The organism is Sporomusa acidovorans, assembly GCF_900101845.1.
Lineage (GTDB): Bacteria > Bacillota > Negativicutes > Sporomusales > Sporomusaceae > Sporomusa > Sporomusa acidovorans.
In genome coordinates this window covers 1-102,471 of the sequence record NZ_FNAM01000019.1, presented here as the reverse complement: position 1 = coordinate 102,471, position 102,471 = coordinate 1, and the positions used below count along the sequence as shown (strand labels likewise).

Below are 102,471 nucleotides of genomic sequence, written 5' to 3'. Positions count from 1 at the left end.
GAGTAGCGATGAGCGACAAATTCCGTGATTTTGGATAAATCGCTGCACCAGACACTGGCTAGGGCTTTTTGCTGGAGCAAAACCGGCTCTAAAAAACCGCGTTTTAAGTAGTGGATTTGCAACTGCTCTTTTAGAAAGTCCTGAAATTGTCGATGAGAACGGGTCGTTTTCAACAAAAAAATCACCACCATCAGCGAAGGTAGACAAAAAGATGTCTTCATCGCGATTATGGGGGCGTTTCAAAAAAGTCAAGTCCCAAATTTTCGACACGTCTATTTTGGAGGAAAACTGCAAAAAGACCAAGGCTAAATGCCTTGATCCATATAATATCTCGGGTTTCCGAGAGAGTACATTATTTAAAAGGAGGCTGAAAAAATGAGATCCGTTTTCATCAACGAAGTAATTGATCAAAGTCGTTTCAATAAGTTTTATCGCAACATTATTGTTATTTGCATGCTAACATCAATTTTTGATGGATTTGATCTGAATTGTTTTTCGCTGGTTATTCCGTCACTGATGGCCGATTGGCATTTAAGTCCGGTTCAGGTTGGCTGGCTGGGCAGTTACGGTTTTGCGGGCATGATTCTTGGTTCATTTGCTTTTGGGCCAATCGCGGAGTGGATTGGCAGGAAACGGGCTATTATCGCGGCTACAACTATATATTGTATTTTTACCGTTGCGGTCGGCTTTGCCCGCGGGGTTACAGAGTTTGCGGTATACCGCTTCATTGCCGGTATGGGATTGGCAGGCGCTTTTCCGCTTGTGGTTGCGTTTACTTCCGAATATTCTCCCAAGCCTATTCGCAGCCGGCTGGTTGTGTGGGTTACATCCGGCCAGGCAATTGGTACGGTTGTGGCAACTTTAGTAGGTCTCGCCCTATTGGCTGAGTATGGTTGGCGGGTTATGTTTTATGTTGCGGCTGTTCCTTTATTAGTAGTAATTTGGCAATGTTTTTTACCTGAATCATTGGCGTATTATTTGAAAACAGGGAAAAAGGAAAAGATTGCTCAGGTATTGGTTAAAGCAAATCCTGAGTTTGCCCTTACGGCGGAGGATGATTACAAATTAACTTGTCAGCACGCCGGTAAAGACCATCCAATTGCTTTATTCAAGGCAGGCGAAGCAAAAAATACAATCTTGTTATGGATTATGATGATTGCTAATTATGTGTTCACCTTCGGCATTGTCGTCTGGTTGCCCAAACTAATGACACTCCAGGGCTGGTCACTAAATTTCAGTCTGTGGTTTACCCTGGTCTGGAATGCAGGATTTGTTGTTGGTATTCCGCTGTCCGGCTGGGCTCAGGACAAATTTGGCGGCAGAAGGACATTACTGGCTATTATGGTTATGATTGCTGCCTTTACCAGTATACTGGGGACAATTACGACACCCATGCTGCTTTCGGTAATGGTTTTTTTTACAGGTGCCTGCCAACATGCCATGATGGGGGTATCAGGCTCTTATATTGCCCAGAATTATTCACTGACTATCCGGGCGACAGGTACGACCTGGGGTTACGGCGTTGGCCGCATTGGCGGCATTATAGGCCCGATGGTTGGCGGTGTCTTGCTTGCTAACCAGATTTCTGTGCCGATGAATTTTATTGTTTTCGCCTGTGTCCCGCTTGTGAGCGCACTGGCGGTTATGCTTACAACTGATCGCTCCAGAGTTACCGAAAGTAAATTAGCGATCGTATGAGTTCTGACAAAGGGAATCCCATAAACCGGAAGAAGTCGCAATGATGGGAAAACATAGGTAGCCATGATGTGAGTTTTTGAGAAAAAAGGCAATGGTAAAATTATCTTTTTCACCTTAATTTTGTTGAAATAGCAAGGTGTTTTGGTACCGCAAAATTTGGCTCAAACGTGCTTGATCATTATATTCTGACCATATAGCGGCAAGTGTTTATTGTATTTAGAAAGGATATATCATCATTTTTAGGTAAAGTAAGCTTTTGCCTTTGGCACGATTTTTGCTTTGTATGTGGTTGTAGATAGTTCTCCACTTAGCGTTTTCAGCTACTATATATTCCGCAGTAAAGAATTTGCAGACTCAGGTAGGTGGTGCATGAAGAGCGCTCCACCGCTGGCGCTTGACTTCCGTTTTTGCCAACACACCACCTACCTGCAAAACTTTAATGCGTTGTATATAGGACAGGCTTTAATTAAAAGACTTTTTGCGCAACTAAAGTGCTGATGCCATAGCTGAAAAAGAATTCGTACAGATAAGGAGGTATTACATTCACTTTTAGCTGAGAGCAGCTAAATTCTAATTAAGTAAGGGAGGAAAATAATGTCTAAGAAAAATGACGAAATCAAAACCTTTTATAAAGGACTTGGCTTTTGTGGTTTTGGCATTGGCTCGAACACGGCAGAAGTAGATGTAAAAGACGGTAAAGTATTGCGGATTCGGCCTATGAAATTTGATAAGAAATACAAACAAGAAGAGCTTAATCCTTGGAAGATTGAAGTTAGAGGCAAAACATTTGAACCAAAAATGAAAACGTTGCTGCCGCCATTCAGTTATATATATAAAAAGAGAATGTTTTCGAAAAATCGTGTGCTTTATCCGTTAAAACGGGTCGACTGGGATCCTAATGGCGAGAGAAATACACAAAACCGCGGCGAAAGCAAATATGTAAGAATCAGCTGGGATGAAGCTACCGACATCATTGCCAATGAAATTAAGCGTATCCATAAGCAATATGGTCCGTATGCTATCCTTTCTCAAGGCGACGGCCATGGTGAAACCAAAGCAATCCACGGTCCGCACGGCTGCCAAAAAAATCTTCTGGAGTTACTTGGCGGATCGACTACACAAGCCAGAAATGCCGACAGCTGGGAAGGCTGGTACTGGGGTATTAAGCACTTTTGGGGTTGTGAGCCTATCGGCCAGGGTCTCCAGAAAAATATGTGGTGGGATGTTTCTAACAATACAAAAATGCTGCTCTATTGGGGCTGTGACCCTGAGACCACGCCCTGGGGCTGGGGTGGGCAAAATCCAAGCCGCCTTTGCCGCTGGTTCAAAGAAATTGGCATAAAGTCGGTATTCATTTCGCCGGATCTTAATTATACCGGTGCTGTTTGGGCTGATAAATGGATTCCTGTTATTCCTAATACAGATGCGGCCCTGCAGTTAGCCATCGCTTATATCTGGATTAAAGAAGATTCTTATGATAAAGAATACGTAGCAACTCACACCGTCGGCTTTGAACCGTTTAGACAGTACGTTATGGGTGAAGAAGACGGCGAAGCAAAAACACCGGAATGGGCCTCGAAGATTTGTGGCGTTCCTACATATACAATCAAAGCGCTGGCCAGAAAATGGGCGAAAGACGCTACGACGATTGGCCACTGCAACGGTGGCTCCTACATTCGTTCGGGCTACTCCAGTGAACCTGCCCGCTTGGAAGGCTGTTTGCTTGCTATGCAGGGCCTTGGCAAACCGGGACGCGGCCAATTGAAATTTATTGAATTTGGCCAATATGGCTTGCATGAATACTATCCTTGCCCTAAATCGAAGGTAATTCCGAATGTTGGCGGTGCTTATAACGGGGCTACTTATGATATTTCCGGTCAGTTCTTGCCGAAAACCTTAATTCCCAAAGCTATTTTGGGTGATTGGACAGTGGAGAACCCCATGACCTGGTATGGGGTTACTTCTTCCGGATTCCCGGCAGACGACCAGTTTGTCGAGTATCAGTACCCAATTGAAGAGGGTGGTTCCGAACTGCACATGATTTGGACCGATACCCCCTGCTGGACAACCTGCTGGAACGGCGGCAATAGTATGATCAAAGCCTTGCGGAGTCCGAAAATTGAGTTTGTCTTGGCCCAACATCCGTGGCTGGAAAATGACTGTCTGTTTGCCGATATTATTTTACCGGTAAGCAGTAAATTTGAACAAGAAGATATTGCTTGCGATAATCAAAGTGGTGCCTTTAATAGTTTGTACTATGAAGGAAAATGCGTTGAAACCCGTGGCGAAGCAAAAAGTGACTATGAATGTGTTTGTGAAGTTGCTAAAAAATTAGGGGTATATGAAGAATACACGAAAGGCATGACGTATGAAGATTTGATCAAACGGGGCTTTGAAATGTCCGGCTGTCAAACATTAATGAGCTATGAAGAGTTCCGTGAAAAAGAAATCTGCGTTGTTCCTACTGATGAAAACTGGAAGGACGTAGTCCCGGGATTCGGTGATTTTGCGAATGATCCGGAAGAAAATCCGATGACAACTCCATCAGGCAAACTTGAATTTACCTCGGAAAATCTTTCCGAATACTTCCCTGATGACGAAGAACGTCCACCCCATCCCAAATTCATTCCTTTTGGGAAAACACACCAGGAAAGCTACTTGCATCCAAGAAGTGAAAAATACCCGTACTTATTAGTCTCCAATCATCCGCGCTGGCGGGTTCATGCCAACATGGACGATGTAACCTGGCTGCGGGAGATTCCTACCTGCAAAATGCGCGGCAAGGACGGTTACATGTATGAACCGGTATGGATTAATCCGGTTGACGCTAAAAAGCAAGGCATTGCTCATGGTGATGTCGTTAAACTTTACAATGAACGCGGCTGGGTACTGGGCGCCGCCTATATTACGGAAAGAATTATGCCCCATGTCATCTATCAAGATCATGGTTCACGTCTTGACCCGATTGTGACCGGAGAATCCGACCGTGCCGGTGCCAACAATCTGATTTGCCCCACCAACACTGTATCGCAGCACTGTTCCGGTGAAGTGACCAGCGGCTTCCTAGTTGGCATCGAAAAAGCCGATGAACTGGAATTAGCTAAGCAATATCCGGAGCAATTTAACAGACCTTATTGTCCGCACTCCGGACAAATCCTGACTTCCAGAGTTATTGAAAATAAGTAAAGGTGGTGCAACTACATGAAAGTTTTTGTCATTGACGTTGAAAATTGCAATGGCTGCTATACTTGCCAACTAGTTTGTAAAGATGAACATGTCGAAAATGATTGGTCACCGATTGCCAAACCACAACCGGACACCGGTCACTTCTGGCTGAAGATGACAGAAAAGACCCATGGACAGGTTCCCAAAGTAAAACTGGAGTATGTCCCCCAAGGCTGCGTGCACTGCGATAACGCACCCTGCATGAAAGCAGCCAAGAATGAAGCCGTTTACAAACGTCCGGACGGACTTGTACTTATTGATCCGGAAAAATCACAGGGACAAAAGGAAATTGTCGAGGCTTGCCCCTATCATGCCGTTTACTGGAATGAAGCATTGCAGATTCCGCAAAAATGCACAGGCTGTGCCCATTTGGTTGACGAAGGCAAGGAACCGCGCTGTGTGGAAGCCTGTCCGCATGAGTGCATTAAGTTTGGGGAAGAAAGTGAGCTTGCCGATTTAATTGCCAAAGCGGAAATTATGCTCCCGGAAGTTGGGGCAAAACCCAGAGTGTATTACGTGAATTTACCCAAATTATTTGTTGCCGGTCTCGTTTATGACGCCCAAAAAGATGAGATCATTGAAAATGCAAAAGTTTCTTTGACCTGTAAAACAACCGGCGCTGTATTACAGGCAACGACCGATGATTTCGGCGATTTTTGGTTTAAAAAACTGGCAGCCGGAAATTATGGGTTGACAATTTCAGCTCAGGGGTATGAAACCTACGAGGAAGCTATTATTGTTGACCAAAGCCTGAATGTTGGAGACATCGCTTTACAAGCCGTGCCTTTAAATAATTGAGTTTATGTTTGTCTGGGTTTCTTCAATGCCTTCAGACAATATATAATTAATTCTTTGGTTTAAAGGAGGATGTACCATGGAAGACCAAAATAAGAAGGTTCCCGCTGATGCGGGAACTGCAAAAATGGAAAGTCATTTTGCCGGGAATAAGAATAGAAAACCGATTAAATGCCCGGCATGCGGGACACTGAATCCGGGGGCAAGAACGACTTGTAAAAAGTGCAAGGTCGATTTGCCTTTGCCTTAAAAGGTAAAAATGAATAGCAGGGAGTTGTCGATATGTGTTTTAGACCACCAACAGCAACAAAACCGATAAAGTGCCCCGCCTGTGGCGCGCTTAATCAACCGACGAAAAAAAATTGTACGAAATGTCAAGCCGATCTTACGGCTGCCAAAAAAAGCAGTTGACAGTACAAGTAATTATTTTACTTGTAATTTACCAAGCTGCAGCCAATGCTTTTGGCGTTGAAAAGTACCTAGCTCCAACTAAGAGCTAGGCTTTTCGACGTTTTTGTCATATGCTGTAAATTCACGAAAAGGAGGAGGTTATTGTGAAGATCCAAGCAAAGCTTACGTTGATTATCGGTATTTTATTTACGCTTTCACTGGGCGGCTTAGCCGGCTTAAACTATTGGCAGGCTAAGAATTTGTTGGTGCAAGACGTGAAAAGCGAATTTGCGCTAACAGCCGAACGGCATAGTGAAGAAATTGCGTCCTGGCTTGATCTGTATAAAACTGAAATAGTGGCAATTTCCAGGACTCCTGTCCTGCGTAGTGGCAATGCGGAAGCAATTAGACAGTATCTTGCCGGGGAAGTCAAAAATAACAGCGTTTATGAGACAATGCTATGGTTCGATGTGACCGGGATGTCGGTCAATACGGAAGGGGTGGTCCGCAATGACGCCGACCGTGAACATTTTAAGCAGGCCATGCAGGGCAAGACAGTAGTGTCTGATCCGCTGATTTCCAAGGGAACGGGCAAGCAGATCGTAGTTATTGCTACACCTGTCAAGGTCAACGGCGCTATTGTAGGGGCGGTAGCGGGAGTCGTTGATATTGAGGCATTGGCAAACTTGGTTGAGCAAATAAAGGTTGCCGATACCGGTTATGCTTTTGTTGCTCGCAGCGACGGTATGATCATGATCCACCCCAACAAGGAATTGGCAGGCAAAGTTAATGCCTTACAGGATCCGAACACAAATGCTGTCATGAAAGCTGCACTGGCAAAAATGGTAAAGGGCGAAAAGGGGTTTGCCGAATACCAAAACTTAGGGGTCGACAGGTATGTGGCCTATGCCCCAATTCGGGGGACGTCCTGGGCAATTGCAGTAGTTGTGCCGGTGCACGAGATTACCGGTAAATTGACATCTTTTACCTGGACATCCCTGCTTTCTATTTTTATTGTCCTTATTTTGGCTGTATTGATTATTTTGCGGGTGGCCGTTCACATTGCCAGGCCGCTAAAAATATTGCAGGGTGCCGCAAACCGCATTGCCGGCGGCGACCTTACTCTGTCGCAGATTGCAGTAGTTACGCAGGATGAATTGGGAAGCTTGGCACGGTCTTTTGAAAATATGGTCGCCAACCTTCGCCAATTAGTGCAACAAATCAGTGATTCTTCAGGTCAACTTACTATTTATGCGCAAGAGCTGACAACTAATACCGAACAGTCGGCGCAAGCGGCCAATCAGGTTGCGGGGTCGATTACCGAAACGGCACATGGCGCCGAGCAGCAGGTAAATGCTATAGGAAAAGCTATGGTCCAGGTGAAAGAGATTGCGGATAGTACCCGGCGGGAGTCAGAGCAGAGCGAGAGTGCCATGACAATGGCTAACAATGCAGTTGCTGCCGCTAATGAAGGCAACAAGGCGGTTAGTATGGCAATCGATCAAATGGGCAGTATTCAGCATACGGTCGATGCTTCAGCCCGGGTAGTTACTGAACTGGGGGAATATTCCAAGAAGATTGGCAAAATTGTGGAAACGATTTCCGGCATTGCCGGCCAAACCAACCTGCTGGCCCTGAACGCTGCTATCGAAGCGGCACGCGCCGGTGAACAGGGGCGGGGGTTTGCCGTAGTAGCGGAAGAGGTCCGTAAACTGGCAGAGCAATCGCAAGAAGCGGCCAAACAGATTGCCCAATTGATTGGCGAAATCCAAGGTAAGACGACCGATGCAGTCAATGCCATGGAAAACGGTACGCAAGAGGTAAGACGGGGTTCCGAGGTCGTGAATCGTGCCGGTGGATATTTTCAAGATATTGATGTACATATCAGAAAGGTTGCCGGTATTACTCAAAAGACTGCCGAAGGTATGAACAAATTGGCGGAAAACAGTAATACTATTCTTAAAGCAATGGAGGATACGGAAACATTCAGTCGTGATATTTCCAGTCAGTCGCAGACCATATCGGCAGCTACCGAAGAACAGTCGGCCTCGATGGAGGAGATCGCTTCTTCCAGCCAACATTTGGCTCAGCTGTCAAAGCAGTTGCAAAATGCGGTGGCCCGCTTCCATACATAATAAAAAATGAGGAGGAGCTGAATGCTCTTCCTCACTTTTTGTTAGTTATATTTCAATTTTATATTCTTTTATTTTGCGGTACAGGGTAGATTTGCTTACTTTAAGAAGATGAGCGGCTTGCACCACATTGTTATTAACACGGGATAAAGCCGACTTAATAAACAGGATTTCCGCATCTTGCAAAGACACCATTTCTTCCATGTGGACATCAGGCGGAGGAAAATTAACCTGTGACTGCGTGGCAGAGGCCAATTTATTGCGTAATATTTCCTCCGGTAAGTGCTCAGGGTAGATATAGTTTCCCTGTGCCATGTTAGCGGCATAGATCATCGCATTTTCCAGTTGCCGGACATTGCCCGGCCAAGAATATTTGCTGATAAGTTCACACACTAGTTCGGAGATTTGCGGAAGGGGCAGCTTGGTGCGGCGGCAATAAGTTTGGATAAAATATCTGGCTAAGAGGAGAATATCGTCACCGCGCTCACGCAAGGGGGGGATTTGCAACTTGAGAACGGATAAACGAAAATACAAATCTTCCCGGAAGGTTTTTTCCTCTACCATCTTATAGAGATCTTTATTGGTAGCGGCCACCAGACGGAAATCAACCGGCTGATAGCGCTTGCCGCCTACCCGCATAACCTTTTTATCCTCTAGAACCCGCAGGAGTACGGCCTGAATTTCAAAGGGCATGTCACCTATTTCATCCAGAAAGAGCGTTCCCCCACTGGCTAATTCTATTTTGCCGGGACGTCCGCCGCGTTCGGAACCGGTAAAACTTCCTCCCTCGTAGCCAAAAAGTTCGCTTTCAATTAAATTACGGGGCATAGCGGCACAGTTGATGGCAATAAAAGGACCGTTAGGACGGGAAAAATTATGGATAGCCTGTGCGAAAAGTTCCTTGCCGGTACCGCTTTCGCCGATTAGTAAGATATTTTCCGGCGAACTGGCAAACCGCTGACACATTAATTTTGTTTTGCGGGTGACTTCATTATTGCCGATAATATCCTCAAAACAATAGGTTGCACTGTTACCGGTGCGGCGGGCTACCAGCGCATTAATTTTATCAACATGATTCAAACGCAGGACGGCACCGGCTACTTCGATGTTGGTTTGAAAAAATACCGGTCTTGTACTGATGATGCATGTCTGTTCATTTTCATGGATGCTCAGAGTTTCTTCTATATAATTAAGGGTAGTTCCGTTTCTTACAGATCGGATAATCAGAGAGTCAGGGTTTAGAAAATCAAATATGTTGTAGTTATTAGCCTGCTTTGCGCTGATTTGCAGCATAGTTAAACCTTCTTGGTTACTGTGGATGATATTACCCAAAGGGTCAACCATAATAACGCCCTCATCAATAAAACTAATGGCGGCTTCCAGCGTGTTTTTGGCAACACTCAGATGCTGATTGGCCTGTTTCAAACGCATTTGCTGCTGAATGGCCAAGGCCATAGAGGTTACCCAGCCCAGAGAATGGGTTTGCAGTTTATTAAAGGTGTGTTTGGCGGAACATTGCCCTAAGTCATGGGCAAGCACCAATATGCCGATAAGTTGATTAGCGGCATCAAAAATAGGCGCAGATGAACTAAGATTGTCCTGAAGTACAAAAGCATAGTTTTCCGGGCCTAACAGTTGAACCGGCCGCTTGAGGCGCATACACAAGGTATGGGCACAAGTTCCCGCAGTTTCTTCGGGCCAGACAGCTCCTATTACCGAATTGACAATATTGAAGGTGGTTATTTCTTCTGAATTTCCTTCTTGCAATAGCAATACGCCCTGATGATCCCGCAGGGTCAGCATATAACCGGAATGTATAGCCAGACCGATAAAAGCTTTAATCAGCGGGGTAGCCGTTTCGATCAATAATTGATTTTTTTTGAGAATACTTTGCAATTGAGAGGCCGTTACATTAGTTCCCAGCTTTGGCGAATAGGGATTAACACCTGCGGTATGGGAACGAATCCAGGATTCTGCTACTTCCCGGCGCATGAAAGGAGCCGTAAGCGGGTTTTCGCCATTTTCCAGGAAACGTTTCTTGCAGGCAATGATTTGTTCCCAGTTATCCATGGAAATAATCGCGTTATCACTGCAAAGGGTTTGCGTATTGGGGTCTAAATGCTCTAAGGGATTAGAATTCATATCCAAGGCCTCCAAGTATGTCGATCTATTAGCAAGTAGGTACCAAAAATGAATTCTGGATTATAAAAAATGCTGATAAATTATGACATTAGAGTACAATTGTTTATTCTTTTCTACATCATTTAGAAAATTCCTGTATCATATAGGTTATTTCTTACCATGAATTTATTAAATCACAGTATTGTAAGAGCGTCAGTTTATTGTCAAGTATTATAATCGGGAAGTTTCCTAATTTGAAACTCGCTAAAATTCCGCCAATGGGAAAATTCCGAGAATAAGGAAGTGGCCTGCTGAGGGTAATTTTACAATATATTGTGTATTACCTTTAATAGACCACTTTATCTTGTATAATGACAGTTTGGCATGCTTTATGCGAAAGAAAAGTACTAGTACGAGTCGTTTGTAGAGAACTTATTGCAAAGGAGGACTTGGCTTGTTAACTGCGGTAAACCAAGCAGACGACTTGACTCGAATAGAAAGGACGTGACAGTGTGAATAAAAGAGTAGTTAGTCTATTGGCAGGGTTAGCGATACTGTTGCTGTTTTGCTTGATGCCAACGCCGGAAGGATTGAGCAGGGCGGCAACAATTTCACTCGGACTTTTACTCACAGGTATTTTATTATGGATTACGGAAGCTATGCCGTTGGCAATCTCTGCGTTGTTGTTAATGGTGCTGATGCCTTACTTGGGAGTAACGAATTTTGCTACCGTTTGGGCAAAGTTTATCAGTTCGGTTATTTTCTTTGTTATTGCTGCTTTTGGTTTAACAGTGGCTTTATTAAAAACCAATATACCATTGCGTATAACGGCGGCTTTAATGAAATGGTCGGGAACCAACGCTTCTAAACTGGTATTTGGTTTTATGTGCTGTACTGCGCTTGTTTCCACAATCGTAACCAACACGGCGGACTGTGCGTTATTCATGGGCTTGGCTTTATCTTTGCTGCGGGCTAATGACGCCATACCCGGAAAATCCAATCTGGGAAAATGTATGATGATGGGAGTGCCTATGGCTGCTATGTTGGGAGGCGGCGTTACTCCCGCCGGTGTATCTATCAATATTATGGCCATGAACATGTTTTCCAGTCATACGGGAATTACAATTAAATTTCTGGATTGGGTGATCATGGGCTTGCCGATGTGTATCATCCTTTTGCCGATATGCTGGTGGTGTTTAACGAAAGTGTTTAAGCCGGAAGACATATCGGAAGAATCACTGCAAACGGTCTTAAAACAGGCTGATGCACTTGGTCCCTTGAGCATAGTAGAAAAGAAGGTTTTGGTAATTGTATCGCTAATGCTTGCGTTCTGGGTGGCCGGCAATTGGGTTCCGGCTTTAGATGCAACGGCTGTCGCGGTTTTTGGCCTAGTTGTCATGTTTTTGCCGGGAGTGGACTTGTTAACATTTGATGAGCTAACAAAGGGAGTGTCTTGGAATGTTGTCCTGTTGATCGGCGGTGTACAATCATTGGCAGCAGGTATACTCAGCACAGGCGCAGCAGCCTGGCTGGTGAAATCAGCGATGGCTATTGTTGCCGGTGCCAGCAATACAACGATTATGGCCGGCGCAACCACATTACTTTCTTTCTTGCATCTTATTATTCCGGTTGGACCGGCGATTGCGGGTATGACGACGATTCCCTTGGCAGATGTAGCGGCATTAACCGGTATCAGTCCGGTTGCGATGACTGTGATGGTAGCTTTTTGGGCAGCCATTTCTTTTGTTTTGCCAATAGACTGCGTACCGCTTATTACTTATGGATTAGGGTATTACAAAATGATTGACATGGTCAAAGCAGGCTGGATTCCCACAATCGTTATGATCGCTTATTGTACCTATGTGCTACCGGTTCTTGCCCGGATGCTTGGCTATTAGTCCAAAAAAATTTCAAGAAAGAAAAATATTCAAATACGTTAAGACTACTTAAGAGAATAAACAAATATAAAGGGCTGGGCCTGATGCATGATACCCAGCTCTTTTATTATTCTTTATAGACATAGCCGTTTTTTATACGATATCGGCATAGTCACATGTTGTATATGTGCCTGAGAATAATGGCTTATTCTAAAATGAGACAAAAAAAATGCAATGTTTCTCAAAATGAAAAAAAGTTTAAAAATAATGCAAAATACAAAATGTCAGCAAATGCTTAATCTATAAGGGATTCTAGAATTTAATCACAAAAAAAATCGTTGGCATGAAATTTGCATTATTAAGAATTAAACGAATCATAAGGATGAAAAACTAGGCAACAAGTGCGGACAACTGCAGTGAAGTTGTCTTAGTAGCTGGATTGTTAAATAATAGGGGGAGTAGTAATGCGTAATGCAATAGTTGTTTTTACCAAAGTTCCAAAGGCAGGAGAAACGAAAACCCGGCTTACTTCTGACCGGGGCGGAATCCTGACGCCGGAAGAAGCTATGGCTTTTTACGAAGGCTGTCTGCTGGATGTCATTAACGTTTGTACCGACGCAAATTGCGGCGATGTGCGGATTTGTTACAATCATGACGGCGATCGCGAATATTTGGAAAAGCTGCTGTCCAGGGTTTCCAACCGTGCTCAGATCAAAGAAATCTACGCTGACCAAGGTGGGAATTTCGACCAATGTATGCAATATGCCGCTGATTATATTTTGAAAAACGGGGCTCAGGATCGGTTGGCTGACAATGTTGTTATCGTTGGCGGCGACCTGCCAAGTCTCCAGCCCGCCATTATTACAGATGCCGTTGGCAAATTAGAACAGCTGGCGGCAAGTGAAAATGGCCGAAAAGTTGCTAAACAGATTGAAACCGTACCCCGGGAACTGGGAGCGGCATTGGTAGAAGGCTCCTGCCAGGAAGGGGGCTTTTCAGTAGTTGGTTTTACTTGTACGACACCTTTTGATTTTAACCGGGTATTTTACAATACTGACGGGATTACCGCGCTGGATATGCTGGTAACCAAAGCCGTGCAGCAGGATATTCCCTTTGGGATCGTTGAAGCCGCATCGGATGTGGATATTCCCGTAGATTTAGCAAGCATGATTCCGGTTATCAAGGCCTTGGATCTGGCGGCGCGCTGTGACAAGAATATAAAAATACCGGTCAATACACTGGCGATTTTGGATAAAATCGGACTGGAAAGCACAGCCGTTCCTCATCGTTAAGATGAATTCGGCAAGTAGAGTGCTTGAAGGGAGAGAGTGCAATGGAAACGCTAGCGGAAAAGTGTAGCGAATGCGGTAAGTGTATCGCAATTTGTCCATTTCTTGCGAAAACAGGAAAAACTCCGGCGGTTATAGCCAAACAGGGGGCTGAAGTTATGGAGGCTTTTAGCTGTTCCCTCTGTGGGGCCTGTGAGGCTGTTTGTCCGCTGGGACTCAGCCCGAAAAATATGTTTGCCGGCCGCAGAAACGCTGCGGTAGAAAATGGCGAAATTGATATTGACGAATACCGGTATCTCTTCCCTGACCGGCCCAATAACGTGATGAACATGTATCGCCGGTTTTATGGAGTACATTACGACGGTATTGAGAATGTCGGCAGTGCCGGAACCTGGTTTTTTCCAGGTTGTACGCTATTGACTTACTCGCCAAACCTAACGCGTGAGGTCTATCGCCGTTTGCAAACTGACTGCAATTGTCAGGGCATGTGGACAGAGTGTTGCGGCAAACCTCTGGTTCAACTGGGCATACAGCACAGGGCTGACGCTATAGAAAAGCGGTTGAAAGAATTTGTAGAGGCCCATCAGATAAGCCGGATCATTACTGCCTGTCCCGGCTGCTATTATGAATTGAAAAACGTTTTTGCGTCTTTGGCTGTCAGGATTCAAACTGTATATGAAGTATTGAATTTTGCTGTGCATAAGAAATCTCAAAACATTAAGTGCACAATTCATGATGCCTGTCCGGACCGGTTTGAACTTAAGTTTGCCGGTCAGGTACGCCGGGCGCTGGAACAAAACGGCTTTTCCATAATTGAAATGCAGCATAGTAAAGGGGAGGCCATTTGCTGTGGCAGCGGCGGGCAAATTTCTCATTTTAATCCTGACCTGACAGAAGAACTTGTGCAAACAAGATTAAAGGAAGCCCGGCAGGCTGATGCGGACATTTTGGTAGGGTATTGTCTAAGTTGTGTATTGAAATTTGACAACGCTGATTCGCCTGTTACGGTAACGCATGCATTACAGTTGTTATTGGATCAGCCTAAAGACTTTAATGGGGCGAAAACACGGGTGGCTGCTATGCTCAACGGTGCTGACGGGGAAAAAATATGGGACAAAATTATGGCAGAGGAAAGTTGCCCAAAGGAGACCAAATAACATGAATAATAGTGAAATCGCTGCCGCGCTTACGAAAATGCTGACACTTAGGTGGTCGCCGGTTGCTGTAAAACTGTTAAAGCCAGGTGAAAAAATCCCGGAAAAGGTGACTCAGCCTTCGGTTCCGCTAAGACACTGCCAGGCGATTACGCTTGCCCGGCGCGGTAATAGTTTATATATGCCGCCGAGCCGGCATGCCTGTCCGGATGGTGCCGCAATTATGGGGCTGATTCCGATGTCCCCCAAACTGCGTTCCGGTGAATTATATTTGTTGTTTAAAAAATTACCAACAATTGAGTGCGCGCAAAAAATGATCGCCTCGCGGCAGGAGTTTGAAGCAGGAACCTATGCGGCGACTGTGCTTGCCCCACTTGAGGATGCAGCTTTTGAACCGGATGTGGTTATTTTTACGATTTATCCTGAGCAAATGATGTGGTTAATGTGTGCAGCCAGCTATAGCACCGGCGAACGGCATAATTTCCATACATCAGGTTACAATTCGACTTGTGCCGATCTTACGGTGCAGGTTATGAAAACTAAGCAGATGAATATATCTTTCGGTTGTTATGGTGCCAGAGCCATTAGTGATATTAGTGATTTTGAAGCCTATGTATCTGTACCGTTTCAACAACTGCCCACACTGGCATGTGCACTGGAAAAATTATCGGCAAAAAGTATACCGGAGGCCCGGCGGAAAATCTATATGCCGCCGGTTATTGATAAAGTTGCCTGTGCGGAACCGCTAGCAGGTAATGCAGTGGATGTCCGTATTGACAGTGAACGGTGTACTGGGTGTGGTTTATGTGAAGCGTTTTGTCCGGAAGCCGTAATTACGATGATGACCGTCGACGGGCAGCCAAAGGCCAGTGCGACAGTTCCCGAGAAATGCTGTGCCTGTTATACCTGTGCCGGGCAGTGTCCGCAAAAAGCCATACAGTTGACACTCCGGTAAACAAACTAAAATTGCATAAAATTGGGGGATAAAGGATGAGCGAAGTAAAAAAGACGGCATGCCATTTTTGCCATATGAACTGCGGCATGCTGGCAACAGTTGAAAATGGAGTGGTAACAAAGGTGATGGGGGATCCCGAACATCCATTTAATGTCGGGGCGCAATGTCCCCGGGGAGTATCCGCATTAGATCACCTCAATCACCCCAACCGGATTAACTATCCGCTTAAACGGGTAGGTGAACGGGGGTCAGGTGAGTTTAAACGCGTAACCTGGGAAGAGGCGCTGGATGATATTGCGGCGCGCCTGACCGCTTTAAAAGAGAAATATGGTGCCGAAACCATTACTACCACCGGAGGAACTAACCGGACGGACGATTTTGCCAGAAGGCGTTTTTTCAATCTTTTAGGCAGCCCTAATGTTGTTCATACAGCACCTGTGTGTTGGATTCCCAACTTTTTAACGGAAGCAGCTTCCTATGGCTGGGCCGCTTTTGACCCTGAAGTTGCAGGGGCTAAATGTGCTGTTATTTGGGGACATAACGGCGGGGCTTCTTATTTGCCCGAAATGCGTGGCTTGTTAGCGGCGAAAGAGAATGGAACAAAAGTTATCGCTATTGATCCAAATTACAGCGAAACAGCTGCAAAGGCTGACATCTGGATGCCGTTAAAACCGGGATCCGATAATGCGTTGGCCCTTGCCTGGCTGAATGTTATTATTAACGAAGGCTTATGCGATTATGAGTTTATTGAGAATTGGACCGTAGGTTTTGAAGAACTGAGTGAAAGGGTGCAGGAATACACTCCTGAATGGGCCGCTGAAAAAACCGGTATTTCTCCGGAATTGATTGCTGAGACTGCCAGGATATACGCGATGAGCAAACCGGCTTGTATCGTCTGGGGGGTTGCTACCGACCAATTGGGAAGAGGCAGTGCGGCTTCCGCGCAAGCACGGGTAGCGCTGCGGGTTATTTGCGGCAACTTGGATGTTCCGGGCGGCGACGTTATGCCGGGTCCTCACCCAACATTTATTACTGACTGGGAAATGGAATTAAACGATATGCTGCCGGAAGAACAGCGGGCAAAACAACTGGGATCAGACCGGTTTAAGTTAAATACCTGGCCGGGTTATAAACTATTAACAGAGAATATGCTGCGCGTATGGGGCAAAAGTATCCCGGCAGAATGGTTCTGCGAAGCTAATCCTTCGACTGTGTTCCGGGCTATGGCAACAGGAGATCCCTATCCGGTAAAAGCCTGTATCACACTGGCTAATAACCCCTTAGTGTCTTACGCTAATTCGAAAATGGTTTATAAGGGACTAAAAAACCTTGAGTTGTATGTAGCGATGGAATATTGGATGACACCGTCAGCCATGCTGGCCGACTATGTTTTGCCGGCGGCTTCCTGGTTGGAAAGACCGGTTATGACTACGACTTATGGTGTTTCCGATTGGCTGATTGCCTCTGAAAAAGCAATTGAACCGTTGTATGAACGCAAGACTGACATAGAGTTTTGGTCAGAACTAGGACATCGTATGGGGCAGGCTGAGTATTGGCCGTGGAAAACCGATGAAGAGATATTCAAATACCGGCTTGATCCTATTGGATTGGAACTTGAGAGTTATGAGGAATTTGTTGAGTTTTACCGGATGCATTTCGCTGACCGTGAATATAGAAAATATGAAACACGGGGAGTGGCAACGCCATCAGGAAAAGTTGAATTAAAAATTTCAATCTTTGAACAGCTTGGCTACGATCCATTACCGCACTATGTTGCACCGCCGTTTAGTGCCGAAGCCAGACCGGAATTGGCCGAACAGTATCCGATAACGCTGGTAGCCGGTGGTGGATTTATGCCATTCTTCCATTCCGAGCATAAGGAAATAACAAGACTCAGACTGTTAAGGCCCTATCCACGGGTTGCCATTAATCCTGCTCTTGCTCAAAAACTTAACATTAAAGAAGGCGAATGGGTGTGGATTGAGACTCCGACCGGCAAGGTTAAGCAGACAGCCTTTATTACCTCGGCAGTTGCTCCTGATGTTGTTCAGGCCGAACGTGGCTGGTGGTTCCCTGAGAAGGAAGTTAAAGATCCCTGTTTAATGGGAGTATTTGAATCTAACATCAATGTGTGCATAGATGATGATCTGGATACGTTAGACGAGCTTTGCGGCAGTTTCTGTTCCAGGGGAGTTATGTGCCGGATTTCGAAAGTGGAGGGGAACGACTAATGCACTGGGGAATGCTGATCGATTTAAGAAAATGTGTGGGTTGTTACGCGTGTACGGTTGCCTGCCAAAATGAGAATAAATTACCGTTTGATATGAAATATTGCAAGGTTTCCAAGGTCGGACCAATCGGCGAATATCCTAACCTGACTGCTTATAATATCCCAATCGGCTGCATGCATTGCCAGGATGCGCCTTGTGTCGACGGCTGTCCTACCGGTGCCAGCTATCACCGGGAAGACGGTATTGTGGCAATTAATCCGGAAAAATGTGTAGGCTGTCAATTCTGTATGGTAGTTTGCCCGTATGGTGTACGCCAGATGAATAAGGAAACCGGAATTGTAGAAAAGTGTAAGATGTGCTTTGAACGGTTGGAAGAAGGCATGGTTACGCGGTGTGTGGAAACTTGCCAGTTACAGGCAAGATATGTCGGTGATCTTGATGATCCTGACAGCGAGATCGTGAAACTGATCCGGAAAAACAATGCACAACCGTTGTATTCACACTTAGGAACGAAACCATCAGTTTACTATATCATGCCTTAGGAGGGATTAGCGTGGAAAAACAGCAGGAATATTGGGGAAGTCAACCAGCGTGGTACTTCTTTTTAGCGGCAATGGGAGCGATGATGTTTGTCATTGCTGCGGTATCAGACTTGGTAGGAAATCCGGTAACCGGACAAATTAACGGCTGGGTTGGCATTGTGTCATTAGCAGCCGCCGGCGTGGGAGCTTTGCTGCTTTTGGAAGAGTTAACTCATAAAACCAGGGGTCACTTGGTCAATGCGCGGCCTTTTGCTTCTGTTATGAGTTTTGGATCCTTGATACAAAGTTTATATATGCCACTGGTTTTTGTTTATGCGACATTTTTCTTTAGTTTTATTCCTTGGTACGGACTTGGCTGGCTTAAGACGATCGTTACGGTTTTGGCCATTATAGCAGCGCTGCTATATGTTACTTACCCGGGAATAGAATTGGGCGAAGCAAAAGGCAGGGGCTTCTGGAATGGTGGCGGCTTGGTCGGACTGTTTCTAATTAACGGCACGGCAACAGGGGCTGCAGCCTTAATGTTGCTCTTAATTATTCTTGGGTACGGGGACAACGCCTATACGATTATGATTAAGAATATAGCGGCCGCTTTGCTGGTTGCCCAGTTATTCGCGATACCCGGTTATGTGCTGGGGATGAAACTGTCGTCGGCCGAGGAAGCACGGCGGGGTGCGAATAAATTATGGAAGGGTGAGTTTAGTGCGGCTTTTTGGGCTGGAATCGTTACCTTCGGAACCTTGGTACCGATGATCATTACTGTATTGTTTACTTCTGCCTATTGGTTGGTGATAGCCGCCGTACTGGTTCTTGCCGGTGGAATCTGTTTTCGAATTGATTTTTTAAGAGCGGCGGTAAGAGTGACTTTGCCTGGTGAGGAAAAGGATGAAATAAAGAGAACGGAAATTGCCGACCTGGCAGTTGCCCTGGAAGCGCGCTGGCAGCAAAAGGCTAATTGGTTGAATCCGCAAAAATAAGTAGAGGTAGCATGATGAACGAGATAACATTTGCCACTAGGGAAGAAGAAGAAACATTACAGGATTTATTTACCGGTTATGGTATGGCCCTTGCCGGCGATATTGAGGAACACGTACTGGTCAAAGCAGGACACAAAGTTTTAGCTGGGGCGATGTTATCGCAAATTGATACTAACTTGTTTCATCTACTAGTATTCGCCGTAAGCAAGGATGGACATCATCAGGGAATTGGCAGTCAGTTGTTGCAAGAACTGCTCAAAAAACCTGAAAATTATTGTCGAACTTCCTTTGATGGTGTGGATGAGACGTATACGGTTACAACAGTAGCCAAAGGCGATGCCGCACCTTTTTATCAAAAAAACGGGTTTGCCGCTTGTGATTTTTCCGTACTCGCTTATCCCTTCGACGAACAGTGTGAAGAATGTCCTGACAAACAAGACTGTAAGCCGGTGGCAATGATGATTGAATGCCATCAATATAAGGAGAGAAAATGACGTGGACGCAACTTTTATACTATTGGGAACCGGCGCGGGACCCGGATTACCCTCCTTCTTTTGTGATTGTGCAGGATGCCGGGAAGCCAGAGACAATCCGGCATTAGCCAGAACACGCAGCGGCGCGTTCATTGACACCGGTAACAGCAAACTGCTGATTGATGCTTCGCCTGATTTACGTCACCAGCTTATCAGAGAAAGCATTACCCGGGTTGACGGTATCTTTATGACCCATTGGCACTATGATCATTTTGGCGGATTGGGAGAACTGGAATACTATATAAAACTGGCCAGAAACGAAGCAATACCGATCTACCTGCCACCTAGCGCAGTAGAACAGTTTACAGCCGCTTTCCCCAATTTGACAGAGGCTTTTGCGGTTAAATCCTGGCAGTTTGCCAGGCAGTACCGTGTTGACAGCCTAGGTATCACGCCTTTGCCCGCAAATCATGGGATAGAAACCGCCGGCTTTTTGCTGGAAACAGCGGGTACAAAACTGGCCTATTACCCGGACACTGCCGGGCTGCCGGCAGTGAGTGCCGGGAAGGTAAACGGGGTAGACTGGCTCATTTGTGACGCGACATTCCATGGTGATAACTGGTTTCCCCAGGCGCACATGTCGCTGGAGCAGGCCGTTGACCTTGGCCGGCAAATCGGGGCTAAAAATACGGTGTTAACGCATTTGGCCGTTCATTACAGCCGGCCGGCAACCAGCCGTCAACTCGCTGAAGAAGCCGCCGCCTATGAAAATGTATGTGTCGCTTATGATGGGATGCGTATAAAACTTTAACGGACTTACTAAGGAGGGGTGAGCATAATGAAAAAGTCTCTGGGAACTAAAGTAGTTGCTATGCCCTCGCCGGTCTGGGTTGTTGGCAGCTATGATGATAGCGGTAAGCCTAATATGATGACTGTGGCCTGGGGCGGGATAGTTTGCTCGACTCCCCCGTGTATAGCCATATCCTTGCGAAAATCACGGTTGACATATACAAACATTCTTATGCAAAAAGCATTTACCATTAATATTCCGTCCGTACGCCATGTGGCTGAAGCCGATTATATCGGTCTTGCCTCCGGTAAAGACACCGACAAATTTGCAGCAACCGGGCTTACGCCGCTAAAAAGTGACAAGGTAAATGCGCCCTATATAAAAGAGTTTCCTTTAACATTTGAGTGCAAATTGCTTCATACCATTGAGCTGGGGGCTCACACGCAATTTATTGGTCAGATTATCGGCGTGAAAGCGGATGAAGAAATTCTTGACCATAACGGCATGCCAATTGTTAGTTTGGTTAAGCCATTAATTAGCTGTGCTTCGGATCGTGCTTACTACGCCTTTGGCGAATATTTGGGGCAAGTGTATTCTATGGGGGTAACACTTCGAGATTCTTTAATGCGTATATAGATTCAAGAATTTAAAAATAAAACTTCTGTGCAAATGCAGCAGAAGTTTTATTTTTTAAAATGGTAACACCCTGCCTGTAAATCTTTATTGGATACTATCTACAAAGAAGAGCATTGATTTCAAAATGATACAAAAAAACGTGAGGTTTCTCAAAATAAAAAAATCAAATGAAACACGCGAAAGTTACGATAGCGACAAAGGCTTTATTCACAAGGGGTTTTACGATTGAATAATAAAAAAAATACTTGGCATGAATTTTGCAATAATAATTAAATAGTATTTAAATAGTATTAAGAGTTTATATAAACTTAAATGCGGATTTGTAACAAAATGAGGGTAGCCAAAACTAAATAATAGTTGGCACTCCGAGCTGCATGACCTAAAGTCATCCATGGTCTGGCAGTCTGAACGATTTGTTCACGGGGTAGCGAAAGAAATTTTGCTACCTCCCAATCTCGGGAAGGAGGCGCTTCATTAGTTTTTTGAAAAACTTCTGTGTGCGTCTATACAGAAGTTTTACTTTTTAGATTTGAATAAAAATTTGCTATAGCTAAGCAGGAAGGAAGTGAATGAATTATGTTTGACAGTTATGCTCGCAATATTGATTATTTACGTGTTTCTGTAACCAACAGATGCAATCTGCGATGTAAGTACTGTATGCCGGAAGAAGGAATTGAGGATCTCGGTCATGCTAATATCCTTACCTTGGAGGAAATCGCTCATCTCGTTAGGGTAGCGGCGCGGATCGGCATTCAAAAGATTCGCCTGACCGGCGGCGAGCCGCTTGTGCGTAAGAATATTACCAAACTGATTGGCGATATTGCCCAAATTCCTCAAATCAATGATATCGCGATCACGACGAACGGGATGTTATTTGCCGATATGGCGGAAGACCTGAAAGCCGCCGGTTTGACCAGAGTCAACTTTAGTCTCGACAGCCTGGACGAGGAGCGGTTTAAGTATATCACCCGCCGGGGCAGCCTGAAAACTGTAGTCCGTTCCATATCCAAAGCAATGGAAATCGGCATGGCGCCGATAAAAATTAATACGGTGGTAATGAAAGGCATTAATGATGATGAGATATTGGATTTTGTCGAATTAGCAAAAAAAATGCCGCTGCATGTACGCTTTATTGAGTTTATGCCTGTAGGGGACTTACCTTTTTATAAAACCGACAGGGTTGTGACAGTCAGTGAAATCAGAGAAATTATTGAGCAAAAGTACGACTTGCATAAAGGCGCCAATGTGCAGGGAAATGGACCGGCTAAGTGCTACCAAATACGTGGCGGCATGGGCTCGGTTGGATTTATCAGTGCAATGAGTGATCATTTCTGTGGTGAGTGCAACCGGATTCGTATGACGGCTGATGGCAAGCTTCGCGGCTGTTTGTTTGGCAAACAAGAATTCAATCTTAAACTGGCTCTGCAAAACCAGGCCAGTGATGAGAAAATGGCGGAAATATTCTGCCGGGCCATCAGGGAAAAACCCAACCGTCACCATATGAATGAAGGCTGGGGAGCGGATAACAAGCGCAAGATGTACCAAATAGGGGGATAACAAGTGGACTTTACTCATTTTAACAATGACGGATATGCCCGCATGGTGGATGTAAGTGAAAAAAATGATACGGTGCGCGTAGCGACGGCTCAGGCTGTTGTCCACATGCAGCCAGCGACTTTACAAGCCATTAAAAGCGGCGGTGTCAAAAAAGGAGACGTCCTGGGAGTGGCGCAGGTCGCCGGTATCATGGGGGCTAAACAAACGTCCGGCCTGATACCCATGTGTCACCCGCTCATGTTAACATCGGTAAATATTGAATTTGCAATGAATGAATTAAATTCCACAATCACGATTCGCTGTCAAGTGAAAACGACCGGAAAAACAGGGGTGGAAATGGAAGCGATCAGTGGTGTCAGTATTGCCGCTATGACCATCTATGATATGAGCAAGGCCATTGACCGCTGGATGAAAATTACCGATATCATGCTGCTGGAAAAAATGGGCGGTAAAAGCGGTCATGTTAAACGGGAAGAATGAAGAGGATTTTTTATTGATAAAGGAGGGACAAATAATGGCCAAGGTACTGGCAGTTAATATAAGTGAAAACAAAGGAGAAATAAAGCGGCCGCTGGAAAAAGGCTATTTTGAGGTAGACCACGGCCTTAACGGGGACGCTCATGCCGGCAACTGGCACAGACAGGTAAGCCTGCTCGGCAATGAAAGCATTGATAAAATGCGAACCCGGGGTTTTCATAATCTTGAAGCAGGAAATTTCGCCGAAAATATTACGACCGAAGGCATTGTTTTGTATGAGTTGCCTGTGGGCACCAAACTGAAAATAGGCGAAACAGTAATGGAAGTAACGCAAATCGGTAAGGAGTGCCACAAGGGCTGTGCCATCAGGGAAAAGACCGGTGACTGTGTGATGCCCAGAGAAGGGATTTTTACCAAAGTGCTTACTCCGGGCTGGATAAAAGCTGGCGATACCATTGAACGGATTGGTTACAGCGGCTGAATAGGTTAACATGGAAGGAGAAGTAACAAATGCAGATCGTCAGAGTGGAAGATGCAGTCGGCAATGTATTATGCCATGACATTACCAAAATAGTACCCGGCGAATTCAAAGGACGGGCATTTAAAAAGGGGCACATCATTACCGAGGAGGATATACCCAATCTCTTAAAGTTAGGCAAAGAGCATCTGTATGTATGGGAGCTAAAAGAAGGTTTTTTGCATGAAAATGACGCCGGAGTCCGGCTTGCCCGTGCGGTAAAAGGGCAGGGACTCAGCCTGACCGAACCTGCCGAGGGCAAGGTTAACCTTATTGCCGAACATAGCGGGATGCTGGCCATTAATGAAGAAATATTGCTGCGGGTTAATACCATAGAAGAGATTGTAGTTGCCACCCGCAACAACAACCGGCCTGTAAAAAAGGGCGATAAGGTCGCCAGTGCCCGGGTTGTCCCCTTGCTCATTGCTGAAACCAAAATAAAAGAAATTGAAGAAATTACCCGGCAAACCGAAGTTGTTGCCGTTAAACCGTTTCACCCTTACCAAGTAGGCGTTATCACCACCGGCAGCGAGGTTTATCACGGCCGGATTGAGGATAAGTTCGGGCCGGTTGTAAAAGCCAAGGTCGAAGGCTTTGGCTGTAAAGTCATTGAGCATATTATTGTTCCTGATGATGCGGAACAAATAGCGCAGGCTGTTGCCACGCTCATCGGCAGCGGTGCCGAGATGATCCTGACAACCGGCGGCATGTCGGTTGATGCTGACGACGTTACCCCGAGCGGGATAAAAAAAGCCGGCGCTAAAATCGTCACCTACGGCGCGCCTGTGCTGCCGGGCGCTATGCTGATGGTAGCTTACTTAGGTAAAGTTCCGATTTTGGGACTGCCCGGCTGTGTTATGTATCATAAAACAACCGTATTTGACCTTGTCCTGCCGATGGTTTTGTCAGGACAGACCGTTACCAGACCAATGATTGTCAAATTAGGGATGGGTGGATTATGTCTTGAGTGTGATGTATGTCAATATCCTGCCTGTTCATTTGGAACCGGTGCGTGAAAATTAGGCAAGAGGTGGAAAAAATGAAGACAGGTATCCCACTGGAGGAAGCCCAGACAACATTACTGGAATTAGTACGGCCGGTTAAGGAATGCCATGTATCACTGGCAGAGGCTGTCGGCAGACTTTTAAGCCAGGATATACGGACAGCTATAAATCTGCCGCCTTTTGATAAATCTCCCTTGGACGGCTATGCGCTGCAAGCCGGCGATACGGAAACAGCAAGTTCGGAGAACCCGGCAATTCTCCAGGTAATCGAAGAAGTACGGGCAGGCTTTGTACCGGAAAAACAAGTAACCCCCGGAACAGCAATCAAGGTTATGACCGGCGCCCCGCTGCCGGCAGGGGCCGATGTCATTATCAAATTTGAGGATGTAGCAAGAACAGGAAATCAGCTTAAAGTTATGTATCCTTTACAGGCGGGGAGTAATATCATCCGCGCCGGTGAGGACGTCCGCCAGGGAGAATTAATTGCCGCAAAAGGTACGGTGTTGACACCGCCGCTTGTTGGGTTGCTGGCAGGCATCGGCGTTGCCGCAGTACCGGTATTTAGCAAAGCCAAAGTCGCTATTTTAAGCACCGGGGATGAAGTAATTGACCCGTCCGAAAAACTAAGACCAGGCAAGATCTATAACTCCAATCTGCACAGTCTGGGGGCTTGCTGTTCACAGCTTGGGGCCGCCCCTGTTATGATGGGGGTTGTTCCTGATGAACAAGCCGCTATTGTGGAGCATATTAGCCGGGCATTGGCACTGTCGGATTTAGTCATTACCACCGGTGGTGTTTCTGTGGGTGATTATGACATTGTTCCGGCTGCTCTTAAACAAATCGGTGCCGAAATTATCTTCTGGAAAGTGGATATGAAGCCCGGTTCGCCGATCATCGCCGCCCAGTATAACAATAAACTCATTATTGGTCTTTCCGGCAATCCGGCGGCTGCATTTATTACCTTTGACCTGATTGTTGCCCCGCTCATTAAACGGATGCTGGGGTTTGAAAGCGGCTTGCCGCCTAAAATTTCCGCAATTTTAAAGGACAATTTTAATAAATCGAGTCAACAACGCAGGTTTTTGCGCGCTAAAGTAGAAATAATTAATAATATCCGTTATGCAAAACTTACCGGCGAGCAAAGCAATGGTGTTTTAAAATCAATGATTGACTGCAATATATTAATTGACGTGCCTGCCGGCAATGGGCCGCTTGTCGCCGGTCAAGAGGTTTCAGCCGTCGTCATTGGCAGACAATAAAGAGACATTCTTAGCACTGGTTAACTAGTTTTTTTAGTAAATCAGAAAGCACTGTACTTTCTGATTTGCTAAGCTAACTAAGCTCCCTTAAAGCACACCAGAAGTTGCTATGAGCTAGTTACCTTAAATCTTATAAGGGAGGTAGAATCTTGAAAGGATTTCAAGAGCAAGAAGTAACCAGTGTAATTGAAATTGATCGAAAGGTTTGTAAAGGCTGCGATTCTTGCAAGTCCTTTTGCCCGGCAGATGCAATACAGGGCAAATATGGGGCTGTGCATTCAATCGACAGTGAAAAATGTATCTCTTGCGGGCAGTGCCTGGTCAACTGTCCTTTTGGGGCGCCCAAGGATAAAGTTGATGTTGTCGACAAAGTGATCGAGCAACTGAAAAACAAAAAAATTACCGTCGTAGGGACGATGGCCCCGTCTGTCCGGGTGGCCATCGGCGAGGAGTTTGGTATGGAGCCAGGCAGTCTGGTGACAGAGAAGCTTTATGGTGCCCTCAAACAAGCCGGCTTTAAAATTTTGGACACCAATTTCACGGCCGACCAGACCATCATGGAAGAGGGCATGGAACTGATTGCCAAAATCCGTCATTTTGCCTTAGGCGAGCCGTCGGAACATCATTTGGGGCCTTTGCCGCAATTTACTTCCTGCTGTCCGGCCTGGGTACGGTATGCAGAACTTAATTATCCTGAACTGCTGCCCAATATGTCCTCCGCGAAATCGCCGATGATGATGGCCGGTGCCCTGGGAAAAACTTACGGCGCCAAAGAAGTCTGGAAGGTTAACCCGGAAGACATGTTCATGGTGGGGATCATGCCCTGCACGGCGAAAAAATTCGAGGCTTCGCGTCCGGAATTTACGAGTGCCGCCCGCTACTGGCAGACGCAGGGCCGGTCAGGCAGCTATCCGGATATTGATGTTGTACTCACAACCAGGGATCTAGCCCGGTTATTTAAAAAGCTGAATATTGATTTTAAAAGTGTTCCTGAATTTACCGACCAGGATAATCCGCTGGCGCAGTACAGCGGTGCAGGCACGATTTTCGGCAATACCGGCGGCGTTATGGAAGCCGCACTCAGAACCGCTTACTTCGTGATTACCGGCAAAGAGCTTGATGTGCTGGAATTCCAGCCGGTTCGCGGTCTTAAAGGGGTGAAAGAAGCCAGCGTTACCATGAAAGACGTTAAGACTGGTAAGGAAGTAACCCTCAAAGTAGCCGTAGCCCACGGAATTAAGACAAATGTTAAACCGCTGTTAGACGAAGCCAAAGCCGGTAAATCCCCGTATCATTTCATCGAAGTCATGAACTGTCCGGGCGGCTGTGTCAACGGTGGCGGTCAGCCAATCAATCCAATGGGAACATCCTGGCTGGATAAAGCCAAGGCTGTACTGCCGTGGTCATAAGGAGGGAAAAGAGTGGCGCATTATGATTATATTGAAAAAGCCGTAAAAGTAACGCGGCGTGAATTTATTGGCCTTGCCGGTGTGGCAGCCGCCGTATTGTGGACCGGTGCCTATGTGGCCACAGATTTGGTCCAGGATCGGACCAAATATATAAAGCTGCGGGCGCAGGGCATCTATAAAGATGATGCAAAATCAAAAATCCGCCAAAGCCACAACAACCAGGCTGTGACTGACGTGTACAAAAAGTTTGCCAAAAACCCACTCAGTCCGTTAGCCGAAGAACTGTTTCATACCAAGTATGTGGACAGAACCAAGTTAGTGTAGGAGGGATAATTGATGAGCCATCATGATATAGAGGGTCAAAGAGTACTTAAACATCCGCTAGTTTCCAGAGTTTTTCACTGGGGATTGATTTTAGGTTTTTTACCAGCAGCCATAACCGGATTTTTCATTTGGTTAAAGCCATTTAGTGATGATCTGCAAAACTTGGTCATGCAAATCCATATTGTGGGTGCCAGCATACTTACACTATCCTGCATTTTTTATACCATCTTTGCTTTAGACAGAATTGTCGCGTTTACCCGCAGAATCTTTAGCTACGATGAACGCGACGTCGCCTGGATGAAAGTTTGTGGCGGGTATCCGCAAAAAATGCTGTTAGGTAAGACCATCCCGGTACCGCCAATGGGCAAAATGAACTCAGGCCAAAAACAAATGGGAATCATGATGTTAATCGGCGGTATCCTATTGATTGTTACCGGCTGGGGATTATATGCTTTTCTGCCGGTTGCACCCAAAATAGCCATGTACTGGTTTGACATGGTGCATTTAGTTGTCGGCATTATTCTGGGACTCAGCGTATTTGCGCATATTTTTCTCGGAATCTACAACTGGGGCGAGTTTTTGTGCATGTTTGGCGATGGTACGCAAACGCTCAGCGAGGCTAAGCATCATAACCCGGTATGGGTGGAAAATGAAATTGAATTAGTAAAAAAAGACGGCTCCGTAGCTGTTAATGGTCAGCAGCATGCAGGTTAATGCGGCTAGTGGCCAGTGAATTTGCCGCGTTAAGCAAATTAAGGAACCAGGATTGGGGGACAGTGCCGTGGATGTGAGCGGTATAATTTTGGCAGGAGGACGCAGTTCGCGCATGGGGCGTGATAAAACGCTCTTGGTCTATAATGACGAGACGATGATCGAACGTACTGTTCGTAAACTGCGGAATTTTGTCGATGAGATAATTGTTGCCAGCAACAGCACGGCAAAATATAACCTGCCGGGTATTGTCGAGGTTCCGGACACTTACCCGGGCATGGGCCCCCTTGGGGGGATGCACGCAGGCCTCATGGCCGCCCGGCATCAGTATGCTTTTATCGTCTCCTGCGATATGCCGTTTTTTACCGAAGAACTGGCCGGCTATTTAATTAAGCGCAGTGCGGAATATGATGTGATAGTGCCTGAAATAGAAGGCCGCTTGGAACCGCTTTGTGCCGTCTATTCCCGTAATTGTGTCAAACCTATAGAAAAGTGTCTGCAGGCTAATGTACGTCAAGTATACCAATTCTATTCGGAGGTGCGGGTTCTTAAAATTAGGGAAAGTGAGTTGTGCCCGGTAGGCGATCTAAGGGAAATGTTCTATAATTTGAATACCCCGGAAGATGTGCGTTACCTTAGAACAACCCATCAGACAGATCGCTTGCGTTAGTCAAGAAATCGGTATGGCAGATAAGCGCTGGGAGATAGAATGATATTTTGCGCATCTTTTTCCGCCCTGCCGCGTTGTCGTCGCCTTACATATGTCCGATATGCGCGGCTCCTCCGCCTTGCATGGCGAAAAAATCTACGCAAACTATTCCATAGGTTTTAAGGAAGATGAAGTACCCGGACGCAGATAGCCACCTAAAAATTTATGCGAATTATGAAAAAATATGTGGAAATATGTAATTTTAAGTAGCAGAACAATCCATGTTTATGCTAAAATAATAAGTATAATCTGAATATTTTTACTATCATACTTAGTAAAAATTAATCTACTTATATCAGTTTATTTGCATAACTGATTATGAAAATATGGTGTTGAGGTGTCGTTATATGGAAATCTATGAAGTTAAATATCAAGTTTGCCCGGCTGCCGGGAATGCTGTTTTAATGACTAACACGGTAGAAACGAGCAGCCCTGAACATGCTAAAAAGATGGTTTATAGCATGCTGTTTAGAAGCAAGCCAAGCAAGGCAAAAGTAAAATTCATGTATGTGCGCAGATTAACTCATATTTAGTTTTTCAGGGTTTGTATAGGGAGAAGAGTCTATGCGCTATGAGGGAGATATTTATAGTCCCCATATGGCTGGGGATGACTACATACTGCAGTGTACGATCGGCTGCAGTCATAATCAATGTACTTTTTGCTATATGTATAAGAATAAAAAATATCGTGTTCGCGAACTGAAGGAAATACTGAAAGATATTGATCTTGCCAAAGAATATTACGGTGAAGTGGAAAAAGTATTTCTGGCAGATGGAGATGCTCTCAGCATGCCGGCAGAAGATTTGATCAAAATACTAAATCATCTGTATGATACATTTCCCCACCTTTCATATGTTGGAACTTATGCCAGTGCCGGCAGTATCCTGAAAAAAACTCTCCCTGAACTGAGCGAACTGCAAGAACATGGATTGGTAGAAGTGCACCTGGGTGTAGAGAGCGGCGACGAAGACATTCTGCGCACTATACAAAAGGGTGTTACTCGTGCCGAGATGGTTCAAGCCGGGAGAAAGGTCAGACAAGCAGGGATCAATTTGGTAGTTACCGTGATTTTAGGATTGGCCGGAAGAAGCTCAAAAGCATGGCAGCATGCCAAGAATACGGCCCGGATTTGTAATGAGATACAGCCCGATTATCTGGGGTTTCTCACAATTATCGTACACCCCGGAACGGAAATTTATGACAAGGTGCAAAGAGGCGAGTTTGAAATTCCGGAAGAAATGGAAATTTTACAAGAAATGCGGTTAATGATTCAAGGTTTACAGTTGGAGCATTGTGGAATTACCTCCATTCATCCGTCAAACTGTCTTCATGTGGAAAGCTATTTACCGGCAGGAAAGAGCGAACTTCTGCAAACATTGACGCAGATTATCGATAATAAGGATTTTTCCCGGCTTTGTTCACGCAAGACAGAAAGCATATAATTACGGGACAGGCTGATATGTGGAAACTTTGTTGCTTTAGCAAAGTTTCCATTAATTTTATATGGGCTGAGGATATTCACGTCTGTCACTTTGTATGATAAAATTTGATTGACATTGGAATGAACAATAACATGGAGGTCATATGAAAACTACGATCAGTCAATATGTGTGGGTATCAATTGGGTGTTTGCTCAGCAGTATTTCGATCAACGCCTTTTTGGTTCCCCACCATCTTTTAAGTGGCGGAGTATCCGGACTGGCTATCATTTTCTACTTTATATTCGGTTGGCCGATTGGCGTGCAAGTCTTTTTAATGAATATTCCGCTTTTATATGCTGCTTACCGTCTGTTAGGCAAAAACTACACGGTTGGAACTATTTACGGAACCATTCTTTTTTCTTTGGCGGTAGACGCCACGCGTTTTGTTTCTGATTACAATCTGATTGATGATCCGATCATTTCCGCGGTTACGGGCGGTGTGATTGCCGGTATAGGCAGTGGCTGTATTTTCCGTGTTAATGGCAGTGCCGGTGGGTTGGATATTGTAGCTGCGATTGTCAAAAAATACTATTCTTTTAATTTTGGGGCAGTGGGATTTGCCATTAATTGTGTCATTATGCTGGCGGGGGCTATGTTGTTCGGTCTTAAACTGGCGATGTTGACCTTAATATCCATGTTTATTAGCGCTAATCTCACTGATAAGGTAGTCGAAGGATTTAACCGCAGAAAAACAGTGTTTATTGTTTCGTACAGTACCAATGCTATTGTGGAAGCCATATTAAAAGAAGTAGGACGGGGTGTCACGATTCTTCACGGACAAGGTGCATTCACCCGTCAGGACAAACAAGTATTATTTGTTGTAGTCAGCCTAACGCAGATTGCCAAAATCAAACAACTGGTTCACGAGGCTGATCCGCATGCCTTTATGATTGTTCAGGATGCTGCCGAGGTTATGGGGCGGGGCTTTACCCTGCCCGGAGCTAGGCAAATATAATTCAGAAAGACAAAAATCATCAGTTTAGCCTAAGGCTGAACTGATGATTTTTTTTGTTGTTATTGGATGGTTATAAAATATTCCAATTGGTGGTTTTCTTTAGAAATTAATTTGGTAGAATGATAATTGGATGGTACCAAATCCAATTGTATATAAGAAGAGTGATTAGATGCGCATCGTAATCAATCGTAATGCCGATACTCCCATTTACTTGCAAATAAAAAATCGCTTGCGGGAAATGATTTTTTCGGATGTATTGCCTGCAGGCACTATATTACCGCCTGAACGCAGCCTGGCTAAATCGCTGGAGGTTAACCGCAGCACGGTGATAAAAGCCTATCAGGAGCTTAAAGCTGACGGCTTGGTGGATTCGCATGTCGGTAAAGGGACAATCGTCCTTTCCCAAGCCAAGCAGGCAGCGCTGCCTGACGGATATATCAATCCGCTGCCTTGGTATCAACTTTTTACGGAAACCATTGCCGGCAGCAATGACAATATTATCGGGGATATTATGGCCATTACGGGTGGCGATGATCTCATCTCCTTTGCCGGCGGTATTCCGGCTCCTAGCTTATATCCGGTAGAAATCATGCGTGAAATTCAAGCTGATTTATACCGGAAGACCAGCCGGGAAATGTTTTTGCACAGTCCGGTAGAAGGACACTATCCGCTCAGAGAGAGTATAAGCTATTTGCTGCGGCAGCGTCAGATTGCGGCGTCGGCAAAAGACACTGTGATCCTTTCCGGTTCGCAGCAAGGACTGGATTTTGCCGCACGGATATTTATTAGACCAGGTGACACCGTCCTTGTTGAGGAGCCTACTTTTTTCGGGGCTATTCAGATTTTCCGGTCAGCCGGCGCGCGTGTTATTGGTGTGCCAATCGACCAAGATGGTCTGCGTACAGATGTGCTGGAAGCCTTATTGGTGCGCCATAGGCCTAAGTTTATTTATACACTGCCTACCTTTCAGAATCCATCAGGGGTTACGCTGAGCTTGGAGCGGCGATATCAACTTTTGAATTTGGCTTATCAGTATCAGCTGCCAGTTTTAGAAGACGATCCTTATGGCGAGCTTTACTATGACAGTGCACCGGTTCCACCCCTGAAAGCACTTGATCGTCACGGCTATGTTATTTATTTAAGTACCTTTTCCAAGTCATTGTTTTTGGGATTGCGAGTCGGGTGGATAACGGCACCGCCGCAGGTATTGGCCAAGTTTGCCCATCTTAAACAAATGACAGATTTACATGTCAATACACCGGCTCAGTTCTTGCTTGATGCCTTTATTCGCAGGGGAGACTATGACAATCATATCGCTTTGCTCAGACAGGAGTATGCCGGACGGAGAGATAGGATGCTGGAAGCACTGGGAAAATATAAGGTGCCGGGAACGAGTTGGAATAAGCCACTAGGCGGTTATTATGTTTGGTGCCGGTTGCCGGACAATATTGTCAGGCATAAGCTGGTGGCCAATGCCGGTAAACGGAGAGTTGTTTTTTTACCAGGGGAAGCCTTTTATCCGGATGGCACCCAAGGAGATACGCATGTCAGGCTAAATTATACGTTTGTTAATCCTGATCAAATTGAGCCCGGAATAAAGCATTTTATGCAAGCTGTAAGAGAAACGGCAACTGACAGAGACCTGGAGAATGAGCATAATATAAAACCCTTGGTTTAAAATCAAGGTGAAATAGAGGAGGTAATTTTCATGGGTACTGTTAAAATTAAACAGGTGGATGCCTTTACCACAAAATTGTTTGGTGGTAACCCCGCAGGGGTAGTGACTGATGCCAATGGTTTGCCTGATGCGATAAAACAGAAGATTGCGCGCGAAATGAATCTTTCGGAAACAGCTTTTGTTTCACATTCTAATGTAGCTGATTTTAAAGTTCAGTTTTTTACGCCAAATGTGGAGGTACCTTTATGCGGTCATGCTACGATTGCCACTTTTGCCACATTATACGAAGAGGGTAAGCTGGATCAAACAAAGAGTGTTTTTTATCAAGAGACTAAGGCCGGAGTTTTACCGGTAGAGGTAATAAAGGAAAATAGCCAGACGGTATTTATGATGACGCAGGCTGCGCCGCAGTTGGCCGGAGTCGATCTCAGCCGGGCTGAGATTGCGGCAGGTTTAGGACTTACACCGGATGATTTACTGGAAACTCAGCCGATGAAGGTATCAACAGGTCTATGGTGGTTAGTTGTCGGCATTAAAAGTCTTTCTAAACTGAGTAATGCCCACCTGGATTTTGCCGCAATTGCTGCTATGAGTAAAAAATGCGGGATGGAAGGCTTTGTACCATTTTGTCTAGAGACTGTTCAGCCAAGCTGCAGCTTTCATTCCCGCGCTTTCTGTCCATTAGATGGAATCAATGAAGACCCTGTATGCGGCACTGGCAATGGTTCTGCGGCCGCTTATATTGCTGCCCATAATCTAATTGCTATTGACGGCGAGGCTGCATTGATCGGGGAAGCCGGTTTGGAAGTGGGGCGTCCGGGTCAGGTAAATATTATTGTCAGCAAGCAGGCTGGGCAGGTTAAGACCGTTAAAGTCGGCGGTACCGCTGTTCGCGTCATGGAAGGGGAAATGGTATTTTGAAGACAATTGGACTTATCGGTGGGTTAAGCTGGGAATCCTCTTTAGAATATTACCGGTTGATTAACCAAGGTGTAAAGCAGAAGCTAGGCGGGCTGCATTCGGCTCAGTGCTTACTGTATTCGGTTGATTTTGGACCAATTGAGGAACTGATGCGGCAGGGTGACTGGCAACAGATCAATCAGTTGCTGGTCCAGGCGGCGCTGCACTTAAAACAAGGCGGAGCTGAGTTTATCCTTATCTGTTCAAACACGATCCATAAGTGTGCTGATAGTATTATTGAGCAGACAGGTATGCCTGTTCTGCATATTGCCGATGCCGCTGCGCAAGCAATTAAACTCCGGGACTTAAAGAAAGTCGGTTTATTGGGGACTAAATTTGCCATGGAAGAAGCGTTTTACCGGAACCGTCTAAAAGAGCAGCATGGTATTGACGTTATCATCCCGGAAGAAAACGAGCGGGAATTTATTAATACAGTAATTTTTCAAGAACTGTGTCTTGGTGTTCTTAATCCGGATTCCAAAGAGCAGTTTAAGAAAATTATTAACAAACTAATGGGGCTGGGAGCAGAGGGAATTGTGCTGGGATGTACGGAAATCCCCCTGCTGATTAAACAAGCTGACGTTAATGCCCCGGTATTTGATACCATGACGCTTCATGCGGCGGCTGCTGTCGATTATGCATTTGGAGTGTAAAAGTAAGATTTTAAGTTAAGTGCCAATAAAAAGATGCCGGAAGGCATCTTTTTATTGGCACTTTCTGTTTAGGGCAATGTTCACAATAAAGCTGCTGAACCCGGGAAATGATATTACTGAAGTTAAGTTCTTGTAGGGGTATAAGGAGGAATTATTCTGAAAACGGAAGTGCAACGCAAGGTTTTACTGGTAGGTCTTTTTTTAGGACTGTTTTTTTCTTCACTGGACCAGACCATTGTCGGCACAGCTATGCCGCGAATTATCGGTGAACTTGGCGGGTTAAGCATCATGACCTGGGTGACTACGGTTTATATGCTGACTTCAACAACCGTTGTGCCGATTGCCGGCAAGCTGGCTGATGTGTATGGCCGCCGGCTTGTGTATGTATCGGGGATTATCCTGTTTATGATTGGTTCCGCCCTATGCGGCACTAGCCGAAATATGACGGAGTTAATTTTATTCCGGGGTTTACAGGGAATTGGTGGCGGCATTATGATGCCGCTGGCCATGACAATTGTTGGCGATATCTTTCCACCCCAGGAGCGTGGTAAATGGCAAGGGGCCATGGGAGCTATGTTTGGATTGGCGTCGATTGTTGGACCAAGCATCGGCGGCTGGCTGGTGGACTATGCCTCCTGGCAATGGGTGTTTTATATTAACCTGCCGATAGGGATACTGGCGGCGGTGACAATTTATCTTGGACTGCAGGGAGAAAAACGGTTTACGGATAAAGTAGTCATTGATTATGCCGGTGCCGTTAGTCTGATTATTGCCACAGTAACTATGTTGCTGGGGTTTAATTTAGGGGAGACAGACTATGCATGGCTATCCTGGCAGATTATTGGGCTGCTGGGAACAGCGCTTATTACCTGGATTATCTTTGCCTTAATAGAAAGTAGAGCTGAGGATCCGATTTTAAGTCTGGAGTTGTTCAAAAACAGGGTATTTTCGATTACCAATATAGTTGGATTTCTGATGGGGTTAGGAATGTTTGGTGCGTTTATGTTTTTACCGCTGTTTCTTCAGGGGGTTATCGGTGTCAGTGCAACCGCTTCCGGCAATGCTATGATCCCGATGATGTTTGCGATGATTGTTACCAGCATAATTGCCGGGCGAATTGTGACGAAAGTCAGTTTTCGCAGTATGTTTGCCGCAGGGATGGGGATTATGGCCCTGAGTTTTTATCTGCTGAGTACAATGACCATGGCTACTACCTTGTTTGTTGCCACTTTTTATATTGTTATCCTTGGTTTGGGTATGGGGATCATCATGCCAACGGTTACGCTGGCCGTGCAGAGTGCTTTTCCGCCTGAACAACGGGGTGTGGCAACGTCGGCTACCCAGTTCTTCCGCAGCATTGGCGGAACACTCGGAATGACAATATTGGGAGTTGTCTTTAATAATCATTCCCGCGCCATTATGGAGCAAGAGTTTTTTCCTGTTGTGCAGGGTGTTGCCGGTGTAACCGGCGGCGGTCCGTTGGCCGGAATCATAAATAAGGCCCATACTGATCCGCAAAGTCTGTTTAATATGCTTTTAAGCCCGGAAATGCTGAAAATGATTCCCGCCAATCTACAGCAGGTTTTATTGCCGCCGCTCAAAACAGCTCTGGCGGATTCACTGCACTTAGTTTTTTTGGTATCCATGTTTATTATTTTGGCCGGGGTGCTTATCAGTCTGTTTATGGGCAATGCCAAAGTTGAAAGTAAAGCAGACAGACCGGTAGTGGAAGAGGCCGGAGTCACACTGTTTGCCGAAGGGCTGGCCGCCGAAACGGAAATTGCGGCTGAATTGGTGCCCGACTTAATCGGCCGGGACAAGAGGGGAGACAAACCGGGAATCGAAGAATAACCGGGGTATTCGACCGCTGCTGCCTGGTGTAGCCGGCGGCCAGGGAACTAGGTGTTGCCACTGTCATTCATGGTAATCATCTCTTCACAATAATCCGCATGCGGTCTTAGCTTCTCATAATTTCTCGAGAAGCTAAGACGCGGGTCGATTTGTTTTATCAACATTTCGGTAGCATTTTCGTTAAACTTTTTACAAATTGTCCGGGTGTCGATTCCTAAAATTTTGCATGCCTCCAACGTCGGGCAAAAATTCCGGGAATGAAAAACAATTTGCTTGTCCGATCGTTTTACAATCGGGGCTTCTTCCGGGGTAATTTTGAATCATAATAACAGCGCCAAATCCATGGTTTCCTTCGCGTAAACTAATTTTAGCCTCTTCTAAAGCGATTTTCATATACTCATCCCAATTCATAGCTATTCCTCCCCCTAAAAATGATAAATATCATTATAGGATAGCAGAATATTGGGAAAAAGTCACTAATTATTGGAAGAGTGTGTTGGAAGAGTGGATAAATTACCCTAACTGATCGGCTAAGATATCTGCATACAATTCCTGAAGCCATTTTTTTTCCGCCTTGGCCGTTTCAATCATTCCTTTATAGATATACTGAACAGCGCGAGCGGTTTGGGGGGGGATTTCAGCAAAAGCCTGTTCTAAAACTTGAACTTTTTTTTCCGCATAGCTCAGTTTCTGGTGAATAACTGTGGCAATTTTCTTGCTGTCACCATAGCGGGCGAATACGAGAGCGGTATAGAGTGGGTCATAGTACTGTTCTTCTTTGCTCATTTGCTGCAAGAGTAGGTCCTGAAATTCATTCTTTCCTGCTTCGGTTATTCTGTAAAGCGTTTTATCAGGGCGTTTTTCTTCTTTGATTACTTGGGATACTTCGATAAAACCTTCATCCTTTAATTGTTCAACTGCATAATATAACGAGCCTTTATAAAAACTTACAAACTTATCCAGCTTCCGGATTTTCATGATATGCTGCATTTCATAAGGGTGTTTTTCGCCGCCCATCAATAAACCAAGGACAATCAATTTGACTGACATCTATAGCTCAGCTCCTATCCGATTTCAAAGTAAGCATACTCTATTATAGTACATTTCCCATAAATAGCTAAAGCGTTTTACTGGAAGCCGGTTGTATGAGCCGTGCATGCTGCTTGCTGTTTTCGTTTTCCACCGCTTTTTTATTTAAAAAAAAGCCTAATGGAACAGTCAGGGAAACGATAATGGCGGGAACGAGCATGGCATCATTAACGCTGGCAAGATAGGCTTGCTGCTGCAAGCTCATACCCAGCAATTCTTCCGCACAATAACGGGCCATAACGGCAGAGGAGGAAATACCGTGATGAATGACGGTGCTTTGCAGGTTCTTGACAGCAATGACTGTAGCACTGGACGACCAGTTCAAGGTTTCTGACAACCAGGCATTATGATAAATTTGCCGGTGCATCATAACATAGGTAATGAGCGCAATGCCGAATGAGCCGGCAATTTGGCGTACCACATTATTGATAGCCGAAGCCCGGGCTGCCAGCTGTTTCGGAATGGTATTGATGCCGGCTGTGGATACCGGCATCATTGCCAGACCCAGCCCAATCGCCCGTTTAACCAATATCCACTGCATATCGGTAAAGCTGGTATCGGCAGTCAGTGTGTGCAATTGATAACTATAATAGCCGGCAATGCTAAAGCCTGCAACGCAAAGCGGAGCTGCGCCAAATCGATCAAAAAGCCGTCCGCTGACCGGCATCATTAAGGCAATCGCCAGTGCACTGGGCATTGTGACCTGGCCTGACTGCAGTGCGGTTAAGCCGCGAATGTTTTGCGAATAGATGGGAATGAGAAACGTAATGGAATACATAGCGATATTAGATAATGAAACAGCCAGTATGCTGATGCAATATGTCCTGTTTTTTAAAAGCTGCAGGTCAATCAGCGGCTGTTCGGTGGTGTTTTCCCATAGTACAAAAAGAACCGATGCACCAACAGTATAAATAAGCAAACTAACAATATAAAGAGAGGTCCAGCCTTCGTCCTGTCCTTTACTTAAAGCCAACAACAAGGCAAAACAGGCCGAAGCACTAAGAATAAAACCAAGCACATCCAATTTTAACCCGGTTTTTTGCGGTGTTTCTCTTAAGATGATCAACCCCAGTACGATTGCGATTATACCAATGGGCAGATTGATCGTAAATATCCACTGCCAGCCCAGATGAACGACAATATAGCCTCCTAAAGTGGGACCAATACTTGGTGCGCCCATAGCCGAGACACCCCAGATTCCCATGGCCATACCCATTTTTTCACGCGGTACAATAATGCGAATCATGCTCATACTTACCGGCATGATAATTCCCCCGCCAATTGCCTGAATGACTCTGGCGAAGATCAAAAAATTATTGCTTGTTGCCGCGGCACAGAGCACTGATCCTCCGATAAAAATTGAAAGGGAAATTAAATAGATTCGTTTATTTCCAAAACGGTCGCATAAAAATCCGGTTACCGGTATGACCATGCCTGAAGTAAGCATATAGGCCGTTACCACCCATTGCACAGAATCGGCATCACCGCCAAAGGTCGCCCGCATTGTGGGTAAAGCCGTATTGACGATACTTGTGTCTAAAATGGCCATAAAACAACCCCAAATTAAGGTCATGACTTCCGGCCACGGAATTTTCTCCAGATTTTCCGGCTTTTTCATTATCTCACCCTGCAACATGGATTTTAACCGTAACATTCATTCCGGGAACAAGTTGGCAGCCCTGGTAGTCGTTAATATTGATTTTTACCGGAATCCGCTGCACAACCTTGGTAAAATTATCACCGGTATTTTTCGCAGGCAGCAAAGAAAACGTCGAGACTGTAGCCTTTGATAGGGAAATAACCTGTCCGGTAAAATGGACACCCGGAAAAGCATCTACAGTAAATTCGACCGTCTGGCTTGGTTTTATTTTTGTTAAATCTGTTTCTTCCACTTCGGCGGTAACATATAAGTTTTTCAAATCGGCCAACATCATAATGGGATACCCCGGTGTCCCGATTTCACCGACATGACCGCTTTTATTGATGACTGTACCGCTGATGGGGGATTTAATTACCGACAAATCAATATTAGTGCCGGATGACAGACTCAAATCGGTTTGGCGGATAATGTTCTGACCTTCTCTTACCATATCTCCTTCCTGGACATAGATATCGGTAATTTTTCCGGTTATTTGCGTACTGATGCTGACAATTGTGCCGTCAATCCGGGCATCATCGGTAACTACGTAATTAATCTGCATATACCAAAAATAGCCGGCTACTCCTGCCATAGTTAGCAGTATGACCGCTGTAACCGCCAGCAATAACTTTTTTTTCTTGTAGTCCATAGATTATTTACTCTCCTTATCCAATGCAGAAGTATCTAGTTTAGTATGGGATTTTACTTGAAAACCATAACCGGCATTCCTTCTGTAAGCATTTCCTGCCCGGAACTGACAATGTCTTCTCCGGCCTCAATTCCACTTTTAATAATGACATTAATTACATCGACGCTTTCGATGGATACTTCCTTACAGGAAACAATACCGTCTTTTACTGTCCAAACGCAGGTTTTGCCGTTTTTACTGATAACAGTTGTTTTGGGAACAACGATTTTCGTCTCCGGGTTTTCTTTCCACTGAATTTCAGCAAACATACCCGGTTTCAAACGATGATCCTGATTATCAATGAGCACTTTAACCAGGTAGGTTTTGGAAGCAGCGCCGCTTGCTTGTGCGATGTTTGTTACTAGGCCATTAAAAGGAATCGTTGAAACGGCGGCAATTGTTACCGGTAATTGATCGCCGATTTGAATTTGATTAATTTCTTCTGCTGCTACAGAAGCCATCATAAAAACTTTATCAAAATTTATTACCGAGAATAGCAGTACATCCGGACTGGCTAATTCGCCGATATTTACACTCTTTTCCGCAATGATACCGCTAATTGGAGAAACGATTAGACTATTTTGATAGTTTGCCAGAGCCAGCTGCAAATTGGCTTCTGCCTGCCTTACTTGTGCTGAGGCTCCGTTTAGGGCCAGCTCTTTTGCTTTGGCAAATGGAAGAGCATATTTGTTATCAAAATCAGCTCTGGCCAATGCCCCCTGTTCGACTAAAGCCTTATTACGTTCAAGGTTTTGTCGTTGTACAGCATAGTCGATTTGCGCTGTTTCCAACGAAGAGTAAGCAATTTCCACATTGGCCCGCGCCTGCTCCACGCTGGCGGCTAGTTCATGGGCTTCCAGCGTCAGTAAGGTATCTCCGGCTTTTACAGCACTTCCTAGATCCACATTGATTGAATCTATTTTACCGGATAGTTTAGATACAATATTTGCTGTTTCTAAAGCTTCCAGCTTGCCGCTAAAGTTGCTTCCCTTGTTGTTTTCCAGTTTTTCCGCTTTAATTGTATGCACTAAAACTTTATCATGATGGAAAAGCCAAGATGAAAATAGTCCAATGATTGATAGCAGGATAACAATCAATAGGATGATTACGATACGGTATCTTGGGATATTCATTTAGTTCACCCTTTTTATCTGTGTAAATTTAACTATTTAAATTTTACTATTAAAATTTAAATATGTACAGGACTTTTTTGCGCACTCTGCTGTATAGGCAAACGCAAAGGGAAAAGGGTTTTGTTAACAGAGGGAGAAAAACTAATACTAGGAATTTTCAAGGGAGATGAGGTTGTGAAATTACGCTTTGCCAAAATCGCGGTATTATTTAGTGTTGCAGGTGTGTTTTTTTCTTACCAGGCTCCAAGTGGCTTAAGCGTAACGGCGTGGCATTTGTTCGGTGTGTTTGTTGCCTTAATCCTGGGGCTTATCTTGCAACCATACCCTGAACCGACATTGCTGATGGTTATTACGACACTGGCAAGCATATTTGTATTACCTGTGCGGGAGATATTGTCCGGGTATACCGATGCCATGCTGTGGTTGACCCTGATTGCCATGATGATTGGTGTTGGTCTGAAAAAATCAGGGCTTACCCGGCGAATTGGACTTATATTAATCAGCCGGTTTGGCAAGACAACACTGCGGATTGGCTATATTTTAAGTTTCATTGATCTGGTGCTGGCTACCAGCACGCCGGCTTCACCGGCTCGGACCGGTGGTTTGGTTTATCCACTGGCCGAGGGGGTTATTGATGCCAGTAGTATCAGTAATCCCAATGGCAAGCAGCGGACAGGCGCTTATTTTACTTTGCTGGGTTATACCGCCAGTATGCTTACCGGCGGTTTGTTTATGACCGGTATGGGACCTAATCTAATTAATGCTAAGCTGGCACAGGATGTACTGGGTATCAGTATTAGTTGGCCATTATGGACCCTGGCGGCATTGCCGGGGTTTATCGGTTTTTTACTGACGCCTTATATTGTGTATAAGCTATGCCCGCCGGATATTACTTCGATGCTGGAAGTGCGGGCAAGAGCCGGTCGTGAATTGCTGGAGATGGGCCGCATTAGCGGCAACGAGTTGACAGCAGCCGGGATATTTTTAACAATCCTTATTTTATGGTCTACCAGTACGGTAACCCAAGTAGATAGTACCTTAGTAGCCTTTGTCGGCATATCGCTCATGCTGGTAACCGGCGTTCTCGAATGGGACGATTTGGCCGAAACGAAAGAAATGTGGTCATTTCTCATCTGGTTTGGGGCTATTTTGGGCTTTTCGGCAGCCTTGACCAAACTGGGATTTTTCAGTTGGTTTGCCGGGGTTATCAAGCTGCTGTTGCCAACTGCCGGACTGGGGCCCTATAGCATTTTGCTGCTAGCAGCGATGCTGGCTGTTGTGCCGCACTATTTTTTTGTATCATTAACCGGCTATGTTGTAGCCTTTTCACCGCTTGTTTTTTCGTTTGTTGCGGCTACCGATGTGCCAAGATACCCGGCCTTTTTTGTGTTGGCCTTTTTAATGGTTATCTCTTGTGCCTTGACCCACTATGGCAATGCCTTAGGGCCGCTTTTAATGGAAAAGGGCTATAATGATAAAAAGACCTGGTGGAGTGTTGGTACAATCATTACCCTATTGCATGTGGTGCTGTATCTCACAGTAGGAGTCTTTTATTGGCGGTTGCTTGGGTTATGGTATTAGCTCAGTTGACATTGGAAAATTTTTATTTATAATAGGGTATACTAACAAGATAGCCAGGGGGAAGGGGACGCAGCAATGATGATGGAATTTGAAGGAATTAAACCGGCACTTGATAAAAAAACATTTATTGCCGAAGGTGCTAAAGTTATTGGTGCAGTTACGATGAAAGAGTTTAGCAGTTTATGGTTTAATACTGTTGCCAGAGGGGATGTCAGCCGGATTGAAATCGGCCGGTATACCAATGTGCAGGATAACAGTGTTGTGCATGTTGCTGATGATTACCCGACGATAATTGGTGACTACGTTACGATTGGGCATAATGCCATTATTCATGGCTGTACTATTGAAGATCATTGTTTAATTGGCATGGGGGCAGTTGTCCTGAATGGTGCTGTGGTAGGTGAAGGCAGCATTATTGCTGCCGGGGCGGTAGTTAAAGAAAAGCAGGTTATTCCTCCCAATTCTTTGGTGGTTGGTATTCCCGCTAAAGTAGTAAGGTCTACGGAGGCGGAGCGGGAAAGTATTCATGCCCAGGCCATAAAGTACAAGACCCTGTGGACTGAACGCTATAAAGTAATGCCGGATGCTGGCGGCGAACGGTATCACGGTGAAACAATAGTATAATGGCTGAGGAGGCGGTTAGGATGAATCTGGATTTTATTTACAAACGGCATAGTGTAAGGAAATTTACTGAAGAACAAGTTCCGGAACAAACAATCAAAGAATTAATCAAGGCGGCGATTCATGCCCCTTCGGGCAAGAATCAGCAGAACTGGCATTTTGTTGTTGTTACCAACAAAGAAAAAATCGCCGAGATTGCCCGGATTGTCGAGATGAAAAACGCCGAATTGAGTACATATTTGCGTGATGAAGCAAAGATTAAGGGCTTTAAGGGAACTGTGGGCTATCATACGGTGTTTAAAGGGGCACCTGTATTGGTTCTTGTGTATGCCGGTCCTTATGACACCATCGCGGATATGCTTTTGGCTGACGGAGTTATGCCGCGCGAAGAAGCGATAAAATACACGAAACCCAATCCAGGTATTCAAAATATCGCGGCTGCGCTGGAAAATCTGCAGCTGGCTGCCGCTAATCTAGGGTACGGAACTTGCTGGATGACCGGTCCGACCTACGCGGCCGAAGAGATTTCGGCATATATTGGTTTTAAAAAAGACGGCTACCATCTGGCCGCCATGTCGCCGCTGGGCGTACCGGCAACTGATAAATTATCCTCACCACCGCGTAAACCGCTGGAAGATGTTTTAACGATCATTAGCTAAAAGAAAAATCCGGATAGCCGGATTTTTTTGTTTTTACCCAGTCAGAATCGACTGGATAAGTGCAACCGGCGGCTAGCGCTTTCGCCAAAGACTCGGCGTTAGCCGGGTTTTCTAAGAGTGAAGTTGCAGCAGCACTTCTTTTACAGATGTTACTTTAATTTCACTTTACGGAAATACTATTAACAACTAGCAACATGTAAACGGAGGCTCAGTTATCGCTAATGGAACAAGCAATCCAGGAGATCGTTAGTGATATAGGTTCATATGGCTATTTCACTATTTTTACGGCCATGTTGCTGACCGGCATTGGCCTGCCTTTGCCAGGGGAAATAACCCTGGCTTTTACCGGCTATTTGGTGTATAGTGGCCAATTTGAAATGATCCCTGCCATAGCCGCTGCAGCGTCCGGAGATTTGCTGGGGGCCGTCATTGGTTATGGAATGGGGTTTTTTGGCAGAACAAAAGTTATCAGGCAGCATTTTTCTTTCCTGATGCCAGCCGATTCTAAGTTGGTAAATGTTGAAAAGTGGCTGAATAAATATGGCGTTTTTGCCGTTTTCTTCGGACGGATTCTGCCTGTTATCCGTGGTGCTATTCCGATTCCCGCCGGTTTTGTCCAAATGAATGGGCGGGCCTATGTTTCGGGCCTTTTTATTAGTTCGTTGATTTGGTGCGGTGCTCTTATTGTTTTGGGGCTGGGGTTGGGGTATAACTGGCAGAAGCTAGCCGGGTTTAGTCATTCGGTGGGATTGTCGGCGATGGCCGTGCTGGCCGTCGCGCTTCTAACCTGGTACTTTTCTTTTTTGCGCAAAAAATTAAAATAACTTGTCAGTTATTTATGGTTATGGTAACAGGGATTTTCCTAAGGCTTAGGGAAATCAAATACCATAGTTTTAGTGAATTGAATGTTGGTGCGAGGGGGACTAATGCGTGGAGGCCTATGAAAAGATTCATAGATTGCATGAGTTGATTGAGACCAGAACCGTAGCTGACCTGCCAGGCCCCTATAAGGTAGGTGTCGACCTGGGAACGGCTGATGTTGTACTGGTTGTTACCGACGAAACGGGTAATCCGGTAGCAGGCAGTATGCGTTGGGCCTCAGTGGTTAAGGATGGTTTGGTTGTTGATTTTCGGGGAGCTATGGTGATTGTCGAAGAGTTGAAGGCCGAAGTTGAAGAACTGATGGGGGTTACCTTAGAAAAAGGGGCTACTGCCATTCCGCCGGGAACCGTCGGGCGGAATGCGATGGCCTGTGGGCATGTGATTGCCGGAGCCGGTTTGGAGCCAGTCTGTCAGGTAGACGAACCGGTGGCCGCAGCCGAAGCTCTGGGCATTACCCATGGTATTGTCGTCGACATTGGCGGCGGCACGACCGGTATTGCTGTTTTACGCAATGGGGAATTGGTTTTTACGGCCGATGAACCGACAGGCGGCACACATGTGTCTTTGGTTTTGGCCGGTGCCTATAAGATCTCATTCGAAGAAGCGGAACTACTGAAACGTGATCCCGCACAGCATCGCAAAATTATGCCGGTTATTCTGCCTGTTGTGGAAAAAATGGCTACTGTGGTCAAAAACATGCTAATCGGTTATGAAGAGTTTAGTGATTATCCTGTTTACGTTGTGGGCGGCACTGCTTATTTGCAGGGATTTGAAACCGAGTTTGGCAAAGCGTTTGGGAGAAAGGTACATGTACCCCCCCATCCTTTGCTGGTAACACCGCTGGGAATTGCTATGTTTGGCTAAGGATATAGAATTTTATTGACTAAATGCTTTAACATTTTGCGCAAATACATCAATTGGCAGGAAAATATTTTTATCTGTTGAATGTGATAGGATGTAAGAGCTAAAATTTAATAACGCCACCATACAGGTGCCTCTTAGCAATAAGGGGAGAATAGGGAAGTTCGGAAGGATTGATAAAGGAGACTTAGCTTCAGGTGGGGTTTTACCCCATCTGAAGGTTAGTCGCTCTTATCCAGGGACTTAGCCGCTCTTATTCCCACTTTTAGAAGATGGGAATCTTAGAGCGGGTTAGTCTCAGGGCAAATCCTTAAACGACGCGGTCGCGCCACTGTAATCGGGGAAGAATGCCTTTAACATGCCACCGGCAATCCGGGAAGGCAAGGTATTCTTAAGATCCGTAAGCCAGGAGACCTGCCTGTTTTGGCTGTTATTTACCTCCGCGCCAGAGGTAGTACCAGAAGGACAGGATTAGATACTAAGCTCCTAGCCCTTTTGGGCTAGGAGTATTTATATTGGCGCAGAAATAGGAGGCGGGCAAATAGTATGAGTATGCAGGATTTTATTGTTGCTATTGGGGTAGTGGTCAACGCCATACCAGGGGGATTATATGCTTTGACCTTTGGATTTGCGTCTGTGCCTACGGCGGCGGGCTTTATCATTGGCGCCATAGGTTGCGGAGCACTGGGAATTGTGGCCCCTATTTCCTTTCAGGCCGAAACGTTAACGTTGGTAGGAACTATGGGACGTACGGTCCAGGAGCGAATTTCGATGGTTTTTCTGGAAGGCGCCATTTTGCTTATTGTCGGGCTGGCAGGCATGTTTAAAGCGCTTGTTGCTTTTATTGGCCCGGTAATTACCAATGCCATGATGGCCGGCGTTGGCATTATACTGGCGAAAGTCGCGGTGGAAATGACGGTGAGAAATCCCCGCGTCGGCAGTGTTTCGATTATTACGGCGGTTATGAGTTATTATCTTACCCCTAACCCGGCGGATAAGCTGATTTATGCAATTATTAGCTGTGTCGCCGTTTCGTCGCTTGTCAGCGTGTGGCTAAAAAGGCACCGGCAGGTGGCGGTTGCTCCGGTGCGTGAACGGTTTGTTTTACAAAAACTATCCTTTACCAAGAATGTGATTCGGGGGGCGCTGGGGTTAAGTGCGCTTAATGTTGGTGCCAATATTGCCTTCGGCAATATTACTGCCCAGACACTGGCCAAGACGGAAGTAAACCTGGATCATCTGACAATTATCAGCAGTATTGCTGATATTGTATCCTCGCTTTTTGGCGGTGCGCCGGTACAGGCTATTATTTCAGCTACAGGAGCGGCGCCGCATCCGGTTGCCGCCGGCGTACTCATGATGGTCATTATGGCGGTTATTCTGGCGGCTGGGCTGCTGGTCAAGATCGGCAGGTATGTGCCCAATGAATCCATTGCCGGTTTTCTTTTGGTATTGGGGGCTGTTGTAACCGTACCGGTCAATGCCAGTCTGGCATTTGCCGGCGGTGTGGGAAGTGTTGATACCATTATTGGTGGTGTAGCCATGACGGTGACGGCAATTGCCGATCCGTTTATGGGAATGGTTGCCGGTTTGTTGGTAAAGGCGCTGATTAGTATGTTTGGCCTGTGACCAGAAAAAGGAAGTGGTGCTTCAAAGTTTATTGTAAAAATACCTCACATGAGGTATAGACAGTAGCGCGGTTTCGTAGTACGCTATAGCCAATGGAAGAATTTAGTCGATGCAACCTTAGTATCACCATAGTCTAAATACATATATAACTAGATGCTGCAAATAGCTTGTTCATGTATACAAGGTATCTCCGGAAAAAGAGCTGCTTGTTCCGCGGTGACAAGAGAAGGATTTGCAGGCATTCGTGCGTCCTCTCCCGGAACCCGGGAGAGGATTTTTCGCATACCGGAACCAACAACCGCATAAAGCCAGAGACAGGTGCCCTTCGGGGCTTAAAAGGGAAGTTTGGTGCGAAGCCAACACGGTCCCGCCACTGTAACGGGGAGCAATCCTGCGAAGATACCACTGGGGCTTAGGCTCTGGGAAGGTGCAGGAACGCCATGAACCGCAAGTCAGGAGAACTGCCTGTCTGACAATCACCGTTGTATGGTGTCAACGCTAACCCGCTCTATAGGGTTAGGGCTGATACGGTACGCAACCTACGAGCGATGGGAGAGGGGATTACGGCATGTGACCGGATGTAATCCGGCCGCTGGCGTAACAAGCATAACTCCCGCAAGGGAGTTTTTTAATTGCGCCGGCCGGGACATGATGTGAAGTTGGACAGGCTTGCCAAACCAATACAACATACTATATACAACGTGCCTGCAAACTTCTTTAATGCGGAATATATAGCAAGGAGTTGATTGCGTGAAAAAACTACAGCCGCTAACCGGTACACTGATAGCGCTGCTCACAGTTGCGCTTTTCACTGCCGCCGGATTGTCAGCGCCCGCCCCGGTCCAGGCCGCCAAAGCCCCGGACAAGCCGGCGGCAGCCGTCGGCTACGTCAACCGTCAGCAAATCCTTAATGCCTACCCCGGCATCCAGGACCTGCTGCAGCAGATTCAGACCATGCGCCAGGCGGCCCAGAAAGACTATGACGCCAACGCCAAAGACCTGCCGGCGGTGGACAGGAAAGCCTACAATGATAAAATTGCTCTGGAAGAAGCCCGGCGGGAGGATAAACTGATGAAGCCCGTGGCCGACAAGATCGGCGCGGCCATTAAGGCCGTCGCCGGGGAAAAAGGCTTGCCCGTCATTATCGACGCCACTGTCGTGGTCTACGGCGGTATCGACATTACCGCCGACGTGATCGCCAAGGTGAAACAATAGGTGTGATACAGCCTAATCCGCCGGCTTGTGCATGATGACGATGCACAGGCCGGCTGTTATAGGAATCTTTGCTAAGGAGGTGAGGTGTTTCAAATGCATGGCATGGAAATGGCCTCAGCAGCCCAAAAGCTGTTGAAGGTCGTAAGTAACAAATACAAACAGGGAGAGTGAGTGTTTATGTCCAGTATTGTAGCGGTAACTGCCTATGATTACAGCAGCGGCACCGGTAAAGGCGATGCGAGCGTTGCCCGTTACGCCGGCGGTACCAGCGGCACGGTGATTGAAACAAAAACAGGTGTGGTCACCCAGTATACCGACTCCGGCAGTACGGTACTGCTGCCTGGCGATACCAAGGTATTCCATTTCAGAAACAGCTCTGGTGTGGATCAGGCCCTGATCGCAGCAACCCAGTGGAGCGGCGGGACGCCTGTATGTAAATACCTGATTTTCACCGGCACCGTTCCTGCCACCATCCCGTCCGGCTATAACTGGGGCACCCCGGTATACGGTCCGGTAAACTGGGCCATTGGCAGCACCGCCTTGGCAAACCTGTATAAAATCCAGACAACGACCATCAGCGGCACCTTCTACATCTACGGCATTGACTACGACGCCGCCATTGCGTTCCGTCTCGCAGCCAGCGGCTCTACTTATAATTTAGATACCACCAACTATTTCACCTTTGCCAAACCAACGACAGCCGGCGAAGGCCGCGGCGTGGATTTGCAGATTGACTGACGGCAGCAACGTGTACACGCTGTATATCAGCGGCACCAATCTGACGTCGGGACCGCCTAATGCTTCTTATCTCAACAGCACGGTGGTCAAAACGGATTTAACCTTCGGCAGCGCGACCTATAAGGGACCGCATGGCTCGACAACGTCACCGGGCACCGGCGAAGTTTGGCCGGCGGAAAATGCCTTCAGCATTCAGCCCTATGGCACGAATTTACTGCTGGTCGCTGTCGGCGGTCCGCAGCATTACGACAGCAGTTGGAACCCGAATTCCCGTATTCAGAAAGTCGTTCTCAGCGATTTGACAGTGACTAACTTGCTTCGGGCCGCTACAACCGCTGAAGGTTCGTCTAAACCCAACGATTGCTATGATTTCCGGGCGCTGACTTTCAGCAGTGACGGCAGTCAAGCATATCTTTTAACTGGTAAGTATAACAGCAGCTACGTGATGAACTGGCGGCTGTATTCTACCGATGTGGCTACCATTCTCGGTGCCAGTAATGCTTTGGTCAGCACGCTGGTGGCATCTGAGGGTATAACCTTTATAACTAATGCAGATAACCTAACCGGCTATCTGTGGGCGCTGCTCTATTCGGAAAATACGGAAACCACCTGGTTCTCCCAGGGCAATCAGTTGGCCATCTTCAATGCGGACGGCCAGGTCGGCAATGCGGCGGGCATCACCAGCCTGAGTACGCTGGGCAGCAGCGCCAGCCTCAATGCCGTTACGATTTACAACCCCGAAGAAGCACCAACGGGGCGTCCTTTGAAAGGGTATGAGGCGCCGGCCTTTGCCTCCAATACGGCGGCGGCCTTCATCGAACGCAAGCGTCTGCTCGACCAGGTGGCGGCAGCTAAGGAATGACCCCGGTTTCCTGCGGAGGGGAAGCAATTCCTCTCCGCTTTTTGAAGTTTACGCAGTAAGGAGAGAAAACGGTTGAGGAAGAAACAAGATGACAGGAAACAAGGCAACATCCTCCTGACGGCCTTGATAGCGGCCGCTCTGTTCTGTGTTACGCCGCCGGCGCAGGCGGCGCCGATATTAAACGACGGTACGCCGGACCGGACGAATATGATCAATCAGGATCTGACCATTAACTCGGGGGAAACAGTGACAACCTGGTCAGGCACCAAGGAACGCCCCAATTCTGTTAAATATAACGGCAACATTCTGATCAACAGCGGTGGTATCTGGCGGCCGATGGACGCCAAAGCCATTAACGTCTATGGGTCGTTTGAACTAGACAGCGGCGCGCTGCTGGACCTGTCGTATAAATACGGTGAAAACTATCCGGATAATCCGTGGGGAACATATGATAGTACAAACTTGGCGTCGTCTCGTAATTTTTTAACTTACGGGACGACGATTCTGCATGACGGCTCCATAATCCGTCTGAACGTGGGCGGGGGAAATGAAACTGCTAATTTAAGTGATAAATTAGTGTTTAACAACCTGCAGTTGGCGGCGGATGAAACGGCGGCGACCGTGCGATTGCAGATCCGCTACAATAAAAATACCGGCGGGCTGGGAGAGCAAAACAGCACGGCTAATTTCTGGGATTCGGCGACGGCAAGCGTTTATTCCGGAACAATTAACGAGCTCATTACCATCAACAACCTCACCGAGACAATCGACGACAATCTGAATTTTTCTGCGGAAACGTATTATATGGATAGTTCCTTGAACAAGTATTTATTTGCGCCGACATTAACTTCTGTTGAAAGTACTTATGAGGGTGTTACTACAAAGAACTATAATTTAGACTGGACGGCCACCCGTACTGATCTGGTCTCCCAGGGCGTGTTCAGCGCGGCCAATGCCCAGCTGTCTATGCGCAACCTGTGGCGGATGGAGGATGGCCTGTTTTGGAAACGGGGTGAAGAACTGCGCGCTGCCAACCGGCTAGGACAGAGCGGCAAAGCGAGTGGCACCGACGGTGCCTGGGCACAAATCTGGCGCGGCCAGTATGACTTTGCCGGTGCTTATGGTTCGGATTTCAGCCAGAGCTATAACGGCATCCAGGTGGGATATGACAAACAGCGCGAAGGGAACCTGTTCGGCGGCAAAGTGTATACCGGCTTATTCCTCAGTATGCTTAACTCCAATGCCGATTTCCATCAGCACACCCTTTCCAGCGGCAGCGATGAAGCGTTGTACAGTAGCTCGGCTGGCGATTTAAAAAGCGGCGGCATCGGCCTCTACACCACCTGGGTCGGCGACAAAGGCCATTATCTCGATTTCACCGTTCGCGGCTCCAAACTCAGCAATAATTATAAGTACTTTGATTCGGATGATTCCCTACATGAAAACGATTACGGCACCTGGGCTTATGGTGCCGGTCTCCGCTACGGCTACCAGAAAGAATTGCCGGGCGGCTGGTTTGTAGAACCCCAGGCCGGCCTGTCTTACGGTACGGTGAAAGGCTACAGCTATACCCAGGACAATAACATGCGCTACAACCAGGAAGAGATGAAGATGCTTCTTGGGCGCTTCGGCGTTACTGCCGGCCGCAACTTTACCACTGGCGACAGGCGCGGTACGGTCTATGCCAAAGTCGCCGTTAACCATGATTTTCAGGACGGCGGTAAGGCGAATGCCGAAGCCCTGACGTGGAATAAAAATTTGAACGGTGGAACTGGCGGGTGGGAAGTAGGAGCCACCTTGCCGATGAATACCCTGGCTGGCAAGGACACCTGGTATGAATTCGCCTTGGGCACTACGCTGCAGACAGGCAAAGGCCAGAACGCCTTTGTCGAGCTAACCAAAACCACCGGCGGCAAGGTCAATACCGACTGGCAGGTTAATGCCGGCATGTCTTGGCGCTTTAACGGCCCGTCGTCTGTTGACCGGGCCGACGACCGCAGCGCGGCCTTGGACCGCAATATGACGGCGCTGGAAAAATCGCTGGCAGCCAAGACTGTGTCTGGGTCGCAGGCAACAATCGCAGAGGCAACCGGAAAGGAACAAGCAGATGAGGCCCTGCCAAACGGTCAGACCGTCTTAACAGATACGCCAGCCATCCCGGCAACAACTATGGGAGGGGACAGCCTGACACCGGCTAACACAGGAGCCTCACAGGCAAAAAACACAATTTCAAGTGGTCAGGCGGGACAAGTTGGTCAGACAGAGCAGAGCAATAATACCAGCCGGTCAGAACCTGTAAGCAGACCGGTGGTCGGCGAAACAGCTATCGACAGCAGCGAACCCGGCAGCTTCACCCTGGCGCCGCTGGTTGTCGAAGCCCAGCGTCCCGACTGGGAGAAGAAGCTTTCTCCCGGTACGGTGTCGGTCATCCATGTGCCCGAATACAAGGGTGAAATGAAAAACCTGCCTGATTTGTTACAGACCGTGCCTGGCGTGTATGTCCAAAGATTGCAGGGCACCGGCCACTATACCGTGGCCCGCGTTCGCGGCTCAACCGGCGGCGAAGTCAACATCTATGTCGACGGTGTGCTGGTCAATTCCAATGCCGATGCCGCCGTGGACCTGTCCACCATCCCCATTGAAAACGTCGAACGCATCGAAGTCTACCGCGGTTATGTCCCGGCTCGCTTCGCCGGCTCGCCCTTAGGCGGCGCCATCAACATCATCACCAAGAAACCGACCGATACCAAGGGCAGCATTACCACCGGTATGCGTTCCTTTAACGGCTATACCGGCAACCTGGAACTGACGGCACCCGCCGGCAGCGGCAGCCTGTTGTTCGCTCTCAACCGCGATCAGGCTAAAGGCGATTTCAAATATGACCATTTTTCTTCTTCGGTTTTGGATGCAGCAACGGGGAAACCCTGGACTGTGACAAGAAACCGCCTCAATAACGACTATCAGAACACCGACGCCCTCCTGAAATGGCAGGACGACAACTGGTTCGCCAAGCTGACCTATAAGAAGAATAGCACCAGCTTGCCCGAATCGGCCATGGACCGGTATGCCGATGCTCCCATCGAAGAAATCGACACCACCAATCCTAACTGGAGTCAATACCGGCAGCGGCAGCTCGATACGACCAAGACCGAATTCCTGCTGGGCCGTCGGCAGACCGCCGGCAATCTGGAATGGGGCTGGAAATTAGGCACCTCCTATCAACTGAAGCAAGCGGCCAGTTCGCAGTATAAAGCGGCTAATGGCAACTATTTCCTGACTCTGGATAACGAGTTCCGCAACCGGCGCTATGAAGGCGCCATCGACGGCAGTTGGAAAGTATGGGACAATCACGTGGTGGAATTCCTGTTCGACTATGCCAAGGAGAGCATGGATGTCTCTATCAGCAATCCGAATGCCTGGCCACCTTCCGTTTCCAGCGTGACCAGTGACATGAAATATTATAAAAAATATTTCGTGCCTCACTACGACAACCACAACATGTACTTCCAGGTGCAGGACACCATGACGCTCAACCGGAGCGGCAACCTGTTCTTCACTCCCCAATTCAAAGCGCAGAAGTGGGATATGTCCACCCTGAACCAGATTGGCGACCCCGACATCGGCCGTTGGCTCTATTCCTACGGCTTGGCACTCAAAAAAGTGCAGAACGAGCACTGGACCTTCCGCGGCACCTACGGCACCTATCATAAATTCCCCAACTTCTACGAGCTGTTCGGCGATGGCGTCAATGTCAAGTCCCGCTGGGAAATCTATCGGAACGGCTATACCTCATTCCTGCAGGATTCCTTAATCGAGCGCGGCACCAGCTGGGACGTCAGCGCCAACTGGCAGGGCAAGGCCCTGGCAGCGGACAGCGACGTTACCCTGACCTATTTCAACCGCCGTTCCAAGAACCTGAGCACCTACGCCCTCGACCCCTACGGCTTCGGCTACTACTCCAACCTGGCGGCCGGCAAGATCCAGGGTGTGGAACTGGAAAGCAAAATGAAGTGGCGGCGCTGGGACCTGCTCTTAGCAGCCACCTGGAACGATTCGTTGGTGACGAAAAGCGGCAAAGACAGCCTGGTGACCAAGTCGGAAGCCAATGCCGGCAATCCCTTCCCCTGGATACCGGAGTGGGAGTACAATGTGCGCCTGGGCTACCGCTTCCCCGGCGACAAGCTCAGCGCCTTTGTGGAATACCACTATCTGGACGAGGTGGGGACCGCGAGAACCTACAGCGATGGCAATATGATCACTACCATGAATGAATCGCTGGGCCTGACCAATGTCGGCCTGAAATATGATTTTAATAAAACAATCAAACTGACGGCCGGTATCAACGATTTGTTCAATAAAGGACCGGATCAGCTCTGGCACTATTATAGCCCGACGGCTACGGGGTCGGCCTCCAACGGCTACGGCAATGTCCAGTATCCGCAGCAAGGCCGGACCTATTACGCCACCGTACAATATTTCTTCTAACCGGCTGTCCGGTGTGCTCAGCCCCGCAAAGGCCCGGACGGTTTTGTCCGGGTTCTTGCGCTTTTTGCGCTAGTGTGACTGGGATGAAAGAAAGGAGGGGGAACGATGCCGTCCATAACCAAAACCATCGAGCCTATCCAACTGGACCTCGTGCCGTTTCTTGCCAAAGCCATGGCCCGCCATGCGGCTGCCCGGCGTGAACTGGATGCCATTTATGCGGAAGGCTGTCTGATCGGCGAAGACGACGCTTCAGATAAAAAGAAAATATACAACCGCTATTACCGGCAATGCGATCCCCTGACGGAAATCTATTGCCACAAAGCCACCGAGTTGCTCCTGGCGACCGACGGGGACGGGGAAAACCGCCGCCGGGCGGCGGTAGCCATGGAACAGTTAGTAAAAAAGTGCTGGCGCTCCATCTATGCCTATATCAAGCACAGCGGCCCGGTCGTTCCCTTTGACCCCTTCTGGCTGCGCCAGGTGAAGAAGGAGGCCAAAGCAATGCCACGGGAATTGCGAATCTACCGCCTTTTCCCCTTCTCCTCCATCCACTGCCCCCGGTGCCGCCGCTTTCGTCGCCCGCCGGACAAGCCTGGCCGGTCAAAGCATCCCGGCTGCCGGCCGTCCGGAAAAAGAATATGCTGGACGGCGATTTCCCCGTATTTTTGTATCTGGCCAATCTGCTGGGGAAAACCGTCCTTGACCGCACCCAGTTGTTTCAACTGGCTTTTGAGGCCTATGCCAGAGAACGGGAGCGCATGCTCCGGCCCAGTACCCCGCCGGTCCTCACCGCCTCGCAGCAGGCCCTGGCCGCTGCGCTGTGGCAGTCGATTGACCAAACCCTGAACGGTATTCCGGTCAGCCTGGACGAGTACCTTCACACCCTCGACGGTCAGAGCCATGCATACCGGTTCGCGCCGGAACGCTGGCGCGGTTTGCCTTTTGACGATATCCGGCAGACCATCGTCAGCCGTAAGGAACTGCGCTCGGACGCTGCACCGGGAATGCCTTTTGCCCCGGGAAGAAGGGAGCAAGGGGAGAAGGAGGATTGTTTATGAATAACCAGGTCATTTTACCCGACAAGCGAGTGGTGGGCACCGGCTGGCGGCCGCCGCTGCCCGATTTGCGCGATTATACCGAATACCATCCCAATTTGCAGGCAACCATCAAACGGTTGGGGATCGACGAAACCGCCCCCCTGCCAGCCAAGGCGGATTTGCGTCAGTGGTGCAGCGCGCCCGTGCCGGAGCAGGGCAAGCTGGGGTCCTGTACTGCTCACGCGGCGGCCGCCATTATCGAATATTTTCAGAACCGGGCCTTTGGCAAACACTTTACTGCCTCGCGGCTGTTCATCTATAAAAACGCCCGCAACTTGCAAGGTGTGACCGGCGACCAGGGAGCCTACATCCGCGACACCATGGGGGTATTGGCATTGTGTGGCGTACCGCCGGAAAAATATTGGCCTTATACCGATAAGGTTCCTGATTTTGACAAAGAACCGACATCCTTTGTCTATGCGATTGCCGACAACTATGAAGCGTTGCAGTATTTCTGCCACGATCCCGCCGGCACCAATACCGCTCCGGCCGCTGTGCTGTGCAGCGTAAAAAAATACCTGGCCGCCGGCGTGCCCTCAATGTTCGGCTTTTACGGCTTTCCTTCCTTTACCGCTACCGATGTCCCCGGCGACATTTCCGGCCCCGGCCCGGAGGAAAAGGCCAGTTGGGGCCACGCGGTGGCGGCCTTTGGCTATGATGACGCCATGAAAATTAAAAACACCAAATACAACCGGGAAACCATCGGCGCGCTCCTCATCCGCAACTGCTGGGGCAGCGCCTGGGGCGACGCCGGCTACGGCTGGCTGCCGTACGAGTACGTCCTGAACAAACTGGCGTCGGATTTCTGGTCGCTCCTGCACATGGAATGGATTGCCACCGACCAGTTCGGCATGTAAAATGCAAGGCGGCTATGCCGCCGGAGAGAATAACAAGGCGCTTGACCGACCGGTTTGCAAGCTGTAACTGTCGCGGCCGGGGAAAAGCAAAAAGCCGCCCTCAGAGAAGGCGGCGCGGTATTGTAACAGAGCCAGAGGTAAAAATTTTCTTTTTTGCTCTGGAAAAATACGGTATAATAAACGTACAGGCTGCTCGGGGGACGGTTAGCCCCTTCCTTTTTAGGAAGGGGGTGGTAGGATGACTATTTACGAAGCATTGACATTTGCGGTCGCATTTGCCACGCTCATGGTATTGGTCACGACCAGAAAGAAATAACCGCCCCTGCTCAAAAGCGGCGGTTATTTCTCAATAACTAACGATTTGGGCTAACCGTTTTCCGGTTAGACAGCCTGTGGGGCTGGCGTGCTAGCAACACGTCAGTCCTTTTCTTATATTATACCCATTGGTATAAAAATATGCAACCAATCGAGAAAAAATCCTGCCTGTGAGGCTTTCGTTTACTTGCAATTCGTTTGAAATGAGCTATAATTAGAAATAGGTGGAAATTAAAAAGTCGCCGTGACCCGGAAGTGGTGGAACACTCCCGAGGCACGCGCAGGTGATAACAGCACCTACACGTAACAGCAAGCTGTCCACGACGACATTTCTATTATACAATGCCGCCCGCTTGAATACAAGCGAGGCGCTGAGTGTAACGGAGATGCCGGCAAGACGAGAGCAGGCTGTGCGACTTCACGCAGCAGATGACTAAGCCTATTCCTGATACACTGCCAACGGAAGGGCAAGCGTTCGCATACATATTTTTTTGACCGCTTTTCTGTTGAAGGCTAGGTATATCCTGGCTTGTTGGTATTGGGATTTAGCAGATGACGAAGCAAAGCGCATGTGTAGGGGTAAAAGCCTCGCATGCGCTTTTTAATTTCCCCCTATAAAGAAAACACGGCTTATGCCGAGCCTTTTGGGCGAAAGCGGAAGCCGATGTTGCACTTATCCAGTCAAAAGTTATACTTTCTGACTGGATAAAAAAAGCTGGCGGCAGCGCTAACGTGTATGCCGCAGCCTAAGTATAGGGGGCTTTGTTGTGTTTAACAGTATTTTAAACCAGGCGCTTGAGCAGTACGTCTCTGACAGAGTGGATAATATCCTCAGTATAGCCGGTGTTGCTGATGCAAAATACAAGAAACTAGTGAGAGAGGCTGATTCTGTACTATCACAGCTTATGGAAATTGCCCGCGAACTGGAAGCACAGCATTCGGAATTGCTGCGTCTGGTTATGGAGTATGAGGCCGCAACTAACATTGAATCCGGACTAGCGGCTGAAATTGTTTACCGGGAAGGTATTCGGGATAGCTGCAGAATACGTCAAGAAGTCGCCAATTTTATGCAGAAGCAAATTTAAGGATATGATTATTCCTCCAATTACAAATTTCGGAAGAGCCACGGGACGGTCCCTGTCGCCCGCTTTGTTCAAAGCAGCAAGGACAAAGTGATTGTCATTATTTCGGATGCCTTTCGCTATGAAACAGGCCGCTATCTGTATCAGAAACTGCAGGAGGATGCCCAATGTACGGCAACCCTGGATGCTATGATGGGCGTCCTGCCTTCTTATACACGTTTGGGAATGGCAGCTCTCTTACCGCATATGACACTGGAAATAACGGATGATTTCAAGGTTCTGAAGGATGGCGCGGTGCAGAAAATCACCAATCTCATTGCTTCTCTCGACTTCATTCAATCAGAACCGGTTAGCGATGTGGTGAAAGCAACCAGTTATAAGCTGTTCTTTATTTCCGAGGATAATGAAAAAATTTCCAGCGAGTGCATGTATGTGGCGGACAAGAAGGATGTTGATCCGCAAAAGAGAATATTCCGCTTGCGGTTTACGTTCAAAAACAGGCAGTACGACAAGTCCAAGAAGTATTACCTTGTGGCTTATGATATGAAAAACGACTTGGAAGTTCTGCGTTACGATGTGGTCATGGATATCGCTTTTGCCAATGACTTCGGATTTAACGTATAAGGTGGTGATACCGTGAGCGAATTGGAAATTTATTTCAAGACCGATTTAAGAGTGAACTGCTGCAGGGTACAAAGCCTGCCGGCCAGCATGACCAAGCCGCTGGGGCGGATTGCCGACCGGCAGCCATCACTGGGCGGCGAGCAGGAAAAGCAAGAGCAGTAACCAATGTGCTTGATCGACCTGGTTTGCCAATCTATAACTGTCTCGGTGGGGAAAAGCAAAAAGCCGCCCTCAGAGAAGGCAGCGCGGTATTGTAACAGAGCCAGAGGTAAAAATTGTTCTTTTTCGCTCTGGAAAAATACGGTATAATAAACGTACAGACTGCTCGGGGGACGGTTAGCCCCTTCCTGTAACAGGAAGGGGGTGGTAGGATGACTATTTACGAAGCATTGACATTTGCGGTTGCATTTGCCACGCTCATGGTATTGGTCACAACCAGAAAGAATAACCGCCCCTGTGCTCAAATAGTGGGCGGTTATTTCTTAAATAACTAAACGACGTTTGGGCTAACCGTTTTCCGGTTAGACAGCCTGTAGGGCTGGCGTGGTTGCAACACGTCAGTCCTTTTCTTATATTATACCCATAGAAATAAAAATATGCAACCGGCCGGAAAAAAGTCCTGCGTCCTGGAAGTGGTACGCAAGGCGTGTATTTTTTGAGGGATGGTCTTATAAAATAGCCCGGTAAATGGTTTCCAGATCTTGTTGGGATCCCTGGCGGGGGTTGGTCAGGCAGCAGACATCCTTAAGCGCATTTTCCGCCAGCCCGGGGATATCCTCGGGCTTAAAGCCCCGCAGTTCCGATAGTCTGGCAGGTAATCCGAGATCTTTATTAAGCTGCTGCACTTGGGCGATGAATTGCCGGGCGCTTGCCTCTGCCGAAAGTCCGGCAGTGTCAATACCGGCCGAGCGGGCAAGGTCCGCGTATTTGGTGACGGCGGCCGGCAGGTTATATTCCATGACGGCCGGCAGTAAGACGGCATTGCACAGGCCGTGCGGCAGGTTGTAAAAGCCGCCGAGCTGGTGGGCCAGGGCGTGTACATAGCCAAGATTGGCATTATTAAAGGCGATGCCTGCCAGGTATTCCGCATAAACCATGGCTTCTCTGGCTTTTACGTCACTCCCGTTTTGATAGGCCGTACGCAAATTGCCGACAATTAATTCGACAGCTTTAACCGCTTTGCAGTCGGTTACCGGACTGGCATTTGTTGAAACATAGGCTTCAATCGCATGGGTTAAGGCATCCATGCCGGTTGCCGCCGTCAGGCCGGGGGGCATGCCGATCATAAGCTCGGCATCGCTTACCGCGATGATGGGGGTGACGTGCCAGTCATTAACCGCCATTTTCACATGCCGTTCCTCGTCGGTAATGACGCAGAACCGTGTAAGCTCACTGCCGGTTCCGGCTGTTGTATTTATGGCAATAAGCGGTGCTGCCTGTTTTTTCGATTTATTCAATCCTTCATAATGGGCAATCTCACCTTGGTTAGTGGCCAGGAGCGCAATGGCTTTGGCGCAATCGTGGGGAGAACCGCCGCCGAAGGAGATCAAAAAGTCACAGCCGTTATCGTTAAGCAGTTTTAATCCGTAATTTACCTGGGTAACTGTGGGATTGGGCGAAACGTCTTTATAGATGATGTAGAAAATTCCCTCGGCATCAAGTAAATTTAAAAGTTTGTCAATCAATCCGCTGTCGACCAGTATTTTGTCGCTGACAATCAGGGCTTTTCTAAACATCATCGGTTTGATATAGTCGACGATTCGTTCCAGACAGCCTGTACCCAAGATACTAATAGGTGTCATAAAGTATTCGTGAAATTTCTTCATGGCTCACCCCTCCTTTTGCATAATTTCTTAAAAGAGTATCACTGTTTTTGCTGTTGCGCAAGGTTTTGGCGCTCTAACCGGGATACATTGGCAAAAAAGTAACAAACAATAACAAGTGCTAACTATTTTCTGCGCGGATCTGCGACTTACTAACCTTTTGGCCTTAAGGGACACCTAACCTCTGTTTCCCGCATAAAAAAGCAAGTTTCTGCAGACAAATATTTTAAAATAGAATTTTATTGATTAAATGCTTTAACTTCTTGCGAATGCGCATAGAATAGCAGGAGAATGATTTTGTCTGTAGAATCTAATTTAGCAATATATAACTGAATAACGCCACCATACAGGTGCCTCTTAAGGATAAGAGGAGAATAGGGAAGCTCGGAAGGATTGACAAAATCCTTAAACGACGCGGTCGCGCCACTGTAATCGGGGAAGAATGCCTTAGTATGCCACCGGCAATCCGGGAAGGCGAGGTGCTCTAACGATCCGTAAGCCAGGAGACCTGCCTGTTTTGGCTGTTATTTACCTCCGCGCCAGAGGTAGTACCAGAAGGACAGGATATGATGGATACTACTCCTAGCCCTTTTGGGCTGGGAGTATTTATATTTGGCGCAAAAAAATACAGGAGGCGTACAAAATATGAATTATCAGACAGAAGTGGACAATTTGGTTGATGGAGCAGCCAAACCGGTAAATAGTTTAGGTTTGATGGAAAGAATTTTAAAAAAGATGCTATTGGCTTGGGGGACGATGCATCCGGAGATCAAACCCTATCACTTAGTTTTTGCCGCTGATAACGGGGTTTTTGAGGAAGGGGTGGCCAATTTTTCCCAGGAAATTACCTATCTGCAGGCGCAAAACATGGTCGACGGCCATGCGACAATTAGCTGTTTCTGCCAGGCGAACAATGTTCCTTATTCCGTCATTGATATTGGCATCAATAATCCCAAAACGGCCGGTATCAACCGTCGCGTCGCTTGCGGTACCAAAAACTTTATGAAAGAGGAAGCGATGACACCGGCTGAGTTTGAAAAAGCTTGGCAGATTGGGGAGGAAATGGTTGGTTACGCCATTGATACTAAGGGGGCAAATTTGCTGTCATTTGGCGAAATGGGTATTGGCAATACCACCACTTCATCGGCTGTGCTGCATGCGATGACCGGAATTTTGCCGGAGTTTGTCGTAGGGTACGGCGCCGGGATTCATAATAATGAGGTTACCAAAAGAAAATGTGTTGTGGTAGCCAAAGGTGTCGAACGCCACCGGGAAACCTTCCGCCGCATCGAGGATATTTTGCGGTGTGTCGGCGGTCTGGACATTGTCGCGATTTGCGCAGGCATGATGGAATGTGCCAAACGTAAGACCCCTTTTGTCATCGATGGCTTTATTACGGCTGTTGCTTTTGCCTGTGCTTCCAGAATTGACAGACAGGTGGAACACTTTGGCCTGCCTTCCCATATGTCCAAAGAGCCTGGCATGTCTTATGCCATGCTGCTGGGAAATATATTGGCCGAGGATATCCCCATCAGGGCCAATATGGCGTTAGGTGAAGGGACGGGCGCCATCCTCATGATTGGCATACTCAAAACCATGATTTATACCATGTATAACATGGCTAAACTTTCCGACTTTAAATTAAGTGTTCCGGAAGAACCGCAAGTCGCCGGTATGTAATTCAGTTGCGCTAAAGCTATTTCATAAGGCAGCAGGAATTAAAGACGGCAATAGCAAATATCCCTAAGAACCTACTCCAATTTTGCAGGGGGATATTTTGTGGGTAACTACAACCGGTTTACTTTAGATGAAATAGTAAATACGCAGATTTTACAGGAGATTCAGGATAAGTTTTCCGAAACTACCGGTATAGCAGCTGTCATTGTTGATGTTGACGGCAAACCTGTGACTAAACCGAGCAAGTTTACTGATTTTTGTACCTATGTGCGGTCTTCACCGGAAGGCTTGGCCCGCTGCATGGCATGCGATGACCGCGGGGGCCGCAAAGCAATAGAACAGCAGCGCCCTTTCATTTATCGCTGCCATGGCGGGTTGACAGATTTTGCCGCGCCTATTATCGTGCAAAATCAATATTTGGGCGCTTTTTTGGCCGGACAGGTTGTATCGGACCAAGCTTTTGACACAAAACAGGAAATGCTCAAGCTCTTAAAGCCGGTTTCCAGGGAAGAAAATGTTTTGGCAATCTTGTTCGACAAAGTGGCTGTCGTACCGGAAAAACAACTCAAAGCCGCCGCCGATCTTCTCTATGTTATGGCTAGTTATATTGTGGAAATGGGGATCACCAATGTTGTTCAAAAACAGTTAATGGCAGAAATGCAGGCTAAGGCAGATTTGGAAAAATTGCTGCGGGATACTGAATTTAAAGCGCTTCAATCGCAAATCAATCCGCATTTTCTATTTAATACACTCAATACGATTGCCCGTTTATCTTTGCTGGAAGGGGCGGAACGTACCCAGGAAGTTGTGCATGCGCTTTCTGATTTGTTGCGTACCAATTTGCGCGATATAGCCGAAATGCGTACTCTGGCGGAAGAAATCAAATCAATGGAGGATTATTTGACGATTCAAAAGGTGCGGTTTGGTGACCGGATTCAGGCTGTCATTGACATTCATCCTGATTTAATGAAAACTTCTATTCCCACGCTGAGCGTGCAGCCTTTAGTGGAAAATGCTATTATCCACGGGCTGGAACCCAAAAAAGACGGCGGGCATATTTTTATCAAAGGGTACCGAGAACCTGACCGGAATGTGATTGTCATTGCCGACTCAGGGGTCGGCATGCCCGCAGAGACAATGGACAGCATTTTTCGTTCGGAGGCGCGTTCACGCAAAAGCCATACCACAGGTTTGGGGATCATTAATGTCCACAAACGGATTCAACACTACTTTGGTGAGGAATATGGTTTGCATATAGAAAGTAAAGTCGGCGAGGGTACAACAATTTATATAAATTTGCCCTCTTGTTACTGATGATATATTGCGCATTAAACAAGTTTGCAGGAGCAGGCGGGTGGTATGTGCAAAATATTTAGTACATTGTATATAAATAAGAGGAGACAGCTATGAATACATTGTTGATTGCCGATGATGAACAACTGGAACGGCAGGCTCTACGTTTTATTATTGAGAATAATTGCCCGGATGTACGCATAATCGCCGAAACCGGCGACGGCAAAAATGCTGTGGCTATTAGCACAGAAGAGAAACCCGATATTGTGCTCATGGATATTCGTATGCCTGAACTGAACGGCCTTGAGGCGGCGCGGGCAATTCGGGCAGTGCTGCCGGACACAACGATTGTCATGCTTACGGCTTTTGATGAATTTAACTATGCGAAAGAGGCTTTGTCCCTAGGAGCGGCCGAGTATTTGCTCAAACCGTTGCGGCCTAAGGATTTATTGCAGACTTTAAAGACGGTTACGGAAAAAATTGAGCAGCGCAAGCGCAAGGAGCGGGAAGAGGCTGAACTTAAAAAAAATCTTGATCAAGCCATGCCTTTTATTAAAAATTCATTTATTTATGATGTAATTTCCGGTAAAGTGACTGATTTGGATAATTTTCGCGATCGGGCAGGTTTTTTGGGGATTAAAGCCGATTCCGGCGTAATATTGGTCGCCAATATTGATAATTTTAAACAATTGACCAGCAGGACATCAGAACTGGAAAAACAAATGGTAAAGCAAAAAGTATATCAGCATGTCTGTGAAATCGCCGGCAAAGAAATGCTGGTTGTGCCTTTCGGCGGCGATGAAATTATCATTTATATTGGCTATGCGGGCGAAGCCAGTCCGGAGCAGGTTGCCCAGGAGGTACGGGATATTGCCGGGAGAATACGGGACGATATAACACAGCTGGGGATCAGTGTAACCATCGGCATTGGCCGCTATTATACGGATCCGCTGCAGATTCACAAATCTTACCTGGAGGCAGTCAGCGCCGAGCAGCAGAAATTTTATATAGGCGATAATCAAATTATTCATATTGATGATGTGCCGCATTTAAGTATGATCTCCTTCCGCTATCCTTTTAACTATGAGCGTAATCTTTTGGATAAAGTCCGCTGTGGCGAACGGCAGCAAGCCAAAGAGATTCTGCGGCAGCTTTTGCATGAAATCTTTACGGCTAAAGCCAGCATCGAGACGGTAAAGGCGTGTGTTCTGGAACTGCTGATTGTACTTTCCAGAGCGGCGGTAGAAGGGGGAGCCAATCTTGAGCAGCTCACCCTGCTTAATTTTAAGTGTATTAACCATTTAACGAGTTGCGCCGACAGGGAAGAAGTACGTCAGTGGATTCTCGATTCCCTGGACCAGTTCATGGATAATATGCTGGAGAACCGCAGTAGTATGAATGTAAGGCTTATTAACAAAGCCTGCACGTATATAACGAAAAATTTCCATAAGAGCATTTCTTTAGAGGAAGTTGCCCAGACGGTTCATTTGAGTCCCTATTATTTCAGCCGGATTTTTAAGGCGGAAAAGGGCTGTAACTTTGTAGAATTTTTAACTAAAGTCCGAATTGATAAAGCTAAACAGATGCTGAAAAATCCGGATCAAACAGTTGTGCGTGTGGCTGCTGAGGCCGGGTACCAGGATGCCAGCTATTTTTGCCGGGTTTTTCGCCAGGAAGTCGGGATTACACCCAATCAATACCGTACAAGATTAAAAAACAGCAAGGCAGCCGACACTACTGTATAGTAGCCAATAAAAAAAGAAATAACAATAACCTTAAAAAAAACAACAATAAATTACTATTGTGATTTTTTGTATCATACGGTATTTCAACAATTGCGAAAAAGACTGTGTTAAAACAGTCTTTTTTTGTTTTGATTCGCAAAAACAATAAAATCGAACAAATAAGTCCTATATGGTTTGAAACCGCCAATATGCCTAAAAACTATTCGATTATGGAACCTCGCAAATATGTCCTGTGGTAACGCAAGTTCATCTCAAGGTAAAGATACGAAAAAATCTAATTATTATGAGGAATTGAAATGACAACAGAATTGCGAGGTAGGGTCATGCTCCAAGAAAAACCGAGAGTGGTCCAGGAATATGTACCAGGCAAACAGGTGACATTAGCTCATCTTATTGCTAATCCCAAAAAAGAGTTGTGTGAAAGACTGGGTATTTTGAATTCAGGAGCGATTGGTATCCTAACCATCACTCCCTGCGAAGCAGCGATTATTGCAGCGGATACGGCAACAAAAACGGCAGCCGTACAAATCGGTTTTATGGATCGCTTTACCGGTTCTGTGGTAATTACCGGCACGGTTTCGGCTGTTGAGGCAGCCCTCAAACAAGTGGTTAACCTGTTGGCCGAGGGACTTGGGTTTTCGGCAACAAAACTGACAAGGTCATAGCGGATGATTATGCTGGTCGGGCCCGTAGGCGCGGGCAAAACATCACTCATTAATGCGATTCATAACGATTGCCGCAAGGCGGAAAAAACATCCAGCATCTGCTTTACCGACGGAGCCATTGATACACCGGGCGAATACGCGCAAATGCCGCGCTTTTATTCGGCATTAGCCGTAACGGCCACAAGCGCGAAGCTGGTTCTCATGATTCAGGATGCCACCGATCGCCGGATCACACTTCCACCCGGATTTGCCGCTATGTTTCCGCGGCCGGTAGTGGGAGTAGTTACCAAAATAGATGCCCCTGGCGCTGACCAGGAAAACGCCAGGCTGCGTCTCCTGCAAGCGGGCATACAAGAACCTTTCTTCTATGTTTCCGCTCACACGGGGGCGGGTTTGGAGAAATTAACAGAATATCTCGCACGAAAGGAGGTGTAAATTGTGAGCGAAGCGTTAGGTATGATTGAAACAAAAGGACTGGTAGGTGCTATTGAAGCTGCCGATGCTATGGTAAAAGCCGCGAATGTTATTCTGATAGGCTATGAAAAAATCGGGTCTGGCTTGGTTACCGTGATGGTAAGGGGTGACGTTGGTGCTACCAAAGCAGCTGTTGATGCAGGTGCCGCCGCCGCCAGAAATGTAGGAGAAGTGGTATCTGTCCACGTAATTCCTCGTCCCCACACCGATGTTGAAAAAATTCTTCCTACTGTTAAATAGCCATAATTTTGGAGGTGTAATTATATGCAAGACCAGTTGATTGAAAAGGTCATGGACGAAATTAAGAAGCGGATGGAGACAGAAACTGCGGCCGCTCCCGCCCAGGAGGCCGAAAAGGCGGCCTGCAACCCGGGAATTACCGAATTTGTTGGTACCGCCATTGGCGACACTGTGGGTTTGGTTATTGCCAATGTCGATCCGATGCTGCATGAAAAAATGAAACTTGATCCGAAATTTCGTTCGATTGGTATTCTTGGCGGCCGTACCGGTGCCGGCCCGCACATCATGGCTGCCGACGAAGCCGTAAAAGCCACGAACACGGAAATCGTCACCATCGAACTGGCGCGCGATACCAAAGGCGGCGCCGGTCATGGCTGCTTGATTATTTTCGGTGCGGAAGAAGTTTCCGACGCCCGGCGGGCTATTGAAGTTGCCTTAAAAGAATTGAACCGCACCTTCGGCGACGTCTATGGCAACGATGCCGGCCATATCGAACTTCAATACACGGCGCGCGCTAGTTTCGCCATTAACAAAGCGTTTGGCGCGCCCATTGGCAAAGCGTTTGGCCTGATCGTAGGCGCTCCGGCCGCTATCGGTGTATTAATGGCCGATACTGCCGTAAAGACCGCCAGTGTCGAGGCAGTTGGTTATGCCAGCCCGGCAGGCGGCACGTCCTATTCCAACGAGGTTATTCTCCAAATCACCGGTGATTCCGGCGCTGTGCGTCAGGCTGTACTTGCAGCCAAGAACGTAGGTAAAAAGGTATTAGAAGCTATGGCGGGCCCGGCTTCGTCCACGACAACGCCATATATCTAAAAAAAACAGGGGTGAATTTGCGATGAAAAGATCAAAACGTTTTGAGGTGTTGGAAGCCCGCCCTGTAAACCAGGATGGTTTCGTCGTTGAATGGCCGGAAGTTGGTTTAATCGCTATGGGCAGTCCCAACGATCCTAAACCCAGCATAAAGATTGAAAACGGAAAAATCGTGGAAATGGATGGCATTCCCCGCAGTAAATTTGACTTTATTGATCAATTTATTGCTGACTACGCCATTGATACCAGTGTTGCCGACAAAGCAATGGCTATGTCCGATGCTGAGATTGCCAAAATGCTTGTTGACGTTAATGTATCGCGTGACGAGCTTGTTAAAATTTTCCGTGGCCTGACGGCGGCGAAAATTGTCGCCGTACTTAACACCATGAATGTAGTAGAAATGATGATGGCACTCCAGAAAATGCGGGCCCGGAAGAGTCCTTCCAACCAAGCTCATGTTACCAATCCTCAGGATAATCCGGCACTGATTGCCGCCGATGCCGCGGAAGCAGCATTGCGTGGCTTCGATGAAATGGAAACAACAGTAGCTGTTGTCCGCTATGCCCCGTTTAACGCCTTGTCCATTTTGGTAGGCTCCCAGGTAGGCCGCGGCGGCGTACTTACCCAATGCTCGCTTGAAGAAGCCACAGAATTGCAGCTAGGCATGCGCGGCATCACCGCCTATGCGGAAACTATCTCGGTATACGGTACGGAAAACGTATTCGTAGATGGTGACGATACTCCCTGGTCCAAGGCATTTCTGGCTTCGGCCTATGCTTCCCGCGGTCTAAAAATGCGTTTCACTTCCGGTACCGGTTCCGAAGTCCAAATGGGTTATGCCGAAGGTAAATCCATGCTGTATCTGGAAGTACGCTGCATTATGCTGACCCGCGGCGCCGGCGTACAGGGCCTGCAAAACGGTTCCGTAAGCTGCGTCGGCGTACCGGCTGCCGTGCCTTCCGGCATTCGCGCCATTCTTGGTGAAAATCTGACCGCTGCGATGCTTGACCTCGAAGTAGCCTCCAGTAACGACCAGACCTTTACCCACTCCGATATTCGTCGTACCGCCCGTACCCTGATGCAAATGCTGCCGGGAACTGATTTTATTTGCTCAGGTTACAGCGCGACGCCAAATTATGATAACATGTTTGCCGGTTCCAACTGGGACATTGACGATTATGATGACTGGAATATTATCCAGCGTGATCTTATGGTTGACGGCGGCCTCAAACCGGCATCTGAAGAAGAGGTAATTGCCATACGCAATAAGGCGGCCAAGGCCATTCAGGCAGTATTCAAAGAGTTCGGTTTCCCGGCAATTACCGATGAGGAAGTGGAAGCAGTCACGTATTGCCATGGCACCAAAGAAATTATTAAGCGGAATGTTGTGGAAGACCTGAAGGCTGCCGGCGATATGATGAAACGCGGCGTTACCGGTGTGGATATCGTAAGAGCGCTGGCTAAAAACGGCTTCGGCGATGTCGCTGAAAATGTACTGGGTATTCTCAAACAACGTATTTCCGGTGATTATCTCCATACCTCGGCTATTCTTGACAAACATCTTAACGTTATCAGCGCCGTAAACAATAAGAACGACTACGCTGGACCGGGAACAGGCTATCGCCTCAGCAAAGAACGTTGGGATGAAATTAAAGACATACGCCAGGCCATTAAACCGTCTGATTTTGACGTGTGATCTAAAGAGAGGTGGATGGAAATGGAAATTAACGAACAATTGATTCGGGAAATAGTTGGGCAAGTTCTCGCCGGCATGGCGCAGCCTGAAGCGCCGAAACCAGCTGTGGCCACCGGACGTTCCATGACCCTGGTGGAAAAAGGGGAGGCCCGCCCAGGAACCAGAAATGATGAAGTGATTATTGCGCTGGCGCCGGCTTTTGGCAAATACCAGAATAAAACGATTGTCAATATCCCGCATAGTGATGTATTGCGTGAAATAATCGCCGGTATCGAAGAGGAAGGCGTAAAGGCCAGAATTATTCGCGTTCTTAGAACTTCGGACGTGGCCTTTGTCGCTCATGACGCGACAAAGCTTAGCGGTTCAGGTATTGCTATCGGCATTCAATCCAAAGGGACAACCGTTATTCATCAAAAAGATTTGCCGCCGCTTAGCAATCTTGAACTTTTCCCACAAGCGCCGCTACTGGATCTTGAGGCTTTCCGCCAAATCGGGAAAAATGCCGGTCAATACGCCAAGGGGCAATCGCCTGTGCCGGTTCCGACCAAAAACGACCAGATGGCGCGGCCGAAATATCAGGCCAAGGCAGCCGTCCTTCATATTAAAGAAACCGAGCACGTTGTTCCCGGTGCCAAACCGGTTGAACTCGACGTACAGTTTAACTAGGCGGAGGTGAAGATAAATGTCAGATAATAAAATGTTAGAAGATATCGTGCGTGAAGTATTAAAATCCATGGCCGGTGCTCCGCAGGCCGCCGCGCCGGCAACTACCTGTCAATCTTCCAAAAGTGCAGGCCTTTGTCCGGAACGCGACTATCCCTTGGCCAGCAAGCGTCCGGAACTCTTAAAAACTCCTAGCGGTAAAACACTTGCCGATATTACCCTGGATAAAATCATGAATGGCGAGGTAAAATCCGAGGATGTCCGCATCACCCCGGATACCCTCAAAATGCAGGCGGAAATTGCTGACGGTGTGGGCAGATATCAGTTTGCCAACAATCTTCGCCGGGCTGCCGAACTTGTGGCCATTCCCGACGATCGCGTCCTGGAAATTTATAATGCCATGCGTCCCTATCGTTCCACTAAACCAGAGCTGTTTGCGATTGCCGATGAACTGGAAAGCAAATATAACGCAAAAATTAACGCCGCTTTCGTGAGAGAGGCCGCAGAAGTTTACGAGCGCCGGAACCGTCTCAGAGCGGATTAAGGTGGGAGCTCTCATGCCTATCGTTGCAGGCGTGGATATTGGTAACTCCACAACTGAAGTTTGTTTGGCCGAGATCGATTCTACGAGCCAAATAAAAAAGTATTTAGCAAGTAGTATTACCAAAACAACAGGTATCAAGGGAACGTTGGCCAATGTGCCGGGCATCATGAACGCCTTGAAGGAGGCGGCAGCAATAGCGGGTTTGCACGTAGAAGAGATCGGCCAAATACGGCTGAATGAGGCAACGCCGGTTATTGGTGATTTGGCCATGGAGACCATTACGGAAACCATTATTACCGAATCCACCATGATTGGGCATAACCCTTCCACACCGGGAGGAATTGGCTTAGGAGTAGGCACAACCATCCGTTTCAGCGACCTTGCTACCGTTTATCCGGGTCAAAAAGTCATCTGTTTAATTCCCCAAGGCATTGATTTTGAGGATGCGGCCCGCGCCATTAACGCTGCCGTTAGTAGAGGCGTGGCCGTACAGGGGGCAATCGCACGGCAGGATGATGCGGTGCTGATTGCCAACAGACTGGAGCAGCCAATACCTGTTGTTGATGAAGTAACATTAATTGAAAAGGTTCCGGTAGGTATGCTTGCTGCCGTTGAAGTTGCGGAGGCCGGACAGACCATCAAAACCTTATCAAATCCCTATGGCATTGCTACCGTCTTCGGTCTAACGTCTGACGAAACAAAAATGGTTGTCCCGATCGCCAGAGCTTTGATTGGCAATCGCTCGGCAGTGGTTGTCCGTACACCCCAGGGAGATGTAAAAGCACGGTCTATTCCCGCCGGTTTTATCACCATAATCGGGCAAAAGGGCAAAGCCGATATGGATATCGAGGCGGGCTCAGATGCCATTATGGAAGCGGTGGAACGTGTTCAGCCGATAACGGATGTCCAGGGAGAAGCCGGCACCAATGTCAACGGCATGCTGGAAAGAGTGCGCCAGGTTATGGCGGAACTTACCGCGCAGCCGGTAGCTGAGATGAAGATCCAGGACATACTGGCCGTTGATACTTTCGTACCGCAAAAGGTACAAGGCGGGCTGGCCGGCGAGTTCGCCCTGGAAGGGGCAGTGGCGTTGGCCGCTATGGTTAAAACCAGCAGATTGCCGATGGAACAAATTGCCAACAAGCTCAAGGAAGAATTAAAGGCAGATGTGGTGATTGCCGGGGTGGAAGCCAATATGGCCATTCGCGGGGCGTTAACAACTCCCGGCACCGATAAGCCGCTGGCAATTCTCGATATGGGGGGCGGTTCAACCGATGCCGCTATCATCACCCGCGATGGCCGGATCCATTCGATTCATTTGGGTGGTGCCGGCGATATGGTCACCATGCTGATTAATTCCGAATTAGGGCTTAATGACTTTGATTTAGCCGAGGATATAAAAAAATATCCGCTGGCCAAGGTGGAAAGCCTGTATCATGTCAGACTGGAAGACGGTACAGTAAAATTTTATGAAAATCATTTGCCGCCGCATGTATTTGCCCGGGTAGTTATTTTAAAGGAGGACGGTATGGTTCCCATACCTTTTGATCATGCCCTTGACAGAATCCGGCAGGTACGGCGGGAAGCCAAAAGGCGTGTTTTTGTCACCAATGCACTCCGCTCACTGAAGCGGGTCGCCCCTACCGGCAATATCCGGCATATTGAGTTTGTCGTGCTGGTCGGCGGTTCAGCGATGGATTTCGAAGTAGGGGATATGGTGACAGATGCACTGGCTGAATATGGAATTGTTTGCGGACGCGGCAATATCCGCGGCAGTGAAGGACCAAGAAATGCTGTTGCAACAGGTTTGGTTCTATCCTATCTTGATAGCGGGGCGTGAGCATTATGCAGTCAGAACAAATACCCAATAAACCCAGCATAATGATTTACAGTTATCCGCATCCGGGCTGTGAGAATAAATTACGTGAGCTTCAGGCAGGCATGGAGGAAGAAGGGGTACCTTACGCGCTGTTGACTGCAGAAAACAACAATGTTGTGGTTCTTGCCTATCAAGGCGCCCAAGTTTCGCCACTTGGCGTGGGGGTGGGAATCGGTCCTGCGGGCATGTGTATTCATTATCATAAATTGCCTGAAAACCAGCCGCTGTTTGTGCTTGAAGGGGAAGGCACCGCTCGCGCGTGGCGCCGGTTTGGCTATAATGCCGCCCGGTTGGTGAAAGGGCTGCCTTTTAAAGAAAACACAAAAGAGGAAACAGCTGTTGCGGCTGATCAAATGTCTCAACTATATGCGAGTGTCCGTGAGATTGTCCTTAAAGTATTACAGGAAAGTGCTCAAGGCCATGGGGGGGTGAATACATGGTCAAAAACGCCTTAGGTCTGATTGAGGTAGTTGGCCTGGCTGCCGGTGTAGAAGCGGCCGACGCTGCCGTCAAGGCGGCTAATGTTGAATTAATCGGTTATGAGCTTGCCAGAGGCGGCGGCTTGGTTGTTATTAAAGTTTGCGGCGATGTCGGTGCTGTCAAGGCGGCAGTTGATGCCGGCGCGGCGGCGGCTGCCAAAATAAATAAAGTGTTTGCCAAACATGTCATACCGCGCCCACATAATACATTGGGCAAAATTTTACTTACTAAGGAAACAGTAGGCCACAAGCCGGAGGGGGCTGTAGCAGCAGCTGTTCAGCCCGCGGTTGAACCGGCGGTTCCGAGTGAAGCGGTGATGATTATTCCACCTGAGCCGGAGACTGCGGATATAACGGCAACGGCGGAAACTACGGTCATTGAACCGGTAAGCGAAGCAGCAGATGAAAAACCGGTTGTTGCCGGCAATTCGGCTGACGTTTGCAATCTGTGTGGCGACCCTGCTTGTCCAAGAAAAAAAGGCGATCCCAGGGTGACTTGCATTCATTACGATAAAAACAAGGAGGATGAATAGTATGCGCGGAGAGGCATTAGGAATGGTTGAAACCAAAGGACTGGTCGGTGCGATTGAAGCTGCTGATGCTATGGTCAAGGCTGCTAACGTAGCTCTAGTTGGCTATGAGAAAATTGGGTCAGGATTAGTCACTGTTATGGTACGCGGTGATGTGGGAGCCGTCAAGGCGGCTACCGACAGCGGTGCCGCGGCGGCCCAAAGAGTGGGCGAGCTGATTTCGGTGCACGTGATTCCCCGGCCTCATACAGATATTGAAAAGATTCTTCCCAAGTCGGAGTAAATAGATGAAAGCGGGATTGCCGCCATCCCTGGCAATGACCTGAAAACAGGCTGATTGCGGGCACTCGCGTGGCAATCTCCGCTTTTCTTGAGGAACCTATATTATTGGTAATAACGGGGTGAGATGATGGATCAAAAACTTCTGGAGCAGATTGTAAGCCAGGTCGTGGCTGCCCTGCCTGAACTGAATCAGGCGGCAAAGACAGAGCAAGGTATTCCTGTTGGCGTATCCAACCGTCACATCCACCTCTCGGCCGAGCACATCGAAGTTTTGTTTGGCAGCGGTTATACCCTTACAAAAGAGAAAGACTTAAAGCAGATCAATGAATTTGCGGCTAAGGAAACCGTTACCCTGGTAGGTCCCAAGGGTGTCATGCGTAATGTTAGGGTATTAGGGCCTGTACGTAAGTTTACTCAGGTTGAGATTTCCCGTACGGACGGTTTCAGTCTGGGCGTAGTGCCGCCGCTGCGGGATTCCGGCAATATTCAAGGGTCCCCCGGTATTGTCGTTGCGGGACCCAAAGGAGCAATCACGCTAAAGGAAGGCGTGATTTGTGCAGCCCGTCATATTCATATGGAAGAGAATGACGCCCGGCGGTTTAACGTAGCTGACGGTGACCGCGTCACTGTTCAGGTTGGCGGCCCTAGAGGCGGAACCTATTGCAATGTACTTATCCGGGTAAGTCCCAACTTCCGTTTGGAATTTCATATTGACACCGACGAAGCCAATGCCGCCGAACTGCGTAATGGTGACAAAGTCACGTTAGTGTCAGTGGGGGAGAATTAATGTGGACAATGAAAAACTTGTGGAGTTAGTTACCGCCGAGGTAATGCGCCGTCTGGGGTCGGCACAGGGTGAAAAGCCACTACAGACAGCAGCGCCGCTCTATACAGCGCTGGCTATTTTCACGGGTGGAAGCATTGGGCTGGAAACAAGTCTGGAGGAGCTAAAAGCTTTGCAGGCTATCGGTACGAAACTTACTGTCGTTCTTTCACAAGCGGCGGAAACCATCGTCGGGGAAAACTGGATCAAGGAAAAACTGGGTAGTGATATTCCCATTATTACATCTCAGTCCCCCTATCCGGGAAAATACCTGCGGGCTGCCGATATCGTACTGGTGCCGGTATTAACCCAAAATACAGCGGCAAAACTGGCGCATACCCTGTCTGATACCATGGCTTGTACATTAATCATCCAGGCGCTGATGCTTGGCAAGCCCGTACTGGCGGCGGCAAATGCGGCAGATCCTCAGGATGGGTGGCGGGTACAAAAAGAAATGACCAAAACGCCGCCGGCTTTGCGTGAGGCATTGCAGAATAACTTAAAGAAAATTGCGGCGTTTGGTATTGAGCTTACGCCTGTGGATTCTTTAGCGGCAGCGGCCAAAAAAGCTTTACGCAAGGAAACGAACAGTGATTTGCCGGTTATTTTGGATAAGCCGGCGAAAAAACAGGTGCTTGATGCGGAAGCTGTCAGGCGTGCCGCTCAGAGCGGCACGGGAATCGTTAAGATAGAGCAAGGTACTTTGGTCACGCCGCTAGCACGTGATATTGCCAGAGAATCCCATATTGATATTGTTTACAATTAGCCGGTCAGGAAGGATGAAAAGAGCATGTGGGTTGGAAAAATAATCGGAACGCTTGTGGCTACCCCTAAGGACGACAGTTTAACAGGCAGCAAGCTACTGATCGTACAGCCGACTCGTTTGGGTGCGGAAGCACCGGGTAAGCCTATCGTTGCCGTAGACACAATTGGCGCCGGGACTGGCGAAATTGTACTTGTTGTTGATGGAAGCTCCGCCCGCCATGTTACCGGCAACCCACATTCGGCGGTAGATGCGGCCATTGTTGGCATTATTGACAACATCGAAGTGAATAAAAGTTTACTCGAGGAGTAATGTACCATGAAAGTGTATACCAAAACAGGCGATGAAGGAAAAACCAGCTTGCTGAGCAAAGAGCGGATTTTTAAAGACAGCGTCCGGGTACACGCTTACGGTACGGTAGATGAAGCTAATGCTGCCATGGGTTTGGCTAAGTCACTTACCAATAGACAATGGGCTATCGACATTATTCATCCCATCCAGCAGGAACTGATTTTATTAAATGCTGATTTAGCTACAGCAGAGGTAACGGAAAACAGCACATATCGCATTACTCATACCCATGTCGAACGTTTAGAGAAGATTATCGATCAATTAGAGGAGCGGCGTATTCCGCAGCACTACTTTGTTACGCCCGGAGGAACGCAGGCCAGTGCCGCGCTTGACCTGGCGCGTACCATTGTGCGGCGCGCCGAGCGGTATATTGTTAGGCTAAAGCGTACGGAAACGGTCAATACCCCTGTTGCCCTGTATGTAAACAGGCTGTCTGATCTGTTATTTGTTTTGGCTAGATGCGTGGAGCAGGAAGAACTTATTACCCAAGTAACCCAAATTGTTATGCAGGTTCTTCAGGAAGCAAAACAAGCTGATGGGGGGAAAAGCGATATGTTGGAAAAAGCAAAAAAATTGATTGCGGCAGCTGAAAAAAAGGCCCTTGAAATCAATGTGCCGATGGTTATTGCCGTCGTGGACGCCGGCGGCAACCTTGTTGCGCACGAACGGATGGATGATGCTTTATTAGCCAGTGTGTCCATCGCCCTCAATAAAGCGTACACGGCCGTCGCGCTCAAGATGTCTACCGAACAGGCCGCGGCAGTAGCTCAGCCAGGGCAGAGTCTGTATGGAATCAATACGACAGATGGCTGCCGCCTGGTGATATTCGGCGGCGGCATACCCATCTGGGAGAATGGTGTTTTAATTGGCGGCATTGGTGTGAGCGGCGGATCAGTTGATGAAGATATGTCCGTAGCCAAAGCCGGTCTGGAGGCCTTGCAGTAAGGCGATTCAGACGGAAGGAGGAAAACAAATGACTATTGATCAAAGTTTAGTTGCAAAAATTACGGCAGAAGTAATTGCCCGGGTTCAGGAGAGTAAAAGTGACACTGCAGGCAATAGCGGGATCTTTGCAACAATTGAGGAAGCGGTGAAAGCGGCCCGTACGGCGTATAACCAGCTAAAAAAACTGTCGATTGCCCAAAGAGAAGAACTCATTCAGGCTATGCGCCAGGTTGCACGTGACCATGCGGAAGAACTGGCTGAAATGGCAGTCACAGAATCAGGGATGGGCCGGGTTGCCGATAAAATTATTAAACATCGCCTGGTTGCCGACAAGACTCCCGGTACGGAAGGGCTGCGCACCGAAGCATGGACCGGCGACCGCGGATTAACACTGCTCGAGATGGGGCCTTATGGTGTAATTGGTTCGATTACGCCGACAACCAATCCGTGTGCGACCGTGCTGTGCAACGCAATCGGTATGATCGCTGCCGGTAATGCGGTTGTGTTCAGTCCTCATCCCACAGCCAAAAATACTTCGCTATTGACAATCAAACTATTGAATGAGGCCATTATTAAGGCCGGTGGTCCTGCCAACCTGTTAACGGCCGTTGCGGAACCCTCACTGAAAGCCACCAACGCGATGATGAGTCATCCGGGAATTAATATGCTGGTAGCGACAGGCGGCCCTGGCGTAGTCAAGGCGGTTATGTCTTCCGGGAAAAAAGCCATTGGGGCCGGTGCCGGCAACCCGCCTGCGGTTGTTGATGAAACCGCCGATATTGAAAAAGCAGCCAGAGACATTATTGCCGGCTGTTCATTTGACAATAACCTGCCGTGTATTGCCGAAAAGGAAGTCATTGTTGTAGGCTGCGTAGCGGACAAGTTGATGTCCTACATGCAGCGGTACGGGGCTTACTTGATTTCCGGGCAGGACATTGACCGGTTGGCGAAAGTTATTTTGACGGAAAAAGAGGAACTGGCCGCCAGCGGTTGTACGGAAAAACCTAAAAGGAGTTATGCCGTCAATAAAAAGTTCGTCGGCAAAGATGCCAAGTATATTTTAAGCCAAATCGGCATTAATGTTCCCGACAGTGTCAAAGTTGTCATTTGTGAGGCAGCCGCCGACCATCCGTTTGTTCTAGAAGAATTAATGATGCCGGTACTGCCGGTTGTTCAGGTAAAAGACATTGACGCCGCGATTGAACTTGCCGTGAAAGTTGAGCATGGCAACAGACATACGGCCATTATGCATTCCAAAAACGTCGATAACCTCACCAGACTGGCCAAAGCGATTGAGACTACGATATTTGTAAAAAACGCTCCGTCCTTTGCCGGCATTGGCGTAGGCGGCGAGGGATTCACTACCTTTACAATCGCAGGACCTACCGGCGAGGGACTTACGTCGGCACGCAGCTTTACCCGCCAGCGTCGTTGTGTTCTTGTTGATGGGTTTTCTATCGTGTGAGTAACAGGCTACGCCAAGAGAGTAGGTGAGAAGGTTGCGGGAAGAAATCATTGCGGCCGTAAAAGCGGCAGGCGTCGTGGGAGCCGGCGGTGCCGGCTTCCCCACCCATGTTAAAATCAATGCCAGTGTCGATACCGTTATTGTTAACGGTGCTGAGTGCGAACCGTTATTAAGAGCTCATCAACTGATTATGGCCAGTGAGAGTGCCAAATTGATTGCCGGCCTAAAAACCGTGATGGCGGCTACCGGTGCCCGGCAGGGCGTTATTGGCTTAAAACATAAGTATGAAGACGCTGCAGCCAAACTGCAGGCCGAACTAAAAAATGAACAAGCAATAGAACTTTTTTTCCTGCCTGACATTTATCCCGCCGGTGACGAGCAGGTTCTCGTTCATGAGGTCACAGGCAGAATTGTACCGGAAGGCGGCATCCCGCTTCATGTCGGCGTGGTTGTCGCCAATGTCGAAACGTTAATTAATGTCGCTGAAGCCGTCGCCGGGCAACCTGTTACCGATAAATACGTTACCGTAACAGGAGCGGTGAATAAACCGGCTACCTTTAAAGTGCCGATTGGGATAGCCATCCGTGAACTGATCCAGATGGCCGGCGGGGCTACCGTGCCTAATTATGCCGTGATCGACGGCGGCCCCATGATGGGGAAGCTGACAACCGCTGACCAGCCTGTTACCAAAACAACCGGCGGCGTCATCGTCCTGCCTGCCGATCATTCCTTAGTAACGCAAAAAGATACACCTTGGTCGGTTATTGCCAACAGAGCCAAGGCGGTGTGCTGCAACTGCCGCGCCTGTACCGATGTATGTCCGCGCAACTTGCTGGGCCACAGCCTTGAACCGCACCGGATTATGCAGGCCCTTGGCAGGGGGCAATATAACGAGGCCGATGTTGTTACCAAGGCATTCTTATGTTCCGAATGCGGCGCTTGCGACAGTTTTGGCTGTACTATGGGATTATCGCCACGGCGGGTTAACGCCGAGTTGAAACGGCAGTTTGGCAAGGCAAAAATAAAAAATCCCCATAATGCCAAGCCGCAAAGCCCGCGTGAAAACCGGGGCTATCGCCTGATTCCCACGAAACGGCTGCTTTACCGTTTGGGACTGGGACAGTATGATGCTAAAGCACCTTTAAGCACTGAACCAGTGACAGCCAAAGACGTCAAAATACTGCTTTCACAGCATATTGGCGCACCGGCTAAACCGGTTGTTGCTGTAGGGGACACGGTCAACAAAGGGGATCTTATCGCCGTTATTCCTGAAGGCGCAGCAGTGGGAACCAATCTGCATGCCAGCATTTCCGGACAGGTATATGCTGTGGACGGCTCGATTGCTATTCGGGCAATGTAACAAAGGCAGGGGGAGAATCAAAATGAAACGTGCCATAGGATTACTGGAAATTAAAAATATTACAAAAGGCATTTTGGTTGCCGACGCCATGCTAAAGGCGGCTAATGTTGAGCTGGTCATGTCTCAACCCCTGTGCCCGGGAAAATATGTTGTAATGGTCAGCGGCGACGTCGGCGCGGTGCAAAGCGCGGTGCGCAGCGGCAAAAGTGTTGGCGGTACAGAGAATGTGGTGGATGAATTTGTTCTTCCCAACGTCCATACTGATGTATTACACGCTTTATCGGGATGTACAGAGGTTAAACAGATCAAGGCGCTAGGGGTAATTGAAAGCTACTCGGTAGCTTCGGCGGTTGTCGCCGCCGATACGGCCGCGAAGGCGGCTGCCGTGCAATTACTTGAAGTCCGTCTGGCGCGGGGCATGGGCGGTAAAGCGGTTGTTTCCATGACCGGTGAGGTTGGTGCAGTGACAGCTGCTGTTCGGACTGGCAGCAATGCAATTAAGGACAGTGGGTTCCTGGTTGACCAGCTGGTTATTGCCGCACCACATCATAGTTTGCATCAGGCGTTATTTTAAGAAAAAAGGAGGATTTTTTTAATGACAACTCCGTATTTTGGTGAATTTCTCGGTACGGCTATTCTAATTATCTTTGGTAATGGTGTAGTTGCGAACTCTTTATTGAAATTTTCCAAGGCTGAAGGATCTGGTTGGTTTAATATCATAACCGGTTGGATGGTCGGTGTTGGCATGGGAGTATATGTTGCTATCGCCTGCGGGGCGCCGCAGGGAGATATTAATCCTGCCGTAACCTTTGCTAAACTACTTAACGGTGTTTATACAACTCCTGAAGCTATTATGATTATGATTGCTCAAACCGCGGGCGGTTTTGTTGGCGGCTGTATTACCTATCTCTTCTTCCGGGGCCATTGGGAAGCCACAGAAGATCAGGGGATAAAATTGGGCGTTTTCTGCACCGGTCCGGCCATTCGCAATTATGGGCAAAACCTGTTATGCGAAGTTATTGCCACGTTCATGCTGGTATTTGTAATTTTTTCTATGTTCTCCAAGCCAGTTGGCGGTATGGCGCCGGGGTTTGGCCCCTTTATGGTTGCAGTATTAATCTGGGGCTTAGGCTCCGCACTAGGCGGTACTACTGGCTATGCTATGAATCCTGCCCGTGATTTGGGGCCAAGGCTTGCTCATGCTTTCTGCCCGATTCCCGGCAAAGGCTCTTCTGACTGGGCCTATTCCTGGGTTCCGATCGTTGGGCCGTTTATTGGCGGTGGCATAGCTTTTGCACTGGCCAAATCAATCGGAATAATTTGATATAACTTATAACAGAGTGCAACCAGCGGCTAGCGCTTTCGCCAAAGGCTCGGCGTTAGCCGGGTTTTCTAATGAATCTTCTGTTTGTGAAATAAATAATTTTTGAACAAGCAGGAATAGATGAAATAGTCGTAGAATATAAATTTATCGAAAAATTAGAAAAATATCGGGACAGAGATTGAAGAGAAGTCCATTCAACGCCAGGGTAAATACAATGGTGCTGTTTTGGATTTCTTTTTTTATATCTAAGCTGAGGTGATGCCATGTAAAAACAACGATATCACTGATTACAAGTAAACTAAAAAGGGGGATTAAGTGATGGCAACTCCGTATTTAGGTGAATTTCTTGGTACGGCTGTTCTGATTATTTTTGGAAATGGTGTAGTTGCGAACTCTTTATTAAAATTTTCTAAGGCCGAAGGTTCCGGTTGGTTTAATATTATTACCGGCTGGATGATTGGCGTTGGCATGGGCGTTTATGTTGCTATGGCTTGTGGAGCACCACAAGCGGATATTAATCCTGCTGTCACCTTTGCAAAACTGCTTAATGGGGTGTATGCGACTCCTGAAGCTATTATGATTATGATTGCTCAAATTGCGGGTGGTTTTGTTGGCGGCTGTATTACTTATCTTTTCTTCCGGGGGCATTGGGAAGTCACAGAAGATCAGGGAATAAAACTGGGGGTTTTCTGCACAGGCCCGGCCATTCGTAATTATGGACAGAACCTGTTATGTGAAATTATTGCTACTTTTATGTTGGTGTTTGTAATATTTGCTATGTTTTCCAAACCAGTTGGTGGAATGGCACCAGGATTTGGCCCGTTTATGGTTGCTGTTTTAGTTTGGGGTTTAGGTTCCAGCCTGGGCGGGACTACCGGTTATGCTTTGAATCCCGCACGTGACTTGGGCCCAAGACTTGCACATGCCTTTTGTCCAATTCCCGGCAAAGGTTCGTCTGATTGGGCCTATTCCTGGGTTCCAGTCGTTGGACCGTTTATTGGTGGCGGTTTAGCATTTGTAGTGGCTAAATCATTAAGTATAATCTAATAATATTATTATACTAGGATGTCTTGGAAGCTATCTCAAAGGTTTTTAACCTATTAGAGATAGCTTCTTATAATTTGATAGATTTTATTAGACTGAAATTAAGGTTAGTAAAAGCACAAGTCAAGCGCTAGCGGTGGGTCGTTACTAACACCCTGACAGAAGAAAATCTTTATTGCCTTTCATTTCGTAGCATTCTTTATAAAAACTTGACATAGGGCATCACTAAAGTTTTGGATTCCTTCAAGTGTTGTCTCACGTTTATTTTCAGGTATTTTTTCTAATATAGATTCAAAATAACGACGCGAGTTTAGTTCAATTTCCTGAAAAGTTTTTTGCCCTTTTTCTGTTAGTATAATGTCTACATATCGGCGGTCATCTGGGTTTTGATTACGATCAAGATACCCTTTATTTACTAAGTCATCTACTGTCCTACTTACTGCACTTTTAGTTATATTTAGCCGAGTTGCAAGTTCATTTACCGAAATTTTGCTTTCTTGTGCGGTTTCCCATATTACATGACACTGCGCATACGTGCAGTCGTAGCAAAATGTTTTTTTACCTTCCAATACGCCTAAGCTTCTCATAAAAGTTTTTATAGCGTTTCTCATAGTAGAAATGTTTTTGGGCTCCTTTGTCATTCTATCGACCATCTTTCTTAGTGTAATTCAAGGTGGTTAGTGAAGTATACTGTTGACGATGTAAACAGTTAATGATACAATTTAATTATACCTATATTTGGTAATCGTGTAAATAATTCCTTCAAAATATACGAGTATTTTGCAAATATTTTTCAAACCTGCTCAACTAGGTTGAATGACCAAATTAAAATAGGGGGGATTAAGCATGTTAGTAAAATGTTTTTCTTGTGGAATTGCTGATCGATTAGCTGACGGAAAGTTATGGTGTCTTAAATATCAGTTCGAGTTATCAAACGCAATTGCCGAAGAAAAATCTAACTGTTATTATTTTGCTGAACCCCAGTATGAGGACGGGGAGCCTTTGACTGCGGAACAAAATCTAATGATTAAAGAATGCGAACTGGCCTCTCGGCGGATGCGTGGACCGGTATAAAATCATATTCAACTATTTGTTTACCTGGTTAAGCGCGGTTTTCTTCTAATGAATTAATTGGGGAGGATGTAATTTGGATAAAAAAATGCTAGTTATCATTCCATGTTGTGGCATTGATTCTGTTTATGGCCTGATGACACAAGAAATAGCGTTAAAGGTGAAAGAAGAGCTGAATAAGCAGGCGAAACTTCTTGGTTTAGCCTATCTGGTAAATGGAGAAATAGATGCGATACAAACAATAACCAATATACCGTGTATTGTTATCAATGGTTGTAATAAAATGTGCGCATCCAACATTGTCGATATAATGGGTGGCGATATTGACATTGAATATACTATTGATCGCCTAGTGGCCGGTGTTGATACTGTAAGTCTAGGCAATGTTGTTAGACTAAGCGAAAGTGGAGAAAGGCAAATCTGCGAAATAGCTGGTAAATTAATAGCCGATTTAAAACTTACCGAAAAGGGGGCGGAGAAACTCCAAGAATACCAGGAGAAAGGGATTACTTTTCAAGAAGTCAACACAAGTGTACACGCATGGGCTAAGAAATTGTGTAAAGATCGATATGGTTCTGATAAAGTACCTGTCATTGTCAAAGATGGAGTTGCGATACAAATTGGCGATGTCGATGGCAAGGGCTGACAAATGTGATAGGTTGACCGTGAGTCAACATAGAATTCGAAGTTTATCAGTTGTTTTGGCATATTGAGGGTCTGCATGTTCAGGCAAAAGAAAACTTTCGTATTGGTACTTATATTACAAATATTTGATCAGGGATATAAAAATAATCGCGCGGGTTCCCCAAGAAGTTGTGCGCTTTTTAACGTTTGGATTAAAGGTATTGCTATCGCATCAGAAAGCAGGCGGTTATCGGTAAATCCGAGTCAAGTTCAAGCTAAGGAGGAATCAAGATGGAATTTACAATTGAAGAATCAGCTAGAGAATACATCCGGTGTAAGTCAAAATCATCTGAGTTGGCGATTAGTATCAGTGTTGTGGAACGGCCACGAGGGGTTTGAAGTGGCGGCAACTGCGGCGGACAAACGCCGCGTGTCCCATCCGTGCGATTGGGCAAATCTGATAAGGCCGTTCATTACCAACAAGTTAATATTGATGGAATTGAAGTATACTATCATCCAGCTGTAGCCGAGATATTTAAAAGGTTAACGATAAAAATAGAAAAAATCTTCTTCTTCAAACGACTGGTTGCAAGAGATAAAATGTAGTTTTTTATCTCTTTTGGAAGAGCGGAGAAAAGCTGTAGAGGGAAGACTATGTTGATAACAATTGAGGATTCAGCTAAAGAGTATATTCTACGCAAATCAGAAGAACATATATTATCTTAAGTTCAGTACGTTGTATAGGTCTGGTAATGGATGCCAAAAGAATAATTGACAAAAATGAGTAAAAGCGAATATAATCATATACAAGATAGGTTTTGCTGATATAAAAGATGAAATGTAACAGAACCAATCTAATATATAGGATGTGGTGAGAATAATGGATATTATTGAGATACTCAAGGCTTTGGCTGACGAAACCAGAATAAGAATGTTGAATTTGCTATGTAGAGATACTTTCTGTGTCTGTGATTTAGAAGAAATATTAAAACTAACCCAGTCTAATGCCTCACGCCATATAACAAAGTTAAAGCATGCTAAACTTATTGTTGGCAAAAAACAAGCTCAGTGGATATATTATCGGGTTGACGAAAAAATACTGGAGCAGTATGCCTTCATAAAGGAACTGCTTAAAGAATTGGACAGTGATCCACAATGTCAAAAGGATTTGATAAGGTTAAAAAAATACAGAGATTTAGGTGGCAGTTGCGAGTTCAGTGTTAAAATTACGGACGATTAATTTTTTGCCCAGCCAGAAAGTATAACTTTCGACTGGATAAGTGCAACCAGCGGCTAGCGCTTTTGCCAAAGGCTCGGCGTTAGCCGGGTTTTCTAAACACTTAAATGATTAAAATCAATTTTAATCATAAATTGCTCTGATGCTATCTATATATTACAAATAAGGAGGTGAATATACGGAATTAGCTAAGAAGGCATGGGGTTAGACCTTCAAAGTTCATACTATAACAAGTAAAGGGGGAATAGTAAAATGACGCAAACTCAAAAACGATTATCTTTTCTAGACCAGTATTTGACATTATGGATTTTCCTGGCAATGGCAATTGGCGTTGGCGGCGGTTATCTCTTTCCTGGGATGGCTGCGTGGCTAGATTCATTGTCAATTGGTACAACATCCATTCCGATTGCGATTGGCCTAATTGTAATGATGTATCCACCATTAGCAAAGGTAAAGTATGAGGAAATCGGGAAGGTATTTAATAATGGCAAGGTTATGCTGTTGTCACTTGTGCAAAACTGGGTAATCGGTCCGGTATTGATGTTTGCCCTAGCTATCATTTTCTTACCAGATAAACCGGATTACATGGTTGGATTAATACTAATCGGTTTGGCTCGTTGTATTGCTATGGTAATTATCTGGAACTCGTTGGCAGAAGGTGATAATGAATATGCGGCCGCACTGGTAGCACTTAATTCAATCTTCCAGCTTATATTATATTCCGTGTTCGCCTATTTTTTTATCACCGTACTTCCAGGATGGATTGGTTTTACGGGCATGCAAATTCAGGTGTCCATGAAAGATGTTGCTATGAGTGTGGCAATATATCTGGGTATCCCCTTTGTAGCCGGATATTTGACAAGACGCATCTTATTGCCAGCAAAGGGACGTGAATGGTACGAAAAGACTTTTATACCTAAGATTAGTCCGTTGGCATTAATTTCGCTATTGTTTACCATTGTGATTATGTTTTCTCTAAAAGGCAGCTATATTATTAAATTACCGATGGATGTGGTGCGTATAGCCATTCCACTAATTGTCTATTTTGCTGTTATGTTCTTAGTATCTTTTTACCTGAGCCATCGTGTGGGAGTAAACTATGAGCAGACAACTACATTATCCTTTACGGCAGCCAGTAATAACTTTGAATTAGCGATTGCGGTGGCTGTAGCCATTTTTGGCATCAATTCAGGGCAGGCTTTTGCCGCTGTTATCGGACCGCTTATTGAGGTGCCGGTTATGATTGGCTTGGTTAACGTAGCGTTACGCTTTAGAAAGTATTTTGTAGTTCCCGATAAGTTAAAAGCGAAGGGATAAAAAGTCTGTTAAACCGGTAGGATATTACATGTCAATTGCTAACGGGAAAAGGGATGGTTGTAGAAATTCTACTACTATCTCTTCTTTTATTATCTAAGGCAAATTTTCCATTTATGGTGTTTGCAGTTAACACATAATGGCAATTGGTTATAAACAGCTAAAATATTATTGGTGAAAAAAATATCTTGTATTCATAAAAACAATATATTATAATATGATAAAAAACTAATATATTTTTCTTAAGTTAAAAGTAACCACAGGGAATAAGAAAACCATTAAATAATTGCTGGAGGTTTCTTTATGTTAAAAACATTTGCAGACTTATTAATCTATCACTGGCTGGGTTTAGCGCCCGGTACTATGTTAGGTGAAGCACTTAATTTCTTTGTCTATGACAGTATAAAAATTTTCCTTATGTTAACAATTATTATCTTCGGCGTGTCGATATTGCGTTCATATTTTCCAGCAGAGCGCACAAAGAAAATCTTAAGTCATAAGCGGGAATTATATGGGAACATAGTCGCTGCTTTGTTAGGTATCGTTACACCCTTTTGCTCTTGTTCTGCCGTACCAGTGTTCATTGGTTTTATAGAGTCCGGAGTTCCACTGGGAATCACTTTCTCTTTCTTAATATCTTCACCAATGGTCAATGAAGTGGCACTCGTTATGTTATGGGGGTTGCTCGGCTGGAAAGTTGCCGTTATTTATATCCTTTCCGGCGTCACTATTGCGATTATTGCCGGTTATCTAATCGGTAAAGGTAATTTAGAGCATTTGGTGGAAGAATATGTGTATCAAATGAAAGTGGGAGAAACTGAAATCGTTGAGCAGACATTTGGTGACCGCCTTTGCTATGCACGGGACTATACGAAAGAAATTCTGAAAAAGGTATGGCTCTATGTAATTATTGCTATTGGAATTGGCGGTTTTATCCATGGTTATGCGCCAGAAGATTTTCTTGTGCAATACGCAGGCAAGGATAATATCTGGGCTGTGCCGATGGCGGTTTTAATCGGAGTACCGTTATACTCTAATGCTGCTGGCGTTATTCCTATTGTCACAGCGCTTATCCAAAAAGGCATGAGCCTTGGGACGGCGTTGGCATTTATGATGGCGGTTACGGCATTAAGTTTTCCGGAAATGATTATTTTGCGCAATGTACTAAAACCAAAACTGATTGCCATTTTTATTATGATAATGGCAGTAGCGATTATCTTTACAGGTTATCTTTTTAATTTCATAATTTAATCATAAAGAGAGAAGATGTTATAATTAATATATTCATTTGATCTCTATCGAAGGGAATTTAGGAGGTTTTATTTTGGCCGATGATATTGTTGTTAAATTGACAGCTGAACTATTTAAAACATTAGGGCATCCGGTACGTATTAAGATTTTGCATATGCTTAGCCAAGGAGAGCTGTGTGTGTGTAATATGATAGAAGAAATAGATATTGAACAATCAAATTTTTCACAACATCTTGGAATTCTCAAAAGACAAGGTCTGATTGATTCTAGAAAAGACGGGCAGCGTGTGATCTATTGGATTGCATACCCTTCTATAATAAAATTGCTCGGAGTAGCAGAGCAAATATTAAGTGAACAGATTGGACATAGTCAGAGTTTATTGAAATTTTTAAAATAAATAGCATTGACCAATTTGGAAGATAGTACTAAAATATATCCATAATAATATTATAATTTTATAATATTATTATGGAACGATTATAAGGAGGCTTTATTATAAGTGGATGTAATTGCGGGGGAATTCAAGAGGTATCTCGAATAATGTATGCTTGTGGTGGTTGTGCAGATGTAGGAGAAGTTGCAGATCAGGCATGCCGTAAATTAAGGCGTGAGGGTTTTGCTCAGGCTAGTATGAGCTGTATTACCGGCATTGCAGCACGCATGCAGCCGTTTATTGATGCGGCAAAAAAAGCCAATCAAGTAGTTGTAATTGACGGTTGCCCAGTGGGGTTATAGGGTTAATTGTACATTAATATAATGTTTTCAAAGGAGGTTTAAATCGTGAAGATTGAAGTCTTAGGGATGGGCTGTGCAAAATGTAATACGCTCACAGAACGAGTGATGGAGGCTTTGACTGAACTAGGAATTAACGCAGAGATTGTTAAAGTGGATAATATGAAAGACATCATGGCCTACGGAGTTATGACGACACCGGCACTTGTTGTGGATGGTGTGGTTAAGGTGAAAGGGAAAGTTCCAACTAAGGATGAAATAAAATTACTAATTCAAGGCTAATCTTACTATATACTTGCAGAATTTATGTTGCTTATTCAGTTAATCCGGTCGGAAGGTTGATTAATCGGACGCTGTAAAACTAAATATTGACGCATAAAAGATTAAGGGGGCTGCTGAATGCCAGTACTTGATGGTGCACGGAAGCAGAGAATAAAAAACTATATCTCATGACTCAAACCGTTGAAAAATACTTACAGAAATTTGTTTTAAGATTATTGAACGGCAGGAGATACCTAAAGATCTGCTTAATCGATCAGAATTGAATGCCCTATGTCCTTCTTGCAGTACATGTATGGTTTTAGTGATAAAATAAGTAAATTTTTCTTAGCGGTACTATTAGTCGTATTCTCATATCTTTTTTACAGTGTGACCTGCAAGGATTTCTTAATCTTGCAGGTCACACTAATTTAATATAAGTTGTTTTTTCCACCCTTTAAAGTTCGTTTTGCGTACTCATCCCAGTGATATAATTGATTTCATAAAAATTAAACACAAACCGACAGATATGACGTATAAAAAACGCAAAATATTTGTAATATTGTGCGCTTTTTTACAGGGGAGCATTATTTTGGACGTAGAAAATAGTAATAATAAGGAGTTCAAAGTAAAAGTTGGGGGTGAGCAGATGGAACAGAAAATGGTAACGAGTAAACCTGAATTTGATAACCTTAATAGTGTCAAAATTCAGGACATAATCGATGTAGAATTTCTTCAAGATTTCCAGGATAGTTTTGCCGAAGCCTTGGGTGTGGCCAGCGTTACGGTTGATATTGATGGCAATCCTGTCACAAAACCTAGCAACTTTACTAAGTTTTGTATTGAATATACCCGTGGGTCAAAAGCAGGGCTGGCACGCTGTATGGAGTGTGACCGTAAGGGGGGGGCCGAGTCAGCCAGAACCGGTAAACCGGCTATTTATGACTGCCATGCCGGGCTGGTGGATTTCGGCAGTCCGATTATGCTGGAAGGACGGCAAATTGGTTCGATTCTGGGCGGACAAGTCTTAACTTCCTCTCCTGATGAAGCCTACTACCGTAAAGTCGCTCAGGAAATTGGTGTAGATCCGGATAACTATATAGACGCATTACGGGAAGTAAAACAGATATCAAGAAAAAACCTGGAAGCGGCAGCCAAGATGTTGTATTTGGTGGCTAATACTGTTTCAAAAGTGGGTTATCAGCAATATAAGCTTAAAGATATGGCTGGTTTAATCAATGACAGTATTGTCAAGATATCGGCTACCATGGAACAATTGGCGGCATCAGCCACTGACGTTAACAACAACCAAAATGCCCTTAACGAGGAAATCCAAAATGTTAACGTGATTTCAGGCAAGATTAATGAGGTAATGGATTTCATTAAAGAAATAGCTGATGAAACGCGTTTGTTAGGATTAAATGCCGCTATTGAAGCAGCCAGGGCAGGACAGGCCGGCCTTGGTTTTGGCGTGGTAGCCCAGGAAATTCGTAAGCTTTCGGGAGACTCAAAAGAAACGGTCGGCAAAATAAAAGAATTTACCACCATTATACAGCAGTCAGTCAATAAAACAGTCACTATGGGGCAGGCTACTTCTGTTACCGTAGAACAACAGGCAGCCGCCATTGAGGAAGTAACTGCCAGCATTCAGGAAGTAACCAGCATGACGGAACAGTTGCACGCCCTGGCAAATGAACGATAATCAAGCCTGATTTTAAAAATAAACGGTATTCTTATTGAATATTGACGAATTTACTAGAATATAGATGAGTGCTAAAGAGACAGAGTGGAATTTGTATTCCGTCTGTCTCTTTTTTGTTGCCTCATTAACTAGTGATAACCGGCAGTAATGGTAATTTACGCTACGGCTCAATTAACGGCATGATTGGATCGCTATAGCGGATACTAATTGTAAACGCAATTTTAAAACTAAGGAGAGATGGATTGTGAAAGCACTTGAAGAAGTAAGGGTCCTGGATTTGAGCAGAGTATTAGCCGGTCCGTATTGTACAATGATGCTAGCCGATTTCGGAGCCGATATTATAAAAATTGAACCGCCGGGAGTAGGGGATGATTCCCGGGCCTTCGGTCCTTTCGTGGGCAATGAAAGTGCTTATTTCATGAGTCTTAACCGGAATAAGCGCTCAATAATCCTAAATTTCAAGCGGCAGGCAGATTGTGATTTATTCAAGGAACTGGTGAAGCAGGCTGACGTAGTTGTTGAAAACTACCGGCCTGGTACTATGGAAAAATTCGGGTTGGGTTATGAGGTTCTGAAGGAGATAAATCCCGGGCTCATTTATGCAGCCTGTTCGGGATTTGGACATACCGGCCCATATCGTGACAAACCGGCGTATGATATCATTGTTCAGGCCATGGGCGGGATTATGAGCATTACCGGCCCGGAGAACGGAGAGCCTACACGCGTTGGCGCCTCTGTTGGCGATGTTATTGCAGGCATGTTTACTGCTTATGGTGTTATGACGGCATTATTTTATCGCCAGCGTACCGGCCAAGGCCAAAAGGTTGACGTAGGCATGCTGGACTGCCAACTGGCAATACTGGAGAACGCCATAGCCCGTTATGTAACTTCGGGAAATGTACCGGGTCCACTGGGAAATCGCCATCCGTCGATTACACCGTTCGCCTCCTATACGGCTAAGGATGGTTATATTATTGTCGGTGCCGGCAATGACCGGTTATGGGAAAAATTATGCAACATTCTTGAGCGGCCTGATCTTATCAAAGATCCGCGTTTTGATACCAACCTGCATCGTACCAATAATGCGGTAGAGCTCGGTGCTATTTTAAATGGAATTTTTACAGCCAAGCCCATTGGTGAGTGGATAGCTATCCTGGAAAAGGCCGGATTGCCCTGTGCGCCGATCAATACTATTGATAAGGTTGTGAGCGACCCCCATGTTGCGGCCAGGGAAATGATTGTGGAGGTGGAGCATCCGGTGGCTGGAAAACTAAAAATGCCCGGGGTGCCTGTAAAAATGTCGCAAACTCCCGGCGGTGTCAATCGGCCTGCGCCGCTCTTAGGGCAGCATACCGGTGAAATTCTTCAGGAAATGCTGGGCTGGGATCAAAACAAGGTGAACGAGTATTTGCAAGACAAGGACTAATTTTAGAGACTACGTGTTATATTTGAAAAAAATTCTGAAATTCTGAATTAACTTACTTGCAAAACTATATACCATATGTTATTATCTAAGTAAGCACCATCCTTATAGCGCCGTAGATTCAACCAGTTTGCAGTAATTTGGAAACCGTTTCGTTTTCCGTTTGTTGCGGTAGGTTCGTTATCTGGCAGGATTGTGTTTTTTGTTTTACCCAAGAGGAGTTGTCAGAACCATAAGTTCATTGTTGAAAGTTGAGTTTTCCTGTTCGAAAAGCCAAGTTGTGTTAGCCGTAAGTAGTGTATGCAATGCATGCTATAAGGATGGGTGCTCTAAGTAAGGGGGGAAGGCTGAGGGCTTTCCCTCTATTATTTTACTTACTAAAAGTATTTTCTAATTTGCTTGATCAGCAGTGAGTATGCTGGATAAAAATATTTTCGCTAACTGTTAACTAGTTTAGCGGATTTTTTTTGCCCGGCGGAGCCTGTGCGCTCAGAAGATATTTATACGCTTAAGGACAGCGGCAACTTTTTTGTGGTAAAATTAAAACAGTATGATTTACTACGGGTAAATTTGTTAGTAAGAGCGCGTAACAAATGCTGAAAACAGATGCAACTTTAGGATGAGTTGGGAGGGTTAGTTGTTGAAAATACTTTTTTGGGATATCGACGGTACATTGATTAGGACATCGAAAGCCGGTTTATACGCTTTTGCCCAGGCAACAGAAGAACTCTGGGGTAAGTCGGTGAGTTTTGACCAGATTATTTCAGCCGGTATGACAGATAATTATATTGCAAGGCAAATTATTGAAAAAGCTGCCGGACGCGAAGCACGCCAAGCCGAGATTGACAGCTTATGCCGCCGTTATGAAGAATTTTTACCCTGCGAGCTAGCTGCCAGAAAAGGTTTGGTTTTGCCCGGCGTTGCCAATATCCTGGCTAGTTTATCCGGACGGGAAAGTTATAAGCTGCTTTTACTAACCGGCAATAGTAGGAAAGGTGCTGAGATAAAACTGGAATACTTTAAATTAGATCAGTATTTTGATTTTGCCAACAGCGCTTTTGCGGAGCAGTATGAAAAGCGAGGCGACATAGCCGGTCATGCCTTGCGGCTTGTGCATGCCAATTGGGGTGAGCCTGGGCAACACGACATCTTTGTCATCGGCGACACTCCTCACGATATTGAGTGTGGCAGAGGCATTGGCGTTTATACAATTGGTATTGCTACCGGAACCTATTCGGTCGAGAATTTGCAGAGCTGTTGCCCCTGGTGGTGTGTTGAAGTCTTACCGGAACCGGAGATTTTTGAAAAAAAGCTTGCAAGCATGTAAATGGTGTAGTTGCTGCGTAATTAGTATATTTTGGGAAGACGCGACAGGTACAAGCAACGCGCTTGTCGAAACTAGTTATAGGGAGAGAATTTTTAACTTATAGTAAGGAAATGGGGTCTGTACAATGAGAAAAATCGTTATGCTAGTAATAACGGTTGCGCTGTTGCTGGTTATGACAGGCTGCGCAAATGACAAAAAGGAAAATACGGCACAGAAGCAGGGGCAATTACAATCCATTACGATTGGCCTTATGCCTGATGTAGATTCTATTCCTTTTATTATTGCCCAGGAGAAGGGCTATTTTAAAGAAGAAGGTCTTAATGTAACACTAAAGCAATTCAAAAGCGCTATGGAACGGGACAGTGCGCTGCAAAGCGGTAACCTGGACGGCGCTGTCTCCGATATGCTGGCAGAAGCATTTGCTAAAAAGGGTGGTTTTGATACCGTAATTACTTCGTTGACCAACGGTAGCTATAAATTAATCGCCAATAAAAACGAGACGGCAGCATCTGTGCGCGATTTGCAAGGAAAAGATGTGGCTATTTCGAAAAATACGATTATTGAATATGTCACCGACCGGATAGCCGCAGAAGGCGGATTAAGCGCAAATGATTTAAACAAAACTGTCATCCCCCAAATCCCCGCGCGTTTGGAGATGCTGCAAAATAATAAAATCGCCGCTGCTACCCTGCCTGATCCTCTGGCAACAGTAGCGATAAAAAATGGCGGACATGTAATCAATACCTCGGAGCAATTGGGCATTAACCCCGGAGTCATGATTTTTACCTCCAAGGCTGTTAACGATAAGGAAAAAGAAATCCAGGCTATGTACAGAGCTTACAGTAAGGCTGTAGACTATTTAGCGCGGGAGCCAATGGATAGCTATATTGATTTGGTCATTGAAAAAACAGGATTTCCGAAAGAAATAAAAGGGGCGCTTGTTCTGCCGCAATACAAGAAACCCACGGCACCGCCGAAAAAAGAAGTGGATGATGTTATCGCCTGGTTGCAGGCCAGACAGCTTATTGACAAGAAATACGAATATACCGAGTTGGTAGATACCCGGTTTGTAAGGTAGTTGTTTATGATTCAAATTCATGATTTGAATATTTCTTATCAGTCAGAGGAAGTAGGCTACGAAGTATTAAAGAATATCAACCTTGAACTGGCTGCCGGCGAAACCTGTGCTATCATCGGTCCTTCAGGTTGTGGCAAGTCAACGTTGCTAAAGATTCTGGCCGGAATTATTACCCGCTTTGACGGCAGTGTCCTTATTAAGGGACAGCCGGTTAACCCTAAACAGCAAATCATCGGCTTTATTCCGCAAAATTATGGGTTATTGCCCTGGAAGAACATTGCGGAAAACATTTGCCTGGGAATAAAAATAAAAAATAAAAGGCAGTCTTGTGATGAGGATAAACTGTCCGGGTTAGTCCAATTGCTTGGTTTGAGCGGCTTGGAAAAAAGATATCCCGGCGAGCTCAGCGGTGGTCAGCAGCAGCGGGTTGCTTTAGCCCGCGCCTTTTTGCTGCACCCCGACTTATTGTTGATGGATGAGCCCTTTTCTGCCCTGGATGCAATGACGAGAGAAGAAATACAGAATGTATTTTTAGATGTTTGGCGAAAGCATTCGGTTTCCACCATCCTGGTGACCCATCATGTGGAAGAAGCCGTGTATTTGGGTCGAAAAATTGTTATTTTATCGGCAGCTCCCGGGACAGTGAGCAAAATTATTGATAATCCTCTGTTTGGAGTAGAAGGCATACGCAACCGTCAGGATTTTTTCCAACTTTGTCTTGAGCTACGAAAGACAATAAAAGAGGATTGGTCAAAATGAAAAGAAAAGGATCAGGAGTTTGGTATATCTATGGTGCGCTGATTTTCCTAGCGTTATGGCAGGCGGTTGCCAGCTGGCTGCAACTGCCGATTATCCCTTCTCCCGGGGTCGTACTTGTTAATTTATTTCACATTTTTTTGCCGCAAATTGCCATCCATGGGTTCTATAGCATGTGGCGGATTGTCGCCGGAGTTTTGCTTGCCGTCATGATTGGCATTCCGCTTGGACTTTGTATGGGGTATTTTTCAAAATGGGACAGGCTGCTGTCGCCGCTTATTTACTTAACTTATCCGATCCCCAAAATTGCCCTTTTGCCTGTTGTTATGCTGTTATTTGGGCTGGATGAACTGTCAAAAATTCTCATGATATTTTTGATCGTAGTTTTTCAGGTAATTGTTGCCGTGCGGGATGGTGTAAAAGGTATCCCCAAGGAAACGTACTACCCGTTATACTCTCTTGGGGCCAGTTTCCTCGAGATATTCCGCGAAATTCTGATTCCGGCTTCTATGCCGAAGTTTCTGACAGCCTTGCGGGTGGCTATGGCTACGGCCGTATCTGTGCTTTTTTTTACCGAAACCTTTGGGACCCAGTACGGAATGGGCTATTTCATAATGGACGCTTGGTTACGGGTAAATTATCTGGAGATGTATTCCGGCATTATCGTGTTAAGTATGATTGGGTTGATATTATTTGGCATGATTGACTATCTGGAACGAAAGCTGTGCAGTTGGCAATATAAATAAACAAAAACGCCCGGTTTCCGGAAAAATAAAGAGAGGCTGAAAATCTTTGCATTTCAGCCTCTCTTTGCTTTACTCGCCATATTTTAGTTTAGGCCAATACCGATCGCGACGGGAAGTTCATCGATGACCATTTCGATACCAATATAATTGGTATCGCAGATTTTAAGTTTTGTAGCTGTTTGCGATAATGCAGGCGGTACCAGATTAACGGCAATTCCTTCTTTATTAAGCGAAGTAGCGGCATTGGAAGCCACAATGTTTACCATTTCGCAGAGTGCGCTTTGCGCCATGGCATCAAAAGTATTTACCGGCGTTCCCATCATAATGACCGACGACAGGCGCTTGGCTGATTCCTCAGTCATGGTAAAAGCGAAATTGCCTGTTAGGTTATTGATTAATGCAACGTTGATGAGCACGCCCTGGTTATCGATAAATTGATTTCCGGAAAACAGCTTTCCCCGAGCTACATTTTTAAAGCCCATTTGTGGCAGTACAATTGACAACGCGGTAATGAATGGGTTGACCAATCGTGCATCCATTGTGTAGTCCCCCTCGATCACCCTACAATCCATAGGAAAATAACGTACATAATATACTTCGTTCTAAAAGAATAGTATGGCTATCGGACTATAGTTTTAATTTTCTGGGTCTAAAGTCCTGAAAAGCGAAAGCAAGGGGTGACAAGAAAGCTGGGCATTAAGGATTAAAGTCGGCACACAGTATTTGCTAATACTGTCACGGCAAGGACGACATTTTAAAACACAGATACCAGACCCCGGAAAATCTAATATTATGCCGACCACTGCATGTCATAATTGCAGGGTTTTCGCATGATGATTTGGAATATATATTTATGCATGGCATAGCTAAGATGCTGCTCTACATCCCAGGATTGGAGGTAAAAATCATATGGAAACCAGTCAGCAAGTAAAAAAATCATGGAAAGATAATATCAGTACTTTTATTGCGATTACAACTTTAGTTTTAGCAGCATGTGCCACTTTGGCTTCATTCAAGGCAGCCGGGTATGGGAATAAAATGGTGTTGGCTCAGAATCAGGCATCAGATCAGTGGGCGTATTATCAAGCAAAAAGTATCAAAGAAACAACTTACGAGGTTGAGCGGGATACCATGGCATTGGCTGCGCAGCAGGCCGGTAACCCGGAACTGTATAAAGCTAAGATTGCTGAATATAACCGGGAAATTACCCGCTACCAACAGGAAAAAGAAGACATTACCAAAGCGGCTAAGCGCCTGGAGCAGGAACGGGACAACGCGCAACACTTTAACGGTGGGTTTGGGCAAGCCTTGATTTTTCTGCAAATCGGCATATTGCTGTCTTCCTTAGCTTCGATTAACAAACAGTATATGTATTGGTATATAGGCCTTGCGGTAGGAGGCGTCGGTATTATCGTGTTTTTATATAATTTTGTAAGTGCAGCGGTTTAAAAGGGAACGGACAAATTTGAATGCTATTGACTTAGATGGGGAACATTTATATGGCACTGCCAAAATCATTTTGGCAGGCCAATAATTTATCAGTCGGCGACTACCGGGCGAAGAGGATGTCTTGCCAGATGAGCATATATGCAAGTCAAATATTTAGGAAAGGACTCTGTTATGGCGTATAAGCTAATCTGCGTTGATGTTGACGGGACACTTCTAACAAGTAGGCATAAAATTACCGAGCGGACAAAGAAAGTGTTGCTGCAGGCCCATAGACAAAATATTCATATTGTAGTAAGCACCGGACGAATGTATACAGATGCCGAGTATTTTTCCAATCTTATTGGTGTAAAATCCCCCGTAATTGCTTCAAACGGCGCCTTCATAAAAGAGAAAGACAATGACAAAGTGATTTTCAAGGATGTTCTTGGTGAAAATTTGTCGTTTCAATTACTGGAGCTGTTCCGGCGGTATGATACTAGGCCTTATTTTTGTACTCCCAATAAGTTTTATTATGGCAATATTTTATTTAAGTTTTTTTATCTGGCCACTAGATTCATAGGCAGTAGAAGCAATTCGCTTGACATGGAGTTTGTTTATTCCTGGAAACGATGGCAGAGGATATTGCAGAAGGAAAAAGAAAATATCGTAAAATGTGAGGTTATCTACCGCAAGCCTGCTTTAATCCACGAATTGCGGCAAGAGTTAAAAAATATAGACCAGTTGGAAATTGCCGATTCGTCCAAACATAATATCGAAATTACCCGTAAAGGCGTTTCCAAGGGCAAAGCCGTGGCCATGCTGGCAGCATTTTACCAGATAAAGCCGGAAGAGATTATCACCATTGGTGACAGCGAAAATGATATATCGATGATTGAATATGCCGGCTTGGGCATTGCCATGGAGAATGCCTTGGATAGCGTAAAACAAAAAGCAGATTACATTACGGATTCTAATGACCGCGAAGGAGTTGCCAACGCCATTAGCAAGTTTGTTCTGCAGAAATAGATAAACCCCTTAGCCATTTGCCAGCTAAGGGGTTTATTCTGCTACTTTTGATTATTTAAAGGCTTTTTGATATACGGCCAGAATTTCAGCTTCGTTGGTATCGCGTGGATTACCGGGTGTGCATACGTCTGCAAACGCCGATTTTGCTAACTGGGGCAGATCTTTTTCCTGAACACCAATTGCCGATAGCTTTTGTGGAATGCCGATTTTCCGGGAGAGCGTTATTACTGCCTCAACGGCTGCTTGCCGATACTCTTCCTGGGTCATGGTGTCAGCATTGGCCACACCCATGGCTTTGGCAATATTCCGGTATTTTTCTCCGGTAGCTGGGGCATTATACTCCATAACATAGGGTAACAGCAGAGCATTAGCCACACCGTGAGGAGTATCATAAAATGCACCGAGCGGGTGAGCCATGGAATGGACGATACCGAGGCCTACATTGGAAAAGCCCATACCTGCTATGTACTGGGCCAGCGCCATACCGTCGCGGGCGGCGATATTATCAGGTTCGAAAACTGCTTTTTCCAGGTGAGCGGCAATGAGTTCAATGGCTTTTAGTTCAAACATATCCGTCATTGTCCAGGCGCCGCGGGTAATATAACCTTCGATGGCATGGGTCAGAGCGTCCATACCGGTTGAAGCAGTTAAACCCTTGGGCATGGAGAGCATGAGTTCTGGGTCAACGACAGCAATTATGGGAATATCGTTAGGATCAACGCAGACCATCTTTTTGACAGCCTGATCGTCAGTAATGACATAGTTGATCGTTACTTCGGCGGCAGTCCCGGCTGTAGTTGGAACGGCAATAATCGGGACGGCCTTGGCTTTGGTAGCCGCACAGCCTTCCAGACTCTTTACATCGCTGAAAGCGGGATTATTGGCGATGATGCCGATGCCTTTGGCTGTATCAATGGAAGACCCGCCGCCAATGGCAATAATGGCATCGGCACCTGCGGCAGCCAGTTTTTGTACACCGGTTTGGACATTTTCAATTGTGGGATTGGGTTTAACATTGTCATATAATTCATAGGGGATAGCCGCTTGGGTGAGGACTTCTGTAACTTTTTCGGCAACGCCGAACTTCACTAAATCCTTATCGGTAACCACAAAGACCTTTTTAAAATTCCGGCGGCGGATTTCTTCCGGAATGACACGGATGGCACCTGAGCCAAAATAGGAGGTTTCATTGAGAACAATACGGTTTGCCATACAATTCAGTCCTTTCTCTGCCTAGAGTACAGTACGATACTTTAATCATACTATACAGAATTGTATAAAAAAATAAAAACACTTGCTTGATGCTGGTACTATCTTGTCTTTTATCACTGGAAGTTACTCTTATAAACCAAGATCAGCCTGACTGGTTTTTTTAGCTGATTCGCGGTATCATATAGGTATAAGATTTGCCTTTAGCCAATCATAAGGGGATGATTTCATGACGAGGAATGCGGCTGCTTTGCATTTTAATTTAGAAGAGATACTAAATGCTGTTACGCATGGTGTGGGAGCATTTTTGGCACTCATTGGTTTGGGCGTTCTTACGGCGGCAGCTTATTTAGCCGGTGGTGTTTGGCATGTAGTGAGTTTTAGTATTTACGGAACTTCTCTGGTGCTGCTATATGTAGCCTCTACCTTGTATCACAGCTTTACCAATGAAAAATTAAAGTATATTTTCAAGTTTCTGGATCATGCGGCCATTTATGTATTGATTGCCGGCAACTATACACCGTTTACGCTGATTCCGCTTCATGGCACATTGGGCTGGACCATGTTTTTCGTCATATGGGGGCTGGCCGTAGCGGGAATCATTTTTCAAATATTTTTTGTTAGACGTTTTAAGGTTTTCGCAACCATCTGCTATCTGTTTATGGGCTGGCTCGCAGTTGTCATGATCAACCCTCTGTTGGCAACTTTGCCAATTGAAGGAATATATTGGCTTATCGGCGGCGGGCTTTTCTATACTGTGGGGGCCATCTTTTATTTAGCCCATAAGATTCCTTATAATCACGCGATTTGGCATTTGTTTGTCCTTGCAGGCAGTATTGCTCATTATATAGCTGTTTTACGATATGTGTTGCCGATTCCGGTAATGGGATAAATAATTTTTTCATTCGGTTACCATGAGCTTATACTTTTCCAGTTTATCAACGAAATTCAGTAAAAGTTCTGTATGTTTGAGCAAAAAAACAACACGGACACTGCAACTATAAATGCAGTATCCGTGTTGTCATTTAATCATAGACTTTAATTATACTGCGGGTTTACTCACGTTTTCCTGCTTCTCCAGGAAAGTATGCCAGAGGGGAGACATGTCCCGTAAGCGCTGAACGATTTCTGGTAGTACACGTAACGTATAGTCGATATCTTGCTCTGTTGTGCTGCTTCCCAGGGTAAGACGAAGGGAGCCGTGGGCAATTTCATGGGGAAGTCCAATCGCCAATAAAACATGGGAAGGATCTAGTGAGCCGGAGGTGCAGGCACTGCCGCTGGAGGCGGAGATTCCTTTGCTGTCCAGCAATAGCAGCAGTGATTCTCCCTCAATAAAGCGGAAACATACGTTGACATTTCCCGGCATTCTTTTATTACCGACAGGGCCGTTTACTTTTGTATAAGGTATGCGTGATAAGCCGTTAATCAGTTTATCCCGCAGGTAAGTCAGACGCTTATTCTCAGCATCCATTTCTTCCTGCGCCAATTCAATCGCTTTTCCTAAGCCGACAATTCCCGCAATATTTTCCGTACCTGCCCGCTTGTTTCTTTCCTGGCCGCCACCATGAATGAGATTTTCAATTTTAATCCCCTTGCGAATATAAAGCACACCCACTCCCTTAGGCCCATAAAATTTGTGGGCAGCAAGCGATAACAAATCAATGTTCATAGCTTTTACATCAATGGGCACATGACCTACCGCCTGTACGGCGTCGGTATGAAATAGCACCTTTTTTTCATGGCATATTTTGCCGATTTCCTTAATTGGCTCAATAGTGCCAATTTCATTATTGGCGAACATAACGGATACTAAGATCGTCTTACCGGTAATAGCCTGCCGCAATTCATCAAGATTGATAAAGCCTTCTGAATCAACAGGAAGATAGGTTACTTCAAAACCGTTTTTCTCCAAAAACTCGCATGTATGTAAAATAGCGTGATGCTCAATTTTGGTTGTAATGATGTGATTTCCGCGGTGTTTATTGGCAAAGGCAATACCTTTTAATGCCCAGTTGTCGGCCTCGGAACCGCCGCCGGTAAAAAAGATTTCGTTCTTGTCGGCATGAAGTGCTTTGGCAACTCTTTCTCTGGCTTGGTCGATCGCGTTTTCTGTTGCCCGTGACAGTGAATAGATAGAAGATGGATTGCCGTAGTGGGTGGTCAGATAGGGAAGCATTTCGTCAAAAACCTGCGGTTTAATATAGGTTGTCGCAGAGTGATCCAGATAAACACGTTGTTCATTCATCTTTTTGGCACCGTCCTTTATTTTACGTTATTACGTTAAATAGCTAACAGTATAGTTAGTAGTGATTGACTTTATATTAATGTTAACAAATCCTATCAGAATTGTCAACATTAAAAAAGGGCAAAAAACTGACTTCCGCTTTTGCCAACATCCCACCCGCCTGCAAAACTTTAATGCGTTGTATATAGTAAGCTTCTTTATACGTGCAGGAAAATTCTATTCTTGTGACCGTTTTTGCGGGAGGGCATCCTCGCTATTGCCCATTCGGACTACAAGGTACATCAGCAGCAGGATTGCGACCAGGCAGCCGGCAATTGTTGCCGGGGTTACATATTGGCTTGGTAAGTATTCATAAAGACCGAAAAGACCAAAGAAAATAAAGATAATTGCCGCAAACCATTTTACGGCCCGTTCGGGAATTTTTTTGCCTAGTACAATGCCAATAATAATGCCGATACCGTCTGCCACCATCATACCGGTGGTGGTTCCCAGCCAGACGGGGACGATAGTATTGAACTGTGCCGCCAGGGCAACAGTGGCCAATTGGGTTTTATCACCCATTTCGGCAATAAAAAAGGCGATGGCCACAGTCCAAAACGGGCTGCGTTTGGCTGCCTGATCTTCACCGTTTAGTTCATCACCGCGAATTGTCCAGAGACCAAAAATAATAAAGGAGATAGCGGCGGCGATTTGGATGGTTGTCATGGGAATGAAGTGGGTCAGGTAATTGCCAACAACAACGGCAAACAAGTGGTTGAAAATAGTAGCAACAAAGACGCCCAACATAACGGTCTGCCACCTGTAGCGGGTAGCAAAGGCCATGGCCAGAAGTTGTGTTTTATCACCCATTTCGGCAAGTACGACGAAGACAAGTGAAGTGAAAAATGCTGTCATAAAAAGTCCAATCCTCCTTAGATGTAGTATGTACTCTCTCGGAAACCCGAGATATTATATGGATCAAGGCATTTAGCCTTGGTCTTTTTGCAGTTTTCCTCCAAAATAGACGTGTCGAAAATTTGGGACTTGACTTTTTTGAAACGCCCCCATAATCGCGATGAAGACATCTTTTTGTCTACCTTCGCTGATGGTGGTGATTTTTTTGTTGAAAACGACCCGTTCTCATCGACAATTTCAGGACTTTCTAAAAGAGCAGTTGCAAATCCACTACTTAAAACGCGGTTTTTTAGAGCCGGTTTTGCTCCAGCAAAAAGCCCTAGCCAGTGTCTGGTGCAGCGATTTATCCAAAATCACGGAATTTGTCGCTCATCGCTACTC

Annotated in this window: 103 protein-coding genes, 1 pseudogene and 4 riboswitches; of the genes and pseudogenes, 90 read left to right on the top strand and 14 right to left on the bottom strand. The window is 46.3% G+C overall.

The genetic code is table 11. The annotated features are described in order from the left end of the window. A partial coding sequence (locus BLR65_RS29115; protein ID WP_143122582.1) for a hypothetical protein occupies positions 1-221 on the bottom strand: 221 nt, incomplete at its 3' end. A gap of 154 nt (positions 222-375) precedes the next feature. On the opposite strand from BLR65_RS29115, the gene BLR65_RS14405 reads away from it, so the two are divergent. The 5 genes from BLR65_RS14405 (at position 376) to BLR65_RS14390 (ending at position 8,243) form a co-directional block, all read left to right on the top strand. Beyond that, complete coding sequence (locus tag BLR65_RS14405; protein WP_093794884.1) at positions 376-1,698, top strand: MFS transporter; 1,323 nt, start codon at positions 376-378, stop codon at positions 1,696-1,698. Between the two features lie 594 nt (positions 1,699-2,292). Then, positions 2,293-4,884, top strand: a complete 2,592-nt coding sequence (locus BLR65_RS14400; protein ID WP_093794883.1) for a molybdopterin-dependent oxidoreductase — start codon at positions 2,293-2,295, stop codon at positions 4,882-4,884. Between the two features lie 15 nt (positions 4,885-4,899). Then, entirely contained in the window at positions 4,900-5,721 is an 822-nt protein-coding gene (locus BLR65_RS14395; protein ID WP_093794882.1) for a 4Fe-4S dicluster domain-containing protein, read from the top strand. Between the two features lie 76 nt (positions 5,722-5,797). After that, entirely contained in the window at positions 5,798-5,968 is a 171-nt protein-coding gene (locus tag BLR65_RS29825) for a hypothetical protein (protein ID WP_169717045.1), read from the top strand. A gap of 304 nt (positions 5,969-6,272) precedes the next feature. Then, positions 6,273-8,243: a methyl-accepting chemotaxis protein gene (locus BLR65_RS14390; RefSeq protein WP_093794881.1), complete on the top strand. Its 1,971-nt coding sequence runs from the start codon at positions 6,273-6,275 to the stop codon at positions 8,241-8,243. 45 nt (positions 8,244-8,288) lie between these two features. On the opposite strand, the gene BLR65_RS14385 is transcribed toward BLR65_RS14390, so the two are convergent. Beyond that, positions 8,289-10,382 carry a sigma-54-dependent Fis family transcriptional regulator gene (locus tag BLR65_RS14385; RefSeq protein WP_211285275.1) on the bottom strand — a complete coding sequence of 698 codons (2,094 nt, stop codon included), beginning with the start codon at positions 10,380-10,382 and terminating at the stop codon, positions 8,289-8,291. 491 nt (positions 10,383-10,873) lie between these two features. Here BLR65_RS14385 and BLR65_RS14380 point away from each other — a divergent pair, with 491 nt between their 5' ends. The 26 genes from BLR65_RS14380 to BLR65_RS14255 all read left to right on the top strand — a co-directional run bounded on the left by BLR65_RS14380 (position 10,874) and on the right by BLR65_RS14255 (position 36,831). Continuing rightward, positions 10,874-12,259 (top strand): SLC13 family permease, encoded by a 1,386-nt coding sequence (locus tag BLR65_RS14380; protein WP_093794880.1) that lies wholly within the window; start codon positions 10,874-10,876, stop codon positions 12,257-12,259. 443 nt (positions 12,260-12,702) lie between these two features. Next, a complete protein-coding gene (locus tag BLR65_RS14375; protein WP_093794879.1) occupies positions 12,703-13,530 on the top strand; it encodes a TIGR04282 family arsenosugar biosynthesis glycosyltransferase in 828 nt (275 codons plus the stop codon). Between the two features lie 41 nt (positions 13,531-13,571). After that, on the top strand, positions 13,572-14,684 hold the full coding sequence (locus BLR65_RS14370) for a (Fe-S)-binding protein (RefSeq protein WP_093794878.1): 1,113 nt from the start codon (positions 13,572-13,574) through the stop codon (positions 14,682-14,684). 1 nt (position 14,685) lies between these two features. Next, the gene (locus BLR65_RS14365; protein WP_093794877.1) at positions 14,686-15,636 is read left to right on the top strand and encodes a DUF169 domain-containing protein; all 951 of its coding nucleotides are present in this window, start codon (positions 14,686-14,688) and stop codon (positions 15,634-15,636) included. Between the two features lie 35 nt (positions 15,637-15,671). Then, positions 15,672-17,867 carry a molybdopterin-containing oxidoreductase family protein gene (locus BLR65_RS14360; RefSeq protein WP_093794876.1) on the top strand — a complete coding sequence of 732 codons (2,196 nt, stop codon included), beginning with the start codon at positions 15,672-15,674 and terminating at the stop codon, positions 17,865-17,867. After that, complete coding sequence (locus BLR65_RS14355; RefSeq protein ID WP_093794875.1) at positions 17,867-18,409, top strand: 4Fe-4S dicluster domain-containing protein; 543 nt, start codon at positions 17,867-17,869, stop codon at positions 18,407-18,409. The genes BLR65_RS14360 and BLR65_RS14355 overlap by 1 nt, the downstream gene beginning before the upstream one ends. Before the next feature lie 11 nt (positions 18,410-18,420). After that, positions 18,421-19,386, top strand: coding sequence for an NrfD/PsrC family molybdoenzyme membrane anchor subunit (gene nrfD / locus BLR65_RS14350; protein ID WP_169717050.1), 966 nt, complete (start codon positions 18,421-18,423; stop codon positions 19,384-19,386). A gap of 11 nt (positions 19,387-19,397) precedes the next feature. Further along, positions 19,398-19,880 carry a GNAT family N-acetyltransferase gene (locus BLR65_RS14345; RefSeq protein ID WP_093794873.1) on the top strand — a complete coding sequence of 161 codons (483 nt, stop codon included), beginning with the start codon at positions 19,398-19,400 and terminating at the stop codon, positions 19,878-19,880. Between the two features lies 1 nt (position 19,881). Next, positions 19,882-20,670, top strand: a complete 789-nt coding sequence (locus BLR65_RS14340) for an MBL fold metallo-hydrolase (protein WP_093794872.1) — start codon at positions 19,882-19,884, stop codon at positions 20,668-20,670. Between the two features lie 27 nt (positions 20,671-20,697). Then, positions 20,698-21,285 carry a flavin reductase family protein gene (locus BLR65_RS14335; RefSeq protein WP_093794871.1) on the top strand — a complete coding sequence of 196 codons (588 nt, stop codon included), beginning with the start codon at positions 20,698-20,700 and terminating at the stop codon, positions 21,283-21,285. A 351-nt stretch (positions 21,286-21,636) separates the two neighbouring features. Next, positions 21,637-21,767: riboswitch (molybdenum cofactor riboswitch) on the top strand. A gap of 94 nt (positions 21,768-21,861) precedes the next feature. Beyond that, positions 21,862-22,842: a GTP 3',8-cyclase MoaA gene (gene moaA / locus BLR65_RS14330; protein WP_093794870.1), complete on the top strand. Its 981-nt coding sequence runs from the start codon at positions 21,862-21,864 to the stop codon at positions 22,840-22,842. Between the two features lie 3 nt (positions 22,843-22,845). Beyond that, positions 22,846-23,322 carry a cyclic pyranopterin monophosphate synthase MoaC gene (gene moaC, locus BLR65_RS14325; protein WP_093794869.1) on the top strand — a complete coding sequence of 159 codons (477 nt, stop codon included), beginning with the start codon at positions 22,846-22,848 and terminating at the stop codon, positions 23,320-23,322. A gap of 34 nt (positions 23,323-23,356) precedes the next feature. Then, on the top strand, positions 23,357-23,800 hold the full coding sequence (locus BLR65_RS14320; RefSeq protein ID WP_093794868.1) for an MOSC domain-containing protein: 444 nt from the start codon (positions 23,357-23,359) through the stop codon (positions 23,798-23,800). 29 nt (positions 23,801-23,829) lie between these two features. Beyond that, entirely contained in the window at positions 23,830-24,852 is a 1,023-nt protein-coding gene (locus BLR65_RS14315; RefSeq protein WP_093794867.1) for a molybdopterin-binding protein, read from the top strand. Positions 24,853-24,875: 23 nt separating this feature from the next. Continuing rightward, complete coding sequence (locus BLR65_RS14310; protein ID WP_093794866.1) at positions 24,876-26,099, top strand: molybdopterin molybdotransferase MoeA; 1,224 nt, start codon at positions 24,876-24,878, stop codon at positions 26,097-26,099. Positions 26,100-26,248: 149 nt separating this feature from the next. Beyond that, positions 26,249-27,508 carry a [FeFe] hydrogenase, group A gene (locus BLR65_RS14305; RefSeq protein ID WP_093794865.1) on the top strand — a complete coding sequence of 420 codons (1,260 nt, stop codon included), beginning with the start codon at positions 26,249-26,251 and terminating at the stop codon, positions 27,506-27,508. A 12-nt stretch (positions 27,509-27,520) separates the two neighbouring features. After that, positions 27,521-27,832 carry an iron hydrogenase small subunit gene (locus tag BLR65_RS14300; protein ID WP_093794864.1) on the top strand — a complete coding sequence of 104 codons (312 nt, stop codon included), beginning with the start codon at positions 27,521-27,523 and terminating at the stop codon, positions 27,830-27,832. Between the two features lie 12 nt (positions 27,833-27,844). Then, complete coding sequence (locus BLR65_RS14295) at positions 27,845-28,546, top strand: cytochrome b/b6 domain-containing protein (RefSeq protein WP_093794863.1); 702 nt, start codon at positions 27,845-27,847, stop codon at positions 28,544-28,546. A 67-nt stretch (positions 28,547-28,613) separates the two neighbouring features. Then, on the top strand, positions 28,614-29,213 hold the full coding sequence (gene mobA / locus BLR65_RS14290; RefSeq protein WP_093794862.1) for a molybdenum cofactor guanylyltransferase: 600 nt from the start codon (positions 28,614-28,616) through the stop codon (positions 29,211-29,213). Positions 29,214-29,599: 386 nt separating this feature from the next. Next, the gene (locus BLR65_RS14285; RefSeq protein ID WP_093794861.1) at positions 29,600-29,785 is read left to right on the top strand and encodes a hypothetical protein; all 186 of its coding nucleotides are present in this window, start codon (positions 29,600-29,602) and stop codon (positions 29,783-29,785) included. A 31-nt stretch (positions 29,786-29,816) separates the two neighbouring features. Next, a complete protein-coding gene (locus BLR65_RS14280) occupies positions 29,817-30,695 on the top strand; it encodes a B12-binding domain-containing radical SAM protein (RefSeq protein WP_093794860.1) in 879 nt (292 codons plus the stop codon). A gap of 142 nt (positions 30,696-30,837) precedes the next feature. Next, a complete protein-coding gene (locus BLR65_RS14275; protein WP_093794859.1) occupies positions 30,838-31,689 on the top strand; it encodes a YitT family protein in 852 nt (283 codons plus the stop codon). Between the two features lie 169 nt (positions 31,690-31,858). Beyond that, the gene (gene pdxR, locus BLR65_RS14270; protein WP_093794858.1) at positions 31,859-33,367 is read left to right on the top strand and encodes a MocR-like pyridoxine biosynthesis transcription factor PdxR; all 1,509 of its coding nucleotides are present in this window, start codon (positions 31,859-31,861) and stop codon (positions 33,365-33,367) included. Positions 33,368-33,397: 30 nt separating this feature from the next. Then, positions 33,398-34,288: a PhzF family phenazine biosynthesis protein gene (locus BLR65_RS14265; RefSeq protein ID WP_093794857.1), complete on the top strand. Its 891-nt coding sequence runs from the start codon at positions 33,398-33,400 to the stop codon at positions 34,286-34,288. Next, entirely contained in the window at positions 34,285-34,980 is a 696-nt protein-coding gene (locus tag BLR65_RS14260; protein ID WP_093794856.1) for an aspartate/glutamate racemase family protein, read from the top strand. The genes BLR65_RS14265 and BLR65_RS14260 overlap by 4 nt, the downstream gene beginning before the upstream one ends. A 168-nt stretch (positions 34,981-35,148) precedes the next feature. Then, on the top strand, positions 35,149-36,831 hold the full coding sequence (locus BLR65_RS14255; RefSeq protein ID WP_211285272.1) for an MDR family MFS transporter: 1,683 nt from the start codon (positions 35,149-35,151) through the stop codon (positions 36,829-36,831). Between the two features lie 189 nt (positions 36,832-37,020). On the opposite strand, the gene BLR65_RS14250 is transcribed toward BLR65_RS14255, so the two are convergent. The 5 genes from BLR65_RS14250 to BLR65_RS14230 all read right to left on the bottom strand — a co-directional run bounded on the left by BLR65_RS14250 (position 37,021) and on the right by BLR65_RS14230 (position 41,380). Next, the gene (locus BLR65_RS14250; protein WP_093794854.1) at positions 37,021-37,242 is read right to left on the bottom strand and encodes a tRNA-specific adenosine deaminase; all 222 of its coding nucleotides are present in this window, start codon (positions 37,240-37,242) and stop codon (positions 37,021-37,023) included. A 102-nt stretch (positions 37,243-37,344) separates the two neighbouring features. Further along, positions 37,345-37,881: a PadR family transcriptional regulator gene (locus tag BLR65_RS14245; protein ID WP_093794853.1), complete on the bottom strand. Its 537-nt coding sequence runs from the start codon at positions 37,879-37,881 to the stop codon at positions 37,345-37,347. 67 nt (positions 37,882-37,948) lie between these two features. Beyond that, on the bottom strand, positions 37,949-39,574 hold the full coding sequence (locus BLR65_RS14240; protein ID WP_218130637.1) for a DHA2 family efflux MFS transporter permease subunit: 1,626 nt from the start codon (positions 39,572-39,574) through the stop codon (positions 37,949-37,951). Next, positions 39,543-40,208: an HlyD family secretion protein gene (locus tag BLR65_RS14235; RefSeq protein WP_093794852.1), complete on the bottom strand. Its 666-nt coding sequence runs from the start codon at positions 40,206-40,208 to the stop codon at positions 39,543-39,545. Before BLR65_RS14235 ends, BLR65_RS14240 begins: the two co-directional genes overlap by 32 nt. A gap of 53 nt (positions 40,209-40,261) precedes the next feature. After that, positions 40,262-41,380 (bottom strand): efflux RND transporter periplasmic adaptor subunit, encoded by a 1,119-nt coding sequence (locus BLR65_RS14230; RefSeq protein ID WP_093794851.1) that lies wholly within the window; start codon positions 41,378-41,380, stop codon positions 40,262-40,264. Positions 41,381-41,554: 174 nt separating this feature from the next. Between BLR65_RS14230 and BLR65_RS14225 the strand changes: the two genes are divergently transcribed. The 10 genes from BLR65_RS14225 (at position 41,555) to BLR65_RS14180 (ending at position 54,913) form a co-directional block, all read left to right on the top strand. Beyond that, positions 41,555-42,961, top strand: coding sequence for a DASS family sodium-coupled anion symporter (locus tag BLR65_RS14225; RefSeq protein ID WP_245692790.1), 1,407 nt, complete (start codon positions 41,555-41,557; stop codon positions 42,959-42,961). Positions 42,962-43,042: 81 nt separating this feature from the next. Continuing rightward, positions 43,043-43,585, top strand: a complete 543-nt coding sequence (locus BLR65_RS14220) for a gamma carbonic anhydrase family protein (protein WP_211285274.1) — start codon at positions 43,043-43,045, stop codon at positions 43,583-43,585. A 20-nt stretch (positions 43,586-43,605) separates the two neighbouring features. Then, complete coding sequence (locus BLR65_RS14215) at positions 43,606-44,241, top strand: nitroreductase family protein (RefSeq protein ID WP_093794850.1); 636 nt, start codon at positions 43,606-43,608, stop codon at positions 44,239-44,241. 221 nt (positions 44,242-44,462) lie between these two features. Next, entirely contained in the window at positions 44,463-45,065 is a 603-nt protein-coding gene (locus tag BLR65_RS14210; RefSeq protein ID WP_093794849.1) for a DedA family protein, read from the top strand. A gap of 106 nt (positions 45,066-45,171) precedes the next feature. Beyond that, positions 45,172-45,987, top strand: coding sequence for an ethanolamine utilization protein EutJ (gene eutJ / locus BLR65_RS14205; RefSeq protein ID WP_093794848.1), 816 nt, complete (start codon positions 45,172-45,174; stop codon positions 45,985-45,987). A gap of 108 nt (positions 45,988-46,095) precedes the next feature. Next, a riboswitch (cobalamin riboswitch) is annotated at positions 46,096-46,420 on the top strand. Positions 46,421-46,530: 110 nt separating this feature from the next. After that, complete coding sequence (locus BLR65_RS14200) at positions 46,531-47,613, top strand: guanine permease (protein ID WP_093794847.1); 1,083 nt, start codon at positions 46,531-46,533, stop codon at positions 47,611-47,613. A gap of 299 nt (positions 47,614-47,912) precedes the next feature. After that, a riboswitch (cobalamin riboswitch) is annotated at positions 47,913-48,096 on the top strand. Positions 48,097-48,363: 267 nt separating this feature from the next. Further along, positions 48,364-48,828 (top strand): OmpH/Skp family outer membrane protein, encoded by a 465-nt coding sequence (locus tag BLR65_RS14195; RefSeq protein ID WP_093794846.1) that lies wholly within the window; start codon positions 48,364-48,366, stop codon positions 48,826-48,828. A gap of 177 nt (positions 48,829-49,005) precedes the next feature. Beyond that, complete coding sequence (locus tag BLR65_RS14190) at positions 49,006-49,566, top strand: hypothetical protein (RefSeq protein ID WP_093794845.1); 561 nt, start codon at positions 49,006-49,008, stop codon at positions 49,564-49,566. Further along, positions 49,559-50,428 (top strand): hypothetical protein, encoded by an 870-nt coding sequence (locus tag BLR65_RS14185; protein WP_093794844.1) that lies wholly within the window; start codon positions 49,559-49,561, stop codon positions 50,426-50,428. Before BLR65_RS14190 ends, BLR65_RS14185 begins: the two co-directional genes overlap by 8 nt. Positions 50,429-50,500: 72 nt before the next feature. Continuing rightward, entirely contained in the window at positions 50,501-54,913 is a 4,413-nt protein-coding gene (locus tag BLR65_RS14180) for a TonB-dependent receptor domain-containing protein (protein ID WP_093794843.1), read from the top strand. Between the two features lie 17 nt (positions 54,914-54,930). Here BLR65_RS14180 and BLR65_RS30485 read toward each other — a convergent pair whose 3' ends face one another. Then, on the bottom strand, positions 54,931-55,125 hold the full coding sequence (locus BLR65_RS30485) for a hypothetical protein (RefSeq protein WP_143122584.1): 195 nt from the start codon (positions 55,123-55,125) through the stop codon (positions 54,931-54,933). 75 nt (positions 55,126-55,200) lie between these two features. On the opposite strand from BLR65_RS30485, the gene BLR65_RS30480 reads away from it, so the two are divergent. The 7 genes and pseudogenes from BLR65_RS30480 to BLR65_RS31440 all read left to right on the top strand — a co-directional run bounded on the left by BLR65_RS30480 (position 55,201) and on the right by BLR65_RS31440 (position 59,382). Then, positions 55,201-55,374 (top strand): hypothetical protein, encoded by a 174-nt coding sequence (locus BLR65_RS30480; protein ID WP_218130636.1) that lies wholly within the window; start codon positions 55,201-55,203, stop codon positions 55,372-55,374. A 99-nt stretch (positions 55,375-55,473) separates the two neighbouring features. Then, the gene (locus tag BLR65_RS29105) at positions 55,474-55,971 is read left to right on the top strand and encodes a hypothetical protein (protein WP_143122583.1); all 498 of its coding nucleotides are present in this window, start codon (positions 55,474-55,476) and stop codon (positions 55,969-55,971) included. After that, positions 55,968-56,867, top strand: a complete 900-nt coding sequence (locus BLR65_RS14170) for a C1 family peptidase (protein ID WP_093794841.1) — start codon at positions 55,968-55,970, stop codon at positions 56,865-56,867. Before BLR65_RS29105 ends, BLR65_RS14170 begins: the two co-directional genes overlap by 4 nt. Before the next feature lie 1,082 nt (positions 56,868-57,949). After that, the gene (locus BLR65_RS14165; protein WP_093794840.1) at positions 57,950-58,267 is read left to right on the top strand and encodes a hypothetical protein; all 318 of its coding nucleotides are present in this window, start codon (positions 57,950-57,952) and stop codon (positions 58,265-58,267) included. 66 nt (positions 58,268-58,333) lie between these two features. Beyond that, positions 58,334-58,888, top strand: a pseudogene (locus tag BLR65_RS14160) (PglZ domain-containing protein); the annotation flags it as partial. A gap of 12 nt (positions 58,889-58,900) precedes the next feature. Further along, entirely contained in the window at positions 58,901-59,050 is a 150-nt protein-coding gene (locus BLR65_RS29820; RefSeq protein ID WP_169717049.1) for a hypothetical protein, read from the top strand. Between the two features lie 209 nt (positions 59,051-59,259). Beyond that, positions 59,260-59,382 (top strand): hypothetical protein, encoded by a 123-nt coding sequence (locus tag BLR65_RS31440; protein ID WP_281241542.1) that lies wholly within the window; start codon positions 59,260-59,262, stop codon positions 59,380-59,382. Between the two features lie 174 nt (positions 59,383-59,556). Here the strand turns inward: BLR65_RS31440 and BLR65_RS14155 are convergent, their stop codons facing one another. After that, on the bottom strand, positions 59,557-60,714 hold the full coding sequence (locus tag BLR65_RS14155; RefSeq protein WP_093794838.1) for an iron-containing alcohol dehydrogenase: 1,158 nt from the start codon (positions 60,712-60,714) through the stop codon (positions 59,557-59,559). Between the two features lie 328 nt (positions 60,715-61,042). After that, positions 61,043-61,241: riboswitch (cobalamin riboswitch) on the top strand. A 115-nt stretch (positions 61,242-61,356) separates the two neighbouring features. Here BLR65_RS14155 and BLR65_RS14150 point away from each other — a divergent pair. The 23 genes from BLR65_RS14150 to BLR65_RS14040 all read left to right on the top strand — a co-directional run bounded on the left by BLR65_RS14150 (position 61,357) and on the right by BLR65_RS14040 (position 81,769). Then, positions 61,357-62,391: a nicotinate-nucleotide--dimethylbenzimidazole phosphoribosyltransferase gene (locus BLR65_RS14150; protein WP_093794837.1), complete on the top strand. Its 1,035-nt coding sequence runs from the start codon at positions 61,357-61,359 to the stop codon at positions 62,389-62,391. A gap of 99 nt (positions 62,392-62,490) precedes the next feature. Continuing rightward, positions 62,491-63,702 carry a sensor histidine kinase gene (locus BLR65_RS14145; protein ID WP_093794836.1) on the top strand — a complete coding sequence of 404 codons (1,212 nt, stop codon included), beginning with the start codon at positions 62,491-62,493 and terminating at the stop codon, positions 63,700-63,702. 92 nt (positions 63,703-63,794) lie between these two features. Next, the gene (locus BLR65_RS14140; protein ID WP_093794835.1) at positions 63,795-65,426 is read left to right on the top strand and encodes a response regulator; all 1,632 of its coding nucleotides are present in this window, start codon (positions 63,795-63,797) and stop codon (positions 65,424-65,426) included. Between the two features lie 296 nt (positions 65,427-65,722). After that, entirely contained in the window at positions 65,723-66,091 is a 369-nt protein-coding gene (gene eutS, locus BLR65_RS14135; RefSeq protein ID WP_425441019.1) for an ethanolamine utilization microcompartment protein EutS, read from the top strand. A gap of 9 nt (positions 66,092-66,100) precedes the next feature. Beyond that, the gene (locus tag BLR65_RS14130; RefSeq protein ID WP_245692788.1) at positions 66,101-66,526 is read left to right on the top strand and encodes a EutP/PduV family microcompartment system protein; all 426 of its coding nucleotides are present in this window, start codon (positions 66,101-66,103) and stop codon (positions 66,524-66,526) included. Continuing rightward, positions 66,527-66,805, top strand: a complete 279-nt coding sequence (pduA, locus tag BLR65_RS14125; protein WP_093794833.1) for a propanediol utilization microcompartment protein PduA — start codon at positions 66,527-66,529, stop codon at positions 66,803-66,805. 24 nt (positions 66,806-66,829) lie between these two features. Then, positions 66,830-67,621, top strand: a complete 792-nt coding sequence (gene pduB, locus BLR65_RS14120) for a propanediol utilization microcompartment protein PduB (RefSeq protein WP_093794832.1) — start codon at positions 66,830-66,832, stop codon at positions 67,619-67,621. A gap of 22 nt (positions 67,622-67,643) precedes the next feature. Beyond that, positions 67,644-69,314, top strand: coding sequence for a propanediol/glycerol family dehydratase large subunit (locus tag BLR65_RS14115; protein ID WP_093794831.1), 1,671 nt, complete (start codon positions 67,644-67,646; stop codon positions 69,312-69,314). A gap of 21 nt (positions 69,315-69,335) precedes the next feature. Next, a complete protein-coding gene (locus tag BLR65_RS14110) occupies positions 69,336-69,980 on the top strand; it encodes a propanediol/glycerol family dehydratase medium subunit (RefSeq protein ID WP_093794830.1) in 645 nt (214 codons plus the stop codon). A gap of 16 nt (positions 69,981-69,996) precedes the next feature. Next, positions 69,997-70,521 carry a diol dehydratase small subunit gene (locus BLR65_RS14105; protein WP_093794829.1) on the top strand — a complete coding sequence of 175 codons (525 nt, stop codon included), beginning with the start codon at positions 69,997-69,999 and terminating at the stop codon, positions 70,519-70,521. A gap of 13 nt (positions 70,522-70,534) precedes the next feature. Further along, on the top strand, positions 70,535-72,361 hold the full coding sequence (locus tag BLR65_RS14100; RefSeq protein ID WP_093794828.1) for a diol dehydratase reactivase subunit alpha: 1,827 nt from the start codon (positions 70,535-70,537) through the stop codon (positions 72,359-72,361). 5 nt (positions 72,362-72,366) lie between these two features. Further along, positions 72,367-72,855, top strand: a complete 489-nt coding sequence (locus BLR65_RS14095; RefSeq protein ID WP_093794827.1) for a glycerol dehydratase reactivase beta/small subunit family protein — start codon at positions 72,367-72,369, stop codon at positions 72,853-72,855. Further along, positions 72,837-73,412 (top strand): BMC domain-containing protein, encoded by a 576-nt coding sequence (locus tag BLR65_RS31825; protein WP_093794826.1) that lies wholly within the window; start codon positions 72,837-72,839, stop codon positions 73,410-73,412. Before BLR65_RS14095 ends, BLR65_RS31825 begins: the two co-directional genes overlap by 19 nt. A 1-nt stretch (position 73,413) precedes the next feature. Continuing rightward, positions 73,414-73,692 carry an ethanolamine utilization microcompartment protein EutM gene (gene eutM / locus BLR65_RS14085; protein WP_093794825.1) on the top strand — a complete coding sequence of 93 codons (279 nt, stop codon included), beginning with the start codon at positions 73,414-73,416 and terminating at the stop codon, positions 73,690-73,692. A gap of 123 nt (positions 73,693-73,815) precedes the next feature. After that, entirely contained in the window at positions 73,816-74,478 is a 663-nt protein-coding gene (gene pduL / locus BLR65_RS14080) for a phosphate propanoyltransferase (RefSeq protein WP_169717048.1), read from the top strand. 1 nt (position 74,479) lies between these two features. Continuing rightward, on the top strand, positions 74,480-75,280 hold the full coding sequence (locus BLR65_RS14075; protein ID WP_093794823.1) for a flavoprotein: 801 nt from the start codon (positions 74,480-74,482) through the stop codon (positions 75,278-75,280). A gap of 24 nt (positions 75,281-75,304) precedes the next feature. After that, the gene (locus tag BLR65_RS14070) at positions 75,305-75,589 is read left to right on the top strand and encodes a EutN/CcmL family microcompartment protein (RefSeq protein ID WP_093794822.1); all 285 of its coding nucleotides are present in this window, start codon (positions 75,305-75,307) and stop codon (positions 75,587-75,589) included. Positions 75,590-75,595: 6 nt separating this feature from the next. Continuing rightward, entirely contained in the window at positions 75,596-76,573 is a 978-nt protein-coding gene (locus tag BLR65_RS14065; RefSeq protein WP_093794821.1) for a cob(I)yrinic acid a,c-diamide adenosyltransferase, read from the top strand. 28 nt (positions 76,574-76,601) lie between these two features. Then, positions 76,602-78,038, top strand: coding sequence for an aldehyde dehydrogenase family protein (locus BLR65_RS14060; protein ID WP_093794820.1), 1,437 nt, complete (start codon positions 76,602-76,604; stop codon positions 78,036-78,038). Positions 78,039-78,063: 25 nt separating this feature from the next. Beyond that, positions 78,064-79,398, top strand: a complete 1,335-nt coding sequence (locus BLR65_RS14055; protein WP_245692786.1) for an SLBB domain-containing protein — start codon at positions 78,064-78,066, stop codon at positions 79,396-79,398. Between the two features lie 22 nt (positions 79,399-79,420). Continuing rightward, positions 79,421-79,972, top strand: coding sequence for a BMC domain-containing protein (locus tag BLR65_RS14050; RefSeq protein WP_093794818.1), 552 nt, complete (start codon positions 79,421-79,423; stop codon positions 79,970-79,972). 21 nt (positions 79,973-79,993) lie between these two features. Next, positions 79,994-80,722: an MIP/aquaporin family protein gene (locus BLR65_RS14045; RefSeq protein WP_093794817.1), complete on the top strand. Its 729-nt coding sequence runs from the start codon at positions 79,994-79,996 to the stop codon at positions 80,720-80,722. A 318-nt stretch (positions 80,723-81,040) separates the two neighbouring features. Beyond that, positions 81,041-81,769 carry an MIP/aquaporin family protein gene (locus tag BLR65_RS14040; protein WP_093794816.1) on the top strand — a complete coding sequence of 243 codons (729 nt, stop codon included), beginning with the start codon at positions 81,041-81,043 and terminating at the stop codon, positions 81,767-81,769. A gap of 179 nt (positions 81,770-81,948) precedes the next feature. Here the strand turns inward: BLR65_RS14040 and BLR65_RS14035 are convergent, their stop codons facing one another. Then, entirely contained in the window at positions 81,949-82,407 is a 459-nt protein-coding gene (locus tag BLR65_RS14035; protein ID WP_169717047.1) for a MarR family winged helix-turn-helix transcriptional regulator, read from the bottom strand. Between the two features lie 205 nt (positions 82,408-82,612). Here BLR65_RS14035 and BLR65_RS14030 point away from each other — a divergent pair, with 205 nt between their 5' ends. From BLR65_RS14030 to BLR65_RS13960, 15 genes are all read left to right on the top strand, one after another. Then, complete coding sequence (locus BLR65_RS14030; protein WP_093794814.1) at positions 82,613-82,840, top strand: hypothetical protein; 228 nt, start codon at positions 82,613-82,615, stop codon at positions 82,838-82,840. Positions 82,841-82,913: 73 nt separating this feature from the next. Continuing rightward, entirely contained in the window at positions 82,914-83,483 is a 570-nt protein-coding gene (locus tag BLR65_RS14025) for a putative zinc-binding protein (protein ID WP_093794813.1), read from the top strand. A gap of 75 nt (positions 83,484-83,558) precedes the next feature. Next, positions 83,559-83,987 carry a hypothetical protein gene (locus BLR65_RS14020; RefSeq protein WP_093794812.1) on the top strand — a complete coding sequence of 143 codons (429 nt, stop codon included), beginning with the start codon at positions 83,559-83,561 and terminating at the stop codon, positions 83,985-83,987. Between the two features lie 354 nt (positions 83,988-84,341). Then, positions 84,342-84,701, top strand: a complete 360-nt coding sequence (locus BLR65_RS14015; protein ID WP_093794811.1) for an ArsR/SmtB family transcription factor — start codon at positions 84,342-84,344, stop codon at positions 84,699-84,701. 249 nt (positions 84,702-84,950) lie between these two features. Beyond that, positions 84,951-86,015, top strand: coding sequence for an ACR3 family arsenite efflux transporter (arsB, locus tag BLR65_RS14010; RefSeq protein ID WP_093794810.1), 1,065 nt, complete (start codon positions 84,951-84,953; stop codon positions 86,013-86,015). 300 nt (positions 86,016-86,315) lie between these two features. Beyond that, complete coding sequence (locus tag BLR65_RS14005; RefSeq protein ID WP_093794809.1) at positions 86,316-87,263, top strand: permease; 948 nt, start codon at positions 86,316-86,318, stop codon at positions 87,261-87,263. Positions 87,264-87,336: 73 nt separating this feature from the next. After that, complete coding sequence (locus BLR65_RS14000; RefSeq protein WP_093794808.1) at positions 87,337-87,660, top strand: ArsR/SmtB family transcription factor; 324 nt, start codon at positions 87,337-87,339, stop codon at positions 87,658-87,660. A 143-nt stretch (positions 87,661-87,803) separates the two neighbouring features. Next, positions 87,804-87,998 (top strand): putative zinc-binding protein, encoded by a 195-nt coding sequence (locus BLR65_RS13995; protein ID WP_093794807.1) that lies wholly within the window; start codon positions 87,804-87,806, stop codon positions 87,996-87,998. A gap of 45 nt (positions 87,999-88,043) precedes the next feature. Then, on the top strand, positions 88,044-88,277 hold the full coding sequence (locus BLR65_RS13990) for a thioredoxin family protein (protein ID WP_093794806.1): 234 nt from the start codon (positions 88,044-88,046) through the stop codon (positions 88,275-88,277). A gap of 625 nt (positions 88,278-88,902) precedes the next feature. Continuing rightward, the gene (locus BLR65_RS13985) at positions 88,903-89,955 is read left to right on the top strand and encodes a PocR ligand-binding domain-containing protein (RefSeq protein WP_093794887.1); all 1,053 of its coding nucleotides are present in this window, start codon (positions 88,903-88,905) and stop codon (positions 89,953-89,955) included. A 244-nt stretch (positions 89,956-90,199) separates the two neighbouring features. Further along, positions 90,200-91,381 (top strand): CaiB/BaiF CoA transferase family protein, encoded by a 1,182-nt coding sequence (locus tag BLR65_RS13980; protein WP_093794805.1) that lies wholly within the window; start codon positions 90,200-90,202, stop codon positions 91,379-91,381. Positions 91,382-92,018: 637 nt separating this feature from the next. Next, positions 92,019-92,705 (top strand): HAD family hydrolase, encoded by a 687-nt coding sequence (locus BLR65_RS13975; RefSeq protein WP_245692784.1) that lies wholly within the window; start codon positions 92,019-92,021, stop codon positions 92,703-92,705. Between the two features lie 124 nt (positions 92,706-92,829). Next, a complete protein-coding gene (locus tag BLR65_RS13970) occupies positions 92,830-93,783 on the top strand; it encodes an ABC transporter substrate-binding protein (protein WP_093794804.1) in 954 nt (317 codons plus the stop codon). 6 nt (positions 93,784-93,789) lie between these two features. Then, positions 93,790-94,542, top strand: coding sequence for an ABC transporter ATP-binding protein (locus BLR65_RS13965; RefSeq protein WP_093794803.1), 753 nt, complete (start codon positions 93,790-93,792; stop codon positions 94,540-94,542). Beyond that, entirely contained in the window at positions 94,539-95,285 is a 747-nt protein-coding gene (locus BLR65_RS13960) for an ABC transporter permease (RefSeq protein ID WP_093794802.1), read from the top strand. Before BLR65_RS13965 ends, BLR65_RS13960 begins: the two co-directional genes overlap by 4 nt. An 83-nt stretch (positions 95,286-95,368) precedes the next feature. Here the strand turns inward: BLR65_RS13960 and BLR65_RS13955 are convergent, their stop codons facing one another. Continuing rightward, entirely contained in the window at positions 95,369-95,824 is a 456-nt protein-coding gene (locus BLR65_RS13955) for a chemotaxis protein CheX (protein ID WP_169717046.1), read from the bottom strand. Between the two features lie 370 nt (positions 95,825-96,194). On the opposite strand from BLR65_RS13955, the gene BLR65_RS13950 reads away from it, so the two are divergent. After that, positions 96,195-96,734, top strand: coding sequence for a DUF4337 domain-containing protein (locus BLR65_RS13950; RefSeq protein WP_093794800.1), 540 nt, complete (start codon positions 96,195-96,197; stop codon positions 96,732-96,734). 171 nt (positions 96,735-96,905) lie between these two features. After that, positions 96,906-97,739, top strand: a complete 834-nt coding sequence (locus BLR65_RS13945) for a Cof-type HAD-IIB family hydrolase (RefSeq protein WP_093794885.1) — start codon at positions 96,906-96,908, stop codon at positions 97,737-97,739. 51 nt (positions 97,740-97,790) lie between these two features. Here the strand turns inward: BLR65_RS13945 and fucO are convergent, their stop codons facing one another. Beyond that, on the bottom strand, positions 97,791-98,951 hold the full coding sequence (fucO, locus tag BLR65_RS13940) for a lactaldehyde reductase (protein WP_093794799.1): 1,161 nt from the start codon (positions 98,949-98,951) through the stop codon (positions 97,791-97,793). A gap of 226 nt (positions 98,952-99,177) precedes the next feature. Between fucO and trhA the strand changes: the two genes are divergently transcribed. Beyond that, positions 99,178-99,840 (top strand): PAQR family membrane homeostasis protein TrhA, encoded by a 663-nt coding sequence (gene trhA, locus BLR65_RS13935; RefSeq protein ID WP_093794798.1) that lies wholly within the window; start codon positions 99,178-99,180, stop codon positions 99,838-99,840. A 150-nt stretch (positions 99,841-99,990) separates the two neighbouring features. Here the strand turns inward: trhA and nifS are convergent, their stop codons facing one another. After that, on the bottom strand, positions 99,991-101,196 hold the full coding sequence (gene nifS, locus BLR65_RS13930; RefSeq protein WP_093794797.1) for a cysteine desulfurase NifS: 1,206 nt from the start codon (positions 101,194-101,196) through the stop codon (positions 99,991-99,993). A gap of 216 nt (positions 101,197-101,412) precedes the next feature. Further along, on the bottom strand, positions 101,413-102,090 hold the full coding sequence (locus BLR65_RS13925) for a TMEM165/GDT1 family protein (RefSeq protein WP_093794796.1): 678 nt from the start codon (positions 102,088-102,090) through the stop codon (positions 101,413-101,415). 160 nt (positions 102,091-102,250) lie between these two features. On the opposite strand from BLR65_RS13925, the gene BLR65_RS29085 reads away from it, so the two are divergent. Then, positions 102,251-102,471, top strand: a 221-nt coding sequence (locus BLR65_RS29085) for a hypothetical protein (protein WP_143122582.1), incomplete at its 3' end; no start/stop codon positions are given.

Coding starts and splice junctions, on each gene's coding strand:
- BLR65_RS14405 (WP_093794884.1), top strand. CDS start 376: ATGAGATCCGTTTTCATCAACGAAGTAATTGATCAAAGTCGTTTCAAT.
- BLR65_RS14400 (WP_093794883.1), top strand. CDS start 2,293: ATGTCTAAGAAAAATGACGAAATCAAAACCTTTTATAAAGGACTTGGC.
- BLR65_RS14395 (WP_093794882.1), top strand. CDS start 4,900: ATGAAAGTTTTTGTCATTGACGTTGAAAATTGCAATGGCTGCTATACT.
- BLR65_RS29825 (WP_169717045.1), top strand. CDS start 5,798: ATGGAAGACCAAAATAAGAAGGTTCCCGCTGATGCGGGAACTGCAAAA.
- BLR65_RS14385 (WP_211285275.1), bottom strand. CDS start 10,382: ATGAATTCTAATCCCTTAGAGCATTTAGACCCCAATACGCAAACCCTT.
- BLR65_RS14375 (WP_093794879.1), top strand. CDS start 12,703: ATGCGTAATGCAATAGTTGTTTTTACCAAAGTTCCAAAGGCAGGAGAA.
- BLR65_RS14370 (WP_093794878.1), top strand. CDS start 13,572: ATGGAAACGCTAGCGGAAAAGTGTAGCGAATGCGGTAAGTGTATCGCA.
- BLR65_RS14365 (WP_093794877.1), top strand. CDS start 14,686: ATGAATAATAGTGAAATCGCTGCCGCGCTTACGAAAATGCTGACACTT.
- BLR65_RS14360 (WP_093794876.1), top strand. CDS start 15,672: ATGAGCGAAGTAAAAAAGACGGCATGCCATTTTTGCCATATGAACTGC.
- BLR65_RS14355 (WP_093794875.1), top strand. CDS start 17,867: ATGCACTGGGGAATGCTGATCGATTTAAGAAAATGTGTGGGTTGTTAC.
- BLR65_RS14345 (WP_093794873.1), top strand. CDS start 19,398: ATGATGAACGAGATAACATTTGCCACTAGGGAAGAAGAAGAAACATTA.
- BLR65_RS14335 (WP_093794871.1), top strand. CDS start 20,698: ATGAAAAAGTCTCTGGGAACTAAAGTAGTTGCTATGCCCTCGCCGGTC.
- moaA (WP_093794870.1), top strand. CDS start 21,862: ATGTTTGACAGTTATGCTCGCAATATTGATTATTTACGTGTTTCTGTA.
- BLR65_RS14320 (WP_093794868.1), top strand. CDS start 23,357: ATGGCCAAGGTACTGGCAGTTAATATAAGTGAAAACAAAGGAGAAATA.
- BLR65_RS14315 (WP_093794867.1), top strand. CDS start 23,830: ATGCAGATCGTCAGAGTGGAAGATGCAGTCGGCAATGTATTATGCCAT.
- BLR65_RS14310 (WP_093794866.1), top strand. CDS start 24,876: ATGAAGACAGGTATCCCACTGGAGGAAGCCCAGACAACATTACTGGAA.
- BLR65_RS14295 (WP_093794863.1), top strand. CDS start 27,845: ATGAGCCATCATGATATAGAGGGTCAAAGAGTACTTAAACATCCGCTA.
- BLR65_RS14285 (WP_093794861.1), top strand. CDS start 29,600: ATGGAAATCTATGAAGTTAAATATCAAGTTTGCCCGGCTGCCGGGAAT.
- BLR65_RS14280 (WP_093794860.1), top strand. CDS start 29,817: ATGCGCTATGAGGGAGATATTTATAGTCCCCATATGGCTGGGGATGAC.
- BLR65_RS14275 (WP_093794859.1), top strand. CDS start 30,838: ATGAAAACTACGATCAGTCAATATGTGTGGGTATCAATTGGGTGTTTG.
- pdxR (WP_093794858.1), top strand. CDS start 31,859: ATGCGCATCGTAATCAATCGTAATGCCGATACTCCCATTTACTTGCAA.
- BLR65_RS14265 (WP_093794857.1), top strand. CDS start 33,398: ATGGGTACTGTTAAAATTAAACAGGTGGATGCCTTTACCACAAAATTG.
- BLR65_RS14250 (WP_093794854.1), bottom strand. CDS start 37,242: ATGAATTGGGATGAGTATATGAAAATCGCTTTAGAAGAGGCTAAAATT.
- BLR65_RS14245 (WP_093794853.1), bottom strand. CDS start 37,881: ATGTCAGTCAAATTGATTGTCCTTGGTTTATTGATGGGCGGCGAAAAA.
- BLR65_RS14240 (WP_218130637.1), bottom strand. CDS start 39,574: ATGTTACGGTTAAAATCCATGTTGCAGGGTGAGATAATGAAAAAGCCG.
- BLR65_RS14235 (WP_093794852.1), bottom strand. CDS start 40,208: ATGGACTACAAGAAAAAAAAGTTATTGCTGGCGGTTACAGCGGTCATA.
- BLR65_RS14230 (WP_093794851.1), bottom strand. CDS start 41,380: ATGAATATCCCAAGATACCGTATCGTAATCATCCTATTGATTGTTATC.
- BLR65_RS14220 (WP_211285274.1), top strand. CDS start 43,043: ATGGAATTTGAAGGAATTAAACCGGCACTTGATAAAAAAACATTTATT.
- BLR65_RS14215 (WP_093794850.1), top strand. CDS start 43,606: ATGAATCTGGATTTTATTTACAAACGGCATAGTGTAAGGAAATTTACT.
- BLR65_RS14210 (WP_093794849.1), top strand. CDS start 44,463: ATGGAACAAGCAATCCAGGAGATCGTTAGTGATATAGGTTCATATGGC.
- BLR65_RS14200 (WP_093794847.1), top strand. CDS start 46,531: ATGAGTATGCAGGATTTTATTGTTGCTATTGGGGTAGTGGTCAACGCC.
- BLR65_RS14190 (WP_093794845.1), top strand. CDS start 49,006: ATGTCCAGTATTGTAGCGGTAACTGCCTATGATTACAGCAGCGGCACC.
- BLR65_RS30485 (WP_143122584.1), bottom strand. CDS start 55,125: ATGGCATCCAGTTCACGCCGGGCAGCCGCATGGCGGGCCATGGCTTTG.
- BLR65_RS30480 (WP_218130636.1), top strand. CDS start 55,201: ATGCGATCCCCTGACGGAAATCTATTGCCACAAAGCCACCGAGTTGCT.
- BLR65_RS14170 (WP_093794841.1), top strand. CDS start 55,968: ATGAATAACCAGGTCATTTTACCCGACAAGCGAGTGGTGGGCACCGGC.
- BLR65_RS31440 (WP_281241542.1), top strand. CDS start 59,260: ATGACTATTTACGAAGCATTGACATTTGCGGTTGCATTTGCCACGCTC.
- BLR65_RS14155 (WP_093794838.1), bottom strand. CDS start 60,714: ATGAAGAAATTTCACGAATACTTTATGACACCTATTAGTATCTTGGGT.
- BLR65_RS14150 (WP_093794837.1), top strand. CDS start 61,357: ATGAATTATCAGACAGAAGTGGACAATTTGGTTGATGGAGCAGCCAAA.
- BLR65_RS14140 (WP_093794835.1), top strand. CDS start 63,795: ATGAATACATTGTTGATTGCCGATGATGAACAACTGGAACGGCAGGCT.
- eutS (WP_425441019.1), top strand. CDS start 65,723: ATGACAACAGAATTGCGAGGTAGGGTCATGCTCCAAGAAAAACCGAGA.
- BLR65_RS14130 (WP_245692788.1), top strand. CDS start 66,101: ATGCTGGTCGGGCCCGTAGGCGCGGGCAAAACATCACTCATTAATGCG.
- pduB (WP_093794832.1), top strand. CDS start 66,830: ATGCAAGACCAGTTGATTGAAAAGGTCATGGACGAAATTAAGAAGCGG.
- BLR65_RS14115 (WP_093794831.1), top strand. CDS start 67,644: ATGAAAAGATCAAAACGTTTTGAGGTGTTGGAAGCCCGCCCTGTAAAC.
- BLR65_RS14110 (WP_093794830.1), top strand. CDS start 69,336: ATGGAAATTAACGAACAATTGATTCGGGAAATAGTTGGGCAAGTTCTC.
- BLR65_RS14105 (WP_093794829.1), top strand. CDS start 69,997: ATGTCAGATAATAAAATGTTAGAAGATATCGTGCGTGAAGTATTAAAA.
- BLR65_RS14100 (WP_093794828.1), top strand. CDS start 70,535: ATGCCTATCGTTGCAGGCGTGGATATTGGTAACTCCACAACTGAAGTT.
- BLR65_RS14095 (WP_093794827.1), top strand. CDS start 72,367: ATGCAGTCAGAACAAATACCCAATAAACCCAGCATAATGATTTACAGT.
- BLR65_RS31825 (WP_093794826.1), top strand. CDS start 72,837: ATGGTCAAAAACGCCTTAGGTCTGATTGAGGTAGTTGGCCTGGCTGCC.
- eutM (WP_093794825.1), top strand. CDS start 73,414: ATGCGCGGAGAGGCATTAGGAATGGTTGAAACCAAAGGACTGGTCGGT.
- pduL (WP_169717048.1), top strand. CDS start 73,816: ATGATGGATCAAAAACTTCTGGAGCAGATTGTAAGCCAGGTCGTGGCT.
- BLR65_RS14070 (WP_093794822.1), top strand. CDS start 75,305: ATGTGGGTTGGAAAAATAATCGGAACGCTTGTGGCTACCCCTAAGGAC.
- BLR65_RS14065 (WP_093794821.1), top strand. CDS start 75,596: ATGAAAGTGTATACCAAAACAGGCGATGAAGGAAAAACCAGCTTGCTG.
- BLR65_RS14060 (WP_093794820.1), top strand. CDS start 76,602: ATGACTATTGATCAAAGTTTAGTTGCAAAAATTACGGCAGAAGTAATT.
- BLR65_RS14050 (WP_093794818.1), top strand. CDS start 79,421: ATGAAACGTGCCATAGGATTACTGGAAATTAAAAATATTACAAAAGGC.
- BLR65_RS14045 (WP_093794817.1), top strand. CDS start 79,994: ATGACAACTCCGTATTTTGGTGAATTTCTCGGTACGGCTATTCTAATT.
- BLR65_RS14040 (WP_093794816.1), top strand. CDS start 81,041: ATGGCAACTCCGTATTTAGGTGAATTTCTTGGTACGGCTGTTCTGATT.
- BLR65_RS14035 (WP_169717047.1), bottom strand. CDS start 82,407: ATGACAAAGGAGCCCAAAAACATTTCTACTATGAGAAACGCTATAAAA.
- BLR65_RS14030 (WP_093794814.1), top strand. CDS start 82,613: ATGTTAGTAAAATGTTTTTCTTGTGGAATTGCTGATCGATTAGCTGAC.
- BLR65_RS14020 (WP_093794812.1), top strand. CDS start 83,559: ATGTTCAGGCAAAAGAAAACTTTCGTATTGGTACTTATATTACAAATA.
- BLR65_RS14015 (WP_093794811.1), top strand. CDS start 84,342: ATGGATATTATTGAGATACTCAAGGCTTTGGCTGACGAAACCAGAATA.
- arsB (WP_093794810.1), top strand. CDS start 84,951: ATGACGCAAACTCAAAAACGATTATCTTTTCTAGACCAGTATTTGACA.
- BLR65_RS14005 (WP_093794809.1), top strand. CDS start 86,316: ATGTTAAAAACATTTGCAGACTTATTAATCTATCACTGGCTGGGTTTA.
- BLR65_RS13995 (WP_093794807.1), top strand. CDS start 87,804: ATGTATGCTTGTGGTGGTTGTGCAGATGTAGGAGAAGTTGCAGATCAG.
- BLR65_RS13985 (WP_093794887.1), top strand. CDS start 88,903: ATGGAACAGAAAATGGTAACGAGTAAACCTGAATTTGATAACCTTAAT.
- BLR65_RS13970 (WP_093794804.1), top strand. CDS start 92,830: ATGAGAAAAATCGTTATGCTAGTAATAACGGTTGCGCTGTTGCTGGTT.
- BLR65_RS13965 (WP_093794803.1), top strand. CDS start 93,790: ATGATTCAAATTCATGATTTGAATATTTCTTATCAGTCAGAGGAAGTA.
- BLR65_RS13960 (WP_093794802.1), top strand. CDS start 94,539: ATGAAAAGAAAAGGATCAGGAGTTTGGTATATCTATGGTGCGCTGATT.
- BLR65_RS13955 (WP_169717046.1), bottom strand. CDS start 95,824: ATGGATGCACGATTGGTCAACCCATTCATTACCGCGTTGTCAATTGTA.
- BLR65_RS13950 (WP_093794800.1), top strand. CDS start 96,195: ATGGAAACCAGTCAGCAAGTAAAAAAATCATGGAAAGATAATATCAGT.
- BLR65_RS13945 (WP_093794885.1), top strand. CDS start 96,906: ATGGCGTATAAGCTAATCTGCGTTGATGTTGACGGGACACTTCTAACA.
- fucO (WP_093794799.1), bottom strand. CDS start 98,951: ATGGCAAACCGTATTGTTCTCAATGAAACCTCCTATTTTGGCTCAGGT.
- trhA (WP_093794798.1), top strand. CDS start 99,178: ATGACGAGGAATGCGGCTGCTTTGCATTTTAATTTAGAAGAGATACTA.
- nifS (WP_093794797.1), bottom strand. CDS start 101,196: ATGAATGAACAACGTGTTTATCTGGATCACTCTGCGACAACCTATATT.
- BLR65_RS13925 (WP_093794796.1), bottom strand. CDS start 102,090: ATGACAGCATTTTTCACTTCACTTGTCTTCGTCGTACTTGCCGAAATG.